Origin of the sequence: Bacillus cereus, from assembly GCF_002564555.1 — a bacterium.
GTDB lineage: Bacteria > Bacillota > Bacilli > Bacillales > Bacillaceae_G > Bacillus_A > Bacillus_A cereus_K.
Map to the genome: position 1 here is coordinate 57522 of NZ_NUVD01000024.1, position 115343 is coordinate 172864.

Genomic DNA, 115343 nt, shown 5'->3' on the forward strand with positions numbered 1-115343 from the left:
GCTAGCATTTTTAATTTTATACTCCACGAAAAACTGCGCGCCTTCTTTTAAATTTTCGGAAACGTTCATTAGCATTTCAGAAAATTTATCTTTTTTTGATTTAAAGACCATTATTAGTTACCCCCACAAAAGTAATATATGTAAAATATATTGGCTAGTCAATTCTAACAAAAAACTGTCGTATTTTAAAACATTTTATCGAAAAGTTTACAAAAACTTAACATAACTCGCGTTGTTCTATTAATAATATTAATACTCAATAATGAATATCTTACTTGTAGAATGTCCTTTTCTTGCAAAAAGTATGAATGTGAAAGAAAAGCTTTACACTATAGGAACGACTACGTTATTATAATAAATTTAAAAGGAGGTATATTCTTCCTTTTAAAAAGAAGGGTGTAAACAAACGAAGGAAGTGAACGAATGAAAGTGAAAAACACTCACTTAAAAAAAACGCTGGAGTGGTTTAATAAAAGGAATAAACTTCGAAATACATTAATTGTATTGGGAAGTTTATTCGTTACTCTATTTATTGCTGTAAATATAATAATTTCCATTCAAGACATATCTGCATTAAAACAAGCTGTTCCGCAACCGACTTTAATTTACGATGCCAATAATGAAGTCGCGACTAAATTAGCTTCTTCGAAAACAGAAGGTATTAAAAGGAAAGATATTCCAGATATTATGGTTCAGGCAATTGTTGCAGTAGAAGATAAGGAGTTTTTTAACCATCGCGGTATTGACTATAGTGGAATTATAAGTGCTGTTTTTAAAAATCTCACCGCAGGAGAAGTTGTAGCAGGGGGCAGTACCATTACACAACAACTTGCAAAAAATGTATTTTTGACACAAGATCGCACATACTCTCGGAAAATAAAGGAATATTTTCTAACCAAAAAAATAGAACGTACTTATACAAAAGATGAAATTATTGAAATGTATATGAATCAAATTTATTTTGGCGAAGGTGCTTGGGGGATAAAAAGAGCAGCTAAATCTTATTTTGATAAAGATGTAAAAGATTTAACAATTTCAGAAGCGGCAACGATTGCGGGCTTGATTAAAGCACCTTCTGCGTATTCGCCTTATAAAAACTTTAATAAATCAATTGAACGACGTAATGTCGTATTAAGTTTAATGAAAGAGCAAGGGTATATTTCTGAAGAACAGTATAATAAAGAAAAAGAGTCTGGTCTTGTATTAAAACGTGGTGTTGATGATAAATACAAAGGTAAATATTCTCAATATGTAGACTATATTGTTAGAGAAGCAATGGACAAGTACGAATTAACACAAAATGAAATTTTAGCAGGTGGTTATCGTATTTATACAGAGCTTGATCCGAAAAAACAACAGGCTGTAGAAGATGTTGTGAATAATGATAATTATTTTAAAGATAGTAGTTCAGATCAGCTCATGCAAACAGGAGTGGTCCTTATGAATCCAAAAACTGGCGGTGTTCCAGCTTTAGTTGGTGGGAGAGGACCATATCAGTTTTTACAATTTAACCATGCTACTCAATTAAAAAGACAACCAGGTTCAACGTTAAAGCCTCTTGCTGTATATGTACCAGCGTTAGAACAAGGGTATGAAGTATACGATATATTAAAAGATGAACCATTTAGTATTAAGGAATATGAACCACAAAATAGTGATCATACTTTTCATGGTGATGTGACAATGTATGAAGCGGTGGCAAAGTCGTATAATGTCTCAGCTGTTTGGCTGTTAGAACAAATAGGATTAGAGAAAGGATTGGATTCTTTAGAGCGATTTGGTATTCCATTAGTGCCGGAAGATCGCACGTATCCAATTGCTTTAGGTGGGATGCATGTAGGTACATCTCCATTTGTAATGGCCCAAGCATATAGTACATTGGCAAATGATGGTGTTCAAGTGGAGGCTCATGCAATTAGAGAAATTCAAAATGCTGAAGGAGAAACAATTGGAAAATGGTATAAGAAAGAGACACGTGTGACGAGTGAGAAAATTGCTCAGAAGATGACATATTTATTAAAAGGTGTTGTCGAAAAGGGAACGGGTGAAAAAGCGAAGGTTAATAATGTTGATACAGCAGGAAAGACAGGGACTACTCAACTTGTAAATGGCCCAAGCGCTGGTGCAAAGGATTCGTGGTTTGTTGGATACACACCAGATTTAGTAGGTGCGATTTGGGTAGGATATGATAAAACAGATAGCGAGCACTATGTCCCAGGGGGAAGTCAAATTACGACGACGATGTTCCGGGATATTATGAAAAAAGCAGATGCAAACCCTGCTCAAAAAGCATTTCAATTATCATTAATACCTGAGGCTGACTACAAAAAACAATTGAAAACAATTGAAGAAGAAAAACGAAGAAAAGAAGAAGAGAAGAGACGGAAAGAAGAAGAACAAAGAAAAAAAGAGCAGCAAGATTGGTTTGATAAAGTGAAAGAATTGATCCCATCATTTTGGTGAAAGAAAGAGGCGAATAACGAAATTCGCCTCTTTTTTCTGTGGGAAATAAAGTGAAACTTTAATCGGTGGGATTTTGTTCATCCCTACTGGTTATTAGACCACACCAATCAGGGGAAATGATATTACTCGTTAAGTGTAACATTGGTACTACCAAAATGTTGAGAATCGTATGTGACACTTATCTTTCCTTTACTAATAGGTTCATAAGGCAATTCTTCTTCGTAACTACCATTATTTTCATTATGGATAGAAAGCGTAATTTCATCGATTCCCTTATTTGTATACTGATCTTTAATCGCTTCAGCAATCTGAAGAAGAGTTTCGTAACTAGAAGCTTTCGTGATAAGCATCCCTTTTATTACTTTCTTTTCATTATTTGTGGAATAGGAATAAGGGATGTTGCTTTGTTTTGTATATAAAAGTTTGTATGGAACTGTGTTTCTTTCTGCTTTTGAAATAGTGGAATATTTTAGAGTTAAAAAAAATCCTACACATAAAATAATGCATACCATAAAAGCGATCCAAATGCGTATTAGTGACATAACTCTCATTTTCATCCCTCTTTCATATCTTTGACTTCACTATTTATCATACAAAATGAGAATTAAGATAGAGTAAATTTGAGGTAAAGAAACGTAAAGAAGGAGCACTTATCCTCCCAAATAAGTGCTCCGTTCTATTGAAAGAGAGATTTAATACACATTAAAACGATACATATTATTATAAATATGCTTATTTAGTGAAAATTAGTAAATTCGAAATACAGATAGTGTTGCTGTTGTGTCACCTGTGTTAGGAATGGAAATCGTATTTGCTGTAGGTTGTACAGAAATTGTAGTACCAGCTTGTAAAGTAACGATTGTAGAGAAAGAAACTGCACTACCGATAACGTTAGTTGAAAAGTTGCGAGTAGGTGGTTGGCCATTAAAGGAAATACCGAATCCAAACGGTGAAGAGCCTGGGAAAGTTGTAGACGCTGAGAAGCTAATATCATATACTCCTGTTTCTAAAATTGTTAGCGTATCTGCAGTGTCATTAAAATTCATATTATTTAATTCAAAAACTTGGTTGAATTGGACGTTTGATCCGGGGGATATAGTTTGTGGATTGGAGTTTCCTATTGCTGCTATAGTTACAGGAAGTGGATTGGCAGCTGGTCCTTGAGGCCCCTGAGGAGCCCCCTGAGTTCCTTGAGCGCCTTGAGGTCCAGTAGCTCCCGTAGCACCAGTAGCTCCTCCACCTAGGCAATCAGATCCATATTAAACTAAGATAGTTTGAAGTTATGTAATAAGCTTAACAAGTTTATCAATAGTACAGCAATCGATTTTGAATAACTTAGCGATAATAGAGCACCCAATTTTTTCTTGTGCGGTTGATAAATCTAAGCAATTGAGGGATTTTTGTAGATTATTTAGAATATCGATATTACCTTGAGAAGGGTTTTGAAATACAGCTTGAATATTTTGACCAAAAACTTGAAGAAGTCTAACGAATTCTTTAAGTTCGGACTTAGATATGTTGATATAACTGCAGGCTCTTACTTCGCAACAATCATTACCATAGAATACTTTTCCTTTATTCTTGTTGTTCATCTTTTCATTCCTTTCTTTTATAGAATAAATAGTCGTTACTATATATTAAAATGAAAATTAGACTAGATTCGTAATGGACAAACTTATCATTTCTAAAAAATAAGAAGTTTACCTACCAGGCAAGAACAATTAAATAGAGAGAAATTTATATAACTTAGCATAAAAACGCCCATCAATTGTTAGAATGTGTCTAACAATTGATGAACGTTCATAGAGCAGTCCTACTATTTTATTAGTTAATTATTTCATGTTTTGTTTTGGGTAAAATTGGAATAGAAATAGTGAAAGTTGTACCGTCTTGATTACTAGTCATTTTTAATGTACCGTTATGATTTTGAATGATTTTTTTCGTTACTGACAAGCCCAGCCCTGTTCCTGAATCTTTTGTTGAGAAGAACGGATCAAAGATATATTCTTGAATAGCTGGAGGAATACCAGTTCCATTATCTGTGAAAGTAATCCGAACAAAGTTATCTAGACTATAACTAGTGATTTGAATAGAAAGAGGTTTTTCGCCTTGAGCATCGACAGCGTTTTGAAATAGGTTTAAAAACACTTGAACAAGTTCATGGCGATCAATATGGACTAAAATATTATCTAACTCATTAGAAAAATTGTATTCAATTGAAATGTTATGCAAGAAGACTTCACTTGCTAGTAACTGTTGAATATATTCACGTAAAAATGTATTGATAGGAAACGGTTCTCTTGTAAATTCACGTGTTTTTGAAATAGCTAAAAATTTTGTAATAATACTATTTGCACGATCTAATTCAGGAATCAGTAAGTTTTTAAATAATTCTTTATTTGATGGAGAAACACTCTCTTGTAAAAATTGTAAGTATCCTCGTACTGTTGTAAGAGGGTTGCGTACCTCATGTGCAATCCCGGCGGCGATTCGTCCTGCTAATGAAAATTTCTCTGCATCACGTTCTGTGTTTAAATAATGAAAAACGCTAATAACTCTAAAAATCTCTCCATTATAATCGCGAATAATTCGGTTATTTATAATACCATAGTTTTTGTCTAAAACCTCTTCATTATATATTTCGGTTCCTGTTTTTAAGGTTTCAATAGCTTTAATTTTTTCTTCTGGCAAGTTTAATAATTGCTGAATTGGCTTGCCGATTATTTCATTTCGTATTACACCAAAATCGTCTGCAGCAGCTTGATTACACAAAGTAATATTCCCTTTACTATCTACAAAGGTTACATGATGTGAAAAAGCATCAAAAATATGAATAAAGTGTTTTTCGAGTTGCTCAAATAAAAATAATGAATCGCAAGTAAGTTGAAAATCAGCATCTTTATTCTCTTTTCGTATGCTTTGAATGGAATGGGTTGTTCTTGTTTTCTTTATTTGCAAACCAATATATGGATTTTTATATGTGAAATGATGTGGAAATTGATTCACAAGTTCTTCATAAAAACGTACTTTGTTTTCAAGTTCTTCTATTCGTTTTTCATGAGATACAATAGCATCGTTTGGAAGCATAAATAAATAACCCCTCAATTTAAAAATTCTTCCATATAGTATATCATATTTTTATACAGATAAACTTAATGAAATTGATTAGCCAAGATAATTGGGAAGTCAGTAGAATGAATGTTGAAAGGGAGGAATATGTTTGTTGTTCATTGGAGTGACAGGTTGGGGAGATCATGATTCTTTATATATAGATCCCTATGAAAATAAAAATAAATTACGAACATATAGTGGACATTTCCCTATTGTCGAAGTGGATAGTTCATTTTATGCGATGCAACCAGCTCGGAATTATACAAAATGGGCGATGGAAACACCGAAAGATTTTTCTTTTATCGTAAAAGCGTATCAAGGAATGACAGGGCACATGAAAGGAGAAACTCCTTTTTCTACGTTTGATGAGATGCTTGATGTGTATAAACAATCAATTCTTCCTTTAATAGAAGCAAATAAATTAAAAATGATTTTATTCCAATACCCACCATGGTTTGATTGTAAAAAGAAAAATGTAGATTTCCTTCGATATACGAAAGAGAAAATGGAAGGTTTACCGTGTGCCATAGAGTTTCGAAATCAAACATGGTTTTATCCAGGAATGAGAGATAAGACGCTACAATTTTTAGAGAAGGAAAAATGGATTCATACAATTTGTGATGAACCGCAAGCGGGAATTGGTTCGGTTCCACTCGTATTAGAGGCGACGAATTCAGATATAACGTTAATTCGTTTTCATGGTCGGAATGTTCATGGTTGGCTGGATAAAGGGGAAAATTGGAGGGCGGTACGCTGTTTATATCGCTATAACAATAAAGAATTGGAAGAATGGGTAGAAAGACTCGAGCAATTAAAAAAGAAAACAAAGGAAGTATACGTACTATTTAATAATAATTCGGGCGGGGATGCAGCGGATAATGCGAAACAGCTTATGAAAATGATGAACATTACATATGGGGAGCCGAAGCCCGAGCAATTAAATTTATTTGAATGATAAACAAGAAAGGCACTGTACAAACAGGGGGAATGTACAGTGCCTTTCTATATGAAAAAGAGGGGTAACAATGTTACTGAGCGTTTGGTTGATTCATCAATTGTTGGCTTCGTAATAAATGATAATGGTTATCATTATCATTGTCAATAGTTTTTCGAAAAATAAGTAAAATTTTTTTGTGTTTTGAATAGCAATAAAAAAAGAACAGCGATTAATGCTGTTCTTTTTCGTTAATGAATTGTTGTAAATCAAAAGGAGTTATCGCTTGGATAAATTCTTTTGAGATAAGTGTTTGAACAAGAGTGCTCTCAGAAATGCTGGCACCTGTTTTCTTTTCGTAAGCTTGTTTTAATAAATCGAGTTTTTCAGCCGTTTCTTGTGGTAATTCAATAGTAAGTGTGTTCATAATTTCTCCCCCTTACTATTAGAGTACCACTACAATATAAGAGAGACAAGAAAAGAGAATATAAAAAAGGTTACCCAATTTTTAAATGGTAACCTTTTTTATGTATAAGAGGTATTAAGCGATACCGATATACTTTAAAGTTTTTGATGGAGTACTATGATCAAAGAAGTGTTGTAAAAATGCAATGTCAACACCTGATTTGTATGCACAATAGCCCCAAGTTTTTCGAAGTGTATGTGAGCTAATCCCTTCTAATCCAACTTCTTTTGCAGCTTTGTTTAAAATGTACCATGCATGTTGTCTCGTAATAGATTTTGTGCCTTTTTGAGACTTTAATAATGGCTCATTACGTTTCCAAGTTTTACGTTCTTTCATGTAGTCTTCGATTGCGTGCTGTAAGTCTTCATTTACAGCAAACCATTTATGTTTCTTTACTTTTTCATTGTAAAATAAAATGGAATGGCGAACATTTTCATTTTCATCGATTACATCACTAACTTTTAATTGTAAGATTTCACTTACTTTTAAGCCAGAATTTACAGCTAATACGAATAATAAGCCATCACGTTTCGAAGATTGTAAAAGTATATTTTTGATAGTTTCTAATTGTTTTTCATTTTGAATAGGTTGTCCTGCTTGTTTCATTTCACGCACTCTCCTCTTTTATATGTGTAAAGGAAAGGATTAACTTGTTTCTTACTATAAAGGGAGAGTGTGAATTTCATGTGAACTCCTAGTGAAATTAAGACAAATTATTTGACTTCTTTTACTTTTTGTAAATTAAAATAGAACACAACGCTATTCGTCGTATTATATACACCATACTCAGCATGATGGAGATCTAAAATGTTTTTTACAATAGATAATCCGAGACCGGTACCTCCAGTATGACGACTACGTGATGCATCTAAACGATAGAAGCGATCCCAAATTTTTTCAAGACTTTCTTCTGGGATAGGATTTCCTGTATTCTCAATTTCGATTTTCACTGCATCTTCCATTTCTACAACAGAGACTTGTATTTTTTCTCCATCTGGCGTATAGCGAATGGCATTGCTCAGTAAGTTCACAACTACCTGCTCAATGCGACTACGATTCGCTGTAACAAATATAGAAGAGTCTGCATCAACAGCCACTTGTAAATGCTTTTCCTCCATGCTAAATAATAACTTTGTATAGACTTGTTGAATTAATTCACCGATTGAGAATGTTGTCATTTCTAGTTTGTACGTACCAGATTCTAGTTTTGCTAATTCTAACATTTCAACAATAAGCCTATTCATATTTTCTGTTTCTTCTAAAATAACATCTGTGTAATATGTTGTATCTTTACTAACACCATCTTGAATCCCTTCTGCGAAACTTCTAATCACACTAAGAGGTGTTTTTAATTCATGGGATACACCAGAAATGAATTCTTTTCTCGTTTTTTCCAATTGACGTTCACGTTCAATATCTTGTTGTAATTTTGTATTGGCGACATTTAATCGATCGATTCGGTCTTTTAAGTTTACTGATAATGTATTAATACTACCGGAAAGCCCGCCAATTTCATCGTCTGCTGTAACAGGTAATTTCTCGCTAAAATCAAAATTAGCCATTTTTTTTGTAACGCGATTAATCTTAATTAATGGCTTCACAATGATTTTGGAGTAGTAGAAGGATAACAAAATAATTACGAGAAACACGATGATTAAGGCATAGACATAATAGTCTTTTAAAACGAGCATAGCTTCATTAACAGGTTGCAAAGATGCTATCGCAAAAGCGTATTCTGTAATTTTTCCGTTTTCCATAATAGGTTTTACAAAGATACTATTTTTTATATTCTCCCCACCATCTAATATATAAGTGTTTAATTGCTGTGAGTTAGAAGTGCCTTCTCTAATAGTACCTGCAAAATATTGAACGGCTTGTAATGTTTCAAAATCATTTGCAAGGCGAACTTCAGCTTTAGATGGGAGCTGTAACTTAGATATAACGCCAGTAAACCCGATTTGAGTTGTAGTTTTGTATCGATTTGTAAGTTTATTTTTAGAAGGGTTACCATTAATTGATTGGAAATCCGAATTGACATGTTCGTTTCGCCATCGATTATAATTAGTCGTCAATTCTAGCGGTGTTATTATATTCCCTTGTACAAATCCATCGACGTATATCATTCCATCTTTTTTTAAACCTAAATTTTCGAATTTATTATATTCTTCGGGCGTTAAAAGATTATTGAGTGGAATGGAATACGTTTTATTATTGTTAGGGTTAATTACATCAATGTAGAAATTATTTTCACTTTTAATAATACCGTTAGAATCTAAAAATTGCATGTCAGCATTTGTTTTATCATGAAATTCTTGTTTTAGTTTTCTAATTTCCTCATAACTTTTATCACTTTTTTCGTAATTATCTACGAATTTTTCAAAGGCAGTTTCAACGGTTTTTACTTTTTTATTAATATAAAATTTCTCTAAAAATAGAGATTGTCCTAGGAAAAAGAGGAGGAATATGATTGTAAATAATGTTGATGTTAATAAAAATAGTTTAAAGACTATACTTCTGTTTTTCACTGCGTCACCTCTTATGAGAAATACTCTAAATGATTTCTTTATTATAACAAACGTGACAAGAAAGTAGAGGGGGAAATCTGTCTCTTTCTAAAGTAGTTTTTTATAAAAAGTCACATAAAAAGAACTCGACAGACGTATGACGAGTTCTTAATGTGTTATTGCTGAATTGCTGCATCTAAAGCGATTTCAATCATTTCGTTAAATGTAGTTTGACGCTCTTCAGATGTTGTTTCTTCGCCAGTGAAGATGTGATCGCTTACTGTTAATACAGATAAGGCATTTACACCATATTTCGCTGCTAATGTGTAAAGAGCAGTTGTTTCCATCTCTACTGCTAATACACCGTACTCTCCAAGTTTTTTAACCATGTCCATGCTTTCGCGGTAAAATACATCTGCTGTTAACACGTTACCAACACGAACGTGTAATCCTTTTTCAGTTCCTGCATCGTAAGCTTTCTTTAAAAGGTCAAAGTTTGCAGCTGGTGCAAAATCAAAACCTGGGAATGTTAAACGGTTCATATTAGAATCGGTACAAGCTGTCATTGCAATAATAACGTCACGTACTTTTACGTCTTTTTGAATTGCACCGCAAGTTCCAACGCGAATTAAATTTTTAACTCCGTAGCTTTGGATTAATTCGTTTACATAAATAGAAATAGAAGGAACGCCCATACCTGTACCTTGAACAGATACACGTTTTCCTTTATAAGTTCCAGTGAACCCTAACATACCACGTACGTTATTATAGCAAGTAACGTCCTCTAGAAATGTTTCAGCGATATATTTTGCACGTAATGGATCACCAGGTAATAGAATAGATTCAGCAATTTCGCCTTGTTTTGCTTCAATATGTACACTCATGAAAAGTCCTCCTTATAATGTATTGATAGAAATCAATATCATTTGCATTATACACTACGAATCCGTTCAATTAAAATCTTTTTAATTATTTGTAATATGTGCAAAAGAGGAGGATTTCATAAATCATAATCTAGAATATATATGTTAAGAAGTTTTGTATGGATAGAGACAATAAAAATGGTAGGTGATGTTTTGAAGAACCTTGTCATTGGACTTGTTGCTTTGCTATTTATTGTAGCAGGAGGATTTTACATAAAAAAATATCAAGAAACCGTAGAGACAGTAGGTGATGTTCAGGAAGTAAAATGGGATGTGTCTAATGGAGAGGGAAATGAGAAAGTTGATATTTTGTTTCAATTACTAAATAAAAATAATAATGAAGTTCGTGGTGTGAATGATCAAATTCGGGCAGTTATTGTAGACGGACAATTAAAGCATGTACAACAAATGAAACCCACATTTGCAGGAAATGGATCATATAAGCTATCTTCCAAAATAGCAAAAGATGAAGGATATACAATATTTTTATATGAAGACAAAAACAAGTCTGTGGAATCATTTGCGAAGAAAGATTTTGGGAGAGAAAAAGAGGAGAAAAATAAGAAAAAAGTAAAATTTCCAATCGATAGTGTACTTACAAAAAAAATAGGGGAGTATGAAGTTTCTCTTTTATTTGGTGCATTGCATCCGAATGAACCGGCGACGTTAACATTTCAATTCCAAGCAAAAAAGGGTGAAAAATTGAAATTACATTCAGAGAGAGGAGAAGTGGAGGCGCTCTATATCGTGGACGAAACGAGAGAAAACTTTTTATACGCAATACCAGTTGATACAGATGAGCAATTACAATATCGTATTACATTTCCTGTAGAAGGAACATATAAAATATGGGGAGATTTCTATATAAATGGTAAGAAATATGAAAAGGAATTTATTCTACAAGTGCAAAAGAAAAAAAACAGCTAATTGTTTAGCTGTTTTTTCTTTTTCCTATTAATTTTGTTACAGAGAGCATCGTAAGTGGTAAAGAATGATTTTTCCTAAATGCTAAATATTTACCGCTCCATGCTGGTTTATATTTTTCTTTAAAATGCCGTAATCCGCTGAAGCTGTACGTATAACGAACGTTATTAAAGATTGCAGCAGCAACTCGCTCAGACCAGAAAGATTGTGTCGATAAACCTACATTTGAAAGTGGCGCCATACCAATATTAAAGGAGTGGTATTCATTTTCTTTTGCCCACTGGAATAAGTGGATGAAGATTGCGTCCATAATTCCGCTAGGCGCGTCTGGGTAATAGCGCATTAAATCAACAGACAATGATCCGTTTTGATACACGGGCATAAAGGTTGTGAATGCGATAATTTTCCCTTCTGCATCAGATAATGTAGCGATAGGAGCACGGCTAATATATTCACGATCGAAGTATCCGAGTGAAAAGCCCTTCTCTTTTTTTCCACCGAGCCACGCATATGAAACTTTTCTTAACTCCTCATATAATTCGTCTGAGAACGGCGGCTCATGAATAGAGAATGTATAGCCTTCTCTTTCAAAGCGGTTGAAAGTCGCTCGCATACCAGCGCGTTTCTTTCCTGTGATTGTAAATGTATTTAAATCAACGACAGCTTCTTCACCAAGCTTAAAGAAGTTATAACCAAAATCATGATATAAACTCATCCATTTACTTTCGATTTGGTAGAATACACAAATGTACCCAAATCGATCAGCTTCAGCTAAAAACTCTTGCAAAACAGTACGGTAGGAGGAAGGATCACCAATTGGATCACCTAGTACAACAAGACGTTTTCCAGTTATGGAGAAGAGAAGGAGCGCTTTCCCATCACTACTGAAGAAGAATTGTTTATCACCTAAAAATCCTAAATGACTAAGTACATTTCCACCATGTTCATCTAAAAAGTTTTGCAATCTTTTATCGTTAGCTGGTTGCCCGGGAAATTCATTTCGATAACGAGTGGCAATGAGTGAGCCAATCAGTAAAAAAGTAGGAACGAAAAAGGCAGCGGCTAATGCACTTCGTTTCACTTGTGTAATATTACGAACGACAAAATCAGGTTTAAAAGCTTCTTTTGCACCTGCAAATAAAATACCTAAGTTTTTATATAAATATAACGTTACAAGTAAGAATATAAAAACTTTTACGATATCAGAAAGGGAGACTTCCATTTTCTCGCGTACAAACCTTTTTCGAAGCATATATAATACAGCCAGTACGATTAATAAAATAAATGTTTCTTCAATATCAATTCCTTTTAGCGTATTAAAGATAGCCGCTCCAATTAAAGAAACAATCGTCATATAATAAGAACGTTTTGTTCCGTAATATATCCCCCGTGAAAGGATTAGTAGGAGAATACCAAATGTTAGCGATAAGCTAAAAGAAAATTGAATAAGATGTTTTGGAGCTAGAATATGTAAGGCGTGTGCCCGGTTTACACTTGTTGGTAGAATGGTCGATAAAATAACCATTAAGCCAGCAAATACTGTTAAAGCAGCAGATGCCCATGAACCTAGTTTTCCTAAAAAGTCACGCTGTAAAGTCCATATAACACCAGTTGTTTCTAGTGCCGGCGCAATAAAAGGTTTATCTTCAAACTTTTTAATGGCCGCTCCTGTCATTTCAAAAGCTGCAAAAATGAGACCAAGGCAGAACGGTAAGATGTAATAGACAAGGCGATATAATAACATAGCGGGCAGTAATACACCTGTATCGATGCCATATTGTCCTAGTCCAGTTAAGAAGACAAGGTCGAATGAGCCAAGTCCACCAGGTACAAGACTAACGACGCCAGCTAAAGCAGCAATTACATACACACCTAAAAACTTTTGAAAGTCAATTTCAATTCCAAATAATATTAAAATGACGTACATAACGATACCAGCAGATACCCACTCTACTAATGAAACTAATGAGTATAAAACAGTTGGGTTTTTCTCTTGTTCTTGTACTTCAAGTCCTTCTGTTTGCTTGGTTTTTCTATTTTTAAGTTTAGAAAAGCCAATGTAAATAGGGACGAAAAGAGCAAAAAAGATAAGAACAGGCCATAGCCACGGCTTTTCATGCAAAATAAATCTTGTGTCTAATATTCCAATAAGACCAAGGAATGAAAGAATAGCTAATCCGTTAATAAAGGCAGTTGTCATCCAGGCGATACTTTTAATAAGTTTACCATTTTCGTTTATGTATGGACGATAAAGCATTGTGCGTACACCAGCTCCAACGAGACCACCAAATCCGATGAATCCATTTAAAGTATTAGCAATCCATGAGATACGGAAAATCTTTTGGACAGGTATATCAGCTTTTAAGTAACGAAGCATAACATAGTCATAAAAGAACATTGTTGATACAGCAAATGCACCAAGTGTAATTGCTAAAAAGACTCCTCCAGTTGGAATATTTTTAATTGAATCAATCGCTTCTAAAAAAGAAATGCCTGCTAATTCTTTTTTTGCTTGAAAGAATACAATTGTTAATACAACAAATGGGAAGATAATTTTCCCGATTTGTAAGAAACGTTTCCATGAAAACGACATAAATACAACTCTCCTTGTATAAGAAAACTGAGACAATAATATTATTATGACAAAGTTCAAGAAAAATAAAAAGGTAAATTCCTGTATAGGGGAGCTATTTTTTATATATGGTATATATAAAAGAATATTTCGTTTACCAGAAAATTAAGTTAAAATGAAAGAAGGAAGAGAGGGGAAGCAGATGATTATAATAGGTTATGCAGGGTATGAGTTAGAGAAAGCAAAACCTAATACATCAGAAGATTTTTTTAATAGATCTGAAGTGACATATATATTAAATGATAAAGAGAAAACTTTTTCGGTTTTATACGTTCGATATTTTGAAGAAGTTTTACAAGAAATTACTCCTTTTGAAGGAAATCCAGTATGTAAAGTAGAAGAACAAGACATATATTTGCGGGATATTGTAGCGATATCTTGTTTGGTGAAAGATAAGGGGCTTCGTGCGCAAAAACGTTTGTATCTCAATAATATAAAAGAATTCCAACAATATTTTGATGACGGAACAGTGGCGAAAGTACAAGAAATATTGGCTGAATTACATAAAAATAAAAGAGTAGAAATAGCGTGAGATGGCAAAGGAGAGAGAAGAAATGTCGAATTTGATGGTTGAAAATCAAACAGAACAAGTTTCTATGTTTTTAGAAGATGTTATTACTTTGATAACCAATTATGTAAATTATCATACGTTGCCTTCTTTATTAGAAGAGACACCAGCAGGGAACGAACAATATTATAAAGGGTTATTAGCATCAATAAGACGTCTTCTTGTGTTTTGTGAAGAAGGACATGATGCGTGTTTTGTTTTGTTGAATAGCCAGCCATTTCGAAAAACAGCAGCTGAAAAAATTTTGTATAAGATTTATCATCAAGTAATTGCAGAGTTTTTCTCACCAAAAAGTGATCATTGGTATGAAAATAGTCGTTCTGCATATACTGGGAAAAATTCTATTTTTTTTCAACAAACGCCGCCTGCCTCGATAGAGCAAGTGATGAAGAATTTAGAAGGTAAATTTCAATTGATGCGTGAAGAACTAGAATATTATGAGACGGATTACCAAACGAAGATGTTACACAAATACTAATTGAGGAAAAGAAGCTAAGGAGGACTTAGCTTCTTTTCCTTTTGTACAGTTATATAAGGGATTTTCATTGAATATAGTTAAGGGAATAGCATTAAGGAGGTGTAACATGAATCAGCAAGGTGTATTTACAGATTACTTTCATGAAGTTGAAAATTGGTGTGAAAGTGTTCTTCACGTATTAGATAGCCGTGCAATGGAAGTGTATGATGTCCATATGCTTGCTTATAAAATTCAAACGTTATTAGAGCGTATGAAAGAGCATGAGTACGATACAGACGCGGAGTTTATGTATGAAATAAGTGATGATGTAGAACATATTCAGCATCACCTGCAGGAAGTATTTATGCAGGAAGAAGAGGAATATGAACTATATGAAAGAGGGGATAGTGAACGAGCTGTCCCAATTGGAGGGCATACACTCCCACCATTACCTTATCCATATAATGCGTTAGAACCGTATATTTCTAGAGAAATTATGATGTTACACCATGATAAACATCATCGTAGTTACGTGGAAGGGTTAAATAAAGCAGAGAAAATGATGGAAGAAGCGAGAAAAACAAATCAATTTGATTTAATTAAGCATTGGGAAAGAGAAGCGGCTTTTCATGGATCGGGTCATTACTTGCACACGATATTTTGGAATAACATGAAAAAAGATGGTGGTGGAAGTCCAAGAGGTGCTTTTTCACAACAAATTGAACAAGATTTTGGGAGCTTTTTACGTTTTCAAAAACATTTTACAGAAGCAGCTTCTAAAGTGGAAGGGTCAGGCTGGGCGATTCTCGTTTGGGTGCCCCGATCTGGAAGATTAGAAATTTTGCAAAGTACACTTCATCAATTATTTACCCAATGGGATACGATACCGCTCCTTGTACTAGATGTGTGGGAACATGCGTATTATTTACAATACCAAAATCGAAAAGATGAATATATTAAAAACTGGTGGAATGTTGTAAATTGGCCTGATGTAGAAAAAAGATTTGAAAGTGCGAAACAAATTGAATGGACACCGTATTAGACGCATATTTTATGCGTCTTTTTTATTAGAAGGAGACGGAGGTTTCGTTCATATTTTAAAAGGTCAAGCATACACTTGTACAAAAAGTGCCAAAAGGACGTGGGGGGAAATATGAGACGAATTTGTGTAATAATCACGCTTCTTATTATGTGTGCAAGCGTTATTCCGATTCCTACATATGCAAAGATGAACAGCAATGTCAGTGCTCGAAATGCTGTATTAATGGAGCAACATTCTGGTCGTGTATTATACGGAAAAGCAGAACATGAACCACAAAAAATTGCTAGTATAACAAAAATTATGACAGCCTTGTTAGCTGCTGAATCAGGGAAAATGAAAGAAATGGTATCGGTTAGTAATGAAGCGGTAAGAGTGGAAGGGTCGGCGATTTATTTAAAGCCGGGACAAAAAGTGAAGTTAGAAGATTTAGTATATGGACTTATGCTTCGGTCTGGTAATGACGCAGCACAAGTAATTGCTGAAAATGTAGGTGGGAGTATAGATGGGTTCGTATATTTAATGAATGAAAAAGCAAAAGAAATTGGAATGAAAGATACGCACTTTTCAAACCCTCATGGCTTGGATGGAGATGGATCGCATTATTCGTCGGCCTATGATATGGCACTTTTAACGAAATACGCAATGGGAAATGAGACTTTCAAGAAAATTTTTGGAACAAAAACGTATAAATCAGATTCTTGGGATTATCCATGGAAAAATAAACATAAGCTTGTGACGTCTTATTATGAATTTGCAACAGGTGGAAAAACAGGATTCACGAAGAAAGCAGGACGAACGCTTGTTACAACGGCTTCAAAAGATGGCTTGGATTTAATTGTCGTAACTTTGAGTGCCTCTAGTGATTGGGATGATCATATGAATTTGTTTGATAAAGGTTTTGAACGTTTCAAGCAAACAAAAGTTTTAGGACAAGGAGCACTCGCTGAAATAAATGAAAAGAAATATGCCAATCATGTTTATACGAAAAATAGTTTTTCGGTACCTTTAGCTGAAGAAGAAAGAAAGAACGTAGTACTAAAAGTTGAGCTTGATAAAAGTGCAAAGCTAACAGACGGAGTTAAAGTTGGGAAGACAGAAGTCTATGTTGGCAATGAGAAAGTTGGAGAACGCAATTTATTTTATAGCAAACGGAAGTTAGTAGCCACAACGGGAATGTACTGGAATAATGTGAAAGAAATTTTTTCTTATATGATAGGTGTTGGTACCGATGGTTAATCTCGTATGGGCAGCGATGGCGGTCATAGGGATTGTGTATGCCATGATAAACGGAACGATGGAAGAAGTAACTAAAGCTGTATTTGAAGGATCAAAAGATGCGGTAACGATTTGCATTGGACTTATTAGTGTTTTAGTATTTTGGCTTGGTTTAATGAAAATTGCAGAAGAAGCAGGATTGTTAAAAAAGTTAGTTACACTTTTCATGCCGATAGTAAAAAGATTGTTTCCAGAAATACCAAAGGATCACCCATCAATGGGATTTATTTTATCAAATATGATGGCGAACTTTTTTGGCTTAGGTAATGCGGCAACCCCTCTTGGTATTAAAGCGATGGAACAACTGAAAGAATTAAATGGTAGGAAGGATTCGGCAAGTCGTTCTATGGTGACGTTTCTAGCACTAAATACATCAGCCATTACATTAATTCCTACTACCGTCATTTCGATTCGAATGACGTATGAATCCGCGAATCCTACTGAAATTGTCGGGGTAACATTCATTGCACAAGTACTCTCTATGATTGGAGCAATTTGGATTGACCGCTATTTTTACCGAAGAAGGAGTAGAAAGGGGCGGAAAAAATGAGTATTGTAAATACGATTTCATTATGGGTAATTCCTTGTGTAATCGGTTTTATCCTTTTATATGGCACGATAAAAAAAGTTCCAACGTATGAATCGTTCGTTGAGGGAGGAAAGGAAGGGATTCAAATTGCAGTTTCCATTTTACCATTTATGGTTGGAATGCTTGTATCGATTTCGATTTTTCGAGCGTCTGGAGCGCTAGATGCGATGATATCAGTAATGAAGCCGATGTTAGACTTAATTCATGTCCCAGCAGAAATTGTTCCACTAGCACTTATACGTCCGATTTCGGGATCTGCTGGTTTAAGTATTACGACCGATTTAATTGCTACATATGGACCAGATTCGTTTATTGGGAGATTGGCTTCTACGATGCAAGGAAGCACAGATACGACTTTTTACATATTAACGGTATATTTTGGGGCCGTTGGTATTAGGAAAATGGGAGATGCATTAAAAGTTGGACTTTTTGCAGATTTAATCGGGATTATTTGCTCAATTGTGTTCGTTTCTTTATTGTTTCAGTAATGCTATTCATTTTTTACGCTATTTCGCTTATAATACGTATACGACCACTATTAAGGCGTAGCTTAATAGTGGTTTTTTTATGTGGTATTTTTGACAAAATGATGAACTTTTATTGTGAGAAATATGAAAAATATGGACAATAATAAAGGATAAAACATGATTTGACCTTTATATGTTTATTATCATCGCTATGTTATTTAAGTGAGATGAACCGAATAGCGGTAAAGCGTATGCGGTTGCCAAGTCTTTCTAATGTAAGGTAAGATAAATTCGAGGTGAAAAAAAGAAATGGAACGATTACAAAAAGTGATTGCGCAAGCAGGTATTGCATCAAGAAGAAAGGCTGAGGAATTAATTCAGCAAGGAAAAGTGAAAGTTAATGGAAAAATAGTGAAGGAGTTAGGAACAAAAGTAACTCCTCAAGATAAAGTAGAAGTAAATAACATCCCTCTTGAAAAAGAAGAACCTGTTTATTTTTTACTATATAAACCAACTGGTGTAATTTCAAGTGTATCAGATGATAAAGGAAGAAGTGTTGTAACAGACTTTTTCCCTGAAATCAGACAACGTTTATTCCCAATCGGACGTTTAGATTATGATACGTCTGGGGTATTATTGATGACAAACGATGGAGATTTCGCCAATGTATTAATGCACCCGAGATATAAAGTTGAAAAAACATATGTTGCGAAAATTAAAGGGCCATTAACAGGTGAGAAAATTCGCATGCTAGAACGCGGTGTTACATTAGAAGATGGAAAGACAGCACCAGCAAATGTGAAAATTATTTCTTGGGACAAGCGTAAAGAAATGGCGATTGTACAATTAACAATTCATGAAGGACGTAACCGTCAAGTACGTCGTATGTTTGAAGCGTTAGACTGTAAAGTAGTGAAATTAAAGCGTGAACGCTATGCCTTTTTAGAAGTGGGTAGCTTGCGACCTGGTGATGCAAGAGAATTGTCACCGCATGAAGTGAAGCAATTACGTGCATTGGCTTCTACAAAGCCACGATAAGCTATAGAGTGAAACTTTCACCAGTGGGATGCTCCGCTGGTGATTTATTCAATACAACATTTACAGATGAGAATACATACACTTATTGAGGAGAGGAGAGGCAATATGAAAAAAAATCGCTTATTATTTCGTGTTATCATTCTGCTCATTTTAAGCGGTGCTGTAGGATTTACACTCTATCAAGGATTTTTTGCTGATAAAGAGAAAATGCAAATTGGAAAAGAAGCACCTAACTTTATTGTGACGGATTTGGAAGGAAAGAAAATTGAACTAAAAGACTTAAAGGGAAAAGGTGTATTTTTAAACTTTTGGGGAACTTGGTGTAAACCTTGTGAAAAAGAAATGCCTTATATGAATGAGCTATATCCAAAGTATAAAGAAAAAGGCGTTGAAATTATTGCGTTAGATGCAGATGAAACGGATATCGCAGTAAAGAACTTTGTGAATCAATATGGTTTGAAATTCCCAGTTGCAATTGATAAAGGACAAAAGATTATAGGAACGTATGGAGTAGGACCATTACCGACAAGCTTTTTGATTGATAAAGAGGGAAAAGTAGTGGAGAAAATTATAGGTGAACAAACGAAAGAACAGTTAGAAGGATATTTAAAGAAAATTACTCCGTAATAAAGAAAGTCTTTACATACGAGGTACTAACGTATAGTGCCTTTGAATTAAAAATTCTGAGTATTGCGGTAACTCTAGGTTGGAAGATACAATAGTACATATAGTTACGGGGCGGTGAGAATGTTGAAAGAAATTAAGTGTGAATGTGGACATGTTAATCCGATAGGAACCATTTTTTGTGAAGCATGCGGGAAACCGTTTGAAAGCAATGAAAATGTGAAATTACTAGATATGAGATATGAGGGAAGTGCACGGAGATCCCTCACACATACAAAAACGATAGTAGATAAAATTTGGAGTTTCTTCTCTTCTGTAAAAGTAGGTGTATGGCTCATTGTAATTACTTTAGCTGCATCGGCGATTGGAACTATTTTTCCGCAGGAAATGTATATAACTCCAGGGATCGTACCAGCTGAATATTATAAGCAGGAGTACGGATTTTTAGGACAATTATATTATCAATTAGGATTTAATAATTTATACGGTTCATTGTGGTACATGATGTTAATTGCTTCTATAGGGATTTCACTAGTGATTTGTAGTTTGGACCGTGTCATTCCGCTTTATAAAGCTTTAAAAAAGCAAGGTGTGAAAAGACACCCTAGCTTTTTAAAGAGACAAAGGTTATACGGGACTGGTACACCACAAGATGGTGACTTGGAAAGAGTACAAATGAATTTAAAGAAAAGAAACTATAATGTGAAAGTGGAAGACGGAAATGTTTTAGCGGAAAAGGGACGTTTTTCACGCTGGGGTCCATATGTAAATCATATCGGTCTTATTATCTTTTTATTCGGTGCGATGCTTCGTTTTTTACCGAGTATGTATGTAGACGAAGCGCTTTGGTTACGTGATGGTGAAACGAAAGAAATACCAGGGACGGATGGACAGTACTATTTGAAAAATGAGAAGTTTATAAAGGAAGTTTATGATAAAAGTAAGGATAAGGAAGTTTATGATGAAGCAATTGACCGTGTAGGCGATAAAATGATTGCGAAAAACTTCCAAACGAATGCTGTATTATATAAAGCGGTGGGCGAAAATATAGCAGGACAAAAACCGAAATTGGAAAAAGTAAAAGAAGCGGAAATTCGTGTGAATGAACCACTGAAATTTGATCAATTTGCTGTTTATCAAGTGGATTATAAAGAAAGCGAATTTAAAAGCATGTCCTTTAACTTGCAAAACAAAGAAAATAATCAAAAGTGGGGTCCAATTAAAGTAGATTTAGCGAATCCAATAGAAAAATACGATTTAGGAAATGGTTATTCTCTAGAACTATTAAGTTATTTCCCAGATTTTTATTTTGATGAGAATGGAAAACCGAATACAAAAACGAAATTACCAAACAATCCTGCATTTGTATTTAAAATGTTTACGCCTGAGACGCCAGATGGTGAAGTGAGTTTTGTTGGTATTCAGCAAAATATAGAACCAGATGGAAATAACAAATATAAAATGTCATTCGCAGGTGTGGAAATGCAAAATGCAACAGCACTTACTGTAAGAAAAGACTTAACGCTTTGGATTCTCGGTATTGGAGGATTTATATTTATGGTTGGTGTGATTCAAGGTATGTATTGGAATCATCGACGTATTTGGATACAGCGTGTTAATGATGAATGGTGGATTGCAGGACATACGAATAAAAATTGGTTCGGTTTAAAAAAAGATATTGAAAGAGTACTAGAAGGTACAACAATTCCGCAACCAAATGATAAAGTGATTGATAAAAAAAATAGTTAAGGTGGGGAAACGATATGGTGCAAATAAGTAGTAACTTTCTCTTTACCGCATTTATTCTATATTTAATTGCAACCCTATTTTTTGGAGGTGCAATTAAGGAAAAGGGTCATAAATGGGCAAATGTAGGAATAACAATCACAATTTTAGGGTTTATTGCACAAATAATATATTTTATTACAAGATGGATTGCATCAGGTCATGCACCAGTTAGTAACTTTTTTGAATTTGGTACATTTTTCGGTATGATGCTTGTCGGAGCATTTATTGTGATGTATTTTATGTACCGCGTAAGTATAATTGGACTATTTGCGTTACCGGTTGCCTTGTTATTAATTGCCTACGCAAGTATGTTTCCAAGGGAAATCTCCCCGCTTATACCATCTTTAAAAAGTAACTGGTTACATATTCATGTGACGACTGCAGCAGCAGGACAAGCGATTTTAGCAATTAGTTTTATTACAGGCGTCATGTATTTATTGAAAAATGTAGATCAATCAACGAGAAGTAAACGTACATTTTGGTTAGAAACGGTAGTGTTCACACTTGTTTGTACAGTTGGATTTATTGCGGTAACAACGGTATTTTCTAGTATGAAATATGAAGCGAAGTTTCAATGGATTGATAAAAATGAACAACAAGTTGAGATGAAGTATAACCTTCCTGCTTTAGTTGGACCGCATGAAGGGAAGTTATTGACAGAAAATAAATTAGAACCGGCGGTGGAAGTTCCGGCGATTGTAAATGCAAAAAAATTAAATACTGTTATTTGGTCAGTGATAGTTGGAACACTACTTTATATTGTATTAAGACTTGTTTTACGCAAACGAGTATCAGCGGCACTTCAGCCGTTAGTAAAAAATACGAATAGTGATTTATTAGATGAAATCGGATATCGTTCTATAGCAATTGGATTCCCGATATTTACATTAGGAGCGTTAATCTTTGCGATGATCTGGGCTCAAATCGCTTGGACACGCTTTTGGGGTTGGGATCCAAAAGAGGTTTGGGCACTTATAACATGGCTCTTTTATGCCGCGGTATTACATTTGCGCTTATCTAAAGGGTGGCATGGAGAAAAATCAGCTTGGCTTGCAGTAATTGGTTTTGCAATCATTATGTTTAACTTTATTGTAGTAAACTTAATTATTGCGGGTTTACATTCATATGCATAGAGAAATAAAATAGGAGAGTGTATGTCACTTTCCTATTTTATTTTTGTCAACTTTTCTTCTTTTTTGAGAAAAACATGACAAAGTAGCGGTTGATTTTGTAAAATGATGTCGAGGACATAATACACTGTTCAAAAAAAATACATAGTTTTGGAAAAAAATTGAACAAACTTTATTATTCTTGTGAAGCATAATATGGAAAGTGAAACATTTAGAGGATTGCTTAAATAAACGAGAATAGCGCAACATAATAGTGTAGAAGGGTAGGTGTGAACCGCTGGGGTGAAAGTGCGCAGCGGGTAGAAATGGAAAATGAATCAAGAATTTTAATTGTAGACGATGAGGATCGCATTCGTCGTTTATTGAAAATGTACTTAGAAAGAGAACAATATACTATTGAAGAAGCAGATAATGGTGATACTGCTTTAGAAATGGCGTTACAAAATGATTATGATTTAATCTTATTGGATATTATGATGCCTGGTAAAGATGGGATCGAAGTGTGTAAAGGAATTCGTGAGAAGAAAGCTACACCAATTATTATGCTGACAGCAAAGGGTGAAGAAGTAAATAGGGTACAGGGGTTTGAGGTAGGAACAGATGATTATATTGTAAAGCCATTTAGCCCACGTGAAGTAGTGCTGCGTGTGAAAGCGGTATTACGCCGTGCTGTACCAACAACATTCTTTACACAAGATACAACGACAAAAGATGTTACTGTATTCCCGCATTTAACAATTGATAACGATGCACACCGTGTTACTGCAGATGGAAATGAAGTGAACTTAACACCAAAAGAATATGAACTACTGTTATTCTTAGCGAAAGCTCCTGATAAAGTATTCGATCGTGAGCAATTGTTAAAAGAAGTATGGCAATATGAATTCTTTGGAGATTTACGTACAGTTGATACGCATGTAAAGCGTTTACGTGAGAAGTTAAGTAAAAAATCACCAGATGCTGCGAAGATGATTGTTACCGTTTGGGGCGTAGGTTACAAGTTTGAGGTTGTGAACGACTGATGCTTTGGAGAAGTGTAGTAGGGAAGTTATGGATGACCATATTACTTCTCGTTTCGTTTGTTCTTGGATTTGTTGCGATTTTACTTTCACAGTTTTTTAGAACGTATTATGTTGATATGAGTGAAGCTAGGCTTCAGAAAGTCGCAACAAGTGTTTCAGAGTTAATTGAAGAAGGTGCCGATGTAAAAACGATTGAGAATATCGCGTACAAATTCTCTGATCCACTTTCAAGGATTATTATTGTAGAAGATGGTAAGGAAATATCTTCTTCACCGAAACAAGAAGGGTTAGTCACCCTTACAATGGATGATTTGAAAGAAGATAAAGAATTAGCAGCTGTTTTTACAGATAAAAAAGAAATTAAAAATAACATTAGAAAAGCATCTAATAGTAGGAAGAATAAAAACACTGAAAATGATATTATGATTGTCGGAAAACCGGTGCAATCCAAAAATCAAAGTGCTGTGTTTGTATATGAATCTTTACAAGTTCCGATACAGGGTATGGAGAGAACGACTGATTTCATTTTCTTATCAGCAGGTATTGCGATTATTTTAACGACGTTCTTCGCATTCTTCTTATCTACTCGAATTACAGCACCGCTTCGTAAAATGCGTGAAGTTGCTTTTGAAGTGGCACGTGGGAAGTTTGATGCAAAGGCTCCTATGGTATCTCAGGACGAAATTGGTGAGCTTGCAACGGCCTTAAATCAAATGGGGAGACAGTTGAAGTTTAACATGAACGCTTTGCAGCAAGAAAAAGAGCAATTAGCTAGTATTTTGAGTAGTATGGCAGATGGGGTTATTACGTTAAATCAAGAAGGTGAAGTCGTTGTGATTAATCCACCGGCTGAACATTTCTTACAAGTTTGGCAAGAAGAAAAAGAAGTAGAGTTAAGTAAAAAACTCCCTTCTGAACTTGTTGAACTATTCCATCTTGTTGTAGAAAGCGAGCAACAACAAGTTGTTGAAATTAATTTGCAAAAAGGGAACTATGTAGTTCTTATGACGCCGCTTTACAATCAAACGAAAATTCGTGGGGCTGTAGCAGTTTTGCGTGATATGACGGAAGAACGTCGTCTTGAGAAGATGCGTCAAGACTTTATTGCGAATGTATCACATGAACTTCGTACACCGATGGTAATGCTTCAAGGGTATAGTGAAGCGATTTTAGATGATATTGTGCAAACGAAAGAAGAAATTAATGAATTTGTTCAAATCATTTATGATGAATCTGTTCGTTTGGGTAAACTTGTAAATGAGTTATTAGATTTAGCACGTATGGAAAGTGGTAATGTAGAGTTACATATAGGTGAAGTAGATATTCATCCATTTGTCGAAAAAATTGGTCGTAAATTCCAAGGGATTGCAAAGGATAAAGAAGTGGAACTAACAGTTGATTTCCAAAGTCCAATTGAACAATATCCGTTTGATGCAGACCGTATGGAACAAGTGTTGACGAATTTAATTGATAATGCAATCCGTCATACGAATGCAGGTGGGCATGTTACACTTGTAATTGATACGAAAAATAATGGCCTTACTTTCGAAGTGCAAGATTCAGGCGCAGGCATTCCAGAAGAAGATATTCCATTTTTATTTGATCGTTTCTACAAAGCTGATAAAGCAAGAACACGTGGAAAAAAAGGTGGAACTGGGCTCGGGCTTGCAATTGCTAAAAATATTGTTCAAGGCCACGATGGAAAGATTTCTGTTTCAAGTGTTGTTGGAGAAGGAACTATATTCTCTGTATATTTACCAAATCGTATAATTTAGATATGTGTTTTTTAAGTTGATAATGAATAAAGTTCTACTGTTTTTTATTTTTTTGTAAAATCAATTAAATAAATTATAGTAGAACTTTTTTCTATTTTAGTCTAATTTAGCATAACAAGAAAGGTGCCGTGAAGAGATGAAATTATACACAAAAACAGGAGATAAAGGAAAAACAAGTGTAATAGGTGGCAGGGTGGATAAAGATGATATTCGTGTAGAAGCGTATGGCACGATAGATGAAGCGAATTCTCATATTGGATATGCGATGACTAAGCTAGAAGGCGGGTCTTTTGGAGATATTTATAATGAACTTGAAAATATTCAACATGAATTATTTGATTGCGGAGGAGATTTGGCAATAGTAGAACAAAAAATTCCTTATAAATTAACAATCGAAATGGTTGAAAGCTTAGAAAGAAGAATTGATTCGTATACAGAAGAAGCACCGTCGTTAGAGCGCTTTATTTTACCAGGTGGTAGCGAGGCAGCAGCTGCAATTCATATTGCACGTACTGTTGTAAGAAGAGCAGAGCGCTCCATAGTATCATTGCAAAAAGAAGAAGAAATAAATGAAGTCGTCCTAAAGTATGTAAATAGATTATCTGATTATTTGTTTGCGGTAGCTAGAGTAATAAATGTTCGATTACAAGTAAAAGATGTGGAGTATAACCGCAGTGCATTAGTTTTTCGTGATAAAAAAGAGAAGGAAGTGGAGTGATTCACTTTCTTTTTTTGTATACTTTTTTCTGTAATATACCAAAATAGAGAAGGTATGGTGGTAATTAGAAAACGGAGGATGTATATGAAAGTGTTAAAATGTGGCGTCATGTTATTGTCTGTTCTGTTTTTATCTCAATTACATGTTTACGCAGAAGAAAATCGATGGACATGGCCTGTTGAAGGTCAGATAAGTGATTATTTTGGAACAAGGCATGGAAAACACTACGGTATTGATATAGCTGCACCGATCGGAGCACCTGTGGCAGCTATTCAAGATGGTAAGGTGACAAAGTCTTATTATTCAAGTAGTTATGGAAACGTTGTATTTATTAAACATGGAGAATATGAGGCTGTGTATGCACATTTAAATAAGAGATATGTAGTTCAAGGGGATTATATTTCAAAAGGAAAAATAATTGGAGAAGTAGGAAATACAGGAGAATCGCGAGGCGCGCATTTGCATTTAGAACTTCACCAAGGCAGATGGACGATGGCGAAAAAGAATGCGATGAATCCATTGCTTGTTTTAAATGAACAAAGAAACGAAGTTGTTTCTTCATCATTGTATATCGTGCAAAAAGGGGACACTTTAGTTAGTATTGCACGAAAATTTAGTATGACACTTAAGGAAATTAAAGAAAAAAATGGACTGCAGCAAGAGCGGATTTATCCAAATCAACAATTATACGTTAAGTAAGAGAACAGTTCCGAAAGTATAACTTCTGAATCGATTTATTTTTTGTTAAGATTACGATAATAAATGAAATTGTATCGACGCTTCGACAAAAAATGTTGATTTAACAACAAAATATAATTATAAGAGTAACCTATACCTAAAAGAAAACCGTCCCAAAAGATATTTTGGGACGGTTTCTTTTACCAAAAAATAAAGACACATATAAATCCAGAAATAGCTAAGTAGCTATATAAGTAAAAGACTTTTGTTCTTGTTTTCTCATTTGTCCGAAACAGTACAATAGTCGGTTCAATTAAACCGATTGTCAGACAGAGTAGACCAAGAAGCATACAACCAATTGAAATAGAATACAGGGCGATTTGTGGTGCTTGAAATGGAATCATCCATTTTAATAAAAATGCAATAAGTGCAGTGTAGCAAATGCTGCCGATGTATTTATTCAACGGTGTATTAGAACGAAAACCAGGGAGTTTTTTTACGAAAGAGCGGGAAACAACTTCTGTTTGTAAAGATGTATGCTCTTCGATAATTTTTTGAGCTTTTTTTCCTTTTTGAAAAAGGGATAATATCCAGTTACGCTCACCTTGAAAAATAAATTGAGAGGTTGTCAAATAGTGATCAACCTTCACTTTATTCCAACTCTTCCATGGATGTCGCTCGCACAATTTTAATTTACTTTCTGTTTTTTTATCATACTGATAAATACTGATGCCATCTTCATCGAAAGTAGCATAGTATGTCTCGCTTGAGAATGTGCCTAAATCAATTGGACAGTAGAAAAGTAATTCTTTTTTTAAGTAAAAGTATTCTTTTCTTAAGTTTTTTTTCATTGCTTCTTGAATAGAGTGTCTCTTTTCTTTTTTCATGACATTTCCTCCATAATTCAGAAAATGTTCTTATCTTAACAATTCAACATCTTATCACTTTTAATTATATATGACTAGGGGATTCATCAGGGAAATACCGAATAATAAAAAATATGGATTGTATTGTAAAATATTTTACGACTACTAACTGATTGTGAAAAAATAAATAACTAACTTTAAATAAGTTACAATTTTTTAGTTCACAATATTATTAGGTTGTTGTATAATGAAGGGGAAAATAGAATATCGGTCTATCTTCGGGGCAGGGTGAAAATCCCGACCGGCGGTGATGAACTATTTATGATTTCGTTCTAAGCCCGCGAGCCGTTAAGGCAGGATTTGGTGTGATTCCAAAGCCGACAGTATAGTCTGGATGGGAGAAGATGGAGGTTCAAGCGTTCAAAAAAGAAATGGATTTGAACGTCTGTTTGATGTGCCTTAAATTCTCCCTTTGTGTAAAACACAAAGGGTTTTTTCGTTCTATGAAAAAATAGGCATAGCAGAACCTTTCCACTTTCCATGAGACGATCGATGGAAAAGGAGAGAGAAAGATGAAACAAAAAAACAGTGTAGTGCAGATGGTGAGTGTAGCAATGCTAAGTAGTATTGCATATTTACTGATGATGTTGGATTTCCCGTTCCCAGGGCTTCCGCCATTTTTAAAAATTGATTTTAGTGATGTGCCAGCTCTAATTGCTGCAATTATTTTCGGACCAATTGCGGGGGTAATTGTAGAGGGGATAAAGAATATTCTACATTACGGGATTCAAGGAAGTTTAACAGGAGTACCAGTTGGAGAAATTGCAAACTTTATTGCGGGATGTTTATTTATTGGACCAGCAGCTTTCTTATTTAGAAAGTATCGTACTGTAAAAAGTTTAACGACAGGACTTGCACTAGGGACAATTACAATGGCACTAATTATGAGTGTATTAAATTACATCATCATATTCCCAGCTTACACTTGGTTTTTAAATGCACCTGCTATGTCTAGTGAAGCTATAAGAACGACTGTTGTAACAGCAATCTTACCGTTTAATTTGATTAAAGGAATTGTAGTAACAATTGTATTTGTAGCGTTGTTCTCACGCCTAAAAGTATGGGTTTTTGCAAAAATGAAAAATGCATAAAATATAAAGTGAAACTTTAATCAGTGGGGGTTTTGTTCATCCCCCACTGATTATTAGCCTTCACCAATCGGGCTTTTACGGGCAGCCCGACCCTCACCTAACTTCTTTGCTTTTGCTGAATGTTGAGGTGGGGGTCTTACTGCCCGGCAAATAGCGGGATAAAATAAAACCATTGGTAGTATGGAGCTACTAATGGTTTTTTATTAAGTAGAATGAAAATAGAAAACAAAAAATGTCCCTCATCAAGATGAGGGACATTTTTTGAAGTTAATAAAAAACTATTCGAATTTTAAAGCGTCGCCGTCAAATGATTCGTCAGCAACTTTAATTGAGTCAGTTGGACAACCTTCGAATGCATCCATCATATCTTCAATTAATACATCTGGAATTTCAACGATACCTTGGTTATCGTCTAATGTTACAAACGCAATACCTTCATCATCATAGTCATAAATGTCTGGTGCAGCAGCGCCACAAGCACCACATGCAATACAAGTATCTTTATCAACGATTGTATATTTTGCCATCTTTTTTCCCTCCTGATAATATGTATGTGAAAAGCTCGCCATAAAAATTATAACCTTATTGTAAAACGGTTTTTAAAACTTTTCAACATAAAATTATAATGATAATGCTTATCAATTAGGGTGTCAACTTATTTTTGAATTATGTCATAAGATTTTCAAAATACGTAAATGTTATTTCGTTTGGTACAATAGAATATATACAAGTAGCTAGTGGTAATATGATACCTTTAATGGGTACTACTGAATAAAGAATGAAGCTAGATTGAAAGGTGGGAGCGGTAATGCAAATACAATACACTTTATTGTATTGTTTAAAACAATTGAATGGTGAAAGGACCGTTTCCTCTATTTATTATTTATTAAAAGGAAAACGTTCTTCGCAAACATTACAAGATGGGAATATGTTTCAAATTTCTTTTTTGTTCGGAATATATAAATCGTTAAATAGAATGGACTATGATCGTGAAGTTGTAAAGTTGTTGCAAGCAGATTTTATTCAAGAAATACATGAAAATACATATGTGTTAACACATATAGGTAAAACGCAGTTACATAAATGGGAGCAAGTTTATGCTTTTCCAACTTATTTACACGGTTTGCACTATGGTGAATTAGGTGAAACATTTTGGAAAAGATTATCATTAATTATTCAAACTATATCGAATTTACAACAAAATAATACGAAATTTACCCCTATTCAACAAGATATAGAAATAATGGTGTGGGTGAAACGTTTTTTAACGGGAATACCATACAGGAGAAGTGAATTGGCTAATAGATTATGGAAAGAAATACAGCAACTTTTAGAAAGAAGTAATGTGGTAGAAGCGACGATTGTAACGTATCGATTTACAGGTTATGAACGTATCGGTTATACATTGCAACAATTAGCAGAAATTACGAAACAAGATATATTTAGGGTGTATTTTTTATTTTGGGGTACAATTCACTTCTTTATACAAGAAGTTCGTGAGAAAGAAAATGAATTTCCGCTATTAGCAGAAATTATATCTTATCCAAATGAGAGAGCTGAATTATTTAGTTTATCAACGAAAAAAACATATAATTTTTGGAGACAAGGACGTTCTTTAGAAGAGATCGCGACAATTAGAAATTTAAAGGTTGCAACGATAGAAGATCATTTTGTTGAAATTGCTTTGCGAGAAAAAGAATTTGCTATTGAAATGTTTATGGAAAAAGAAAAGGTAGACAAAGTAATAAAAGTAATTGAGGCATTGCGAACACGTAAGTTGCGTGTATTGAAACAAGCGGTTGGAGAAGATATCTCTTATTTTGAAGTCCGTCTTGTATTGGCACGGATGGAGGGTATAAATGAAACTTGAGGAATATTTATATAAGTGGTTTGGATATTCTGAATTTCGTCCAGGACAAAAAGACGTTATTACAGATTTATTAGAAGGAAAAGATGTTATAGCGATGCTTCCGACTGGGAGAGGGAAATCTTTGTGCTATCAACTTCCAGGGCTAATGCAAGAAGGAACAGTGCTTGTTGTATCACCATTACTATCTTTGATGGAAGATCAGGTTACACAATTAAAGTATGTTGTGAAAAATCGAGTGATTGCATTTAATAGTTTTCGGACATTAAGTGAAAAAAGAGAAGCGATGAAAAAATTAGCTTTTTATAAATTTATTTTTGTGTCTCCAGAAATGTTGCAATCGGAGTTATTAATAAGAGAATTGAAGAAAATTCATATTTCATTGTTTGTTGTTGATGAGGCCCATTGTATTTCACAATGGGGGTATGATTTTAGACCGGATTATAAGAAGCTCGATGTAGTAATAGAGAACATCGGATCTCCTACGGTACTAGCATTAACTGCCACAGCGACAAAAGATGTACTGAGAGATATAGCAGATAGTTTAAATTTAAAGAATGTCTCGCAGCATGTATACTCTATTGATCGCCCGAATATTGCAATGGAAGTGCAATTTGTAGAGACGATAGAAGAGAAGAAAGAAGCGCTTTTGGAACAGGTGATGTATTTACAAGGGCCAGGGATTGTATATTGCTCAAGTAGAGCATGGACAGAACGTTTAACGGAATATTTAAGGGGAAAAGGCGTTACTGGTGTAGCTTTTTATCATGGTGGTATGGAACATGAAGAGCGAATGTTAATTCAGCAGCAGTTTATGAATGATCAATTGCAACTTGTAATATGTACAAGCGCTTTTGGTATGGGAGTAAATAAGTCGAATACGAGATATATCATTCACTTCCATTATCCGACCAATATAGCTTCATACTTACAAGAAATTGGGAGGGCTGGAAGAGATGGTGAACCGAGTATAGCCTTTTTACTATGTAGTCCATTAGATCACGATTTGCCAATTTCAATAATTGAGGATGAGTTGCCAAGTAAGTCGCAAATACAATTTTTATTTTCTTTACTACAAGAAAGAATGTTTCAAACGAAGGAATTACCAATAGAAGATGTAGAAGAAATTTGTTACAATGCAGCAAGATTTAATGAACAATATTGGCGTTTCATCCGCTATCATCTCGAACAGCTTGGAATCATACAACGACGAAAACTAATATTAGAGAGCTTGTCAGATGAAATTATGAACAGATTAATAGCCGAAGTAGAAATAAGATTACGTAATAAATATAGTGAGCTAGAAAACATGAGGTCATGGATACAAGTTAAAGGATGTAGACGTGAATATGTACTTCAACAGTTTGGTTATAGAAAAGAGCAAGAGTTAAAAAATTGCTGTGATTATTGTGGTATTACAAAAACAGATTATAAAAAAAGACGAGCGCAACAATCCGATTTCGACTATAATTGGGAAACAGAGTTACAAAAGCTTTTCGGCCTAGAAAAGATGGAGGAATGATGAACATTCAAAGGCATAGTGTTGAAGATATGAGTCCGAAAGAAATAAGGCTGAATTTGTATATAACACAGCTAATTATTATTGGTATTGGTTGTTTACTAGCATATATATTATTTCGAGATACAAAAGAAGTTTTGAGTCTTTGGAAGTGGGACCCCGTACCAATACTTGTAGTAGGCAGTTTGTTGGCGATTGGTATTGTGTTATTAGATTATGTTGCAATGCGAGTGTTTCCAGAGTCTTGGTTTGATGATGGTGGTATTAACGATAAGATGTTTCAAGGAATGTCAGTTATGCATTTACTCGTTATTACGTTTGTTATCGGATTTGCCGAAGAATTTTTATTTAGAGGTGTAATGCAGACTCAGTTTGGAATTGTAATAGCAAGTTTAGTATTTGCAGTGTTACATATTCGCTATATAACAAAGCCATTTTTGTTTTGTTTCGTCTGCTTCATTAGTTTTGTCTTTGGTTATGTATTTGAATGGACAGGAAATTTGTTTATAACAATCTTTGCACACTTTCTTGTTGATTTTATAATGGGACTCCAATTAAGAAAATAAATGGAAGGTGGTGGTGAACAACATGAGGAAACGAATTCCTGACTTTGAAGAGGAATTAGAAGTTGAGCGAGTGGAAGAAGATGAAAGTTTACCGCCGCGTAGTGAAATTCATAGAAATAAAGAGAAAAAACAAAAGTTTAAAATGAATCACATCTTTGTCCGAGTATTAACATTTCTATTCATATTGCTCCCAATCAGCATATTATGGTATACCGATAAATATATCCAGGTGAAAAGTGATAGTAATAATGCTGGAAAAAGTGCATTTGAAGTAATTTTCTTTGATTCGGCTAAATCTGAAACGCAGAAACAATCTGAGAAGGTAGTAACGCATACTGTGAAAGAGGGAGAAACTTTAGAAAGTATAGCGAAGCAATATATTTCAGATGAAAATGGGATTGAAGTGATTAAAAAGTATAATAACTTACAAGAAGATGAAGTGAGTGCAGGTCAAGAATTAAAAATTCCGATAAAAGATAAGTCCGTAAAGCAAGAGAGTTAGTGAATTAAGCGATTCACAGCTTGTTATAAAAACTGTGGATTATCTTTATGAGGAGGGGAGTCAAAATATGATATGGATTATATTAATAAGTACTCTCATATGTATAGGTATTATATTTCTTCTTATAATGTATAAAGAAGCGATGCGTAATACGGTGTTGGAACATACTTTAGTATTTAAAGAATTTCCGAAAAGTTTTCAAAAAGTGAATGTGTTTTTTATTTCTGATATTCATAGAAGAGCCGTTCCAAGTTCGTTAATTGAGCAAGTAAAAGGAAAAGTAGATCTCGTAATTATTGGTGGCGATTTAGCGGAAAAAGGTGTCCCCTTATCGAAAATCTCTGCAAATATTCAAAAGTTAAAAGAGATAGCTCCTGTATATTTTGTATGGGGAAATAATGATTATGAGATTGAATACCATGAATTAGATGCTTTGTTATTAGAAAATAATGTGAAAGTTTTAGATAATACAAGAGTTGTATTTGAGTCTGAGTCAACTGAGAAAATTTGCTTACTCGGTATAGATGATGTTGGATTGAAACGTGATCGTTTAGATTTGGCATTGGCAGATTGTAAAGAAGAGGGTTTTCGTATTTTAATTAGTCACAATCCCGATATAATAAAAAAAATGTCTGGAAAAGAACAGATTTCACTTGTATTAAGTGGACATACGCATGGAGGACAAATTCGATTATTCCCATCAAAAAAATATTTAAAGGGTGGCGTATATAATCATTCAAATACAACTCTCTTTGTTAGTAATGGATATGGAACAACATTGCTCCCGCTTCGCTTCCGAGCGCCTGCTCAAACACATATTATTACATTGTGCGGAGGAAAATGATGCCAACTCTGGATGGGAAATATAATATAAAAGCTGTTTCGAATATAATTGGAGTTCAGCCGAGTACGCTTCGCGCATGGGAAAGGCGATACCAAATTATTGCCCCAAAACGGAATCAAGCTGGGCATCGTTTATATACAGAAGAACATATTCGAATTTTGAAATGGTTAATGCAAAAGGTTTCTTCTGGTATGATGATCGGCCAAGCAGTTCAGTTATTAGAAGGGAATCGTTTGCAGAGTGCTGTTCAAAAAGAAATATATTATGATAAAGAAGTTGTTTTAGTGGACGATTTACTACAAGCTTTGTTAGAATTTGATGAAATTACAACTTCTGCATTAATAAACGAGGTTTTTAGTATATATTCAACGGAAAAGGTTGTTGCAAGTATTGTTCTTCAAGTGACAAGCAAATTGTTAACGTTAAAAAATAAGAATGAGATTTCAATAGTGCAATTCCAATATGCACTATCATTTTTACAAACACGTCTAGGAATGGTGTATCATAATGCCTCAAAGTTTTCCTCCTTACACAAAGTTATTGTGTTAGAAAAGGATGCGTTGAAAGGATTTGTTTTCTCAACGTATTTACGCTTAAAAGGATATGAGGCGATATATATTAGGACAAGCTTAGAGGAAAATGGTATTTTGTTAGCTATTAAGCAAATACAGCCTAAATATGTATTTGTATCTTTTGATGACGGACCAGAATTTAAAAAGACAGTGAACGTTGTTAATTTGTTGCAAGAAAAAAATGAGAACCTTTTTGTTGGGCTTATAGGAAAAATAGACGCTCGAGATCAGTTGAACAGTCAAACGATCTTAATCGGTGATACGAAAGATGAATGGGATGAATGGTTAAAAGTGTCAGAATAGTTGTTCGAAAAGAACCATCTATTTTCTATTTCATATAATAAAAATTAGATTCATTGGTTACGTAGGGAGGGTATGAGATGAGGCTGGAACGATTAAATTATAATAAGATAAAAATTTTCCTAACATTCGATGATTTATCTGAACGAGGATTAACGAAAGAGGATTTATGGAGAAATGCACCGAAAGTACAGCAATTATTTCGTGATATGATGCAAGAAGCAAATAAAGAATTAGGATTTGAAGCAGATGGTCCGATTGCAGTTGAAGTATTTTCTCTACAAGCACAAGGAATGGTTGTAATTGTAACGAAAGAAAATCAAGAAATGGATACAGATGATGAGTTCCGTGACGAGTTTATTGAAATGCAAGTGACGCTAGATGAGAGCGAGCACATACTGTATGAGTTTGCTACACTAGATGACGTAATTAACCTGTCAAATCGCTTATATAACCTTGGTGTAACTGGCGGAAAGTTATATACGTGGGATGAGCGTTTCTATCTTTGGATGGAAGAAGAGGAGCAAGTTCAATTATTGAAAGAGGATTTTATAGCTATTTTAGCGGAATACGGTAATCCGTCTACAGCAACCATCTATCGCACTATGGAGTATGGAAAAGAATTAATGGCTTCTCAAGCAATTGAACAAGTATACAATTACTTTGTGAAAAAACAAAACCTCAGCTAATATAACATAGCTTGAGGTTTTGTTTTTTTATTTAGCTAAGGGCTAGAAAGTATTGGTCTGAAGTTTCGAAAAACTGGGAGAGGGTACAGCAATAAGAGTAAATACTTAGTTATTCTTTTTCTTAATTGAATATATCTGTTTCAGCGCTTTCTATGGGATGAAAATAAAAAAATTTAAATATTTAAGTATTTTACTTTTCTAAAAGTAATAAAAGGACTATAATAATAGTGAAAACGCTTGCAACAGAAAATAGTTTGTATATATTTGTTAGCGTTTTCTATTGCATTCCAAATTTAAGGGTGTATACTAGGCAATGAAGGTTTACTAAACAAGTGAAATTACAGGGGGTTTACTTACTATGGTAGCCGAAAAGGGAACTCAAACAAAAACACAACAACAAAGGGAACAACATTTTGAACTATTGAATTCGACACAAATTGTTATTAGTGAAGCATTAGAAAAATTGGGTTATCCAAACGAAGTGTATGAATTATTGAAAGAACCAATTCGTATGATGACAGTGAAAATACCAGTTCGTATGGATGACGGGACTGTTAAAATATTTACAGGATATCGTGCGCAACATAATGATGCTGTTGGTCCAACGAAAGGTGGAATTCGCTTCCATCCGAATGTAACAGAAAATGAAGTGAAAGCACTTTCTATCTGGATGAGTTTAAAATGTGGTATTGTTGATTTACCATATGGCGGAGGTAAAGGTGGAATTATCTGTGACCCACGTGAAATGTCATTCCGTGAGTTAGAAAGATTAAGCCGCGGTTATGTACGAGCTATTAGTCAAATCGTAGGTCCAACGAAAGATATTCCAGCTCCAGATGTATTCACAAACTCTCAAATTATGGCATGGATGATGGATGAGTATAGCCGTATCGATGAATTTAATTCACCAGGATTTATTACAGGTAAACCGCTTGTATTAGGTGGATCACATGGACGTGAAACAGCGACAGCGAAAGGTGTAACAATTTGTATTCGCGAAGCTGCAAAAAAACGTGACATTGATATTAAAGGTGCACGCGTTGTTGTTCAAGGATTCGGTAATGCCGGTAGCTTCTTAGCTAAATTTATGCATGATGCAGGTGCGAAAGTTATTGCGATTTCAGATGCTTATGGTGCATTGCATGATCCAAATGGATTAGATATTGACTATTTATTAGACCGTCGTGATAGCTTCGGTACTGTAACAAAACTATTTAATAATACAATTTCAAACAAAGAATTATTAGAACTTGATTGCGACATTTTAGTTCCAGCTGCAATTGAAAACCAAATTACAGAAGAAAATGCTGATAAGATTAAAGCGAAAATCGTTGTTGAAGCTGCCAATGGTCCAACTACATTAGAGGCAACAAAGATTTTAACAGATCGTGGTATTTTACTTGTTCCAGACGTATTAGCTAGTGCTGGTGGTGTAACAGTATCTTACTTTGAGTGGGTACAAAATAACCAAGGTTTCTACTGGAGTGAGGAAGAAATAGAACAACGTTTAGAAAAAGTAATGGTAAAATCGTTTGATTCCATTTATGAAACAGCACAAGTTCGTAAAGTAAACATGCGCTTAGCTGCGTATATGGTTGGTGTTCGTAAAATGGCTGAAGCTAGTCGCTTTAGAGGCTGGGTATAAGCATAAAGTTTTTAATGAAAACGTGATTCCTTTCGAGGGGATCACGTTTTTTTGTTGAAGTATTAGAGCGAGGTGTTGTATATGGAAAATGAAATGATGGAACGAGTAGAACAATTAGAAGAAAAAGTTAAGAGGTTAGAGGGAGAACTTGCAAGAACGATGAAAGCCCGAAAAACAAGTAGCGTTCGGGTGTTCGGAGAAGGGCTCTTGTTTTTAATATTTGGTACAGTCGTAGTAGGACCGATTATCGCCTTTGTAATTACAATTCTTACTTGGTTTGTTGAAAAATAAAATAAAAAAACAAAAAGAACGCTTGTTCTGTACGAACAAATGTGCTATACTTTCCTTAGATAAACAAAACGGAAATGATTTTAAGGAGAGATAAATGATGAAAATGACAGTAGACCAAAGATTTATGATGCCAGCAGATGTTGTAGAACGAGTGGAAGTATTACGAAACAAACAAAGTAAGCGTGGCACATTATTACAATCAGTAAATAAATTTTTCGGTTTAGATACGAAAGAAGATTGTGTTTGGTTTTACGGTTTTTATGGAGTTGCTGTAAGTATTTTATTATTTATGGTGTTCACATCAAATATTTTCGATTTTCTCTTCGCGTAAGAAATATGCTATAAGGACATTGCTACCGAATACATATATAAGGAAGTAAGGTAATCTTCTGAAGCGGGAGTTGGTAATAATGGCGATGTTTCCTATAGAGCGTAACTATATTGGATATGGAAGTTCACGACCGGGAATTCCTCTTTCTAAAGTAAGGTTTATTGTAAGTCATGATACGGGGAACCCTGGTAGCAATGCGATAGGGAATCGGGATTATTTTAATGAAATACAACCGAAAGCTTCGGCACATACATTTATAGATGATAAAACAATATTGGAAATCATCCCTATAAATGAAGTTGCATATCATGTTCGATATGGTGTGCCGACGGATAATGACTTATATGGTTATGATGCGAATAAGGCTGCCATTGGGGTGGAACTCTGTTATGGCGGTGATCTTAACTTTTGGGAAGCATATAATCGTTTTACGTGGTATCATGCGTATTTATGCCAAAACTTCGGCTTGAATCCGAAAAAAGATATCGTATCACATAAAACACTTGACCCAGCTAGAAAGATTGATCCTGAAAGTGTATTAGGGAAACAAGGTATTAAATTTCAGCAGTTTTTAGCAGATGTCTATCGGATGTACGTTTCGTTTAGATGACAAATATATGAAAAATGAATACAATAAAGATAGGTGCCTACTGCTGTAAGTAGGTTTTTTCTTGTTTTTATAAATAGTGTATTGGTAGAAGACTAGGAGTGAACCGAGTATGCAGAAAGAAACAGCTATCATAATTGGAGGCGGTCCGTGCGGATTAGCAGCGGCAATTTCGTTGCAAAAGGTAGGGATAAATCCGTTAGTAATTGAAAAAGGTAACATTGTAAATGCGATTTATAATTATCCAACTCATCAAACATTTTTCTCTTCTAGTGAAAAATTAGAAATTGGTGATGTAGCTTTTATTACAGAAAATCGTAAGCCTGTTCGAAATCAAGCGCTTGCGTATTATCGTGAAGTAGTAAAGCGTAAATCCGTACGTGTAAATGCTTTTGAACGAGTGGAGAAAGTTCAAAAAGATGGAGAAATATTTAAAGTTGAGACGACAAAACGTGACGGAAGTAAAGAAATATATATAGCGAAATACATTGTTGTAGCAACTGGATATTATGACAATCCGAATTATATGAATGTTCCAGGTGAGGAGCTGAAGAAAGTTGCTCACTATTTTAAAGAAGGACATCCTTATTTTGATCGAGATGTAGTAGTTATAGGTGGGAAAAATTCAAGTGTAGACGCTGCGTTGGAACTTGTTAAAGCAGGTGCGCGTGTAACGGTTTTATATCGCGGAAGTGAGTATTCACCAAGCATAAAGCCGTGGATTTTGCCGGAGTTTGAGGCATTAGTACGAAATGGTACAATTCAAATGCATTTCCAGGCTCATGTGAAAGAAATTACTGAACATACATTGACGTTTACAGTTGATGGCGAGGCAAATACAATCCAAAATGATTTTGTATTTGCGATGATTGGTTACCATCCTGATCATAGCTTCTTAACGAAGATGGGTGTTCGGATTGATGAAGAAACAGGACGTCCGATTTATAATGAGGACAGAATGGAAACGAATGCTGAAAATATTTTTATTGCGGGTGTAATTGCTGCTGGGAATAATGCAAATGAAATATTTATCGAAAATGGTAGATTTCATGGGGATGCAATTGCGCAAACCATTGCCTTAAGAGAAGAATAAAAAGAAGCTGTCGAAAAAATTTCGACAGCTTCTTTTTTAATCATGCATAAACATATTTTGGATCGTTTCATGAGAGTTTGTATTCTCTAATGCGACTAGCAATTTAATACGCGCCTTTTGAGCATTTAAACCGTATGTGAATACAATCCCCATATCTTTTAATTGTTTGCCGCCACCTTCATATGAATATACATCTTGAACGATGCCGTTGAAACAGCGAGAAACTAATACGACAGGAATTCCTTTGTTTATTAATCGTTCTAGACTAGGAAGTGTTCGTGGAGGTAAATTACCTTGTCCAAGTGCTTCAATAACAATTCCATCTACAGGAAGGTTTTCAATTGCTGCTAACAATGTATCATCCATGCCAGCATATGCTTTCAGCACAACTACATTTTTAGACACTTTGTTTACTGTATATGTTTCGTGATGTACTAAAGCGTGATGGAAGACAACGCCGCGTTTTGTTACCATTCCAATTGGTCCATATTGCGGGCTTTGGAATGTCGCGACATTACTCGTATGTGTTTTCGTTACATTTGTAGCACAGTGAATTTCGTCGTTTAATACGACTAGAACACCTTTTTCAGCAGCTTCATTGCAGCTAGCAACTTTTACAGCCGATAAGAAGTTATATAGGCCATCAGCACCTAATTCATTACTAGAACGCATTGCGCCTGTCACAACGATCGGAATAGTTGCTTGTACTGTTAAATCTAAGAAATAAGCTGTTTCTTCTAATGTATCCGTACCATGCGTAATGACTACGCCATGAATGTTGTCTTGTTTTACTCTTTCATCGATGATGACTTGTAATTGTAACATTTCGCTTGGTGTCATATGAGGAGATGGTAGATGGAACACATCTTCAACGATTAAATCAACATCGCCTTCTAAATCAGGAATGAATTTTAAAAGAGGATTTTTATCACCTGGTTGTACGACCCCAGTTTCTTTGTCTTCCTCCATTGCAATTGTTCCACCTGTGTGTAAAACTAGGATTCTTTTCAATGCTTATACCCCTTTCAAGTTGAAAAATACATTTAGAACATAACATGTTTTGAGTAAATTCGACAATGGAAATGTATAAAAGTATGCGTGGAAAATGACAATAAATTTAGTGGCTCTCTGTACGTTTTGTAAAATCAGGAATGAAATGTGTAAGTAGAGGGTGGAAAGGAGCTAATAGTTTGAAAAAGGTAGAGAAAATTTTTATTCGTATAGTAGTAATACAATTTATTTTTCTTTGTGTGGTGCAATTGTTATTTATACATAAGTCTTCAGTGAAATATTTATCTAAAATTGTTTATTATGAAGGTGTTGTCGCAGAAAATAAAGCAGAAATCTTACAGGTGAATAGGTAGTTTTCATTTTCTTCTAAGAAGGATTATGCTACAATAATTGAGGATTTAATGACGTGAAGCAAATGAGAAGAAGCAGGGATGAATACCTGCTTTTCGTTTTGTTTTATAAGTGAAAAAATGAGGTGTTACAATGGATAAACGAATTTCGATTGCTATAGATGGTCCAGCAGCTGCTGGGAAAAGTACAGTTGCAAAAGTTATTGCAAAGAAACTTTCTTACGTTTATATTGATACAGGCGCAATGTACCGTACTCTGACATATGCAGCCCTTGAACAAAAAGTGGACATTGAAAATGAAGAGAAATTAATGGAAGTTTTAAAGAATGTAAATATTGAATTTCAGCAAGGAGAAAATACACAACTTGTATTTTTAAATGGACAAGATGTTTCTGAAGTAATTCGCACACATGATGTGACGAATCGAGTATCTATTGTAGCAAAGCATCGTCTTGTTCGTGAAGAAATGGTACGTCGTCAACAAGAATTAGCGGAAAAAGGCGGCGTTGTAATGGATGGTCGTGATATCGGCACACATGTGTTACCGGATGCTGAAGTGAAAATCTTTATGCTTGCTTCTGTAGAAGAAAGAGCAGAAAGAAGACATTTAGAAAATATAAATAAAGGTTTCGATTCTAATTTAGAGCAGTTAAAAGAAGAAATTGCTCAGCGTGATAAATTAGATTCAGAACGCGAAGTTTCTCCTTTAAAAAAGGCTGATGATGCATTGGAATTAGATACAACTTCTCTATCAATTGAAGAAGTTGTCGGAAAAATAATGAGCATTGTTTCAGGAGTATTTGCGAAATAAAGAAAGAAAGGGGATAATCCTCTTTCTTTTTTTGTTTATCCCGCTATTTGCCGGGCAGCCCGATTGGTGCGGGCTGATAATCAGTGGGGATGAAGAAAACCCCCACTGGTTAAAGTTTCACTTTATATAGAAATGTAAAGGATATGTGAATTGTGAGTCTCTTCCCTTGACAAATGAGCCGATTTATAAGAAGTTAGGTAGAGAAGGACGGAACTGTCAGAATATATTCGCTATTATATTTCAAAACATACTTTCTTCGAGAAGAAATTGCTGTATACTATTTATATAGGTTTAATATATTTTCTTCTGAATGGTATTGAAAAAGAGTATGTGATGATAAATTCTTAAACATGCAAATGAAAACATTTGTTTTCATTTCGTATATACATAAAAATGCTTTGTCAATTCTGTAGGGAGGTATTTCCATGGTAGAGAAAATGAATGAAGAAGTTATGGATTCAAAAGAATTACAAGTTGGTGACGTTGTTACAGGTTCTGTAACGAAAGTTGAAGAGAAACAAGTTCTTGTAAATGTTGGATACAAAACAGATGGCGTAATTCCAATTAGTGAATTAGCTAACGTTCATATTGAAAAAGCAAGCGATGTTGTAGAATTAGATCAAACATTAGAATTAAAGGTTATTAAATTAGAAGAAAATGATCTTGTCTTATCAAAACGTGCTGTTGATGCAGAAAAAGCATGGGTAGCACTACAAGAGAAATTTACTTCTGGTCATGTATTTGATGTTACTGTAAAAGATATCGTGAATGGTGGATTAGTTGTGGACCTTGGCGTTCGTGGTTTTATCCCAGCTTCACTTGTAGAAGTACATTATGTAGAAGACTTTACTGACTATAAAGGAAAAACATTAGCTGTAAAAATTGTTGAACTAGACCGCGAAAAAAATCGTGTAATCCTTTCGCATAAAGCGGTAGTAGAACTAGAACTAGATTCTAAGAAAAAAGAAGCAATCTCTTCGTTAAAAGAAGGGGATGTTGTTGAAGGAACAGTACAACGATTAACGGATTTTGGTGCTTTCGTTAACGTTGGTGGTGTGGACGGTTTAGTTCACATTTCACAAATTTCACACGAACGTGTAGAGCAACCTTCTGAAGTGCTAGAGCAAGGTCAAAAGGTAAAGGTAAAGGTGCTATCTGTTGATGCTGATACACAACGTATTTCTTTATCAATTAAAGCAGCTCAGCCGGGACCTTGGGAAAATGTTGCTGGTGAAATAAAAGTTGGAGATATTCGTGAGGGAGTAGTGAAACGCCTTGCTACATTCGGCGCATTCGTTGAAATTTTACCTGGCGTTGAAGGACTTGTACACGTATCTCAAATTGCAAATCGTCACGTGAAAAATCCAAATGAAGTATTGGAAATGGGACAAGAAGTAAAAGTGAAAGTACTGGAAGTTCATGTAGCAGAGAAACGTATTTCTTTAAGTATAAAAGAAGCGCTTGAAGAAAATAATGTAACAGAAGATTATAGCCAATATGAGCCAAATGCTGATTCTGCTACTTTCCAATTAAGTGATATTATTGGTGAACAACTGAAAAAATTAAAGAAATAAAGAGGGGTACAAGTGGTAAGGGCAAAACGTAAATTAGATCATATTGAATACGCTCTTTCTACTGGTCAGTCTCGTACGCATGGCTTTCATGATATTGATTTTGTGCATCAAAGCTTGCCAAATTCAAGTTATGATACTGTAACATGTGAAACAAAAATCGGCGAACTTTCACTAAGTTCGCCGATTTTTATCAATGCGATGACTGGTGGTGGAGGAGAGCAAACGATTCATATTAATGAACAATTAGCATATGTAGCAAAACATCATAAACTTGCTATGGCTGTAGGTTCGCAAATGGCAGCGTTAAAGGATGAAAGTGAGGCGGCTTCTTATAAAGTCGTCAGAAAAGTAAATCCAAATGGTATTTTCTTTGCTAATTTGGGTAGTGAGGCAACTGCCGAACAGGCAGAGCGTGCCATTGATATGATTGAAGCGAATGCACTGCAAATTCATTTGAATGTTATACAAGAGTTAACGATGCCAGAAGGAGACCGTGATTTTACTGGTGTGCTTCAGCGAATTGAGAAAATTGTTTTAAATAGTAAAGTGCCTGTTATCGTAAAAGAAGTTGGATTTGGCATGAGTAAAGAAACAGTACGACAGTTAGCGAGTATAGGTGTAACAGCAATTGATATTGGTGGACAAGGTGGTACGAATTTTGCAGCTGTTGAAAATGAAAGAAGACAGCGTATGCTTTCTTATTTTAATAACTGGGGCATACAAACAGCTACCTCGATTATTGAAGCAACCTCTACAAATAATAACCTCTCTTTTATTGCATCTGGGGGCATACAAACAGCGCTTGATGTAGCGAAGGCGATCGCGTTAGGGGCGAATACAACTGCGTTTGCTGGATACTTTTTACGTATTTTAATGCAAGATGGCATCGAGAAGTTAGTGGATGAAATTGATCTTTTACATACAGATTTGAAATTTATTATGACAGCTCTTGGTGCGAAGACGATAGAAGAATTACAGTCTGTGCCTCTTGTTGTAAAAGGCGAAACGTATCATTGGTTAATGCAGCGTGGTATTGATACTTCGAGTTATAGTAGGAGATAAAAAATCAACCGATTGGTTGGTTTTTTTTGCGAGGAATTATTCTATATAATTCTATAAATGGAAAAAAGAGAGAAAATATATTATAATCAAAATATATGAATATTATTTATGGAAGTTGTAATTAAAAAGGGGTTATAAAAATGAAAAAGTGTAGAAAATGTATCTTCAAATAGTAAAAATACAATAGGACGTATTACGTATAATAGTGACGATGTTAATATCCATGCGCGGAATATAAGAGAAGATACAGCGATTTCTGGATATAATCAAAAAGTTGAAATTTCACTAACTTCAAATGTGAGAGAAGGGGGTTCTAGTTCAACAACAGCACAATCGACAATTAAAACGGAGAATATTGCAATCGCAGTCGGGAATAAATTGTATAGGAATCCAATGGTAAATGCAGGAGATGGAAGAGAAGTGTTAATATTGCCAAGGGAATTAGAAGAAGACAAAAATAATCCACCGGAAGATTCATATGCAAATTATTATTTCAATATACCAAATGAGGTGGATTTAAGTACAGCTGAAGTAGTATTACTCTCTGATCAAGGAAACATCATCGGAAGTAGAAAAGTTAAAGAGGAACGAGAAGATACTGCCGATGTGAAAAAAGAAGTTGAGCGAAAGTTACAAGAATTAGGGGAGACCAATTATGTACGTGTAGAAGTGAATAGTAAAGATCCTTCTCTTCATACGTATTATGTTGTTACATATCCAAAAAAACCAACAGGTGTTGTTACGATTGATGCCTCGTCAAGTGATCGAATTTATAATGCGAAAACAAAAGAATTATATTATGAGTAGAAATTATTAAAATAATTTATGTGAAAGACGGTTTCGTACAATATCGAAACCGTCTTTTTGTATTTTTAGTGTTGATTTTGCTTTCGAGCTTGCTCCGGTGTATCAAGACTAGTTGCACCAGGATATTGAAGTGATTGGTCGCGATCGGATTCAACGCGGCGTGATTCTCTTAGTTTTCGTTCTTGGCGATCTTTACCCATAATGAATAGCACCTCCTTATTAAAAGTGTTGCTGTTATAAGGAAAAACTATGCGTAAAGAAAGTGGATTAACTTTCATAAAAAGTTCCCATAATGGAAAACATAGGAGGTGAAATGATGGATGGGAGTATTTTTTATTTTGTAGCTTGGATAGGGTGGGTCATTGTAACTTTTTTTATGAAAAAGGACGCTATTCGATGGAAGTTAGGCGCTTGTATACTGATTTTTATAATTTGCTCTCCGTTACATGTGACGATTGCTTCATTCACAGTATCAGTAAATGCTCTTTTACTTTGTATTATTTCTTTTATCGGAATCACGCTATATTCTATTTGGAAAAAAATATATAGCTTACTTTCAGCACTTATTATTGCAATGTTATATACAAGTTTTCATCTGTTAGAAATATACGATCCAATTTGGATTGTGGTGGATAGGGTGTTTCTGTTAAGTAATGTTCTTGTGTATGCATCGGTGTTATTGCATGGGGACCGTATATTACGATTATGTTCCCTATATGTAGGAATGTTGCAAGGAGAGTTGTTAGTGACACTTATTTTTCGGAAATTACACTTTCCATATGATTACGGTAGTTTAGCATTTTTTGATATCATCGCCGTTTCTACATTATTTATGGCAGTATTGTTTTGGATTGCAAAAGCATCAGTATACATGGAACAGCTTAAGAGGAAAACACGTAAAAGAAAGGCGAGGGTAATACATGACTGAATATACACCAGCCATTTTATGCGGCGTAATAGCAGGAACAGTGACGAGATTGTTAATGCTTCGGACGGATACGCGGCAATATCCGACGAGGCTTCACGGGAAAATTATCCATGTTGCGATGGGGTTAATTGCAGCTGCTTTAGGAGCGATTGCTATCCCGTCTATTTTGAAAAAAGATTTTTCTGCAATTACATTTCTTACGTTAGCAGCGACGCAATTTCGTGATGTGCGTAATATGGAAAGAAATACACTTCAACAATTAGATGGATATGAGCTCGTGCCGCGTGGGAATACATACATTGAAGGGATTGCATTAGTTTTTGAAAGTCGCAATTATTTGGCGATGTTAACGTCGTTTGCAACGACGTTTGCGTATATAGGATTCCATTCATGGATTGCCGGGGTAATTACTGGTATGGTAAGTTTTTTCATTGCGAAAAAATTAATGTCAGGTAAAAGACTTCATGATCTTGTAGAAATTGAGCATGTTCCACTTCATTTTGAAGGAGCGGGACTTTATATTGATAATATTTACATTATGAATATTGGATTACCAGCAAGGCAAGAAGAAATTATGAAATATGGAATGGGTTTTATTTTAAAGCCGAAATCAATTGATGCGATGGTTACAATTGCAAACTTAGGACAAAGGCAAGCTATTTTGCACGATGTTTCTGTTGCTTTAGGGATATATAGAGATTCAGGTACACCAGCGCTTGTACCGTTAGCAAAGCGCGATTTAGAGGATGGCAGAGTTGGAATCTTTGTCTTGCCACAAGATCAAGATGCAGAGAAAGCGATAGGGGTAATAGGGAATGTGCCGACGTTAGAAAGCGCGGTTCATATGTCATCAGAGGCTCCGAAAGGAAGGGGAGATAAGAGATGATGTTAGAAAGTGTTATTCTTGCGGTTATTACAACAGTGCCAGAGAAGTTTGCAGGTGGTGCTCCTTTGTTTACTTGTGAGACGACAGAGGAACTAGAATTTGTTGCAAATAATTTAGAAGCCATTTTAGATGGTATTGCGCATCGCTTACAAGAGAATGTATATATTATTGTGAAACATTAGCAACGTGTGGTATAATATGAGGTGTTTTGATACGTTGAGAATTATTCTGGAATGCAAATCCCTTCTTGCACAAAGAAGGGTTTTTTACATAATAAACAGAAGCAAGTTGAAAGGATGAAAGTATATGCCGAAACCAGTAATAGCAATAGTAGGCCGCCCGAACGTAGGGAAATCTACTATTTTCAATAGAATTGTTGGAGAAAGAGTTTCAATTGTAGAAGATATACCAGGTATAACGAGAGACCGTATTTATAGTGCGGGAGAATGGTTAAATCATGAGTTTAACATTATTGATACAGGTGGAATTGATATTGGAGACGAGCCGTTCTTGACACAAATTCGTCAACAGGCGGAAGTAGCGATTGATGAAGCAGATGTTATCATTTTTATGACGAATGGTCGCGATGGTGTAACTGCAGCAGATGAAGAAGTTGCTAAAATTTTATACCGTTCTAAAAAACCAATTGTACTTGCGGTAAATAAGGTTGATAATCCAGAAATGCGTAGTGATATTTATGACTTTTATGCATTAGGATTTGGCGAGCCATTCCCGATTTCAGGAACACACGGTTTAGGACTTGGTGATTTGTTAGATGAAGCTGCAAAGCATTTTCCAAAGATTGAAGAAGAAGCGTATGACGATGAAACAATCCGTTTCTCTTTAATTGGACGTCCAAACGTAGGGAAATCATCACTTGTAAATGCACTTCTTGGTCAAGAGCGTGTAATTGTAAGTAATATAGCGGGAACGACACGTGATGCTGTTGATACACCATATAGCAAAGATGGTCAAGATTATGTAATCATCGATACAGCTGGTATGCGTAAAAAAGGGAAAGTATACGAAAGTACAGAAAAATATAGTGTACTTCGTGCACTTAGAGCGATTGAACGTTCTGACGTTGTTTTAGTCGTTTTAGACGGAGAAGAAGGAATTATTGAACAGGATAAAAAAATTGCTGGATATGCTCATGATTCAGGACGTGCTGTTATTATCGTCGTAAATAAATGGGATGCAGTGAAAAAAGATGAAAAAACGATGAAAGCATTTGAAGAAAACATTCGCGCTCATTTCCAATTTTTAGAGTATGCGCCGATTGTATTCTTATCTGCGAAAACGAAAAAACGTACACAAACATTATTACCAGTTATTAATGAAGTAAATGAAAGTCATAGCATCCGCGTACAAACGAACGTATTAAATGATGTAATTATGGATGCGGTAGCGATGAATCCAACGCCGACTCATAATGGTAGCCGTCTGAAAATCTTCTATGCGACACAGGTTGCGGTAAAACCACCAACATTTGTTGTGTTTGTAAACGATACAGAATTAATGCACTTCTCATATGAGCGCTTCTTAAAGAATCGCTTACGTGAAGCATTCGGCTTTGTTGGAACGCCGATTCACATTATCGCTAGAGCAAGAGACTAATGGAGAGGATGTGATTTTATGACAAAAATCACAGTAATAGGAGCAGGTAGCTGGGGAACAGCGTTAGCGATGGTATTAGCTGACAATGGACATGATGTACGCATTTGGGGAAACCGTCCTGAGCTCATGGATGAAATTAATACGAAGCATGAGAACAGTAAATATCTTCCGGGCATTACATTGCCAAGCACAATCGTAGCCTACTCTTCTTTAGAAGAAGCATTAGTAGATGTAAATACAGTACTGCTAGTAGTACCGACGAAAGCGTACCGAGATGTATTGCAAGAGATGAAAGAAATTGTTACAGAACCAGTTACTTGGATTCATGCAAGTAAAGGGATTGAACCTGGTACATCAAAACGTATTTCGGAAATGATTGAGGAAGAAATTCCAGAGAGCTTGATTAAAGATGTTGTTGTATTATCTGGGCCGAGTCATGCTGAAGAAGTTGGATTGCGTCAAGCAACAACGGTTACGTCTGCAGCGAAGCGTATGGAAGCGGCTGAAGGAGTACAAGATTTGTTTATGAATAGCTATTTCCGTGTATACACAAATCCAGATATCGTTGGAGTTGAGCTTGGTGGTGCGTTAAAAAATATTATCGCATTAGCTGCTGGAATAACTGATGGACTTGGATTAGGTGATAATGCAAAAGCAGCATTAATGACACGCGGTTTAACAGAAATCGCTCGCTTAGGAAGAAAGATGGGCGGTAATCCGTTAACATTTGCTGGTCTAACTGGTATGGGGGACTTAATTGTAACTTGTACAAGTGTGCATAGCCGAAATTGGCGTGCTGGAAATATGCTTGGAAAAGGGCACTCTTTAGAAGAAGTGTTAGAAAGCATGGGTATGGTTGTTGAAGGTGTAAGAACAACGAAAGCTGCTCATGAATTAGCAGAGAAGATGGAAGTTGAAATGCCGATTACGGCCGCTTTATATGACGTGTTATTCAATGAAAATAATGTGAAAGATGCAGTAGGTTCATTGATGGGGCGCGTGAAAAAACATGAAGTGGAAACTATACCTGATTTACTTTAAATAAAAGCGGCAGAAGTACAAAGTGTACTTCTGCCGCTTTTTATATTTTTCTTGGGTCTTTTCACCATTTTTTTATTTTTGCATAGGATGAAGAGTAACTTGAGGAGAGGGTGAAAAGAATGGATAATAACATTTTTAGTAACATTGAAAAAGAAGCGAAAGTGAATAAAGAAGATATATTTAAATTAGCATCGTCTGTACAAAATGCGAATTTGCGTGATGAACAAGTGCTTCGTCAATTGATTCATCAAGTTGCTCTTATGGCAGGACGTGAAGTGCCGAAAGAACAAGAGGATCAAATCGTAAAAGCAATTATTAACAATAATATGCCGGCGGATTTTGGCTCGTTAAGTAAAATGTTTAAAAAATAAAAATATGAGAAACAAAGAGTTTAAAGATTGCATATGATAGCCATGAAAGAATGGGAATAGAGCTGTTTTGGGCATATTTGGTCAACCGAAGCGAGAGGTGCAGTCGCTTCGGTTTTATTTTTGTACATAAATTTTGTTAATTTGCAGTAAAATGATGAATTGTATTTGTTTAAAGATTTTAATTTGTTAAAATAGTATAAAAATAGATTAATAATAAAGGGGTGTGTATATGTCAGAAGGGCTTATTAAAATGTGGTTTTCCTTAGGAGCAATGGGATTTATGTTTGTTGCAGTAGGTTTTATTTTATTAAGTAGACATAAAATAAAGAATAAATTTTTGAAAGGGATTACAGCGTTAGTAGCGTACACCCTTATGATAGTGTCAGGGATTGTTATTTTTCTTGTTGTATTTAGTGGACCTGTGGAGCAATAAAGGGAGTATAATTCGAAAATATTACATAAGTAGCAAGTTATATTAGTGTGAAAAGGTGATTGTTAGTGAAAAAAATCCATATTATTTTAATATTTTGTTGTATGAGCCTGTTAACAGGGTGTTTGTATCCGAAGGAAAATATGAAACAAAATGCTGTTCCTTATGAAGATCAATTGCAAGTTGTTCAAAAAGCAGTTATGACATTTAAGGAACAAAATGACGGGGTATTGCCAATTAAGACGCGTGATATGAGTACGCCTATTTATCAGAAGTATCCAATCGACTTTCAAAAGATTGCGCCGCGTTACATACAAGAAGCACCTGCTAATGCGTACGAAAGCGGCGGAGTATACCAGTATGTATTAATTGATGTTGAAACAAATCCGACAGTCAAGTTAATCGATGTTAGGATGGCTGAACAAATTCAGGAGTTATCATTAAAGCTAAGAATGTATCGCGATGAACATCAATATCCACCGTTTAAAAAAGTAATTGCAGATGGTGTATATGAATTGGATTTCAAAAAACTAGGATATAAAGATGTACCGCAAGCGACAAGTCCGTATTCTGGTAAAGGGCTTCCTTTTGTAATTAATGAAAAAGGAGAAATTTTTGTTGATTATAGAATTGACCTATATGAAGCTTTGAAAAAAAATGAAGGGCAATTTAAAGAGGGAGAAGATATAAGGAATATACTTTCGAAAGATTCCCCGTTTGTACCTGCCTATTCTTTACCGTATACGGTAAAGAACGGAGAACCAATTTTTTTTAAATCATAAGTCATGAACCTTTCTTTTAGCGAATAAGTTCTAGAAGAAAGGTTTTTTATGTTATACAACTTGTGATGCAAACAAAAGATATTTTTTAAATAGTCATATGAAATTGGACAAAATTATATGATATATTGTCCGAACTTCTAGAATACCATTATATTATATCAGATATTATAGGCAACGTTAGAGAAGGTATTAGTTGACTATAAACGCGGAATTATTCCCAAAAATTTTGAGGGAGGGAATCACTTGGAAAAGGTAGATATTTTTAAAGATATTGCGGAACGCACAGGCGGTGATATTTATTTTGGAGTTGTAGGAGCTGTTCGAACAGGGAAATCAACATTCATTAAAAAATTCATGGAACTTGTAGTTATTCCAAATATTGAGAATGAGTCTGACCGTCAAAGAGCGCAGGATGAACTGCCTCAAAGTGCTGCTGGTCGTACAATCATGACGACGGAACCGAAGTTTGTTCCAAACCAAGCGGTTTCTATTGAAGTAGATGAAGGACTTGAAGTAAATATTCGATTAGTAGATTGCGTTGGATATACGGTTCCAGGAGCGAAAGGCTATGAAGATGAGAATGGCCCACGTATGATTAATACTCCTTGGTATGAAGAGCCTATTCCATTCCATGAAGCTGCAGAAATCGGAACACGTAAAGTAATTCAAGAACATTCAACAATTGGTGTTGTAATTACAACAGATGGAACCATTGGTGAAATTCCAAGAAGAGATTATATAGAGGCAGAAGAACGCGTTGTAAATGAGTTGAAAGAAGTAGGAAAACCTTTCATTATGATTATTAATACGGTACAGCCGTATCATCCAGATACAGAGCAATTACGCCAAAGTTTATCTGAAGAATATGATATACCAGTAATTGCCATGAGTGTAGAGAGTTTAAGAGAAACAGATGTGTATAATGTACTTCGAGAAGCGTTATTTGAGTTCCCAGTTCTAGAAGTGAATGTGAACCTTCCGAGCTGGGTAATGGTGCTAAATGAAGGGCATTGGTTACGCAAAAGTTATCAGGAAGCAGTTCAAGAGACTGTGAAGGATATCAAGCGTCTTCGTGATGTGGACCGTGTCGTTTGGCAGTTTAGTCAATACGAATTTATTGATCGAGCGAGCCTAGCGGGCATTGATATGGGGCAAGGTGTGGCAGAGATTGATTTATATGCGCCAGATGAATTGTATGATCAAATTTTAAAAGAAGTAGTCGGAGTGGAGATTCGAGGGAAAGATCATTTATTGAAGCTTATGCTTGACTTATCTCATGCGAAAATAGAATATGATCAAGTGGCAGATGCCCTGCGTATGGTAAAGCAAACAGGATATGGTGTAGCAGCACCTGCATTAGCTGATATGAGTTTAGATGAGCCGGAAATTATTCGTCACGGTTCAAGGTTTGGTGTGAAATTAAAAGCTGTAGCTCCATCTATTCATATGATTAAAGTAGATGTGGAGTCAACGTTTGAGCCAATCATTGGTACTGAAAAGCAAAGTGAAGAATTAGTTCGGTATTTAATGCAAGATTTTGAAGATGACCCGTTGTCAATTTGGAATTCTGATATATTTGGACGTTCGCTTAGCTCGATTGTTCGAGAAGGAATTCAAGCGAAATTATCTTTAATGCCAGAAAATGCTAGATATAAATTGAAAGAAACATTAGAAAGAATTATTAATGAAGGATCTGGTGGATTAATTGCGATTATTTTATAAGAAAAAAATCCCTCTAGTTGTAGAGGGATTTTCTTCTTTTTACGTATGTAATAGGAAAATAAACAGTCATTATCTAATACTTTGTTGTAAATTGTCAAGTTTCATCAGATTTTCACATTTTAAGAGTAACAATTTCCTTAAAAATATTGAATTATAAAGGAGAATCGTATAATATAGGCGTTGATAATGATTTATCTACATCTTTGTAGTATAGAATTTGCAAAAATTGCCTACAAATGAAAGTAAGACTCATTTTATTATCATTATACAGTCTTATCTTTGGGAGGAGGTGAATGGCATGAACAAGACAGATTTAATCAATGCTGTTGCAGAAGCAAGTTCCCTTTCTAAAAAGGACGCAACAAAAGCAGTGGACGCTGTTTTTGATTCTATCTTAGAAGCTTTAAAACAAGGTGATAAAGTACAACTTATCGGATTCGGTAACTTCGAAGTTCGTGAGCGTGCGGCTCGTAAAGGTCGTAACCCACAAACAGGTGAGGAGATTGAAATCGCTGCAAGTAAAGTACCTGCATTCAAACCTGGTAAAGCGTTAAAAGATGCGGTTAAATAATCCTTACATATTAACAGGGAAGAAGAGTTTCCTTTTTGGAAACTCTTCTTTTTGCTTTTAAAAACATAAATATGCTAGAATGTGTTCGTATCACTTTTAGGTTTTTCGGGAGGGCTAGCGGATGGCAAAAGTTAATTTAGAACAAATTGAACACGCGGTACGTCTTATTTTAGAGGCAATCGGAGACGATCCAAATCGTGAGGGAGTACTTGATACTCCAAAGCGTGTTGCGAAAATGTACGCGGAAGTGTTCTCGGGTATGCATGAAGATCCGAAAGAGCACTTGCATAAAGTATTCGGAGAAGATCACGAAGAGCTTGTACTAGTAAAAGATATACCATTCTATTCGATGTGTGAGCATCATCTTGTTCCTTTTTATGGAGTTGCTCACGTTGCATATATTCCGCAAGGTGGAAAAGTAACGGGACTGAGTAAATTAGCTCGTACTGTAGACACAATCGCACGTCGTCCGCAACTACAAGAACGTATTACATCAACAGTAGCTAACTCTATTATGGAAGTACTAGAGCCACATGGTGTAATGGTAGTAGTAGAAGCAGAGCATATGTGCATGACGATGCGCGGTGTGAAAAAGCCAGGTGCGAAAACAGTAACGACAGCAGTACGCGGTGTGCTAGAAAATGATGCGGCGGCGCGTAGTGAAATTTTATCTTTTATTAAAACGAAGTAAAGAAAAGCGGGAAACTGCTTTTCTTTTTTTTTTTAGTAAATAAATGATATAGTGTTAGTTGGACAGAGTGAGAATAGAAAGATCGGTTAAATGAGTGGAAGATGTAGCCAAGTTTTGGTTATAGAAAATAGAATGTATGTGTTATAATAAGTTTTATGAATTAGAAAACAAGGGTGATTTTTTGTGTGTAACATCTACGGAGGGTATGCGGGTATAAAAGAGAAATTGATGGAGAAATTACGCCATCCTTATTTTATAAACTATATTGAAGAACCATTTATTGATGAAGAAAAAATAGCGTTGTTATATGGTGCTTTAAAAAGTGCAGACTTACATATAGAACAAATTGAGCATTATGTAGTAACAATTATGCTTGTGCAAATTGCGCTTGATACGCATGAAAGGGTATCAAATAAAGCTGGTGAAGAAGCGATTGAATCGCATAAACGTCGCCAATTAACAGTACTTGCAGGTGATTACTATAGTGGGCTATATTATTATTTATTGTCTATGAATCGTGATATTCTTTTAATTCGTGCGCTTGCTGAAGGAATCAAGGAGATTAATGAACATAAAATTATGTTATACCAAAAGGCGCATGAAACGATGGATGACATAATGAAAAGTGTAGTAACGATTGAGTCTGCGCTCCTGCAAAAAGCATGTGATCATTTTCATTTATTACACTGGAAGCCATTTATAACATATGTATTAGGCAAAAATCGTCTCCAAAAAGAAATGCAATTGCATGTTGATAAACTACATTCACCTGTTTATCAAGCGGTTCAAGGTCTTTCAGGGGATGAAGAAGGTGCAGAAACAGTTATGACTGACTGGATGATGGAATTGAGAAAGAAAGAAAAACAATTTTTAGAAAATCACACAGACATAAGTGAAATAAACTCTGTGTTAAGAGATAAATCGAAGACATAAGCAATTTTACATTGGAAGAAGGTACGAGCATGCAACAATCAAAAGAAGAAAGAGTACACGATGTATTTGAAAAAATCTCTGATAAATACGATGTGATGAATTCTGTAATCAGTTTTCAAAGACATAAGGCATGGCGTAAAGAGACGATGCGTATTATGGATGTACAACCGGGCAGTAAAGCGCTTGATGTATGCTGCGGGACAGCGGACTGGACAATTGCGTTAGCTGGAGCGGTAGGAGAGCAGGGGAAGGTTGTTGGCCTAGACTTCAGTGAAAATATGTTATCTGTCGGTAAGCAAAAGGTAGAGGCTTTACAATTAAAACAAGTAGAACTTCTACACGGGAATGCAATGGAACTTCCATTTGAAGATAATACATTTGATTACGTAACGATTGGATTTGGTTTACGTAATGTACCAGACTATATGCATGTATTAAAAGAAATGACGCGTGTAGTAAAGCCAGGTGGAAAAGTAATTTGTTTAGAAACATCACAGCCAACAATGATTGGTTTTCGACAAGGATATATTTTATACTTTAAATATGTCATGCCGTTATTTGGAAAGATGTTTGCGAAAAGTTATAAGGAATATTCATGGCTTCAGGAATCTGCTAGCACATTCCCAGGGATGAAAGAATTGGCTCATATGTTTGAGGAAGCTGGACTTGAACATGTACAAGTGAAGCCGTTTACTTTTGGGGTAGCAGCGATGCATTTAGGTATGAAACCAGAATCAAAATAGAAAAAAGACGTTTTAGGTTAAGGTGAACAATATGAAGTTACAACTTATGTACTCTTTTTTACGATCGGATATTAATGTGATAGAAAAAGAATTAAAAAAGACGGTTGCTTCTGAACAGCCATTAGTAGAAGAAGCGGCATTACAACTTATTGAAGCTGGTGGGAAGCGAATCCGGCCTGTATTTGTGTTGCTTGCAGGGAAATTTGGAGATTATAAGTTAGACGCAATTAAGCATGTCGCTGTTGCGTTAGAACTTATTCATATGGCTTCTCTTGTTCACGATGATGTTATTGATGCTGCATTTTTACGACGTGGTAGTGCGACTGTGAATGCGAAATGGGGAGATCGTATTGCAATGTATACAGGGGACTATCTGTTCGCAAAGTCTCTTGAATGTGTAACAAATATCGAAATTCCAGAAGCGCATCAGGCGCTATCGCATACCATTTTAGAAGTCTGTAAAGGTGAAATCGAACAAATTAAAGATAAATACAATTATGATCAAAATTTAAGAACGTATTTAAGAAGGATAAAGCGAAAAACAGCATTATTAATTGCTGCGAGTTGTCAGTTGGGAGCGATTGCTGCTGGTGCTAATCGTGATACGGTAAATCGCTTGTTTTGGTATGGATATTTTGTGGGGATGTCTTATCAAATTATTGATGACATTTTAGACTTCGTTTCAACGGAAGAGAAACTCGGAAAACCTGCTGGTGGTGATTTATTGCAAGGAAATATTACGCTTCCGGCTTTATATGCGATGGAAGATCCAGTACTTCGTCAGAAAATCACATCTGTAAATGAAAATACAACAGCGGGTGAAATGAAAGAAATTATCGATGCTGTGAAAAATAGTACAGCTATTGATGAAGCGTTTGCGTTTAGTGAACGTTATTTACATAAAGCATTGGAGATAATAAAACCACTCCCGCGCGGACAAGCAAAGTATGCATTACAAAATGTAGCAAAGTATATTGGAAAACGAAAATTTTAGTGTTTTTTCTAAAAAATAAAAAAATCTCTCCTTTTCAAAACTATTGCACAATTGTGATAAGGGTGTTAATATGTGTGTGGGGATATACAATTACATACATAATTCAGAAGTGGAGAGATTTTTTATGGAAAAAACATTTCTAATGGTAAAACCAGACGGTGTACAACGTGCATTCATTGGGGAAATTGTAGCTCGTTTTGAGAAAAAGGGCTTTCAATTAGTTGGTGCAAAATTAATGCAAGTCACTCCGGAAATTGCTGGAGAACACTACGGTGAGCATAAAGAGAGACCTTTCTTTGGTGAATTAGTAGACTTTATTACATCTGGACCTGTATTCGCAATGGTATGGCAAGGTGAAGGTGTAGTAGATACAGCACGCAATATGATGGGTAAAACACGTCCACATGAAGCTGCTCCTGGAACAATTCGTGGAGATTTCGGTGTAACTGTTGCGAAAAACATTATCCACGGTTCTGATTCCTTAGAAAGTGCAGAGCGCGAGATTGCTATTTTCTTTAAAGAAGAAGAATTAGTAGACTACTCAAAATTAATGAATCAATGGATTTACTAATTATTTTGAAATAATTTGTAAACGCTTTAATAAATGTGATAATAGTAAAAAGTGCAAGGAGAATAGGGGTATTCTTCTTGCACTTTTTTTTATTTCGGTCAGTTACGAAGTTAGGGTTGTTATGATATATTGGTATGTAAAGTAAAAGGTCTATCGGAAAGGATAGAGCGAGTAGTAGATTTACTAAATAACTGCTTTAATTTTTTGAATGATGATAAATAATATCGTTGCTTAATATAGTGAGATAAATACATATACGAAAAGAGGAATAACGTATGCGATATATTACAGCTGGTGAATCACATGGTCCACAACTTACAACGATTTTAGAAGGTGTTCCAGCAGGACTATCTTTAGTAGCGGATGATATAAATGAAGAGTTAGCTAGAAGGCAAAAGGGATATGGGCGTGGTAGACGCATGCAAATTGAAACAGATCAAGTGCAAATTGTAAGTGGTGTTAGACACGGAGAGACACTAGGATCTCCCATTGCACTCGTTGTTGAAAATCGTGATTTTGCACATTGGACAAAAATTATGGGTGCTGAGCCTTTAACTGAGCAAGAAGAAAAAGAAATGAAAAGGAAAGTGACAAAACCAAGGCCTGGACATGCTGATTTAAATGGTGCGATTAAATATGGTCATAGAGATATGAGAAATGTACTTGAACGTTCTTCAGCGCGTGAAACGACAGTTCGTGTTGCTGCTGGTGCGGTTGCTAAAAAAGTTTTAGCAGAACTTGGTATTAAAGTGGCAGGACATGTAATTGAGATTGGTGGCGTACAGGCTAAGGAGATTACTTATAGCTCAATTGAAGAATTAAAAAGTATAACAGAAGAATCACCTGTACGTTGTTTAGATGAAGAAGCTGGTAAACAAATGATGAAAGCAATTGATGATGCAAAAGCAAATGGTGATTCAATTGGCGGAATCGTTGAAGTAGTTGTAGAAGGAATGCCAATCGGAGTAGGTAGCTATGTACATTATGATCGAAAACTGGATGCAAAATTAGCAGCGGCAATTATGAGTATTAATGCCTTTAAAGGTGTGGAGATTGGAATTGGTTTTGAAGCAGCACATAGACCGGGAAGTGAAGTTCATGATGAAATTCTGTGGAATGAGGAACATGGTTATACAAGAAGAACGAACAATGCAGGTGGATTAGAAGGTGGCATGACGACTGGAATGCCAATTGTTGTGCGCGGTGTGATGAAACCGATACCTACATTATACAAACCGCTTCAAAGTGTGGATATTGATACGAAAGAAGTTTTTACAGCGAGTATTGAGCGTTCAGATAGTTGTGCAGTACCAGCAGCTAGCGTGGTGGCTGAAGCTGTGGTGGCTTGGGAGCTCGCGACAGCTTTAATTGAACAATTTGGATTAGATCGTATTGATCTTATACGTGAAAATATTGAGAAACATAATGAATATGCGAGGGGATTTTAATGGAAAACATACATATTCAAACGAAATCAAAAGAATATGATGTACATGTTGGGAAAGAGGCATTATCACATTTGACAACAATTGTTCAAAATATGCAGCCGGCTGTATCCAACGTAATGATTATTTCAGATGAAGCTGTTGCCGCTTTACATTTACAGACAGTTGTTAATGCATTACAAGTGGAACAAAAGGTATTTTCATTCGTTGTACCGAGTGGTGAAAAAGAGAAGTCTTTTGAAAATTTCTATGCAGCTCATACGTCGGCTCTTGAAAATAAATTAGATAGAAATTCTTTAATTATCGCACTTGGAGGCGGAATGATTGGGGACTTGGCTGGTTTTGTCGCTGCGTCGTTTATGCGTGGTATTCGCTTTGTTCAAGTTCCAACGACTTTATTAGCCCATGATAGTGCAGTAGGCGGGAAAGTAGCAATTAATCATCCATTAGGGAAAAATATGATTGGTGCATTCCATCAGCCAGAAGCGGTTGTATATCATACTCCATTTTTACATTCTCTTCCTGAGCAAGAGTGGCGCTCAGGTTTTGCAGAAGTAATTAAGCACGCTCTTATTGGTGATGTTAATCTATATCACTGGTTAAAAGAAGAAGTGCAAACATTAGCGGATCTTCGTGATGAGAAGTTAATTCATATATTAACGAAGGCGATTCCGGTAAAAGCAAATATTGTATCGCAAGATGAAACAGAAAAAGGTGTACGTGCCCACTTGAACTTTGGACATACGCTAGGACATGCTCTTGAAAAAGAGCTTGGCTATGGAAATATTACTCACGGTGACGGAGTAGCGGTTGGGATGTTATTCGCCTTATTTTTAAGTGAGCAAGTGTACAAGGTTGATCTTGCTTATGGAGAGATGAAGCAGTGGTTCTTGAAATACGGCTATCCAAAAATGCCAAGTGATTTGAATGTAGAGCGCCTTGTTTCATTGATGAAGCAAGATAAGAAAGCAAATGCAGGAACAATTCATATGGTGCTTATGCAGGAATATGGGGTAGTGAATGTCGTATCTATTTCAGATGAGACTGTTCATATTGCGTTAGAGGCATTTCAAAAGGATATGGTATAAAAGGAATATAGAAAAGGTATGGAATGCTTATTTAGAGGTATTCTCGTAATAATGACAGTTATGATACCAGATTGCAGTGAGGAACTATAAATATGCTGTAATCGAATGGAATAAAATGACTGGGGGAAGCGAAATGAAAGTGAAAGAGCAGTTGTTAACTTTGAGAGCATATGTACCTGGGAAAAATATTGAAGAAGTAAAAAGGGAATATGGATTATCAAAAATTGTGAAATTAGCATCGAACGAAAATCCATTCGGTTGCTCAGCGCGTGTGACAGAAGCGTTAACTTCGTTAGCGGGTCAGTATGCTCTTTATCCAGATGGATATGCCTTTGAACTTCGGACAAAAGTAGCAGAGCATTTAGGTGTGAAAGCGGAACAATTGTTATTTGGTAGCGGGTTAGATGAAGTCATTCAAATGATTAGCCGTGCATTACTACATGAAGGAACAAATGTTGTAATGGCGAATCCTACTTTCTCACAATACCATCATCATGCTGTTATTGAAGGAGCAGAAGTTCGTGAAGTACCACTTAAGGATGGCATTCACGATTTAGACGCAATGTTACAGCAAGTAGATGACAAAACGAAGATTGTATGGATTTGTAATCCGAATAACCCGACAGGTACATATGTAGAGAAACAAAAATTACTTTCATTTTTAGAATCAGTACCTAAGTCAGCGCTCGTTATCATAGACGAAGCATATTATGAATACATGGAAGTAAAAGACTATCCACAAACATTGCCACTTCTTGAAAAGTATGAAAACCTTATGGTATTACGAACATTTTCAAAAGCATATGGCTTAGCTGCTTTTCGCATCGGATACGCGGTTGGTAATACGAAGTTAATTGGGCAGCTAGAAGTAGCGAGGTTACCATTCAATACATCGACTGTAGCACAAGTTGTAGCAATAGCTGCATTAGAAGATCAAAGGTTTCTAGAAGAATGTGTGCAGAAGAATGCTGAAGGTTTAAATCAATACTATGCATTTTGTAAGGAATATAACGTATTCTATTATCCATCTCAAACAAATTTCATTTTCTTAAAACTTGGTATTCCTGGTAATGAAGCTTTCGAGCGATTAATGAAAAAGGGTTATATTGTTCGTTCTGGTGCTGCATTTGGCATACATGACGGTATTCGTATCACAGTCGGTTTAAAAGAAGAGAACGATGAAATTATAGAATTACTGAAAGAGCTTGTAAAAGAGCGAGTAAAGAAAGAAGAAACATATTCTTAAGAAATTGTGAAGGCTCCTATTATAGGAGTCTTTTTTATCCCGCATTAACTGCCCCTAAAAGTTCGATTTGTGTTGTTTAATAATGAATAAGAGAAGTTATTTGCACGGTTATGAAAGAAAACGGTACAATAGAAAGTAGTGAGGGATCGGTGTCATATCCGAACTTTTTGAGCAATTAGCTACGCTATAAGGAAAAGTACAAGAAGAAGCATACTTATTAGGTTGCGTTCTGATAGTAAGTTGCTTATGATAAATGAACAGAAGAGAATATTTTTTAGAATTAAAGGAGACGTTTATGCAAAAGTTTGAACAAGCTGTTTCATATATTGAAAATGGTGAAGCTGAAAAAGGATTACAGTTATTAAAAGAACAATTACAATTGGCGAATGATGAAGAGAAATATGATATCGCTCGCTACTATCATACACTTGGATTTATGGATGAGGCACTAGCAATTACTGAAGACTTACGCTTACTGTATCCAGAAGAAAGTGAATTTACGGTATTTTTAGCAGAATTATATATTGATCTAGACAAAGAGGATGAAGCGATTGAAGTGCTTCATGATATTCCAGAAAATGATGATTTATATGTTCAATCGTTATTACTTGTAGCGGATTTATTCCAAATGCAAGGCTTTGATGATGTAGCAGAACAAAAACTATTAAAGGCGAAAGAAATGATGCCTGACGAACCTGTTATTACGTTTGGATTAGCAGAATTATATAGTAGCAAAGGTGAAGAACAAAAGGCAATCACTTATTACGAGTCGCTATTAGCAGAGCATAAAGTAATGGGTGGTGTTGTCATTGCGCTTCGTCTCGGAGAAACGTTAAGTGCGATTGGAAATTGGGAAGAAGCAATTTCTTACTATGAAGCAGGCTTAGAGGAGCAAAAAGATATTCATTCGTTATTTGGTTATGCCTTCACATTATACCAAGGAGAAGAATATCAAAGAGCGATTGGTGCTTGGCAAGAACTAAAAGAATTAGACCCTGAGTATGCATCGTTGTACATGTATTTAGCGAAAAGCTATGAAAAAGAAGGAATGCTTCAAGAAAGCTATGAAACACTTCATGAAGGAATTAAAGTAGATGAGCTTTCCGTTCCATTTTATGTAGAATTAGCAAACATTGCAGCGAAATTAGGAAAAGTAGTGGAGGCAGAGGAAGTGCTTCAAAAAGCGCTTGAGTTAGATCCAGGACATTTAGGTGCAACATTGAAATATGCGTATATTTTAAAAGAACAAGAAAAGTATGAAGAGTTAATTGCAGTTGTAGAGCGTGCTATTGATAGCGGAGAGCCAGATACACAACTACTTTGGGATCTTGCGTTTGCAAAAAAACAATTAGAAATGTATTCGGATGCATTAAAACACTATGAAAGTGCATATACTTCTTTTAAGAATCATCCAGACTTCTTGGAAGAGTACGGTTATTTCTTATTGGAAGAAGGAATGCGAAAAGAGGCGAAAGAAGTATTTACCCAGTTAATACAACTAGACCCGACACAAATTCATATTGAAGAGTTGTTATATAATTTATAGGATTTTTCATAAGTTGGAAGGAAACTGAATGCCGCTTCTTGAATCTAAAAAGAAAAGAGAAAGACAGAGGAGGGACTTAATTGCTATGAATACCCCTGTTTCTGTAAACGAGAAGAAGGATTTTGTGAAATGGTTTTTGAATAATTACCAACTGAAACAGCGAGAATGTGTGTGGATTTTGAATTATTTAATGAGTCACGACCAATTAATGCATAAAGTCCACTTCGTAGAACATGCAAAGTATTGTCCGCGTGGCTTAGTGATGTCAGCAAATTGTGTGAAGGACACACCGTTTCACTTTTTTAAACAAAATGTTATGACAACAGATGCTGAAAAATCGTTTCATGATATTCGTTTAAATCGAGATGAGGATATTTATATTCAACTCAACTTTAAATCATCGTTTCAAAATGCAAATTATGTAGCTGTATTAGAAGACAATCCATATTTACCAAAGCATATTGAAGTAAATGAAAAAGATCGTTTACTTGCAGAGAGATTTTTAGAAGAAAGTGTATTTTCATTTAGAAGAGAACGTCTTTTGAAACAAATTGATGAAGCGTTGGATAAGCAAGATAAAGAAGCGTTTCATAGGTTAACGGCGGAATTGAAGACTTTATAGAAATCATTTGGATTATTGAATTTTTACAAATTTCGGACTTTTTTAAGAAAAACTACCCAAGATAGGTAGTTTTTCTTTTTTTACCCCTTTTAGTATGGTTTAATATATATAAAGTGAAAGTTCTGTCATTTTAATTGGAGGGAGGGAAGAAATGTGAAATGGATTGTAAAAGACGTGGAACAGTTTGAGCAAGCGAGGGAGTATGTAGATACAGGAGTCATACCTCTTTTATCAATTTCAGCAGCAAAAGAAATGAAAATGGTAGTAGAACAAGGTGAATTTATTGAATTGCTAAGTATGGAGTTGGAAAGAGAATATAAAGGAAGAGTGCTTTTACTACCTGCATTTACGTATTTAGTAGACAGTCAAAAGAAAGAAAAAGTTCGTTTGCAAGAATGGACAGATCATTTACAAAGCCAAGGTTTTAAGCATATTGCTTATGTTACAAGTGATTTTTCATGGAAAGAAGATATGCAAGAGTTACAAGGGGATTTATTTTGGTTTCCCTCATTAGCGCTAGAACAATTTAGTGATCAAGCGAAGAGAGAACTCATTCACGCTCATATAAAAAATATAATGGTAATGTTAGAAGAAAAATGGGAGAAATAATAATAAACAGAAAGTTCTTATTATTATGAGTAGTATGATATTGACCTGTGCATGAGGGTATTATATCATGATAGTGTCCTAGTTTTTATTTTTTATATTATTTTTCACGAGGGGACAATTTCTGATAGAGGGGGGAAATTTTCGTGAGCGAGAAAGAACATCGTGTGTCAAGAAGACAGTTTTTAAATTACACACTTACAGGGGTAGGAGGCTTTATGGCAGCGGGGATTTTAATGCCGATGACGCGATTTGCGCTTGATCCGGTGTTAAGAAAAGAAGCAGGAACGGATATGGTTGCTGTTGCGCAAGTGAAGGATATTACAACAGAGCCGAAGCGTTTCGACTTTAAGGTGAAGCAGGTTGATGGTTGGTACAAGTCCGATGAGCCAAAATCAGCTTGGGTTCATAAAGATGAAAGCGGAGACATTGTGGCGTTCTCTCCAGTATGTAAACATTTAGGATGTACAGTGAACTGGAATTCGGACAAGGCACATCCGAATCAATTCTTTTGCCCGTGTCACGGGGGACGTTACACAAAAGATGGGGTTAACATTAAAGGCACACCGCCCCTTGCTCCACTTGATGTGTACGAGTCTAAAGTGAAAGACGGAACATTGTATTTAGGAAAAGCGAAGCCAAGAGGGGGTGCAAAGTAGATGCTAAATAAAATTTATGATTGGGTAGATGAACGATTAGATATTACACCAATATGGCGCGATATCGCTGATCATGAAGTACCTGAACATGTAAACCCGGCACATCACTTTTCTGCATTCGTTTATTGCTTTGGAGGGCTTACCTTTTTCGTTACTGTAATTCAAATTTTGTCTGGAATGTTTTTGACAATGTATTATGTGCCAGATATTAAAAATGCTTGGGAATCGGTTTATTATTTACAAAATGAAGTTGCATACGGACAAATTGTTCGTGGTATGCACCACTGGGGTGCTAGTCTTGTAATTGTAATGATGTTTTTACATACACTCAGAGTTTTCTTCCAAGGTGCATATAAAAAGCCTCGTGAGCTAAACTGGATTGTTGGTGTTCTTATTTTCTTTGTTATGTTAGGTCTTGGTTTTACCGGATATTTATTACCGTGGGATATGAAAGCGTTATTTGCTACGAAAGTAGGGATTCAAATCGCAGAGCAAACGCCGCTCATTGGTCCTTATATAAAAACATTACTCGCTGGTCATTCCGAAATTGTTGGCGCTCAAACATTAACTCGCTTCTTTGCTATTCATGTCTTCTTCTTACCAGCAGCACTTCTAGGTTTAATGGCCTTCCACTTCATCATGATTCGCAAACAAGGTATTTCCGGTCCGCTATAAGAGATTGCTAAATTAAAGGGGAAAGAACTAAAGGAGGGAGATTATGCACCGCGGCAAAGGGATGAAGTTTGTAGGAGATTCTCGGGTACCAGTAGCTCGGAAACCAAATATTCCAAAAGACTATTCTGAATACCCAGGAAAAACAGAAGCATTTTGGCCGAACTTCTTGTTAAAAGAATGGATGGTTGGTGCAGTTTTTTTAATCGGTTATTTATGTTTAACAGTGGCGCATCCGTCACCGCTTGAGAGAATGGCGGATCCTACAGATGCAGGATATATACCACTTCCAGATTGGTATTTCTTATTCTTGTATCAGTTATTAAAGTATTCTTATGCTTCCGGCTCATTTACTGTAATTGGAGCATTTATTATGCCAGGGATTGCGTTTGGCGCATTACTGTTAGCTCCATTTCTTGATCGAGGCCCAGAAAGACGCCCGTTGAAACGTCCTGTAGCAACTGGATTTATGCTTTTAGCAATTGCATCGATTATCTTTTTAACTTGGGAATCTGTAGCACACCACGATTGGGAAGCTGCAAAAAAACAAGGAGCAATTGTAAAAACAGTACCAGTTGATAAAAATGATGACGGTTATAAATTAATGCAAAAAAATACTTGTTTAACATGTCATGGTGACAACCTACAGGGCGGGGCAGCAGCACCGGCTTTGCAAAACTTAACTTTAAAACCAGAAGAAATTGCTAAAATTGCGAAAGAGGGAAAAGGCGCAATGCCTAAAGGTGTATTTAAGGGAACGGATGAAGAAGTGAAAAAACTTTCGGAATTTATTGCAAAGTATAATAAAAAGTAAGAGAGAGCTGACTACAAAATTTGTAGTCAGCTTTTTATTTTGATGATAGAAAGTTTACTATATAATAGAGTAGAGTTCGATGAAAGAATGACTTTGTTTGAAAGGTGTTGGACATACAGATTGGTTTACGTGTATGCAATGTTAAGACAGCGCTCGGTATTATTATTTTTATTGGTTGTTAACATATTAGGTACAATTTACGGGTTTATATGGTATGGAAATCAATTAAAAGAAACGTCACCTATATTTTGGCCCTTTGTACCAGATAGCCCTATGGCGAGTCTCTTTTTTGTCTTTGTTTTAATTGCTTTCTTGTTAAAGAGAAACTGGGGATTAATAGAGGCGCTAGCGATTGTTACTCTAATAAAATATGGTATATGGGCTGTTGTTGTAAATGGGGTTTTGATTTATGTAAAAGGTCCTATTGGCCCTATGGGGTATATGTTAATGCTATCGCATTTTGCAATGGCTGTGCAGGGAGTGTTATATGCTCCGTTTTACCGCATAAAAAAATGGCATTTTGTAGTAGCAGGTATATGGGCATTACATAATGATGCGATTGATTATTTATTTTGGCAAATGCCGAGATATGGAATTATGCATTTGTTTGCAGAGCAAATTGGTTATTTTACGTTTTGGTTAAGTATTGCTGTACTGTGTATTACATATTATTATTGCTTACGTGAGAACCGAAAACAGTTTTCTTTATGATGGTGTGAACATTTAGGGGGAGAAAATGAAGAAAAATAAGAGTGGCACAAAAATATTGGATCGATTAATCACTTTAGTTGTTTCATATAGCATAGCATTTTCTATTTTTGCACTCGCAACAGTGGCAATTGTATACGGAAAATGGCTATATTATTTTGAAATTGATTTTTTAAACATTCCAGATTTAGCAGATATGACGAAGGATGAAATTAAGAGAAATTATGATGTGCTGATTACATATTTATCTCCGTTTTATGACGGAGCATTACAGTTTCCTACATTAGATATGTCTACAAATGGTCGTATTCATTTTGTAGATGTTAAAAATATTTTAGTGAAGATTCAATATGTGATGTATGCGACAATTACGATTGCAGTAATAGGCGGCGTGTATTTATTAAAAAGAAAAAATGAAAAGTTTTTACTGCACGGATCGATTTTAACAATCATATTTCCGATAGCACTGATGTTACCAATTGCTATTAATTTTGAAAAGAGTTTTGTATTATTCCATAAGCTTTTATTTAGTAATGATTATTGGATGTTTGATATTGAAACGGATCCGATTATATTAATGTTACCAGAAGAATTCTTTATGCATGCTGCGTGTGCTATTTTATTATTCATTTTAAGTGGTAGTATACTTTGTTACAGCTTGTATAGATATTTCGTAAAAAAGAAAAGGGTTTCAAAGAAAAAATTCTCTGCTTAAAGAGAATTTTTTTGTTTATAAAACGATAATATATTTTTCAGCCGAGTTATGTTCTATTCTTGTCCAATTTAACATATTTTGTACTAGTAGTTATAGGGGGGACCGGGATGAAGAGAACATTAATTGGATTGATAGCATTTCTAATTATAATGTTTCCGTTACGTATATATGCTGAAGAGTGGAGTGAACTAACAGGGTTATTAGACGACTCGTTACAGTTAGTGAAGCGTAATGAAGATAAAAAAGCAGTGCAAGTATTACAGTATTTCTCGGAGCAGTTTCTAGTAAAGGAAAATGAAAAGAAGCAAGAAGTAACACCAAATCAAGTTAGAGTCATTTCTTTAGCTTATGACAAGGCGAAAAAATCTCTCTCGGAAGCAGATTTAGGTAAGCAAGTTAAAATTGATAATGTGTTGGCACTGCAACTTGCTGTTGATGCGCAAGTATCGAAATATCAACCGCTTTGGATGGAAAGAGAAGGGAACGTAATGGATGCCTTTTCTCAAGTGGAAAAAGCGGTGGAAAAAGAAGATGATGGAGAGTTTCAACAAACGTTAAATACATTTTTAAATGAATTTAATATTATTTACCCGAGCTTAATGATTGCCTTGCCAGAAAATGAAGTGCAACGTGTAAATGCACATTTATCTTATTTGGATGAATTTCGTAACGTTATGTTAAAAACGAAAGGCGGCCAAATGCAATTAGGAATCATTAAAGGAGATTTGCAAAAGATATTCCATACAGTAAAAAAGGATGAAATTGCCCCCTCTCTTATTTGGTTTATGACAATTACTGGAGGACTTATTTTATTCACATTAACTTATGTTGGATGGAGAAAGTATAAAGGGGAGCGAGAGAAAAGAAAAAGTAATATGCATTCTAAAAATAGATAATGCGGATAAATAAAGATACGGATTGTAAGGTTTATTCATTGACAATGATGGCGGAAGAAAATAGAATGAGAAGTACTATAATTAAAACTTCAATGGAGGTTCATGATGTTTTATTTAATTTACTTCGCGATCATAATGATCATACCGTTGTATGCACAGTCAAAAGTACGTAGTGCCTATAGCAAGTATTCACAAGTTTATTCAACATCAGGTATGACAGGAGCGGAAGTGGCTCGAAAAATTTTAGATGAAAATGGATTGTACAATGTAGCTGTAGAAGAAACGCCAGGTCATTTATCGGACCATTACGATCCAACTGCTAAGACAGTTCGATTATCAACAGATAATTATTACGGCCATTCAGTTGCTGGAACAGCAGTAGCGGCACATGAAGTAGGACACGCAATTCAAGATGCAAAAGATTATAACTTTATGCGTATTCGCCATTCATTAGTCCCAGTTGCAAACTTTGGTTCGAATATTTCTTGGATCTTTATTATGATTGGTGCCTTTGCATCGATGGCTAACTTGTTATTATTAGGTATCATTTTAATGGCAGCAGGTGTTGTGTTCCAACTGGTTACATTACCAGTTGAGTTTGATGCATCAAAGCGTGCAATGCAACAAATTGAAGCGTTAGGTATCGTATCAACAGATGAATATGGCCAAGCTCGTAAAGTATTAAATGCGGCAGCATTAACATATGTAGCAGCTGCAGCTGTAGCAGTATTTGAATTATTACGTCTCGTATTAATCTATACTGGTATGCAGCGTAGAGACGACTGAAGACTATCAATTTTGATAGTCTTTTTTTGTTTAGAGGACTGAATTATATAATATATTGCAAAGAGAAATAATAGAAGTAATGAGGAAGGGTGGTGGGGAATATTAAATATCCAAGCCATATAGTAAAACAAGTGAAAGAGCGTAGTGCTTCTTATCAGTTAGAAGGCTTTTTAAGTGGACAAGGTCCTGAAAACCCCAAATTTATGCTCGTTGGAGAAGCGCCTGGTGAAACAGAAATTCATAATGGGATTCCGTTTAGCGGGAGAGCGGGAAAACATTTAATGGAGTTTTTAGAACGTATTCACGTTAAAAGGGAAGAAGTATATATTACGAGTGCAGTCCGGAGCAGGCCTTATAAGTGGAGAGAGAAAAGAGAACGAAGTGGCGAAATCATACAAAAAAAGTATAATAGAACGCCAAATCAAGGAGAAATACTTGCTCATGCACCTTTGTTAGATTATGAGTTGGAACATATGGATCCTAATCTTATTGTCACGCTTGGAAATATCGGACTCCGACGTTTAACTGGAAAAAATAAAAAGATTACAGATGTGCACGGACAATTATTAAAACAGCCTATTCAAAAATTAAAGGATATGCACAGTACAGAGTTTATATGGACGGAAAAAGAATATTATATTTTTCCGACTTTTCATCCTGCTTCAATTTTTTATAACCGTGGTTTGTTGGAATTAATTCATGAGGATTTTGCAAAATTGGAGCAAATTTTAAATGAATAGGGACCGTCTTAAAATTATTTTGGACGGCCTATTCTCATTAATAAGGTACTGCTACTTGCCGTGTTTTGTTGTTAAATCGATATTTTTTGCCGAAACGCGGATATATTTCAATTTGCGTTGATAAATGTAGAGTTATGTTCAGTATAATTTCATTTACCAATTCTTTTAATTATGTAACGGATTCTTATTTTCATCTAGTGTAAATCCTTCACCAACAACATCATGTACGTCACTTACGGCAACGAAGGCGTGTGGATCAACTGAAATAATGATATTTTTTAATTTCACGATTTCATTTTTAGCAACAACGCAATACAGTACGTTACGTTCCACTTTTGTATAGGATCCAATGGCTTTTAAGAAAGTTGCTCCGCGCTCCATGTCGGATAAAATTTTGGCAGCAATTTCATCGTTTTTATCCGAAATAATAGTTGCTCCTTTTGCTGCATAAGCTCCTTCTTGCATAAAATCAATAACTTTCGCACCGATAAAAACAGCAACTAACGTATACATACCTTCACGATATGATAAATAGGTAAGAATAGAGACGACAATAACGACGGCATCAAACATAAACATCGTTTTTCCCATACTCCAGCCAACATATTTGTGAGCTAGCCTTGCGATAATATCAACACCGCCAGTAGTACCGCCGTATTTAAATATAATTCCAAGTCCGATACCGATAAATGCTCCAGCAAATAAAGCTGCGAGCGTCATATCGTTTTGTAAATTTATATGTAAATTGAATGCGTCATAGCGCTGAAACACCCATAAAAATAAAGAGACACTAAATGTACCGATTAATGTATATAAAAATGTCGTTCTTCCGAGTAGTTTCCAACCAATGAAAAATATAGGGATATTTAAAATTAAATTCGTGTAGGAAGGGTCAAGAGAAAATAGGAAATATAATAATAGCGTAATACCAGTAAATCCACCCTCTGCAAGGTGGTTTTCAATATTGATATTCACAATACCGAAAGAGAAAATAGCGGAACCGATTAAAATGAAAATGATATTTCGAATTTTCAAGTTTGCTTTCATATAGAAATCCCCCTAATTATGTAGATTGTATTGCTCCGCTGAAACGGTAAAACATAATGGTAAGTAATTTCTGGTTGCTAGTGAAAAAGGTGAAATATGTAAAACTCTGATTGGTTCGGGCTAATCTTTTGCGAAAAAGCACGCAAAAGAAGTTTCACTTTATTATAGTCTATCCGAAAAAGGTTGCAAATAGGTGATTGGCGGGGAATAATATTTGTCAAATCGCGATGAATTGGCTAACATGAAAGAGGAAGGATTAGAGGTGAATTGTATGGAAGCAAAAACGATGAAAGATATGCAGAAAGAAGTAGATGCATATATTGGTCAGTTTAAAGAAGGTTATTTCAGTCCGCTTGCAATGATGGCTCGTTTGACGGAAGAGATGGGAGAGCTTGCAAGAGAGGTAAATCATTATTATGGTGAGAAACCGAAGAAAACAACTGAAAAAGAACGAAGTATTGAAGAAGAGCTTGGAGATGTATTATTTGTTATGATTTGTATGGCAAATAGTTTAAATATTGATTTAGAAACAGCACATAACATTGTAATGAATAAATTTAATACACGTGATAAAGATCGTTGGACACGTATCGATGAGGGAGAGAAATAATAATGAAAGAAATTAAAGTAATTATTGCTGGACCAAGAGGACGTATGGGACATGAAGCAGTCCTTCTTATGGAAAGAACAGAACATTTTAATTTAGTAGCAGCAGTGGATTATAAGCATGGCGGAGAGAAGATTTCTGATTTACCTGGCATGCCAGCGTTACATGCACCGATTTACGCTGATTTACATACTTGTTTAGATGAAGTAGAAGCAGATGTGTTGTTAGATTTAACAACGCCAGAAGTTGGGAAACAACACGTTACACTAGCGGTTGAGCGTGGACTTCGATCTGTTATTGGTACAACTGGATTTACAGAAGAAGAATTGAAACGTTTAACAGAGACTGCAAAAGAAAAAGCAGTAGGAACAATTATCGCTCCAAACTTTGCAATTGGTGCAGTTCTTATGATGAAATTCTCACAAATGGCAGCGAAGTACTTCCAAGATGTTGAAGTAATTGAATTGCATCATGATCAAAAATTAGATGCACCATCTGGTACAGCTGTAAAAACAGTCGAATTAATTCGTCAAAATCGTGAATCAAAGCAGCAAGGCCATCCAAATGAAGTAGAGCAACTAGAAGGCGCTCGTGGTGCAAATGTAGATGGCATTCACATTCATAGTGTGCGTTTACCAGGACTTATTGCACACCAAGAAGTAATGTTCGGCGGGGATGGACAAATGTTAACAGTTCGTCATGATTCATTCAATCGTGCATCCTTTATGTCAGGTGTAAAACTATCAATTGATACAGTAATGAACCTTGATCATCTTGTGTACGGATTAGAAAATATTATCGACTAAAGGGGAGACAACGGATGAAAATTGCCTTAATTGCACATGACAAGAAGAAAAATGATATGGTTTCGTTTGCGTATGCATATAAACCAATATTTGAACAACATGAACTATTTGCAACAGGAACGACAGGACTTCGTATTATGGAAGCGACTGGTCTAGTTGTAACAAGATATCAATCAGGTCCTCTTGGAGGCGATCAAGAAATTGGTGCAATGATTGCAAAAAATGATATGGATATGGTGATTTTCTTCCGTGATCCACTAACAGCACAGCCGCATGAACCAGATGTAAATGCGTTACTTCGTTTATGTGATGTATATGCGATTCCACTTGCAACGAACATGGCAAGTGCTGAAATGTTAATGCACGCATTAGAGCGAGGAGATTTAGATTACCGCAAGTTAAGAAAATGAGGGGAACAATTATGAGTGGATTACATATATTAGCGTTTGGTGCTCATGCCGATGATGTTGAAATCGGCATGGCTGGTACCATCGCTAAATATACGAAGCAAGGGTATGAAGTAGGTATTTGTGATTTAACAGAAGCGGATCTTTCTTCTAATGGAACGATAGAGTTGAGAAAAGAAGAAGCAAAGGCCGCGGCTCGTATAATGGGAGTAAAAACGAGACTGAATTTAGCGATGCCAGACCGTGGTTTGTATATGAAAGAAGAGTATATACGTGAAATTGTAAAGGTGATCCGTACATATAAGCCAAAACTAGTTTTTGCGCCGTATTATGAAGATCGTCATCCAGATCATGCAAATTGTGCAAGACTTGTGGAAGAAGCTATTTTCTCAGCAGGTATCCGTAAATATATGCCAGAGCTTTCACCACATCGTGTGGAGTCTTTTTATAATTATATGATTAATGGTTTTCATAAACCGAATTTTTGTATAGATATTAGTGAGTACCTTTCTAAAAAAGTCGAAGCGTTAGAAGCGTATGAAAGTCAGTTTTCAACAGGGAGTGATGGTGTTAAGACTCCGTTAACAGAAGGTTATGTTGAAACTGTGGTCGCTCGTGAAAAGATGTTTGGGAAAGAAGTTGGAGTAATGTATGCCGAAGGATTTATGAGCAAGAAACCGGTCTTATTACATGCTGATTTAATAGGGGGATGTAAATGAAATTGAAAATAGGTATTACATGTTATCCTTCTGTAGGTGGTTCTGGAGTTGTTGGAACAGAATTAGGTAAGCAATTGGCGGAGCGCGGGCATGAAATTCACTTTATTACATCGGGTTTACCATTTCGGTTAAATAAAGTGTATCCAAACATTTATTTTCATGAAGTGACGGTAAATCAATACTCTGTATTTCAATATCCACCATACGATTTAGCGTTAGCGAGTAAAATGGCAGAGGTTGCACAAAGAGAAAATCTTGATATTTTACATGTTCATTACGCAATACCACATGCAATTTGTGCTTATTTAGCAAAACAAATGATTGGGGAGCGTATTAAAATTGTTACAACCTTGCATGGAACAGATATTACTGTGCTAGGTTCCGACCCTTCGTTAAATAATTTAATTCGCTTTGGTATTGAGCAGTCTGATGTTGTTACGGCTGTCTCGCATTCATTAATTAACGAAACGCATGAGCTTGTAAAACCAAATAAAGAAATTCAAACGGTATATAACTTTATAGACGAACGTGTATATTTCAAGCGTGATATGTCTCAATTAAAGAAAGAATACGGTATAAGTGAGAGTGAAAAGATACTGATTCATATTTCAAATTTCCGTAAAGTGAAACGTGTACAGGATGTTGTTCAGGCATTTGCTAAAGTTGCTCAAGAAATAGATGCGAAGTTGCTTCTTGTTGGGGATGGACCAGAATTTTGTACGATTTTACAGTTAGTGAAGAATTTACATATTGAAGATCGTGTCTTATTCCTAGGGAAGCAAGATAATGTTGCTGAACTACTTGCGATGAGCGATTTAATGTTGCTTCTATCAGAGAAGGAAAGTTTTGGTCTTGTTTTATTAGAAGCGATGGCGTGTGGTGTACCTTGTATCGGAACAAGGGTTGGAGGTATTCCAGAGGTCATTCAACATGGTGAAACAGGCTATTTATGTGAAGTTGGCGATACAACAGGAGTGGCAAATCAAGCCATTCAGCTATTAAAGGATGAGGACCTTCACCGTAATATGGGGGAGCGAGCAAGAGAAAGTGTTTACGAGCAGTTCCGCTCAGAAAAAATCGTCTCACAATATGAAACGATTTACTATGACGTACTAAGGGATGACAAAAATGGAAAGATTTAAAAAAGCTAGTTCTATTATTGAGACATTAAAACAACAAGGACATGAGGCTTACTTTGTTGGTGGGAGCGTGCGAGATCTTATAATCGATAGGCCGATTGGAGATATTGATATTGCAACAGCAGCCTTACCTGAGGAGGTAATGGCTATATTCCCAAGACATGTCCCGGTTGGTCTTGAACATGGAACAGTAATTGTTGTAGAAGATGGTGAGCCTTATGAGGTAACCACTTTTCGAACAGAGAGCGAATATGAAGATTTTCGCAGACCTAGTAGCGTTCAATTTGTCCGTTCGTTAGAAGAGGATTTACAAAGACGTGATTTTACAATGAATGCAATTGCTATGACAGAAGACGGCAATCTGATTGATTTATTCGCTGGACAGGAAGCAATTCGTAAGAGAGAAATTGCGACAGTAGGAAATGCAGCGGATCGTTTTCAAGAAGATGCCTTACGAATGATGCGTGGTATTCGATTCGTAAGTACGTTAGGATTTTCTTTAGAAACAAAAACGAAGCAGGCGATTGAAACATATGGACATTTGCTGGAACATATAGCAATTGAGCGCATTACAGTGGAGTTTGAGAAACTGTTAACTGGTACATATTGTGTGAAGGGCCTCAAAGAGTTAGTAGAGACGAAGCTATTTTCTCATTTGCCATATTTACAAATGTCAGAAGAGAGGCTGTTAAAAGCTACGCAGTATAAATGGGATTCTTTTGAAACAGATATAGAGGCATGGGCATTTTTCTTATATTGTATCGGAGAAGAACATCCATCTGTCTTTTTACGTCAATGGAAGTTTTCGAATAAAAAAATAAAAGATATTGTCGCAGTTTTGTTAACAATCCGTACGAGAAAGGAGAAGGATTGGGATCCAGTCCTTCTTTATAAAACGGGAATTCATATCGCTGAAATGGCAGAGAGAGTATATGAAGCGATGATTGAAAGTTATGATCGTACAGCTGTTAAACGAGTACAAACGTTGTTTCAAGCATTGCCAATAAAGAGCCGTCAAGAAATGAATGTGACAGGAAATGAACTGTTAAAATGGGTAAATAAAAAGCCTGGTCCGTGGGTTGCTGAAATGCTTCAAAAAATTGAAGAAGCAATCGTACAAGGAAATGTAGTTAATGAGAAAGAGAGTATAAGGGAGTGGCTGCAAGGATGCAATCTACTATAAGAAAACAGTTATTGCAAGTTTTTTCTGAAGCGGATGGAGAATTTGTATCTGGCCAAACGATTAGTGATAAGCTTGGCTGTTCAAGAACGGCAGTATGGAAACATATGGAGGGTCTTCGAAGTGAAGGCTACGAACTTGAAGCTGTGCGTCGATTGGGATATCGAATTGCGAGTAAACCTGATAAAGTGACAGCGAATGAAATTCAGTTAGGGCTACAAACTAATCGTATTGGCAGAACTGTATATTTTGAGGACTCTGTTGAATCTACGCAACATATTGCGGCAAAACTTGCTTATGAAGGTGCAGAAGAAGGAACAATTGTTGTGGCAGAAGAACAAACAGCGGGGAGAGGTCGTTTAAGTAGAAAATGGCATTCACCAAAAGGAACAGGAATTTGGATGAGTATTATTTTACGTCCATCGATCCCGGTTCATCATGCACCACAGCTTACTTTATTAGCAGCTGTTAGCGTTGCGCAAGCAATTGAAAAATGTACGGGTGTAAACGTAGGAATTAAATGGCCAAATGATATTTTAATTCAGGGTAAAAAGGCTGTAGGCATATTAACAGAAATGCAAGCTGATCCTGATAAAATTAATGCTGTCATTATGGGCATTGGTATTAATGCGAATCAAAAGCAAGAACATTTTGATGAGGAAATTCAGCATATTGCTACTTCTTTAGCGATTGAAGCAGGCAAGCCACTTGTTCGTGCGGAACTGATGCAACAAATCTTTTTACAACTAGAAAAACTATACGAAGAATATTTGAAAAATGGTTTCTCTGTAATTAAAATTCTTTGGGAGAGTTATGCTGTGAGCATCGGGAAAGAAATTACAGCTCGAACGATGAGGCAGACGATTACGGGGCTAGCAAAAGGGATTACAGAGGATGGTGTATTGCTTCTTGAAGATCATGAGGGGAAAGTACATCACATTCATTCTGCAGATATCGAAATTAAGTAAAAGAAGTTCCTCTTTTGGAACTTCTTTTTTATTTTAATATTTTTGAGTAGGTGTTATAAAATTCCAATAATGTGTTTTACAACATAAGTTATATTTAAAGGTAACGCTCGATTGGCCCCGCTTATTATTTGACTATTACTTTTCCCTCCATGCCTTTAAGGAGATGGTATCGACATATTAATTCATATGTACCGGTATTTTTTGGTTTTACGGTAATGCTTTTCTCTTTTCCTGACTCAACTACGACATCAAGTCCGAGCTTCTTTACTGTAAAGGTATGTTCGTTCTTACCTTTATTTTTCAATAGCAATGTTGTTGTTTCTTCTATCGGAATCGTGATGACATTCGGATTAAAGTAATCATCGTTCAGTTCGACCTCAATAGGTTGTGTTACGACGTTAGCTGAGGCAAATACATTGAAGGAGCCTAAAGTTATCATACCTGCGATTATCGCAAGCGAACCGATTAGCTGAAATAACCATTTGTTCATCGACATTTGCAATTCTCCTTTCCTAAGTACTTTTCTTCCATTAACCTGCATCATTCGTTTAATGGTTATACTTACATTCAAACAAAATATCATTATCTTTAAATCGATTTTTCGCATTTAAACTGATTGCAGAAGAAAGTAACGTAGATTTCTAAAAAAGCGTGCATTGAAAACAACATCATTTCTCTTTTCGTGATTGAGTTATCTATAAAACCTTTATAGCATATACAATTTTTAATGAAATTTCACATACCGTAATGGGATTGAAAATTATTTTTTCAAAAAAATGTAGTAATTTCTTTTTGTAGTTTGCTATAATTAGTTCGAATGTAGGCAGTATCAGAGCGAACTGCACTATGATTCGAAGTAACACGAAAAATAATAACTTGGATTCTGCCTTGATCCAATAACGGACTGGGACAGAGGGATGAATAATGCCGACGAACACACAACCCTTCTGCCCTTTTATGGCCAGAGGGGTTTTTTATATAATTGCGGCCATCTCCTCTCTCCTATATAAAGGAGGAGTAGTTTTTGAAAACAAAAACAGATTTTTTGAAGATGAAAGAGCAAGGTGAGCCGATTACGATGCTAACGGCGTATGATTATCCTTCTGCTAAATTAGCAGAAGAAGCTGAAGTCGATATGATTTTAGTTGGAGATTCTCTTGGGATGGTTGTACTCGGATATGATTCAACAGTACCTGTAACAGTAGAGGATATGATTCATCATACGAAAGCTGTACGCCGCGGAGCGAAAGAGACGTTTATTGTAACTGATATGCCATTTATGTCTTATCACGTTTCATTGCAAGATACAATGGTTAATGCACGTCGTATTGTTCAAGAGAGTGGGGCACATGCATTAAAGGTAGAAGGTGCAGGAGAAGTGATATCAACGATTCACTACTTAACGAATGCGGGAATTCCTGTCGTGGCGCACTTAGGTTTAACTCCTCAATCTGTAGGAGTATTAGGTGGGTATAAAGTACAAGGAAAAGATGCTGAAAGTGCAAAAAAATTAATAGAAGATGCGAAGAGATGTGAGGAAGCTGGTGCGATAGCGCTTGTGTTAGAATGTGTGCCAATGCAGTTAGCAGAACTTATTTCAGAGCAACTAACAATTCCTACAATCGGCATTGGGGCAGGACAAAAAGTAGATGGGCAAGTTCTTGTATACCATGATCTTATCTCGTACGGCGTAAATCGTGTTCCGAAATTTGTGAAGCAATATACGTCTGTTCAAGAAGAGATTGTACGAGGGATTTCACAATACGTTACGGAAGTAAAGACAGGGAAATTTCCTGAAGAAAAACATTCGTTCACAATGAAAGAGGAAGAATGCTTAGCGTTATACGGGGGAAAACAGTAATGAAAATCATAACTACAGTGCAAGAGATGCAGCAAATTACAAACGAACTTCGTACAAAGGGAAAAAGTATCGGTTTTGTTCCAACGATGGGTTATTTACATGAAGGGCATGCTACATTACTGCGTAAGGCAAGAGTAGAAAATGAAATTGTAGTATTAAGTGTGTTTGTAAACCCACTACAGTTTGGACCTAATGAAGATTTAGATCGATACCCACGTGATATTGATAGAGATGAAAGTGTAGCAAAAGAAAACGGTGTGGATTATTTATTTTATCCGAGTGTAGAAGAGATGTATCCGGCTGAACAAACGACAACAGTAGAAGTTGTGAAGCGTACTGACGTATTATGTGGCAAACAAAGACCAGGTCACTTTGCTGGTGTTGCGATAGTTCTGATGAAACTATTTAATATTGTAATGCCAAACGGTGCTTATTTCGGTATGAAAGATGCACAGCAAGTCGCTGTAATTGAAGGATTTGTAACTGATTTTAATATTCCAGTTACAATCGTGCCAGTTGATATTGTAAGAGAAGAAGACGGATTAGCAAAAAGTTCCCGTAATGTGTATTTATCACAAGAAGAACGTGAAGAGGCTCCTCATTTATACCGCAGTCTGTGTATAGCGAGAGACCGAATCGAGGCAGGCGAATGCAATCCAGAAAGCATTACAAATCTTGTGAAAGAGCATATCAAGACGTATACGAAAGGCACTGTAGATTATGCAGATTTATACGCATATCCGTCATTGACAGTAATAGATAAAATTGAAGGACGAATCATTTTAGCAATTGCAGTTAAGTTTGAAAATGTAAGATTAATTGACAATATAACATTAACGGTTAAATAAGGGGGAGCATCTATGTTTCGCACAATGATGAGAGCAAAGTTACATCGCGCAACTGTAACGGAGGCAAATTTAAATTATGTAGGTAGTATTACAATTGATGAAGATTTAATGGATGCAGTAAATATTGTAGAGAACGAAAAAGTTCAAATTGTAAATAACAACAATGGTGCTCGCTTAGAGACGTATGTTATTAAAGGAGAACGTGGTAGCGGTGTTGTTTGTTTAAACGGTGCTGCGGCAAGGCTTGTACAACCGGGAGATAAAGTGATTATTATTTGTTACGGCCTAGTTACGGAAGAAGAGGTTCGTACACAAGAGCCAAAAATTGCGGTGTTAGACGATCAAAATCAAATTATTGAAATGTTAGGTGCTGAAAAGGCCGGTACAATTTTATAAAATAGGAAAGCTATCTCTATGGCAGGAGATAGCTTTTTTGTGCATCTTTTCATTAAGATGAGATAAAACGTGGTATAGTAACATTATATGAATTTTTGCTGTTTGAAAGGTAAGAAATTGAGGTGTTACATATATGAGTAAGCGTTATGTCGTTGTTGATTTAGAGACGACAGGGAACTCCTGGAAAGATGGGAAAGATAAAATCACCCAAATTGCAGCTGTTGTAGTAGAAGATGGAGAAATATTGGAGATTTTTTCATCTTTTGTTAACCCAAAGAGAGAGATTCCCGTATTTATTACAGAATTAACAGGGATTGATGAAAGTCTTGTAAAACAAGCCCCGTTATTTCAAGATGTAGCCCCGATGATTGTTGAGCTATTACAAGGTGCGGCTTTCGTTGCACATAATGTTCACTTTGATTGGAATTTTTTAAATGAAGAATTAAGGCAAGCGGGATATACAGAAATACATTGCCCTAAAATCGATACAGTTGAATTGGCGCAAATTCTTTTGCCAACAGCTGATAGTTATAAATTGCGTGATTTAGCTAAAAAGCATGAATTAGAACACGATCAACCACATCGTGCGGATAGCGATGCCCTTGCAACAGCAGAGTTGTTTTTACAATTTTTAAATGAAATTGAAAAATTACCACTTGTAACATTGCAATCGCTTTATGAATTAAGCGATGTGTTCCAAAGTGATATAGCTGATGTACTTTCTGAAAATATATTAAAGAAAGTAATGCATGGTAAAGAGGTAAAAGCGGGGTATGAAGTGCATCGAAATATTGCACTGAGAAAGCGCAACTATTCTTTAAGCATTGGAGAAACATGTTCATTAAAATTCGATGCTTTCTTGAATAAAACGATGGATAAACTTGAATTAAATATGCCCAGGTTTGAAAGAAGAGACAGTCAACAAATGATGATGAAAGAGATATATACGGCGTTAAGAGATTCTCGTTTTTCCCTTATTGAAGCAGGTACAGGGACGGGGAAGACTCTTGCTTATTTACTTCCTAGTCTGTATTTCGCAAAGAAAAAAGAAGAACCTGTCGTTATCAGTACACAAACGGTACAATTGCAACAACAAATACTGGAAAAAGAAATTCCGTTAATGCAAAAAATAATGCCATTTTCATTTGAGGTAGCTCTTCTAAAAGGGAGAAAGCATTATCTTTGTTTACATAAATTTGAATATGCTTTGCAAGAGGAAGAGAAAAATTATGATATGGCACTTACGAAGGCGAAAATTTTAGTTTGGTTATTACAAACTGAAACAGGTGATCGCGATGAGTTAAATATTCCAGAAGGCGGAAAATTACTTTGGAATCGTATTTGTAGTGATGCGTATAGTCCAGGCGGTATGCAAAGTAATTGGTTTAGTCGCTGCTTTTATCAGCGAGCGAAAAATAAAGCATTATTTGCCGATATCGTTATTACAAATCATGCGTTATTATTCCAAGATTTTTCAAGTGAAGAGCCATTGTTTGCTTCATGCGAACATATTATTTTCGATGAAGCCCATCATATTGAAGAAGCTGCGAGTAGAACATTAGGTGAACAGTTCTCCTGTATGTATTTTCAATTGATTTTATCTCGCCTTGGTACACTAGAAACAGATGATGTGCTGTCCAAAGTATATAAAATGATGAAAAAATCAGAGCAAGCCTCTCGTTCGACTTTCCGTATGATAAGCCATGGTTTGAAGGAACTTAAATTTGACGCGGACGAACTATTCCAAATGTTACGTACTTTTATATTTAAACAAACAAATCAAGAACAGGGAACGAACAATATGCCGCTCATTTATCGATATAATACGGAAGTAGAGAAAGGTAAGTTGTGGGATAGTATTGTTGAGTTAACAAATCGTTTTGTATATGAATTACGAAGACTAGTGACGATGCTTGAAAAGCAAGGAGAGATATTACAAAGTAAATTAGAGTGGGAGATGCATGTTGTTACAGGTGAATTTATGCATTTAATTGAGTTGCTGAGAAAGATGGCAGAATCATTACAGTTGCTCATATTAGAAAAAAATTCATATGTAACGTGGATGGAAACGGAAACGAAAGGAACGATTCATTCAACAATTTTGTATGCGCAGCCGGTTCATATTGGTGAAAGGTTTGCTGATGAATTTTTGACAGAAAAAAAGAGTGTTATCTTTACATCTGCAACATTAACAGTTAACGATACATTTGACTATATAAAAGAGGAGCTTGGCTTACATGATTTTGCTCCCAATACTTTAAAGGTTCCATCGCCATTTCATTATGATAAACAAATGAAATTAATGGTTTCAACGGATGTACCTTTTATTAAGCAAGTAAGTAATGAGGAATATATTGAATCTGTATCGGAACATATTGCCAAGATTGCGAAGGTTACAAAGGGGAGAATGCTCGTTTTATTCACTTCGTATGAAATGTTGAAAGAAGCGTATGCGAATTTGAAAAGTGATGATGAATTAGAAGGCTATGTATTATTAACCCAAAGTGTGAACAATAAAAGTCGAAGCCGCTTAATTCGAAAGTTTCAAGAGTTCGACAAATCAATTTTGTTAGGAACAAGCAGTTTTTGGGAAGGGATCGATATTCCAGGAGATGCCTTAAGTTGTCTTGTCATTGTCCGTCTGCCATTTACACCTCCTCATCAGCCAATAATGGAAGCGAAAGGTGAATGGTTAAAAAATCAAGGTGAGGACGTATTCAATAAATTAGCGCTCCCACAAGCAATATTACGTTTCAAACAAGGATTCGGTCGTTTAATTCGAACGAATACAGATACGGGGACGGTAGTAGTGTTAGACCGTCGATTAACGAGTTCTTCCTATGGAAAACGATTTTTACAATCCATTCCGAATGTACCTCTTTATGAAGGACCGTTAGAAGAGTTGCTAGTGCAATTAGAAGAACCGTCAAATAAATAAAAATTGGAAGAAAAATACGCCTGAAGTATCTGTACACTTCAGGCGTAAAAAATGTGGGTAGGAGGAATTTTATTTTTCTTACTTCTTGTATACAAAATGTATTGGTTTTCGACTTGAAACCTTTTTTTGCAGTACATGTCCTGCTATAATAGATGGGTGATGAAGCAGGGGTTGTAAAGAATGTACTCTTATTGTAACCGCATTGCGTTCTTCTATAATTAGAAATTTTTGTGTAACGGAGGAGTTTTTTCATGGAGAAGAAAATCGAAGTACTATCAACGACGCGTATGAAATATACGTCTGATTTGTATAAAATTGTTGATAGTTTGAATCGTACGTTAAAAGAGCAGGACCTCATGTTCGGATTAGCATTAGACGAAAAAGACAAAGAAACAGCTGTATTTACGATTTACAGAACGTAGTGATACAATGAAAAAGTGGATCTTTGCAATCATTATCGTTATCGTTGCTAGCGGAATATATGGGGCGTATGTTTATAATAAAGCGATGGACAAGAAAATTCCAAAAGAATCAAAATCTGTAGAAATTGCTAAAGAAAAAGCAAAGCTTACAAAGGTAAAATCGGTTGATTATTATAACGGAAAATCTTCATATACAGTCGTACAAGGTACAGATGAAAAAGGAGAACAAATTATTGTTTGGGTACCTGATAAAAAAGGAAATGTTCTAGTGAAGAAAAAGAGTGAAGGCATTTCTGAAAAAGAAGCTTTACAAAAATTGGCGGATCAAGCAACTGGAAAAGGCGATGAGCCGAAGCCAAAGCCAAAACAAATTGTAAAAGTAAAATTAGGTGCTGAAAACGATATTCCGTTGTGGGAAATTACATATATTGATCAGGAAGATCGTTATACGTATTATTATCTAGAATTTCAAAATGGGGAATATGCTGCACATTACAGCATTGAAAAATAGATGTAGGGGGAACCACAAATGAAATTAGCAAAGCGAGTAGCTGCTTTAACACCGTCTTCAACTTTAGAAATTACAGCAAAGGCACAAGCATTAAAGGCAGAAGGTCATGATGTAATTGCATTAGGGGCAGGAGAACCTGACTTTAATACACCAGAGCATATTATGGAAGCTGCACATAAAGCGATGTTAGAAGGACATACGAAATATACACCAACAGGTGGCTTGCAAGCGTTAAAGCAAGAAATTGTGAAGAAATTTACTCACGATCAAGGCATTAAGTATGATCCATCTGAAATTATTGTATGTAATGGTGCAAAACATGCATTATATACTTTATTCCAAGTATTACTTGATGAAGGAGATGAAGTTATCATCCCAACTCCTTACTGGGTAAGCTATCCTGAACAAGTAAAACTTGCTGGCGGTAAGCCGGTTTATGTAGAAGGTTTAGAAGGCAATGAGTACAAAATTACAGCTGAGCAGCTACGTGAGGCAATTACAGAGAAGACGAGAGCAGTTATTATTAATTCACCGAGCAATCCAACAGGGATGATTTACAGCAAAGAAGAATTACAACAGCTTGGAGAAGTATGCTTAGAACACGATATTTTAATCGTTTCAGATGAAATTTATGAGAAGTTAATTTATGGTGATGCAGAATATACTTCAATTGCCCAGCTTTCTAATGCATTAAAAGAACAAACCCTAATTATTAATGGTGTATCTAAATCTCATTCTATGACAGGATGGCGTATTGGATATGCAGCAGGAAATAAGCAGCTTATTAAAGCGATGACGAACTTAGCAAGTCATAGTACATCAAACCCTACTTCAATCGCTCAATACGGCGCAATTGCAGCATATGCGGGCTCACAGAAACCTGTAGAAACAATGCGTCAAGCATTTGAAGAGAGATTAAACATTATTTATGATAAATTAATTCAAATCCCTGGTTTTACTTGTATTAAACCACAAGGTGCATTTTACTTATTCCCTAATGTGAAAGAAGCTGTAGCTTTATCAGGATATGACACAGTTGATGAGTGGGCAAAGGCTTTATTAGAAGAGGAAAAAGTAGCTCTTGTACCGGGTACAGGATTTGGGGCTCCAAATAACGTTCGTTTATCATATGCAACATCTCTTGAACAAGTAGAGAAAGCATTAGAACGCATTTATACGTTTATGAAAAGTAAAGTGCAAGCTTAATTGTATATTTTATTCATGTAATACAAAAAACCTCCCTACATAATAGGGAGGTTTTTTTGACGAATTGTGGCAAAAAGAAATAGCGAAAGGTGTGTTATACTAGAGAGCGAGGTGTTTGGTGATGAAAAAGAAAATGATGTTACAGTGGTTTGAGCAGGGAAGTATTGCAATTCCAAAATTGCTTATGATGCATTATAAAAAATTAGGGTTAAATGAAACGGAATTTATGGTTGTACTTCATGTGCATACATTTTTAGAATCGGGAAATTCGTTTCCGACTCCTTCAGAGATTTCAGAACGGATGACGATAACGGAAATGAAATGTATGGAAGTAATTCAGGCATTGATTCAAAAAGGTTTTTTATCACTAGAAGGTGGACAAAGATCAGAAGCGATGATGTGCGAGAGTTATTCTTTACAACCGTTATGGGAAAAAATATTGCATTTCTTAATGGATGAATCAATAGAGGAAGAACAAAAAGAAAAAAAACAGCTGCAAGTAAATTTATATACAGTATTTGAAAAAGAATTCGGAAGACCACTTTCGCCATTTGAATGTGAAACGTTAGGGATGTGGGAGGATCAAGATCAACATCATCCGAATTTAATTCAAGCGGCCCTCAGGGAAGCAGTGATGAGTGGTAAGTTGAACTTCCGATATATTGATCGTATTTTATTTGAGTGGAAAAAGAATGGCATTAAAACAGTAGATCAAGCTCAAAATCAAGGACGGAAATTTAGAGCAAACCAGCAACGGGTGCAACAAACAACCACACAAGAGACGAAGTTTACTGGGAAAGTGCCTTTTTATAATTGGTTGGAGCAGTAATGTAGGAGGAAGTATATGTTAAATAAAACGCAAATTCGTTATTGTTTAGACACAATGGCGGATATGTATCCAGAAGCACATTGTGAATTAATTCATGATAATCCGTTTGAACTTGTAATAGCGGTGGCATTATCTGCACAATGTACAGATGTACTTGTAAATAAAGTGACGAAAAATTTATTTCAAAAGTATAAAACACCAGAAGATTATTTAAGTGTTTCTCTAGAAGAATTACAACAAGATATACGCTCTATTGGGTTGTATAGAAATAAAGCGAAAAATATTCAAAAGTTATGCCGAATGTTATTAGATGATTATAATGGGGAAGTACCAAGAGATCGAGATGAGCTTACAAAATTGCCAGGTGTCGGAAGGAAGACGGCGAATGTTGTAGTATCGGTAGCATTTGGAATTCCAGCAATTGCTGTTGATACACATGTGGAGCGAGTGAGTAAACGATTGGCGATTTGTAGATGGAAAGATTCTGTGTTAGAAGTGGAGAAAACGTTAATGAAGAAAGTTCCGATGGATGAATGGGGCGTTACACATCACCGTATGATTTTCTTTGGACGTTATCACTGTAAAGCACAGCGACCACAATGTGAAGATTGCCGATTGTTAGAAGTATGTCGTGAAGGAAAGAAGCGAATGAAGGAGAAATAAAGGATGGAGCGAGTTATAGAAATACCGAGAAAATTTCGGTGTTTACCATTTTTTAAAGAAAGCATAAATTCAATTGTGTATCATACAGACCAGCCTTTTGAAGAAATAATACAAAAGACTTACTTTCTATTTGATATAGAAAGACAATTTGAGCCGTGGAATGACATTGAAAAGAGTATTCCAGCAATGTTGAATGTATGGAAAAGCAAACATGAAGAAATTGCTACACTATTTCGAAACAGAAAAAAACAAGAAGCTGAGGATCCAATGATTTTTTTTGCAGCTCACTTGTTATCGGTTATATATTGGCTAAATGAGCAACCTGTTCATAGTTTGAATGAACTGCAAGTAAATACGGATAAATTGGAAGTACAACCTGTTAATTTTATGGAGCGATACTCATTTATTATAAAGAAGCCGAATAATTATCATTCTTATATTCAATTAGCACAGTTGTATATCGAAATAGAAAAGCTATATGTAAAGAAAATAGTAACAAAAAAGAAGTCCGTTTCTCGTTAAGAGAAAGGACTTCTTTTTGTTGATTAAGATTCTGTTGTAATAACATTTCCGTCTGCGTGAGGTGTATCTTCCCCGTTGTTTTGTTGCTGCTTATTTTCTTCTTCAGCTTTTTTCTTAGCCTCTTCTTCGGCTTTTTTCTTAGCTTCTTCTTCAGCTTTTTTCTTAGCTTCTTCTTCAGCTTTCTTTCTAGCTTCTTCTTCAGCTTTCTTTTGAACCTCTTCTTGCTGTTTGCGTTGTTGTTCTTGTTGCTGCTCTTGCTGTTTACGTTGTTGTTCTTGTTGTTTACGCTGATCTTCTTCAGCTTTTTTCTTAGCTTCATCTTGTTTTAGTTTATCTTCATTGGTCTTTTTCTGGGCTTCTTCTTCAGCTTTCTTCTTAGCTTCCTCTTCGGCCTTCTTCTTAGCCTCTTCTTCAGCTTTTTTCGTGTCTGGAGTTCCTCCAGGAGCAGTGAAGGATGCACCAACGGCAGGGCTTGTTCCAGTACCTTTTTTCGCTACTACAGAGAAGCTGTAAGTAACACCTGGCTTAACACCACTAAGAGTAGCTGTTGTACCGTTAACTGATAAGCTACCGCTAGAGCCGTCTGTAGCGGTATAAGTTGCTGCATAAGCATCAACTTCTGTTGGTCCAGACCAGTTTAGTGTAACTGTACTAGCGCCATCGAAAGTGACATTAAGGCCGCTAGGTGAATCTACTTTAATTTCTTTAATTGCATCTTTTTTCGCGCCTTTTACGTATAACTCGCCGTTTATTTCTTGTACGGAAGAAGGACGCTCGAAACGAGATGTATCTGTAGCGAATTTGCTCATCATTACTTGGAACATTTGTTGTGCAATTCTAGTAGAGCGATCACCAATGTAATTTTCTGGACCATCTTTTTCGTAACCAGTCCACACAGCCATCGTATATTGAGGTGAATAGCCAGCGAACCAGCTATCTCTGTTTGCGTCAGCTGGAATACCATATTTTTTTATAACTGACTCATCAAAGTTTTGTGTTCCTGTTTTACCTGCTACATCTATTCCTGAAACATATGCTGTTGGACCTGTACCACCAGAACCAGGTTTTACTACGTCACGAAGAACGTCAGTAACCATGTAAGCTGTATAGTCGTGCATGGCACGTTTCTCTTTCGGCTTAAAGTTTTTCTTTGTCCCATCTGGGAAGGTTACTTCTTTTACGAAGTGAGGCTTGTTATACACACCGTCATTACCAAATGCGGCATACGCCCCTGCTAATTCTAATGGAGAACTATCGTTACTACCAATTGCTGTTGATTCATATGCTTTTCCGTCTTTAAATGTCATACCTAAGCCTTCAGCGAACGCTTGTGAATTAGGAATACCAACCGCTTGGGCTGTTTTTAAAGCAGGGATGTTTAATGATTTTTTCAAAGCTTCACGTAGTGAAACGTCACCTTTGTAGCTGTTTGTTGCATTTCGTATTTTTTTACCATTGGAATACGTATACTCTGAGTCATTTAATTGATGGTACGTAGACCATTGTAAATTCTCAATTGCAGGACCGTAGTCGAAAATTGGTTTCATTGTTGAACCAACTTGGCGTTTTAAATCAATTGCCATATTATGACCTTTGAAAGTAGACTTACTTTCTTTACGTCCAGCACCAATTGCTCGAACTTCGCCTGACTTTGTATCCATAAATACGAATGAACCTTGGAATTGATCGTTTGGATAATTAATAAGATTACCATCCATAATTTTGTCTGCGTAATCCTGAGCATCTTGATCAAGTGTCGTCTGGATCGTTAAACCATCTGAACCGATATTTACATCAGGATATTCTTTTTCAACTTCCTTTACAACAGCATCTAAAAATGCTTGATACTTCATTTCAGTAATGTCTGAAGACGGAAGCAGACCCTCAGTTACAGGGATTTTCATTGCGTTATTCATTTCTTCTTTTGTTATATAACCATGTCGATTCATTAATGATAATACGACGTTACGACGATTTGTTGCTCGTTCAACATTTTCTGGTTTTGTTGGATCATATATGTTAGGACCTTGGGGTAAACCAGCAAGCATTGCAGCTTCGTGTAATTGTAGGTCTTTTAAATCTTTGCCATAATAATTTTTGGCTGCTGTTGCAATACCGTAAGAGCGATTCCCTAGATTAATCTTATTTAAGTACATTTCCAAAATCTCATGTTTAGAGTATTGTTGCTCTAATTTATAAGATAAGTACCATTCCTGCACTTTTCGTTTTGCGGTTTTGTCCATCGTTAGAAAATAGTTTTTAACTACTTGTTGTGTAATCGTACTACCACCTTGGGAACCGAAACCACCAGTGATATTTTCCATAACCGCTTTTGTAGTTCGTTTAAAATCAATTCCACTATGCTCATAGAAGCGTGAATCCTCAGTTGCAAGGAATGCATTTTCAACTACTTTTGGAATTTGATCGTAAGTAACATGGGTTCGTTTTTCCGCACCGTATTCATAGAAGAAATTTCCGTTCTTATCAAGAAACTTTGTTGACAAGGGATTGACAAGTTTTGATTTGTCTAATTTAGGAGCGTCCTTTATCATTACAAAGAAAGCGGAAACGCCAGCTACGAGACCGACGATCCCGAGAAGTAGACAACCTATAAGGAACTTCTTGAAAAAGGAGCCTTTTTTCTTTGGTTTTTTTTCTGTATTTGTTTCTTCCGTTTGATTTTTCGCATGATTTCGTTCTGTACGAGAACGATAATTATCTGACATTATACTTTCTCCTACCTTTCATTCTCTCCCTCAAAAGTCGAAAAAAGAGCCTTAGTGATGACTCTATCACGAAAAATAAACCGTGTCTAGTACACGGATATAATCAATCCGAGGGTGATAACCGCATGATAATAAAGATCCATGCGCTTCTATTTCTTGTTTTGTAATCGATTTACGACCACCAGTATTTTGACGATTCCAAAACGCAATAATATGTTTCGCATCGAGTAAATAAAGTTCATCAAAAAATGTAAATTTAATAATAACAAATGCAATTCCATTATGAGCAATCACTTGCTTCATATGTTCAATTTGATGAAGGTGGAAGTTTTGAAGCGGAAAACTAGTTTTGTTTTTTGTTTCTTTCGCTTCAAAATCGATGTATTTACCTTTGTATACACCGTTGTAATCTGTTGTAGATGGTTGTTTAAAATATGCTTCTTTTACCACTGCAGCACTTCGAGCGGGGTAATCTACTTTTACAATTTGAAGAGGAGTAGGTTTTTTATGTACACATGCAATATTATGGGTTAAGTAATATTGATTTGTTTCATTTAATTCCTCTTCTAGTGACATACCTCTATTACTATAAGTATGTTTTTTAATTGGTGTTTTAGGAGGTTGTGAAGCTTGAGTATACCTTTTTCCGTTTGGATAACGAATGGTCATTGTATCCACTCCTAATTTGCTAAGAATTACTTACAAAGGTGATTATATCAAAAAATGAAAAAAGATGTGACCTTTTTCAAGAAAGGTATGCTGACTTATTCATGTTTACACGGAAAATTTATGAAGAAATTAAACAATATTGTAAAAAAATAGATTGTATAGAAGGAAAATGTATAGTTCATCATATTTAAGAAGGGGATATGTATGTTTTTAGTGTATCCATTTGAAACTAGCATGCTTACTGTTTCGTAGAAAGTAAAAGTCATTGTTTCAGGATCAAGAAGTATTAAAAATATTATGTAAGGCAGAAATAAATAGAAGCAAATGGTATAGGAGAAAGAAGGCTGATACGTATTCTTTCTATAATAAATCGTTTTGTTAAAAGAATAGAAGGGTTCATGATATAATAAAAAGAAGTCCCGCCTTCATATAGGAAGGCGGGACTTCTTAATGTAAAGTAATTTATTCTACAAAAAATAGCTTTTTAATTCCGCGATGTACGGTCAAGACTTTAAACTTTCACTTTATGTAGCAGGGAAGTTCGGTCCATCTAGCTTTGGATTGCCAGTCTCGGATTTATTTTGTTGTTTGTTTTGTTTTTTCTTTTTTTCATTTTTGTTCTTTGCCATCTTAATACACCTCCTTTTTGTATTGTTACCATTTCTATAAATGACATTCAAAATGATTTCTTTGACGAATAACAACTAGTTTTGTCATGTGGGCAGGAGTGAGGAATCATTCGGCGAAATTACATGACAAAGCAAAAGCAAAGAAGGGGGCGTTTTGTATATGGCGATGGTTCAGAAGGAAGATGTAATAAAAAAAATGGATCAAATGTTAAGTTCTCTCGATTTGCTGGAAATGAATATAGGAATTAGAATGAATCATGCATTGAAGGACAAGGGTGAAAATATATGCAATAAGATAGAAATAACAGAAATGCATATTGAGCATATGGAAAATAAATTAGTGCATCACGAAGAAAAAGGGAATTGGATAAAGACATTTCAAAATATTGTAGTGAGTGCATAATAGGGTGGGAATGAAATGAAGTATGGAGCATTAATGCAGTCTTCGGAAAAACTTATGCAGTATAATAATGAAGCGAATGTGAAAAAAAGAGAAGTGGCTGAATATGATTTTTATAAGGATATGAAGCCATTTGTAGATATGGTAGATGAGGAATTAACGGTGTGGAAAGAATTAGCTTATAGATGGATTAAAGAAGAAAAACCGAAGTATATACATGTACAGCAAATTGATCAAGTGTACGATAATTTACAAACAAATGTGTTGCAATGTTTTGTAAATAAAGGGAAAGGTAAACGATTCTATGAAACACATCAAGCCATTTCGTATACTTTACAAAACATAGTTGAGCAATGTAAGTAACAAGAGGGGAAACCCTCTTGTTTTTTAATCCCGCTATTTGCGGGATGTAAAACTCCGACCTCAAAACTTGGCTGAAACAAAGAAATTAGGTAAAAGCATGATTGGTGAAGGCTAATAATCAGTGGGGATTAACAAAACCTCCACTGATTAAAGTTTCATGTTATGCTTCTGTCATTGTTGTAGGTTTTGTTGCGCCGTTTATTTCTAATTCACGTGTTAATGTTCGGTAATCGGATATACATATTTTCCCTTCGAGATAACAATGCCTCGCAAAGTCTAATAGTTCATTCGAATTTTCTGTATAATACCCCTTTTTTTGAGAAAACGCTTGTTTTAAATCCCCTAATACCATGTTGATTCCTCCCCGTGAGAATCTTCTTCTTAACTATCATAGCATGGAAGGGTTTTCTTTCTTAATTTTTTAAAAATTTAAACTTCCGACAAAAATAGACAGATACTCCGTCACACATATTATTTTACAGGTACATATTATATATGTAGAAACTTATGTGAAGGAGGAGAGAATGCATGTTTCAACAACCTAACGTATATCAGCAAGGTAATCCATATGCACAGCAAAATATGTACCAATATAATACGGATACATATTTACGATATAATATGTATCCTTTCGAGCCTCATTATGGAAATCAAAATTATTACCAGCCATTTGAAGTGTCGTTTATGAATCAACAGCAACAACAACAACCCTACATGAACCAATCACAACAGCAGCAACCCTATATGAATCAACAGCAGGAACCTTATATGAATTCACAATATTATATGCCACCACCATCTCCCTATGGAAATCAACAAGCGATGTTTTATCCACCAAAACAACCGTATCCAACTATGAATAAACAAAAGCAACAACAGCAACCAAGTCAGTTTTCTAGCTTTGTTTCCCAATTTAAAACATCAGATGGTAACTACGATGTAAATAAAATGATGAATACAGCTGGACAAATGATGAATGCGATGAATCAAGTGACAGGGATTGTTAAGCAGGTTGGAGGTTTCTTTGGTAAGTAATTTTGGAGGAGTAGTCTATAAAATGTATTATAGATGAAATAGGGGACTAGACAAATTTCCTTGGAATAAATGGGTATATATAACAAGCGGCGTAACCTCTTTTCTCATACTGTAAAGTGTAATCAGATTTTTTTTATGAGAGAGGAGAGAAAAAACTATGCATCATTGTCATCCTTGCTTTGGAGGGCATAAGCCTGTAGGACCTATTTGTACGACTGCTCCTGTCATTCACCCGGCAAAACAGTGTGTAACACATTCTTTTTCAACAACGGTGGTGCCACACATTTTCCCAACACATACAACACATGTACACCATCAACAAATTAAAAATCAAAACTTCTTCCCGCAAACAAACTCAAATGTAAATGTTGTAGACCCAATCGATCCAGGATTTGGTGGCGGATTTGGCGGCGGGTGTGGACCATGTGGTCACCATCACCATCACCATGGACATCAAATATCTCCATTTGGTCCAGGACCAAATGTGTCACCATTTGGACCAGGACCGAACGTGTCACCATTCGGACCTAATGTAGGACCAAACGTTGGTGGAATGTTTAAAAAGTAAATGATATGTTAGAACTAGCGAAATGCTAGTTCTTTTTTTGTAATTGAGGTGTGGATATGAAAGTTGTTGCTGTAACAGGATATAAGCCATTTGAACTTGGCATATTTAAAAATGATCATCCAGGGGTAGAATGCATAAAAAAGGCGCTACGTCGTAAATTAACTGCTTTTGTAGAAGATGGTTTGGAGTGGGTGATTATAAGCGGCCAGTTAGGTGTAGAATTATGGGCTGCTGAAGTTGTTTTTGAAATTCAAGTAGAATATCCAGATTTAAAATTAGCGGTATTTACTCCGTTTTTAGAACAAGAAGAAAATTGGAAAGAAGATAGTCGTGAATATTACGAATTTATTCTTTCGCAAGCAGATCACATTGATAGTATTACGAAACGGAAGTACGAAAGCCCAGAGCAATTTAAATTAAAGAATCAATTTTTTATTGAAAAAAGTGATGCTCTTTTAGCTGTGTATGATGAAGAAAAGCCTGGGAGTCCTAAATATATTGTGGAAGTAGCTAAGAAAAAAGGAGAAATAGAAAATTATCACAGTTATTTCATTCTTTTTTCTGATTTACAAGATATAATAGAAGAGGAACAGTGGAATAATGCAGATTAATATGTCATATAGTGCTCGTATATTTGATTGACAAAAGGCATTGTTTCTGAAAAAATTTAGTTAATGAAAGTTTTGGCAAAAATTTGAGGTGAAGAAAATGATTTCGGATAAAATTAAATTAACGGCGAAAGATATTTTAGAAAAAGAATTTAAAACAGGTATGAGAGGTTATCAACAAGAAGAAGTAGACAAGTTTCTTGATATGATCATTAAAGACTATGAAGCTTTCCACAAGGAGTTTGAGCAATTAAAGCAACAAAATGCTCGTTTAAAGCGTGAACTAGAGGAACAAAAACTAGTAGCAACACAAGTTCCGCAACAACCTGTACAAACACCGGTTGCACAACCAGTATATAACAACACGAATACGGATATTTTAAAACGTTTATCTAACTTAGAAAAAGCTGTATTTGGAAGTAAGTTATACGAATAATGTAAGGTGGTAAAAAGGTTAAAGCATTTTACATAGAAAAAAACATTGCAAAATCTTTTTGTTTCCACTATACTAATGGATGTCATAACGTTTGGGTAATCGCTGCAACGCCAACGTTGTAGAGGAAAGTCCATGCTCGCACGGCCTGAGATGGCTGTAGTGTTCGTGCCTAGCCAATTCATAAGCTAGGGTATTCTGGCTGTAAGGCTGGTTTAACGGCAGGGAAAAAACCTAAGTCCTTTCGGATATGGTTTGACTACCTTTAAAGTGCCACAGTGACGAAGTCCTTGAAGAAATGATAGGAGTGGAACGAGGTAAACCCCACGAGCGAGAAACCCAAATAATGGTAGGGGAATCTTTTCCAAGGAAATGAACGATGGGAAAGGACAGGTTGTATAACCTGTAGATAGATGATTGCCACCGGAGTACGAGGCGTGGGCCGTTTGCAGTACAAAGGAACAGAACATGGCTTACAGAACGTTATGAACCAACTATGAAATAACTCAGCTCTCCTTTGTTAGAGGAGGGCTTTTTATTTGTATGAAGTTATAAATTATGAGTTAAAATGGTTAATGAGAAAATTCTTCGTAAAATGTAATGATTAATAGGACAAATTGCTATTAATTATTGTTTGACTATACATAAGAGGTGAATGCAAATGGGAAAAGTTACTTTAATCGCAACAGCGGCAATGGGTATTGAAGCACTAGTTGCCCGAGAAGTTCGTGATCTTGGTTATGAATGCCAAGTGGAAAACAGCAAAGTAACATTTGAAGCAGATGAAAAGGCGATTTGTCGCACGAACTTATGGTTACGTACTGCGGATCGTGTGAAAATTAAAGTTGGCGAATTCAAAGCAACAACATTTGATGAGTTATTTGAAAAAACGAAAGCATTAAACTGGGGAGATTATATTCCAGAGAATGGGGAGTTCCCGGTTATTGGTAAATCTCTGAAATCTGAGTTATTCAGTGTGTCGGATTGCCAACGTATCGTTAAAAAAGCTGTCGTTGAAAAATTAAAAACAACATATAAACGTACAACTTGGTTTGAAGAAGATGGTCCGTTATTCCGTATTGAAATTGCAATGCTCAAAGATATTGCAACATTAACAATTGATGCAAGTGGTGTTGGACTTCATAAACGTGGATACCGTATGGATCAAGGGGAAGCTCCTTTAAAAGAAACATTAGCTGCGTCTTTAATTAAATTAACAAACTGGAAGCCAGATCAGCCATTTGTCGATCCATTCTGTGGATCAGGTACAATTCCGATTGAAGCAGCATTAATTGGACAAAACATTGCACCAGGGTTTAACCGTGGCTTCGCATCAGATGAGTGGGGCTGGGTAGGTAAACAAAACTGGCGTGAAGCTCGTCAAGAAGCTGAAGATTTAGCGAATTATGATCAACGACTGCAAATCATTGGATCAGATATCGATCATCGTATGATCCGAGTTGCTCAAGATAACGCAGAAGAAGTAGGTTTAAGTGATTTAATCACATTTAAACAAATGCAAGTAAAAGATTTCACGACAAAAGAGGATTATGGCTACGTTGTAACGAATCCTCCATACGGAGAACGTTTAAGTGAAAAAGCACTTGTTGAGCAATTGTATAAAGAAATGGGACAAGTATTCCGTCCGTTAGATACATGGTCAGCATATGTATTAACAAGTTACGAAGCGTTTGAAAAGTGTTACGGAAAAGATGCGTCGAAAAAGCGTAAGTTGTTTAACGGCTTTATCCGTACAGATTATTACCAATACTTCGGAAAACGTCCACCGCGTAATTCATAGTATAAAACTCCTCCAGCGCGCATATACTGGCTATTATGTAATGCGTAAAGGAGGAAGTGATATGGATAGTTTTCAATTATCAATGATTCAAAAAGCTATTCACCGTACGTATGATGAGCTCGGAAAAGAAGTGGATAGTCAAGGCACGATTGTTGATGAAATAGAAAGAGCGCAGGAAGAGTATTTGTCCGCACTTTCACATGAAACAGCAATAGATAAACGTTATTTAAAGTCATTAATATAGAAAAAAATTTTCCTTTTGCGAAAGGGAAATTTTTTTTCGCATATTTCTATGTATTGCAACAGGGGAAAGTAACTGCATGCATATGAGTAGCAGTTACTATATCTTTTTATAGAAAAACTTTTTGGTTGGAGGCTAAGGATGTTTACTGAGAAGAGATTACCATTTGAAGTAGGGAAACAAGATAATTTTTATGATAAGTTGAATGAGTGGATTGGAGATGTGTTTTACGACATCCTTCCGGAAAAAGGCTTTGAAGAGCGTGATGAACAAATTTTTATGGCGTTTCAATTAGAGCGCGCTTTCCAAGAGAAGAAAGTAATGTTCGCAGAGGCAGGCGTAGGAACAGGGAAAACAATCGTATATCTTCTATATGCAATTTGTTACGCACGTTATACAGGAAAACCAGCTATTATCGCTTGTGCAGACGAAACGTTAATTGAGCAGCTTGTGAAAGAAGAAGGGGACATTGCTAAATTATCTGAAGCGTTAGGACTATCTGTTGATGTTAGACTTGCGAAATCAATGGATAATTATTTATGTTTACGTAAACTAGAAGATGTTATGAGTGGACGAGCTCCAGAAGTAATTGAAGATGTATATTATGAATTACCACAGTTCGTATTTGATCATGGTACGATGCAAAACTTTACTCACTATGGTGACAGAAAAGAATTTCCACTTTTAAATGACGAGGAATGGTCAAAAGTAAACTGGGATTACTTCCAAGATTGCTTCACTTGTGATTCACGTCATCGTTGTGGACAAACTCTTTCTCGTGAACATTATCGTAAAGCAGCAGATTTAATTATTTGTTCTCAAGACTTCTATATGGATCATATTTGGACGTACGATGCTCGTAAGCGTGAAGGGCAAATTCCATTATTGCCAGAAAGTAGCTGTGTTGTATTCGATGAAGGACATCTTGTAGAGTATGCAGCTCAAAAAGCTTTAACGTACCGTTTAAAGCAAACGATGATGGAGCAGCTTTTAACGAGATTGTTACAAAACGATATTCGTGAAGAGTTTGCACATTTAGTAGAGGAAACAATTTGGCAAACTGAACGATTCTTTGATGTATTACAAGAGAATAAAAAGGAAATTGCCGGTTCTGATCGTTTAGAAATTATTGTGACAGAAAAAGTAACAGCTGAAGCGAAGCAACTTTATGCAAAAATTGGTGAAGTTGGTGACGCGTTAGTATTTGAAAGTGAAATGCATACAGTAAACACATATGATTTAAATATCGTTGATGAGCATTTAGATGTGTTAGAACATTCACTTCGTCTTTTCATGCATGAGAAAAATGTAATTACATGGGGTGAAGAGGGTGATGGTGCCTTCACGTTAGTGATTATGCCGCGTGCAGTTGAAGAAGTGTTACAAGAAAAAGTATTCTCGAAGAAGATTCCGTATATTTTCTCTTCTGCTACATTATCTAACAACGATTCATTCGCATTTACAGCAAATAGTCTAGGGGTAAAAGATTATTTATCATTCTCAGTTGCCTCGCCATTTGATTACGAAGAGCAAATGGCAGTAAACTTACTGTCGCATACGAAAGAAAATGAATGGGAAAGAAAGTGCCAATATACACTTGAAAATATACAGAAAACAAATGGACGTACACTTGTATTATTCCGTACAACGCAAGAACTTGCAGCGTTCAAAGAATATGTAAGTAAAGAGCAAATGTCAGTTCCATTCCTATATGAAGGGGATCAAGAAATTAGTCAGCTCGTTTCTCGCTTCCAAAATGAAGAAGAGACTGTACTTTGTGCCGTTCATTTATGGGAAGGTTTAGATATTCCTGGTTCATCATTATCACATGTTATTATTTGGTCACTACCATTCCCTCCAAACGATCCTGTGTTTGAAGCGAAGCGCAAGCACGTAAACGATCCATTCTGGGATGTAGATGTACCATATATGATTTTGCGTCTTCGTCAAGGAATTGGACGTTTAATTCGTACAAGTGACGATAAAGGTTCTATATCAATCTTCTTATCTGATACAGAAGATGAGAAAGTGATTGCTGCAGTGAAAAATGTACTGCCAGTAGCAGGTAAAGAATTATAAGGAGGAAGCTTGGCACTTGCCAAGCTTTTTTTCTATTATAAAAGGAATTTACGTCTCCATGTCGAATTAAGTTTGAGGTAGAAAAGGGAGGTTTTTATACGATGACTGTTGCTACATATGAAGTAGAAAAAAATTTTTTAACATATGTGAAGAAGATAGAGAATTACGGAGAAGCATTAAGCTTAATGTTTTGGGACTTAAGAACAGGTGCGCCTAAAAAAGGTGTGGACCAGCGTTCAGAAGTAATCGGCATGCTTTCATCAGAAGTGTTTGTAATGTCGACTTCAGATGAGATGGGAAACTATTTAACAGAGCTTGAAGCTTTAATACGTGAAGATAAACTTTCTGAAACGACGAAGAAAATGGTTGAAGAATGTCGTAAAGAATATGATAGAAATAAGAAAATTCCACAAGCGGAATATGAAGCGTATGTGAAACTAGAAGCGAAAGCGGAGAGTGTGTGGGAAGAAGCTCGTGAAAAATCTGATTTCGAAATGTTCCGTCCGTATTTAGAACAAATAGTTGAATTTAAAAAGAAATTTATTACATATTGGGGTTACGAAACGTATAAATACAATACATTATTAGATATGTATGAGCCGGGTATTACAGTAGAAGTGTTAGATCACGTATTTGGTCAACTTCGTGAACGTATCGTTCCGCTTGTAAAAGAAATCTCTGAGTCTAAAAAAGGGTTAAAAACAAGTGCCTTATCAGAACATTTTTCAAAAGAAAAACAAAAGAACTTTACATTAGAGCTATTAAAGCAATTGAATTATGACTTTGAAGCGGGGCGTCTTGATGAAACAGTCCATCCTTTCGAAATTACATTAAATAGAGGGGATGTGCGTATTACGACACGCTATGATGAAAAAGATTTTCGTATGGCTGTTTTTGGAACAATTCATGAGTGTGGTCATGCTGTATATGAACAAAATATTGCAGAGAAATTTGAAGGTACACCGCTATGTAGTGGCACATCTATGGGTATTCACGAATCACAATCATTATTCTTTGAGAACTTTATTGGCCGTAATAAATCATTCTGGAAGAAAAATTATGATTTATTAAAAGAGTATAGCGCTGGTCAATTTGACGATATATCAGTCGATGAGTTTTACGATGCAATTAACGAATCGAAACCATCATTCATTCGTATCGAAGCAGATGAGCTTACATACCCGCTTCATGTTATGGTTCGTTATGAACTTGAGAAAGAATTATTTGATGGCACATTGCAAGTGAAGGATTTACCAGCGGCTTGGAATGATAAGATGGAAGCATATTTAGGAATTCGTCCGGAAAATGATGCACAAGGTGTATTGCAAGATGTGCACTGGGCTGGCGGTTCATTTGGATATTTCCCATCTTATGCGCTTGGTTATATGTATGCAGCGCAATTTAAGCAACGAATGTTAAAAGACATTCCGAACTTTGATGCATTATTAGAAGAAGGAAACGTAACGCCAATTCGTGAATGGTTAACGGAAAATATTCACCAATACGGTAAAACGAAAAAGCCACTTGAAATTTTAGAAGATGTAACAGGTGAAGGGCTAAATGCAAACTACCTAGCAGACTATTTAGAAGCGAAGTATAAAGAAATTTATGAGTTATAAAAAAGAGCTGCTTAATTGCAGCTCTTTTTGTTAAAGGAGATAGGAGAATGAATTATACATATACAGTAATGACGCAAGAAGAAGCGGAGGAAATTGCATACAACTGGCATTATGAAGGGGAATATTCTTTTTATGATATGGAGGCAGATCAAGAAGACTTAGCTGAGTTTTTACATGATGAGAGTAGGGGAGCTGATACATTTGCTGTGAAGGAAAATGGTACTCTCATTGGGTTCTTTAGTTTTTGTAAAATAAATAATCGAACGGTTGATATAGGGCTTGGAATGAGACCTAATATAACAGGTAATGGATTAGGTTTACAGTTCGTAAAAGCTGGATTAGATTTTAGTAAAGAAAACTATAACTGTGACTATATAACATTATCAGTAGCAGCATTTAATAAAAGGGCAATCAAAGTATATAAAAAAGTAGGATTCGAACCAGTTGGAACGTTTATACAGAAAACAAACGGTAGTTGTTTTGAGTTTTTGAAAATGAATTATATATGTAAAAATGATTAAAAAACAGAGGGCTCTTCTGTTTTTTTATTTTGATGTAGAAATATATGAGACCTGTTTTTGTACTTGTTGTAATTTTGAGCTTTGAAATTTTGATAGAGGATGTGTATGATTGAACTTTAGTGGCAAATAGCAAGTTTAGCAAGGAGAGGTAGTATGATTACAATCAAAACGAAAAATGAAATAGATTTGATGCATGAATCTGGGAAATTACTTGCTTCATGTCATAGAGAAATTGCGAAAATGATAAAACCAGGAATAACGACACAAGAAATTAATATGTTTGTTGAAGCGTATTTAGAAAAGCATGGTGCAACGTCCGAGCAGAAAGGTTACAACGGATATCCATACGCAGTATGTGCATCTGTAAACGACGAAATGTGTCATGGTTTTCCTAGTGATGTACCTTTGCAAGCTGGGGATATCGTGACAATTGATATGGTAGTAAACTTAAATGGTGGTCTCTCAGATTCTGCATGGACTTATATAGTAGGAACTATTTCTAATGAGGCAGAGAAACTATTAGTAGTAGCTGAGAGTGCTTTATATAAGGGGATTGATCAGGCGGTAATCGGTAATTATGTAGGAGATATTGGTTATGCAATTGAAAGTTATGTAGCTTCTGAAGGTTTTTCTGTGGCAAGAGATTTTACGGGACATGGAATTGGTAAAGAGATTCATGAAGAACCAGCAATTTTTCATTTTGGAAAGCCAGGACAAGGGCCTAAGCTGCAAGAAGGAATGGTAATTACAATTGAACCAATTGTAAATGTAGGAATGCGATATTCTAAAGTTGATTTAAATGGATGGACTGCAAGAACAATGGATGGGAAATTATCAGCTCAATATGAGCATACAATTGCGATTACAAAAGATGGACCAATCATGTTAACGACGCTTTGAGATGAAATGTAAGAGTTTGCAAAACTCGAACGAAAATGGTGTTTTTATAAAATTTGTACGTGTTTTATTAATAAATACTTTTCAAAGTACAAAAAGTGCGTTATAATCCTTCTATAAAATAAATAGTTAGCTACACTCATATAATCGCGGGGATATGGCCTGCAAGTTTCTACCGAAGTACCGTAAATACTTTGACTATGAGTGAGGACGAATATATTTGCTTGTTTAGCATTCTTTTATTGCGAAACTCCAAAAGCGCGTCTCTCACTTGTAACGAGTGGTGGCGGCTTTTGGAGTTTTTTTATTGCATAAGAGGAGGAACAAACATGAAAGTATTACAAGAAAAGATTTTGAACGAAGGAAAGGTTTTATCTGGTGACGTATTAAAGGTAGATGCGTTTTTAAATCACCAAATTGATCCAGTACTTATGCAAGAGATTGGAAAAGAATTTGCTAAACGTTTTAAAGAAGATAACATTACAAAAATCGTGACGATTGAATCTTCAGGCATTGCACCAGCGGTTATGGCTGCATTAGAGCTTGGTGTAAAAGTAATCTTTGCAAGGAAACGTAAATCGTTAACGTTACAAGATAATATGTATGTTGCAAACGTATATTCATTTACAAAACAAGAAACGAATGAAATTTCGTTATCTCGAAATCATATCGATGAAAATGATCGCGTGTTAATTATCGATGACTTTTTAGCAAACGGTCAAGCTGCTTTAGGTTTAATGAGTTTAGTAGAGCAAGCTGGAGCAAGTATTGCAGGTATTGGAATTGTTATCGAAAAAGCATTTCAAGATGGAGGAAAGAAGCTTCGTGAACAAGGTGTTCGAGTTGAGTCACTAGCAGAAATTGCATCACTTGATAACGGCACAGTTACATTTGTACAGCAAGAAACTGCGGAGGTGAAATAAACGATGAAGCAGCACCCATTTAAAATCGCATCGCTTGGTATACAGCATATGCTTGCAATGTATGCTGGCGCAATTATCGTTCCGCTTATTGTCGGCGGCGGGCTTGGTTTGAATCAAAAAGAGTTAACATATTTAGTCTCAATTGATTTATTAATGTGCGGCGTTGCGACAATTTTACAAGCATTATCAAATCGCTTTTTCGGTATTGGACTTCCCGTTGTACTAGGTTGTACATTTACAGCGGTTGGACCGATGATTGCAATCGGCAAACAATACGGCGTGTCTTCTATTTATGGAGCGATTATTGCTGCTGGATTATTCGTTGTTATTTTCGCTAAATTATTTGGGAAGCTTGTAAAATTGTTTCCTCCTGTTGTAACAGGGTCTGTTGTTACAGTAATTGGAGTTACACTTGTTCCAGCAGCTATTAATGATATGGCTGGCGGAGTAGGAAGCAAAGATTTCGGAAGTCTTGAAAACTTAGCGTTAGCATTTGGAGTATTATTATTTATTATCATTATGTATCGTTTCTTTGACGGATTTATCCGTTCAATCTCTATTTTACTAGGTCTTTTGTTCGGTACAATCGTTGCAGCTTTCATGGGGAAAGTAAGTTTGCAAGCGGTTGGAGAAGCAGATTGGTTCCATGGTATTCAGCCGTTTTACTTCGGTACACCGACATTCGAATTAACGCCAATTATTACGATGATTCTCGTTGCTTGCGTAGGGATTGTAGAAGCGACAGGTGTATACTTTGCTTTATCTGATATTTGCAATAAAAAGATCGGTGAAAAAGAATTAACAAAAGGTTATCGTGCAGAAGGATTAGCCATGGTGTTAGGTGGTATTTTTAACGCATTTCCATATACAACGTATTCTCAAAACGTAGGGCTTGTTCAATTAACTGGAGTAAGAAATCGCGTTATTATTTATACTTGTGGTGGTATGTTAATTGTTCTTGGATTCATTCCTAAAATCGCAGCTATTACAACAATTATTCCGAAATCAGTACTTGGCGGTGCTATGCTCGCAATGTTTGGTATGGTTATGGCGTATGGTATTAAAATGTTAAGTAGCGTTGATTTTGGAAGGCAAGAAAACTTATTAATTGTTGCATGTTCTGTCGGAATCGGACTTGGCGTTACAGTCGTTCCAACATTATTCTCACAACTTCCTGAAAACATTCGTATTTTAACTGATAACGGAATTGTACTTGGAAGTGCGTCAGCAGTATTGTTAAATATAGTATTTAATATGGTGCCACAGCGAAAAGTGAAGATAAAAGAAGAACCAGTTCCGATGCAAAGTGCAGTAAGAGAAGCATAAAAAGCAAGGTCTCATCAGGAGACCTTGCTTTTCTTTTTAAGTGGCATCATTTTTCCATATGTACCAAGTCGCCATATATATTCAAGTGGCCCATATTGATAACGTGACAGCCACCAGCGGCTAATAAAGATTTGCAACGTGTAGAAACCGATGCAAAATAGTGGTCCTACCCATAATGGAGCAAGATAATCATTTTTGAACAATAGTCCGAATACAAGTAATGTAACAATTGTATGTGAAATGTAATTCGTTAACGCCATTCGTCCAACGTATTGGAATGGACGTAATAAATTTTGCCATTTTTCTTTTTGTAATAAACGCATGAGCGTGACAATGTAGAAGATGAATAATGTTTTTCCACTTATCATCGTAATACCCATAAGTGATAGTGGCATGTACGGTTGATTATTCATAAAGAAGTAAAACATAATAAACCACAGCGGTAATGTTAGAATGAACATAATAATTTGCAACTTTTTGAGCTTTGGATCTAATTCTTTTGCACGGCGGAAAATGTCTTTTTTTCCGGCATATAATCCGAGTAAAAACAATCCTAGTGTTTCAGGAAGCATAATAAGACTGTTACTTATTGCTTCAGAATAGAAAGAATGGAATCTGTCTGTGATTTGTAAGCCCCAGTTTTCTAACGGCATAATTGCTGTAGAAAGACCTAGTTCATCTATCGGCACTAATAACATGGCAAGAGAACCTAATAATGAGAACAGTTGCATGAAACTTAATAGTACAATTGACCATATTAAAATAGTTCGTGGTTCTCTCTTATAAAATAAAAATAAGAAAAATCCAGTAATAGCATACGTATGTAAAATGTCTCCGTCCCATAAAAGAACGTAATGCAAGAAACCAAATAATAATAAAATAAGCAAACGACGAACAAATAAAGTTTTGGGACGATCTGTTTTCGCCTCAGCACGAGTCATAAAAATGTAAAAGCCTAGGCCGAATAAAAACGAAAAGATAGTGTAAAACTTTGTTTGAATAAACATATCGTAAAATAGGCGAATGTAGCTGTCTATCCCTTCATAAATTCCTGTAATATCACGTGAGTCAACCCCGGCAATAACAGGCCAGTTAACAAGAAAAATACCTAGTACAGCTATTCCTCTAATAATATCGATGGAGTGTATCCTCTCGCCTTGTGTGAGATTTTGTGTCATTATTTTCCTCCTTGTTAAGTAATTCCCTTTTATCCCGCATTAACGAGCAGTAAGACTCCCACCTTAAGATTCAGTGAATACGAGGAAGTTAGATGGGAGTCGGGCTGCTCGTAAAAGCCCGATTGGTTCAACTAGTAATCAGTGGGGGATGGAAAAAACCCCCACTGATTAAAGTTTCACTTTATTATACAAAATGTAAGATAGAGGGGATAGGGTGTATTTCCATTTTTTTTAACTGTTAAGATAGGCATTATGAGATATAATAAGAGTGCACAGCAAGTTTTACCCTTCTTCAAAACAGGCAGTAAAGCTCCTTCTCGTAAGGAGCTTTCTTTATGAAAGTTGTTGATAATGATTCTCTTTAATGATAAAATATATTCAAAAGTGATAATCATTATCAAAAAAGGTTGGTGCGTGAGTATGGTATATGCATTAGTAGCAGGTACGGTCGCTGTATATGCAGTTATTGCGAAGTATGTTTTAAATGGAGTAGGAACAGCAAAATGAATGATATGACGTAAAATCCCTTTCATTTGTAAAAAGAATGAAAGGGATTTTTTATTTTTAATGAGAATATGCTGAAAATTTAGTATGATAGTAAAGTGAAACTGTAATCAGAAGGGAAGTTCATCTCTTACTGATTATTAGTTTGCAATTAGCGGGATAAAGTATATATACATCTTGGATAAAGGGGAACAAGGGGATGACAAACATAGTACAGACAAACGGTATGAAAAAACTTGTTTGTTTTTATGAAGAGTGGCAAAAACACGGCGATGCAGAGAATAGCTTAAAGTTATTTGAAGTAATTCAAAAATATAAACAAGAGCAGCTTATGATAGCGTTCTGCGGTCACTTCTCTGCAGGAAAATCAACGATGATGAATCATCTATATAAAGCGCAGCTGTTACCAACAAGTCCAATTCCGACAAGCGCTAACGTCGTTAAAATCGAAAAGGGGTTTGATCGTGTTGTCGTAACGGTTAAATCAGGAGAACAGTACGAATATGACGGTGCATATTCAGCGGAAGAATTAAAACAAATTTGTAAAGATGGTGATGAGGTAATTGGTGTTCATATTTATCGAAATGATGCGCCAATTCCTGAGGGGGTTATGTTAGTTGATACACCAGGGATTGATTCAACAGATGATGCCCATCAATTAGCGACGGAATCGACACTGCATCTAGCAGATGTAATTTTTTATATGATGGATTATAATCACGTCCAATCGGAAGTAAACTTACAATTTGTTAAAGAATTGAAACAGCGTAATAAAACGGTTTATCTCGTTGTAAACCAAATAGATAAACATAAAGAAAATGAATTATCATTTGAGAATTATAAAGATAGTGTAAAACAATCGTTCTCTAACTGGGATATTGAGGTGGATGGTGTTTATTATACGTCATTGCGAATGATGAACCATCCCCATAATGAAATTGGAAATTTAGAAGTACTAATTTCTTCTATCATGGAAGAAAAAGGGCAGTATGTAAGGAATGGGATGGAGCGAGAAACAGAATATTTATTGGGGGAACATTTCTCGTATATTCTTTCTGAAAATGAAAAGTATCTTATGAAATATGAAGAAGAGCTAGCATCCCCACTTTCCATTTCAGAGATAGTTGAAAAGAAAGAAGAGCTAACTGGAAATAAAAATCTTACAGCTAGTAAAGAATCTGATGTAAGAAATGAGTTTATAAAAGGTTTACAAGCTATATTAGATAACGCGTATTTAATGCCATTTGAAATGAGAGAATTGGCGAATGCGTATTTAGAAACGAAATTAACGAAATTTAAAGTTGGTTTGTTATTTGCGAAGGGAAAGACGGAACAAGAAAAGCAAAGACGTGTAGATGCTTTTTATTCTGCTTTGCAAAAGACTGTTGAAACGCAACTTGATTTTCATGTGAAAGAATTTATCGTAGCATTCTTAAAAGAAGAAGGATTGTTCACAGAGGAAATTGGGAAAGACATATATGCTTTAGAGATTGCTTTCGGGCCGGAATTATTGGCTGAAGTAATTAAACAAGGTGCGGGTTTCACAGGAGATTACTTACTTCTTTATACAGCGGATGTAGCGAATGAACTGAAGAAACGTTATTTTATAAAATCGCAGCAAATTTTCGATAAGAGTGCAGTTGTTTTAAAGCAAAAGGTGAAGGAAGCAGTTGCTCGTATTGAAGAAGAAATTGAAACATACACGATGTTGCAAACGGCAAAAGAAACGCAACTACAATACAGTAACAAATTTGAGGAATATGAGGGTTATTTACAAAATATTTGGCACGACCACGTTGCGACACCAGAAGGATTGCAAATAGATGAGGTATTGCAAAGTAAAAAACAAATTGTTAGTGAGAAATTCACACTACAAGAACAAGAAAGCGTAACTCATAACGTAATAGCTCGTGAGGAAGAGATGAAAGGAACGGCGGTATTGAATATTCAGCGTATACTAGAAAAAGTAAAAAAAGCTGAAACGATATTAGAGCCATTACCTGCACTGAAACATGTACAGCAAGAGGTAATAGAAAAAAGACGACGTGTGGAAACGAAACAATTTACAGTAGCGTTATTCGGGGCATTTAGTGCTGGGAAATCATCATTTGCCAATGCATTGCTTGGGGATAAGGTACTTCCTGTATCACCAAATCCGACGACGGCAACGATTAATCAAATTTTGCCGGTTACAGAGGAAAAACCACACGGAACAGTAATTGTTCAGTTTAAATCAAAGCAGGCGCTATTAGAAGACATGAAAGCTGTTTATAAGCTGTTCCATTATGAGATTACTACGTTAGACGAAGCGTTATCGCAAATTGACAAAGTTATGAAATATCCTTCACCAAGTGGGAAGCAAAAAACAACATTTAGCTTTTTACGAGCGGTACAAAAAGGATATGATGCAGTTTCTGCTCATATAGGGGAACAAGTAGAAGTTACATTAGAAGAATTCTCTGATTATGTAGCGAATGAAGAAAAATCATGTTTTGTTGAGTACATGGAACTGTATTATGATTGTGCTTTAACAAGACAAGGAGTAGCGCTTGTAGACACACCAGGAGCGGATTCTATTAACGCTCGCCATACAGATGTTGCCTTCCAGTATATTAAAAACGCAGATGCTATTTTATTTGTAACATATTATAACCATGTGTTCTCTCGAGCTGACCGTGAATTCTTAATTCAGCTCGGTCGTGTAAAGGATACTTTTGCTCTTGATAAAATGTTCTTCCTAATAAATGCAGCTGATTTAGCAGAGTCTGAAGAAGAACTTGAAATGGTAAAAGGTTATATTGCAGATCAGCTACTGCAATATGGTATTAGAAATCCGCGTTTATTTGCAATTTCAAGTTTATGTGCGCTTGAAGAGAAACAAGGAAAGAATATAGAAAAAGAGAAGTACGGTATATTACAGAACTCTGGGATTGCTAAGTTTGAAGAATCATTTACGTCCTTTATGATGAGAGATTTAATGCTTGTATCTGTACATGCTTTATATGGCGCATTGCAAGGAGCGGATCAGCTTTTAGTAAACATGATAAGCGGTGCAAAACAGGGGAATGAAGAAAAAGAGAAGCAAACAAAAAAATATGAAGCAGAGCGTGATCAACTACTTCATATTATTTCATCATATAGTGTGCTTGCTGAGGAGCAAGCGATGCAAAATGAAGTGAAAGAATTGCTGTATTATGTACAACAGCGTTTATTCCTGCGCTATAACGATGTGTTTACTGAATTTATTAATCCAGCGTCACTTCGAACGGACGGAAATGTAAAAACGCAGTTGCAACAGTGCGTTATGGAATTAGTAGCATTTATTCAACATGATTTATTACAAGAAATGCGCGCGACATCATTACGTCTTGAAAAATGGATAGATGAAGCGATGAAGCGTGCAAAGAATGAAATTGTAGTGAACTGTAAAGTAGAAAATGAATCAATTTCTATGAATGGAACAGTGGAGTATGATTATAAAAATATTACACATAAAGAACCGTTCCCTTCAGTTGAAATAAAAGATTTCAAAAAAGCACTGGCACATTTTAAAAACGAGAAAAGCTTTTTTGAAAAAAATGATAAAGCTCTCATGCAAGAGGACGCAAAATTTGTATTAGAACCGTTCGTATCAAACTATGTAGCTGATGAAGAAGATTTATTTGTTCATCATTATAAGCAAGAGTGGGATGTAAAATGGAACTTATTCCAAACAGTGATGCAGCAAGATGTAATGAATTATTATGAAAGTATATTATTTGCATTGGCTGAAACGATTGATGTATCACTATATGAACAAAGTAAAGAGCAATTGCAAAAGCAGTTAGTAGAGATTGAAAGAGAAATTTATGCGATATAGTCGTTATGAAAAAAAGATTCGTTCAACTTTCTTTTGTAGCACAGTATCTAAAGATTTTACAAACCCTGCGAATTCATCAGTAGAAATCATATGAGTAAGAACGAGTCGTCTGCCGTCTGGTGTTTCACCGCATAAGACGAATGAAGAAAATTCATATGTTTTGTTTTCTACTACTAATTTTGGATAGGAATACGTACCGCTTTTTTTCTTTCCATCAATAGAGATGATGTTGCATTTTTTCTCATTGTTGTCCATGGTGAATCCCTCCTTTCTATTACTTATGGTAGACAAGGAGGGTTTAGAACAATAGAGAAGGGGGAATTTTTATGTCTGTTGTAATAGAATGTGTTTCGAAAGAAGCTATGCCGAAATCGTTATTGCTACTTGCCGATCCGAGCGAACGGCAAATTGATACATATGTAGAAAGAGGTTTAACATATGTAGCTATGCAAGAGGATAAAGTTATAGGTGTATATGTTCTTTTGGAAACGAGGCCGAAGACGATGGAAATCATGAATCTTGCGGTTGTAGAGCATATGCAAGGAAAAGGGATTGGAAAGAAGCTATTGAAGCATGCGATAGAAACTGCTAAAGGATATGGTATATTCAAACTTGAAATTGGTACAGGTAACTCCAGTGTTTCTCAGCTTGCGTTATATCAAAAATGTGGATTTCGTATTTTTTCTATTGATTTTGATTACTTTTCGAAGCATTATGAAGAAGAGATTGTTGAAAATGAAATTGTATGCCGTGATATGATTCGGCTTGCAATGGAATTAAATTAGAAAGTATAACTTATCTGGGGGGAAGAGAAGATGGAAGTACATAAAGCAATTACAGCACATTCTCGTAAACAAAATGGAATTGTAAAAACATTTTTGCAATTAGATGCGCAGCGTGAAGCAGCTATTGAAGCAGCGATATCACTTGCATCGAATGGGAAAGAATTTTCAGTAGATGTTATTAATTTGGTAACAAACCAAATTAATGATCTTGCGAAACAAGGGGTTGCACCGCAACGTAAACTAGTTACAGAAGATATGGTAATGGAATATGTAAGTCGCGTGCACGAGAAAGAAGGTCGTTAAAGATGATTGTTACAGTCGAGTGGTTACGTGAGCATATAGAAGATGAGAATGTCCGTATAATCGATTGTCGTTTTGATTTAGCGAATCCTAATTGGGGTAGAGATAAGTATGAGGAAGAACATATTCCTCATGCATTATATTTTGATTTGAATTTAGATTTATCAAGTCCTGTAAAAGAACATGGTGGCCGCCATCCATTACCACATATTGAAGAGTTTGCAGACAAGCTGTCGCAAGCTGGTATTGATGAACATACGACAGTAGTTGCGTATGATAGTCAAGCTGGTGCAAATGCTTCTCGTTTGTGGTGGTTATTAAACTATGTAGGACATGAGAAAGTGTATATATTAGATGGCGGATTTCCGGCTTGGAAAGAGAATGGATTACATACAACAATGGAAATTCCTGTTGCTATACGAAAAACATTCAAAGCAAATATACAAGATCATATGCTTATAACGATGGAAACGGTCAGAGATAATATTTATACAGGTGCAGATGTTACGCTAATCGATTCTAGAGAACCAAAACGTTATGCTGGTGTAGAGGAACTTGTTGACCCACAGGCAGGACATATTCCGACAGCAGTAAACTATTTTTGGAAGGATGGAATTCTACAATCAGGACAATTTAAAAATGAAGTTCAGCAACAAGAACGATTCCGAAATCTTTCAAAAGATAAGGAAACAATTGTATATTGTGGTTCTGGTGTTACAGCGTGTCCAAATATCATTGCATTAAAATTAGCTGGATTCCAAAACGTTAAATTGTATGCAGGTAGCTGGAGTGATTGGATTTCTTATCCAGAAAATCAAATTGCAAAAGAAGAAGATTAATCACTTGCATGCAAAAAAAATTTGTATTAAAATAAGGTCACAAGCAAGAGATTGCTCGAAAAAAATTGTATTTTACACATTGGAAACAATGTGATAATATAACGACAAGTAAATAATACATCCTGCGGTGTACGTAACTTATTTATGTCTAAAACCGATGTTAGTTATACGGAAGCTCAATATTTAGCGACCATCATCATGCCTTCCTTGTGGAGGAAGATGTACGGTAACTGTGAGGGCATCCACCTGCGAGTAGCGGGTTTTTGGACATTTACGAGGAGCGGCACGTGCGGGGGTCTTATTTCAACTAAACTTATATAAATTTCCTACGGTGTACGTAGCTTATGCATGTCTTAAACCAATAAGTATAATACGGAAGTTCAATATTTAAATGTAGCTAACAGGCCATCTTTTTAAGAGGGAAGTTACAAACATTTGTGAGAACATCCACCTGTGAGAGCAGGTTTATGGACATCTAGAGAGAACGGCATATGTGGGGCTAAATAAAAACCTTACGTTTTATACGTAAGGTTTTTTTGTTATATATACTTATCTTGATTCACCTGTAAAGTTTCCATAATAAACATAGCACTTTCTGTCTTCATCAATCTCTCTTGAATCTAAGGTGAACTCCCAATGCATGCCGTCTCGCTGAATATATATAATATCTGAATGAAGAGATGGTAAAAGTTCTTCATAGTTCCATACATCTTTACTATCAACTATGCTTGAATTCGTTTCTCTTAGTTCTCTCATTTCAAAACCTATATGGGAGTATGTAGGATCTGAAGGGTCATTTGCAAAAACTTCTTTTTGGATATATATAACTGCTGTTCCGTCTGGATCTATCGACGTTGCAGTAACAACATATGTATTTTTCTCTTTAATAAAATATTCACAAGTCATACGTGCGACGATTTCAGAGTTAGAAATATTTGTGTAATTCCATAACGCAGGATACCCTTTTGTTTCATCGTTGAGCCGATATTCTAAGCGCATTTTATCCCTCTTCTTCCTTTTTCTTCTACTTTATCATGGCTTTTTATATAATAGAAATATAATTTAAAAAGGGGAGTGCGAAGGTGACAAAAACGAAATGGCTAGTAGGCGGTGTGTTAACATCTTTAATGACTGGCACCTTATTTGGCTGCACACAAGATATTCCCCCAGAACCGAATGATAATAGTTGTTCTGATTGGGATTGGGATGATGAACTTGGAGTATGGCAGTGTGATGATAGTAGTTCAGGTTATCGTGGGCATTACTTCTATGGTGGGAGATACTATCAAAATAAATCCACTTTTAAGAATTCATCGGAGTTTAAATCGTATCAATCGTCTGCAGAATTTAAAGGGGGAATTGGAAGCGGTTCAAAGGGAGGATTTGGAGGCTAAAATATGTCGCAATACATAAGAAAACGAAAAGAGTTTTATTTGAAGTATCCGAATTTTTGGTCGGATTTATATGAATGTGAGTATAGTTTGTTTCATGTTTTTTCAATAACAGAACAAATGATGAAACAACTACAAGTAGCGACTGAACGAATGGGAAAAATATTTTTTAAGACTGCTAGGCTTCTGCGCAATTTATGTGACGAACAACTTCTTGAACTTGGATTTCCACCTGCAACCTTACCCTTTATTAGAATGAAAGATTTGTATCCTGAATCTGTTGTTTCAAGATTTGATTTTGTATTAACAGATGATAACAAAATTAAAATGTTGGAGTTTAATAGTGATACCCCAACTTTTATTGTAGAATGCTTTCAAATGAATGGAAAAGTTTGTGAGGAATTAGGGTACGATAATCCAAATATAAATCAGGAGCGCTTACTGTCGTCTGGTATTACAAAAGCTGTAATGGAGGCTGTAAAAGGAATAGAAAATCCAAATGTCGTTTTTACAGCACATCATGAACATATAGAGGATTGGAATACGACTATATATTTGAGTCAGCTATGTCATGTTGAAAATAAAGTGATGCCAATGTCAGCACTTAGAATTACAAAGGATGCTTTAGTAGACAATGATGGTGTGAAAATTGATGTGTTGTACCGTCAAACGTATCCGATAGAAGATTTAATTGAGGATCAAGACCCTGAAACGGGAGATTTGGTAGGTGTCGAACTTCTACAACTTGTAAAAGACGGGGAATTATTCATTATAAATCCTTTGTCTGCCTTTTTACTTCAGCCAAAATCAATTCAGTGTCTTATTTGGGGATTAGCAGAAGAAGGGGCCCTTTATACAAATGAGGAACAACAGTGGATTAAAGAATATATGTTACCCACATATTTAGAACCAGATTTATTTCTAGGAAAAGGTTCTTTCGTTCAAAAACCTTCGTTTGGTAGGGAAGGTGACACAATTACAATTCGTGATAAAGACACGAACATTATGATTCGAAATGCACATGAAACATATAAAACGTCATTGCCGATATTTCAAAAGTACACAGAGCTTCCAGTCGTGTGTTTGGAAACTGAAAAAGGAATGGAGAAACTATCGTATGTGTTTGGGGCGTTTTTAATCGCTGGAAAAGCGAGCAGTATTGGTATACGTGCTGGGGAAAAGATTACAGGCAATGAATCTTATTATTTACCAGTAGGTATTAAGAGGGGGGAAATAAATGATTAATTTTTTACTATACTTAGCAGTATCACTTGCACTTTTATGTATCGGTTTGTTTCTTATGGAAGTGACAACGAAAGTAAAAGAATTTAAGTTAATGGCTCAGGGAAACAAGGCGGTAAGTTATGTACTTGGAGGAAGGGTACTCGGGCTAGCTATCGTTTTATATTCAACGGCCGCTAATTCCATTTCACTTTTGGATATGGTTTCGTGGGGAGCTGTTGGTATTTTGGCCCAAATTATTGTCTATTATTTAGCTGAGTGGCTTACACCGCGTTTTAATATAAATAAAAGCCTTGAAGAAGATAATCAAGCAGTCGGCCTATTTCTTATGTTTTTATCACTTTCAATCGGTGTTGTAATCGCTGGTTGTGTAACTTACTAAAAACTTACGTTTTACACGTAAGTTTTTTTCGTTCGTTAACTTGTACTATATATGAGAAAATAGGCTAACAAAAGAGATGGCTCTGCTGTAATAAGGAAAAGTTTCCATACAAAGTGTTGACATCTATTTTAAATAAGAGTAACATTTTCTATGTAATGAAATAAGTCTCTGTTAGGTGAGGCTCCTGTATAGAGAAATGCTACTGCCCAAAAATGTCGAGAGACGCCAATGGGTCAACAGGAATGATCGAATTAAGGTTTTTCTTAACGTAGCTGGTAATGAACCTATGCTATACAGTGCTAAAACTCGACGAGGGAGAGGTCCGTAGATTTCTAATTATATTAGGAATCGCTTATTTGTGTATGCAAAGACCTTTGCTCTCTTATGAGTAAGGGTCTTTTTTGTTACAAATCTATGAGTAATTTCATAGTATAGATTATAACTATAAAATAAACAAGGAGGTGAGGAACATGTCAAATTCTGACTCGGTTCCGTTACCCATATACTTCAAATCAAAATTATATGATGTAGGCAGGAAACGACTTGT

The 115343-nt window shown here is 35.7% G+C and carries 122 protein-coding genes, 3 other RNA genes, 2 pseudogenes and 3 riboswitches (1 of these 130 only partly in view); of the genes and pseudogenes, 106 read left to right on the plus strand and 21 right to left on the minus strand.

All coding sequences use genetic code 11. The features are described from left to right. Positions 1 to 111, minus strand: the 5' portion of a protein-coding gene (locus COI75_RS14810; protein WP_000231450.1) for a DUF47 domain-containing protein. The gene continues 510 nt to the left of window position 1, outside the view; the window shows 111 of its 621 coding nt (coding positions 1-111); its start codon is at positions 109 to 111; the stop codon falls past the left edge of the window. Positions 112 to 423: 312 nt separating this feature from the next. Between COI75_RS14810 and COI75_RS14815 the strand changes: the two genes are divergently transcribed. After that, the gene (locus tag COI75_RS14815; RefSeq protein WP_098448450.1) at positions 424 to 2463 is read left to right on the plus strand and encodes a transglycosylase domain-containing protein; all 2040 of its coding nucleotides are present in this window, start codon (positions 424 to 426) and stop codon (positions 2461 to 2463) included. Between the two features lie 122 nt (positions 2464 to 2585). Here the strand turns inward: COI75_RS14815 and COI75_RS14820 are convergent, their stop codons facing one another. The 3 genes and pseudogenes from COI75_RS14820 to COI75_RS14835 form a co-directional block, all read right to left on the minus strand. Beyond that, positions 2586 to 3014 (minus strand): hypothetical protein, encoded by a 429-nt coding sequence (locus tag COI75_RS14820; RefSeq protein ID WP_001265575.1) that lies wholly within the window; start codon positions 3012 to 3014, stop codon positions 2586 to 2588. 195 nt (positions 3015 to 3209) lie between these two features. After that, a pseudogene (locus COI75_RS27565) lies at positions 3210 to 4055 on the minus strand (Gly-Xaa-Xaa repeat protein). A 232-nt stretch (positions 4056 to 4287) separates the two neighbouring features. Beyond that, positions 4288 to 5550 (minus strand): ATP-binding protein, encoded by a 1263-nt coding sequence (locus COI75_RS14835; protein ID WP_000937228.1) that lies wholly within the window; start codon positions 5548 to 5550, stop codon positions 4288 to 4290. Between the two features lie 133 nt (positions 5551 to 5683). Between COI75_RS14835 and COI75_RS14840 the strand changes: the two genes are divergently transcribed. Further along, positions 5684 to 6529, plus strand: coding sequence for a DUF72 domain-containing protein (locus COI75_RS14840; RefSeq protein ID WP_000897334.1), 846 nt, complete (start codon positions 5684 to 5686; stop codon positions 6527 to 6529). Positions 6530 to 6740: 211 nt separating this feature from the next. On the opposite strand, the gene COI75_RS14845 is transcribed toward COI75_RS14840, so the two are convergent. The 4 genes from COI75_RS14845 to deoD all read right to left on the minus strand — a co-directional run bounded on the left by COI75_RS14845 (position 6741) and on the right by deoD (position 10362). After that, positions 6741 to 6935, minus strand: coding sequence for a DUF3924 family protein (locus COI75_RS14845; RefSeq protein ID WP_001094862.1), 195 nt, complete (start codon positions 6933 to 6935; stop codon positions 6741 to 6743). Between the two features lie 114 nt (positions 6936 to 7049). Then, positions 7050 to 7580, minus strand: coding sequence for a tyrosine-type recombinase/integrase (locus COI75_RS14850; protein ID WP_000806236.1), 531 nt, complete (start codon positions 7578 to 7580; stop codon positions 7050 to 7052). Positions 7581 to 7687: 107 nt separating this feature from the next. Further along, positions 7688 to 9499: a sensor histidine kinase gene (locus COI75_RS14855; protein ID WP_000797490.1), complete on the minus strand. Its 1812-nt coding sequence runs from the start codon at positions 9497 to 9499 to the stop codon at positions 7688 to 7690. A 155-nt stretch (positions 9500 to 9654) separates the two neighbouring features. Further along, positions 9655 to 10362 carry a purine-nucleoside phosphorylase gene (deoD, locus tag COI75_RS14860; protein WP_000110708.1) on the minus strand — a complete coding sequence of 236 codons (708 nt, stop codon included), beginning with the start codon at positions 10360 to 10362 and terminating at the stop codon, positions 9655 to 9657. 177 nt (positions 10363 to 10539) lie between these two features. Between deoD and COI75_RS14865 the strand changes: the two genes are divergently transcribed. Next, positions 10540 to 11328: a hypothetical protein gene (locus COI75_RS14865; protein ID WP_002095813.1), complete on the plus strand. Its 789-nt coding sequence runs from the start codon at positions 10540 to 10542 to the stop codon at positions 11326 to 11328. A gap of 4 nt (positions 11329 to 11332) precedes the next feature. Here COI75_RS14865 and mprF read toward each other — a convergent pair whose 3' ends face one another. Then, positions 11333 to 13918 carry a bifunctional lysylphosphatidylglycerol flippase/synthetase MprF gene (mprF, locus tag COI75_RS14870; RefSeq protein ID WP_000010838.1) on the minus strand — a complete coding sequence of 862 codons (2586 nt, stop codon included), beginning with the start codon at positions 13916 to 13918 and terminating at the stop codon, positions 11333 to 11335. A 181-nt stretch (positions 13919 to 14099) separates the two neighbouring features. Here mprF and COI75_RS14875 point away from each other — a divergent pair, with 181 nt between their 5' ends. From COI75_RS14875 to COI75_RS14940, 14 genes are all read left to right on the plus strand, one after another. Next, positions 14100 to 14489 carry a hypothetical protein gene (locus tag COI75_RS14875; RefSeq protein ID WP_000583783.1) on the plus strand — a complete coding sequence of 130 codons (390 nt, stop codon included), beginning with the start codon at positions 14100 to 14102 and terminating at the stop codon, positions 14487 to 14489. 22 nt (positions 14490 to 14511) lie between these two features. Further along, a complete protein-coding gene (locus COI75_RS14880) occupies positions 14512 to 15003 on the plus strand; it encodes a YpuI family protein (RefSeq protein ID WP_098448452.1) in 492 nt (163 codons plus the stop codon). 106 nt (positions 15004 to 15109) lie between these two features. Then, complete coding sequence (locus COI75_RS14885; RefSeq protein ID WP_001075737.1) at positions 15110 to 16024, plus strand: superoxide dismutase; 915 nt, start codon at positions 15110 to 15112, stop codon at positions 16022 to 16024. Between the two features lie 111 nt (positions 16025 to 16135). Continuing rightward, entirely contained in the window at positions 16136 to 17260 is a 1125-nt protein-coding gene (gene dacB, locus COI75_RS14890) for a D-alanyl-D-alanine carboxypeptidase DacB (protein WP_001252618.1), read from the plus strand. Then, the gene (gene spmA / locus COI75_RS14895) at positions 17253 to 17849 is read left to right on the plus strand and encodes a spore maturation protein SpmA (protein WP_000247804.1); all 597 of its coding nucleotides are present in this window, start codon (positions 17253 to 17255) and stop codon (positions 17847 to 17849) included. Before dacB ends, spmA begins: the two co-directional genes overlap by 8 nt. After that, a complete protein-coding gene (spmB, locus tag COI75_RS14900; RefSeq protein WP_000029515.1) occupies positions 17846 to 18376 on the plus strand; it encodes a spore maturation protein SpmB in 531 nt (176 codons plus the stop codon). Before spmA ends, spmB begins: the two co-directional genes overlap by 4 nt. Before the next feature lie 288 nt (positions 18377 to 18664). Beyond that, positions 18665 to 19393 carry a 23S rRNA pseudouridine(2605) synthase RluB gene (rluB, locus tag COI75_RS14905; protein ID WP_000440551.1) on the plus strand — a complete coding sequence of 243 codons (729 nt, stop codon included), beginning with the start codon at positions 18665 to 18667 and terminating at the stop codon, positions 19391 to 19393. 105 nt (positions 19394 to 19498) lie between these two features. Then, a complete protein-coding gene (gene resA, locus COI75_RS14910; RefSeq protein WP_000742202.1) occupies positions 19499 to 20020 on the plus strand; it encodes a thiol-disulfide oxidoreductase ResA in 522 nt (173 codons plus the stop codon). A gap of 120 nt (positions 20021 to 20140) precedes the next feature. Further along, positions 20141 to 21766 carry a cytochrome c biogenesis protein ResB gene (gene resB, locus COI75_RS14915; RefSeq protein WP_000910511.1) on the plus strand — a complete coding sequence of 542 codons (1626 nt, stop codon included), beginning with the start codon at positions 20141 to 20143 and terminating at the stop codon, positions 21764 to 21766. 14 nt (positions 21767 to 21780) lie between these two features. Then, the gene (gene resC, locus COI75_RS14920) at positions 21781 to 22938 is read left to right on the plus strand and encodes a cytochrome c biogenesis protein ResC (RefSeq protein WP_000250074.1); all 1158 of its coding nucleotides are present in this window, start codon (positions 21781 to 21783) and stop codon (positions 22936 to 22938) included. Between the two features lie 302 nt (positions 22939 to 23240). Then, entirely contained in the window at positions 23241 to 23957 is a 717-nt protein-coding gene (gene resD / locus COI75_RS14925) for a DNA-binding response regulator ResD (RefSeq protein WP_002171123.1), read from the plus strand. Continuing rightward, complete coding sequence (gene resE / locus COI75_RS14930) at positions 23957 to 25732, plus strand: sensor histidine kinase ResE (RefSeq protein WP_000964672.1); 1776 nt, start codon at positions 23957 to 23959, stop codon at positions 25730 to 25732. Before resD ends, resE begins: the two co-directional genes overlap by 1 nt. Positions 25733 to 25868: 136 nt before the next feature. Further along, the gene (locus COI75_RS14935) at positions 25869 to 26450 is read left to right on the plus strand and encodes a cob(I)yrinic acid a,c-diamide adenosyltransferase (protein WP_000781254.1); all 582 of its coding nucleotides are present in this window, start codon (positions 25869 to 25871) and stop codon (positions 26448 to 26450) included. An 84-nt stretch (positions 26451 to 26534) separates the two neighbouring features. Continuing rightward, positions 26535 to 27149 (plus strand): peptidoglycan DD-metalloendopeptidase family protein, encoded by a 615-nt coding sequence (locus COI75_RS14940; RefSeq protein WP_000866126.1) that lies wholly within the window; start codon positions 26535 to 26537, stop codon positions 27147 to 27149. 179 nt (positions 27150 to 27328) lie between these two features. On the opposite strand, the gene COI75_RS14945 is transcribed toward COI75_RS14940, so the two are convergent. Beyond that, complete coding sequence (locus COI75_RS14945; RefSeq protein WP_000711794.1) at positions 27329 to 28015, minus strand: hypothetical protein; 687 nt, start codon at positions 28013 to 28015, stop codon at positions 27329 to 27331. A 249-nt stretch (positions 28016 to 28264) separates the two neighbouring features. Next, a riboswitch (FMN riboswitch) is annotated at positions 28265 to 28404 on the plus strand. Positions 28405 to 28566: 162 nt separating this feature from the next. Between COI75_RS14945 and COI75_RS14950 the strand changes: the two genes are divergently transcribed. Beyond that, on the plus strand, positions 28567 to 29145 hold the full coding sequence (locus COI75_RS14950; protein WP_000810849.1) for an ECF transporter S component: 579 nt from the start codon (positions 28567 to 28569) through the stop codon (positions 29143 to 29145). Between the two features lie 278 nt (positions 29146 to 29423). On the opposite strand, the gene COI75_RS14955 is transcribed toward COI75_RS14950, so the two are convergent. Next, positions 29424 to 29672 carry a ferredoxin gene (locus tag COI75_RS14955; protein WP_001151993.1) on the minus strand — a complete coding sequence of 83 codons (249 nt, stop codon included), beginning with the start codon at positions 29670 to 29672 and terminating at the stop codon, positions 29424 to 29426. A 281-nt stretch (positions 29673 to 29953) separates the two neighbouring features. Here COI75_RS14955 and COI75_RS14960 point away from each other — a divergent pair, with 281 nt between their 5' ends. From COI75_RS14960 to COI75_RS15015, 12 genes are all read left to right on the plus strand, one after another. After that, positions 29954 to 31015 carry a helix-turn-helix domain-containing protein gene (locus COI75_RS14960; RefSeq protein WP_001167020.1) on the plus strand — a complete coding sequence of 354 codons (1062 nt, stop codon included), beginning with the start codon at positions 29954 to 29956 and terminating at the stop codon, positions 31013 to 31015. Next, positions 31005 to 32534, plus strand: a complete 1530-nt coding sequence (recQ, locus tag COI75_RS14965) for an ATP-dependent DNA helicase RecQ (RefSeq protein WP_000762956.1) — start codon at positions 31005 to 31007, stop codon at positions 32532 to 32534. Before COI75_RS14960 ends, recQ begins: the two co-directional genes overlap by 11 nt. Then, complete coding sequence (locus tag COI75_RS14970; protein ID WP_001025784.1) at positions 32534 to 33097, plus strand: CPBP family intramembrane glutamic endopeptidase; 564 nt, start codon at positions 32534 to 32536, stop codon at positions 33095 to 33097. Before recQ ends, COI75_RS14970 begins: the two co-directional genes overlap by 1 nt. Before the next feature lie 22 nt (positions 33098 to 33119). Continuing rightward, positions 33120 to 33599, plus strand: coding sequence for a LysM peptidoglycan-binding domain-containing protein (locus tag COI75_RS14975; RefSeq protein ID WP_001231540.1), 480 nt, complete (start codon positions 33120 to 33122; stop codon positions 33597 to 33599). 67 nt (positions 33600 to 33666) lie between these two features. Beyond that, positions 33667 to 34443: a metallophosphoesterase gene (locus tag COI75_RS14980; protein ID WP_000637805.1), complete on the plus strand. Its 777-nt coding sequence runs from the start codon at positions 33667 to 33669 to the stop codon at positions 34441 to 34443. Continuing rightward, on the plus strand, positions 34443 to 35318 hold the full coding sequence (locus COI75_RS14985) for a MerR family transcriptional regulator (RefSeq protein WP_001142473.1): 876 nt from the start codon (positions 34443 to 34445) through the stop codon (positions 35316 to 35318). Before COI75_RS14980 ends, COI75_RS14985 begins: the two co-directional genes overlap by 1 nt. Positions 35319 to 35395: 77 nt before the next feature. Continuing rightward, positions 35396 to 36004 carry a genetic competence negative regulator gene (locus tag COI75_RS14990; RefSeq protein WP_001235401.1) on the plus strand — a complete coding sequence of 203 codons (609 nt, stop codon included), beginning with the start codon at positions 35396 to 35398 and terminating at the stop codon, positions 36002 to 36004. Between the two features lie 358 nt (positions 36005 to 36362). Continuing rightward, the gene (gudB, locus tag COI75_RS14995) at positions 36363 to 37649 is read left to right on the plus strand and encodes an NAD-specific glutamate dehydrogenase (protein WP_000225169.1); all 1287 of its coding nucleotides are present in this window, start codon (positions 36363 to 36365) and stop codon (positions 37647 to 37649) included. Positions 37650 to 37730: 81 nt separating this feature from the next. After that, positions 37731 to 37940 carry a hypothetical protein gene (locus COI75_RS15000; protein WP_000426771.1) on the plus strand — a complete coding sequence of 70 codons (210 nt, stop codon included), beginning with the start codon at positions 37731 to 37733 and terminating at the stop codon, positions 37938 to 37940. A gap of 94 nt (positions 37941 to 38034) precedes the next feature. After that, positions 38035 to 38271, plus strand: a complete 237-nt coding sequence (locus COI75_RS15005) for a DUF3961 domain-containing protein (protein WP_001983018.1) — start codon at positions 38035 to 38037, stop codon at positions 38269 to 38271. Between the two features lie 79 nt (positions 38272 to 38350). After that, on the plus strand, positions 38351 to 38881 hold the full coding sequence (locus COI75_RS15010; protein WP_001240642.1) for a peptidoglycan recognition protein family protein: 531 nt from the start codon (positions 38351 to 38353) through the stop codon (positions 38879 to 38881). Between the two features lie 109 nt (positions 38882 to 38990). Beyond that, entirely contained in the window at positions 38991 to 39971 is a 981-nt protein-coding gene (locus COI75_RS15015; protein WP_001168480.1) for a YpdA family putative bacillithiol disulfide reductase, read from the plus strand. A gap of 36 nt (positions 39972 to 40007) precedes the next feature. Here COI75_RS15015 and ansA read toward each other — a convergent pair whose 3' ends face one another. After that, complete coding sequence (ansA, locus tag COI75_RS15020) at positions 40008 to 40982, minus strand: asparaginase (RefSeq protein ID WP_000821998.1); 975 nt, start codon at positions 40980 to 40982, stop codon at positions 40008 to 40010. A 179-nt stretch (positions 40983 to 41161) separates the two neighbouring features. Here ansA and COI75_RS26955 point away from each other — a divergent pair, with 179 nt between their 5' ends. The 5 genes from COI75_RS26955 to COI75_RS15045 all read left to right on the plus strand — a co-directional run bounded on the left by COI75_RS26955 (position 41162) and on the right by COI75_RS15045 (position 45586). Further along, positions 41162 to 41335 carry a YpfB family protein gene (locus tag COI75_RS26955; RefSeq protein WP_000754948.1) on the plus strand — a complete coding sequence of 58 codons (174 nt, stop codon included), beginning with the start codon at positions 41162 to 41164 and terminating at the stop codon, positions 41333 to 41335. A 130-nt stretch (positions 41336 to 41465) separates the two neighbouring features. Continuing rightward, positions 41466 to 42143 (plus strand): (d)CMP kinase, encoded by a 678-nt coding sequence (gene cmk / locus COI75_RS15030; protein ID WP_000361249.1) that lies wholly within the window; start codon positions 41466 to 41468, stop codon positions 42141 to 42143. 425 nt (positions 42144 to 42568) lie between these two features. Continuing rightward, on the plus strand, positions 42569 to 43717 hold the full coding sequence (gene rpsA, locus COI75_RS15035; protein WP_000229570.1) for a 30S ribosomal protein S1: 1149 nt from the start codon (positions 42569 to 42571) through the stop codon (positions 43715 to 43717). 12 nt (positions 43718 to 43729) lie between these two features. Continuing rightward, a complete protein-coding gene (gene fni / locus COI75_RS15040) occupies positions 43730 to 44779 on the plus strand; it encodes a type 2 isopentenyl-diphosphate Delta-isomerase (RefSeq protein WP_000251053.1) in 1050 nt (349 codons plus the stop codon). A 393-nt stretch (positions 44780 to 45172) separates the two neighbouring features. Further along, positions 45173 to 45586, plus strand: coding sequence for a hypothetical protein (locus tag COI75_RS15045; RefSeq protein WP_033657182.1), 414 nt, complete (start codon positions 45173 to 45175; stop codon positions 45584 to 45586). Positions 45587 to 45651: 65 nt separating this feature from the next. On the opposite strand, the gene COI75_RS26575 is transcribed toward COI75_RS15045, so the two are convergent. After that, positions 45652 to 45786, minus strand: a complete 135-nt coding sequence (locus tag COI75_RS26575; RefSeq protein ID WP_000513901.1) for a YpzI family protein — start codon at positions 45784 to 45786, stop codon at positions 45652 to 45654. 116 nt (positions 45787 to 45902) lie between these two features. On the opposite strand from COI75_RS26575, the gene COI75_RS15055 reads away from it, so the two are divergent. The 29 genes from COI75_RS15055 to COI75_RS15200 all read left to right on the plus strand — a co-directional run bounded on the left by COI75_RS15055 (position 45903) and on the right by COI75_RS15200 (position 70409). Next, positions 45903 to 46514, plus strand: a complete 612-nt coding sequence (locus tag COI75_RS15055) for a YphA family membrane protein (protein ID WP_000349081.1) — start codon at positions 45903 to 45905, stop codon at positions 46512 to 46514. Then, positions 46507 to 47400 carry a YIEGIA family protein gene (locus COI75_RS15060; RefSeq protein ID WP_000141590.1) on the plus strand — a complete coding sequence of 298 codons (894 nt, stop codon included), beginning with the start codon at positions 46507 to 46509 and terminating at the stop codon, positions 47398 to 47400. Before COI75_RS15055 ends, COI75_RS15060 begins: the two co-directional genes overlap by 8 nt. Next, positions 47397 to 47582 (plus strand): capping complex subunit for YIEGIA, encoded by a 186-nt coding sequence (locus tag COI75_RS15065; RefSeq protein WP_000979060.1) that lies wholly within the window; start codon positions 47397 to 47399, stop codon positions 47580 to 47582. Before COI75_RS15060 ends, COI75_RS15065 begins: the two co-directional genes overlap by 4 nt. A gap of 124 nt (positions 47583 to 47706) precedes the next feature. Beyond that, entirely contained in the window at positions 47707 to 49017 is a 1311-nt protein-coding gene (gene der, locus COI75_RS15070) for a ribosome biogenesis GTPase Der (protein ID WP_001125885.1), read from the plus strand. A gap of 18 nt (positions 49018 to 49035) precedes the next feature. Then, complete coding sequence (locus tag COI75_RS15075; RefSeq protein WP_000161757.1) at positions 49036 to 50058, plus strand: NAD(P)H-dependent glycerol-3-phosphate dehydrogenase; 1023 nt, start codon at positions 49036 to 49038, stop codon at positions 50056 to 50058. A 119-nt stretch (positions 50059 to 50177) separates the two neighbouring features. After that, on the plus strand, positions 50178 to 50429 hold the full coding sequence (locus COI75_RS15080) for a stage VI sporulation protein F (protein WP_000369757.1): 252 nt from the start codon (positions 50178 to 50180) through the stop codon (positions 50427 to 50429). A gap of 229 nt (positions 50430 to 50658) precedes the next feature. Continuing rightward, on the plus strand, positions 50659 to 50862 hold the full coding sequence (locus COI75_RS15085) for a DUF2768 domain-containing protein (RefSeq protein ID WP_001289000.1): 204 nt from the start codon (positions 50659 to 50661) through the stop codon (positions 50860 to 50862). 65 nt (positions 50863 to 50927) lie between these two features. Beyond that, on the plus strand, positions 50928 to 51641 hold the full coding sequence (locus tag COI75_RS15090) for a hypothetical protein (RefSeq protein WP_000719830.1): 714 nt from the start codon (positions 50928 to 50930) through the stop codon (positions 51639 to 51641). 243 nt (positions 51642 to 51884) lie between these two features. Next, positions 51885 to 53363, plus strand: a complete 1479-nt coding sequence (spoIVA, locus tag COI75_RS15095) for a stage IV sporulation protein A (protein ID WP_000416518.1) — start codon at positions 51885 to 51887, stop codon at positions 53361 to 53363. A gap of 298 nt (positions 53364 to 53661) precedes the next feature. Then, a complete protein-coding gene (locus tag COI75_RS15100) occupies positions 53662 to 53934 on the plus strand; it encodes an HU family DNA-binding protein (protein ID WP_001043860.1) in 273 nt (90 codons plus the stop codon). A gap of 121 nt (positions 53935 to 54055) precedes the next feature. Next, positions 54056 to 54625 (plus strand): GTP cyclohydrolase I FolE, encoded by a 570-nt coding sequence (folE, locus tag COI75_RS15105; protein ID WP_001151482.1) that lies wholly within the window; start codon positions 54056 to 54058, stop codon positions 54623 to 54625. 183 nt (positions 54626 to 54808) lie between these two features. Beyond that, positions 54809 to 55558: a heptaprenyl diphosphate synthase component 1 gene (locus tag COI75_RS15110; RefSeq protein ID WP_000336123.1), complete on the plus strand. Its 750-nt coding sequence runs from the start codon at positions 54809 to 54811 to the stop codon at positions 55556 to 55558. Between the two features lie 29 nt (positions 55559 to 55587). After that, complete coding sequence (gene menG / locus COI75_RS15115) at positions 55588 to 56301, plus strand: 2-heptaprenyl-1,4-naphthoquinone methyltransferase (RefSeq protein ID WP_001187670.1); 714 nt, start codon at positions 55588 to 55590, stop codon at positions 56299 to 56301. A 31-nt stretch (positions 56302 to 56332) separates the two neighbouring features. Beyond that, complete coding sequence (gene hepT / locus COI75_RS15120) at positions 56333 to 57295, plus strand: heptaprenyl diphosphate synthase component II (protein WP_000776091.1); 963 nt, start codon at positions 56333 to 56335, stop codon at positions 57293 to 57295. Positions 57296 to 57419: 124 nt separating this feature from the next. Further along, positions 57420 to 57866, plus strand: a complete 447-nt coding sequence (gene ndk / locus COI75_RS15125; RefSeq protein WP_000415882.1) for a nucleoside-diphosphate kinase — start codon at positions 57420 to 57422, stop codon at positions 57864 to 57866. Between the two features lie 275 nt (positions 57867 to 58141). Continuing rightward, positions 58142 to 59314, plus strand: a complete 1173-nt coding sequence (gene aroC / locus COI75_RS15130) for a chorismate synthase (RefSeq protein ID WP_001269393.1) — start codon at positions 58142 to 58144, stop codon at positions 59312 to 59314. Next, on the plus strand, positions 59314 to 60399 hold the full coding sequence (aroB, locus tag COI75_RS15135; protein WP_000427690.1) for a 3-dehydroquinate synthase: 1086 nt from the start codon (positions 59314 to 59316) through the stop codon (positions 60397 to 60399). The genes aroC and aroB overlap by 1 nt, the downstream gene beginning before the upstream one ends. Positions 60400 to 60532: 133 nt before the next feature. After that, complete coding sequence (hisC, locus tag COI75_RS15140; protein WP_000864989.1) at positions 60533 to 61645, plus strand: histidinol-phosphate transaminase; 1113 nt, start codon at positions 60533 to 60535, stop codon at positions 61643 to 61645. A 295-nt stretch (positions 61646 to 61940) separates the two neighbouring features. Continuing rightward, the gene (locus COI75_RS15145) at positions 61941 to 63191 is read left to right on the plus strand and encodes a tetratricopeptide repeat protein (RefSeq protein WP_001168688.1); all 1251 of its coding nucleotides are present in this window, start codon (positions 61941 to 61943) and stop codon (positions 63189 to 63191) included. A gap of 85 nt (positions 63192 to 63276) precedes the next feature. Then, positions 63277 to 63813, plus strand: coding sequence for a ReoY family proteolytic degradation factor (locus COI75_RS15150; protein ID WP_001095919.1), 537 nt, complete (start codon positions 63277 to 63279; stop codon positions 63811 to 63813). Between the two features lie 153 nt (positions 63814 to 63966). Continuing rightward, entirely contained in the window at positions 63967 to 64422 is a 456-nt protein-coding gene (locus COI75_RS15155; RefSeq protein WP_000871306.1) for a YpiF family protein, read from the plus strand. Positions 64423 to 64565: 143 nt separating this feature from the next. Beyond that, positions 64566 to 65078, plus strand: coding sequence for a menaquinol-cytochrome c reductase iron-sulfur subunit (gene qcrA, locus COI75_RS15160; protein WP_001290417.1), 513 nt, complete (start codon positions 64566 to 64568; stop codon positions 65076 to 65078). Then, on the plus strand, positions 65079 to 65753 hold the full coding sequence (gene qcrB, locus COI75_RS15165; protein WP_000932700.1) for a menaquinol-cytochrome c reductase cytochrome b subunit: 675 nt from the start codon (positions 65079 to 65081) through the stop codon (positions 65751 to 65753). Between the two features lie 43 nt (positions 65754 to 65796). Continuing rightward, positions 65797 to 66564, plus strand: coding sequence for a menaquinol-cytochrome c reductase cytochrome b/c subunit (gene qcrC, locus COI75_RS15170; protein WP_000554605.1), 768 nt, complete (start codon positions 65797 to 65799; stop codon positions 66562 to 66564). Between the two features lie 87 nt (positions 66565 to 66651). Further along, positions 66652 to 67275 (plus strand): DUF1405 domain-containing protein, encoded by a 624-nt coding sequence (locus COI75_RS15180; RefSeq protein WP_002095807.1) that lies wholly within the window; start codon positions 66652 to 66654, stop codon positions 67273 to 67275. A 25-nt stretch (positions 67276 to 67300) separates the two neighbouring features. Continuing rightward, complete coding sequence (gene lit / locus COI75_RS15185; RefSeq protein WP_000739743.1) at positions 67301 to 67987, plus strand: lipoprotein intramolecular transacylase Lit; 687 nt, start codon at positions 67301 to 67303, stop codon at positions 67985 to 67987. Between the two features lie 107 nt (positions 67988 to 68094). After that, positions 68095 to 68883 carry a sporulation protein YpjB gene (gene ypjB / locus COI75_RS15190; protein WP_000831605.1) on the plus strand — a complete coding sequence of 263 codons (789 nt, stop codon included), beginning with the start codon at positions 68095 to 68097 and terminating at the stop codon, positions 68881 to 68883. Between the two features lie 105 nt (positions 68884 to 68988). Continuing rightward, a complete protein-coding gene (locus COI75_RS15195) occupies positions 68989 to 69669 on the plus strand; it encodes a zinc metallopeptidase (protein WP_000499541.1) in 681 nt (226 codons plus the stop codon). A gap of 101 nt (positions 69670 to 69770) precedes the next feature. Continuing rightward, the gene (locus COI75_RS15200) at positions 69771 to 70409 is read left to right on the plus strand and encodes a uracil-DNA glycosylase (RefSeq protein WP_098380439.1); all 639 of its coding nucleotides are present in this window, start codon (positions 69771 to 69773) and stop codon (positions 70407 to 70409) included. Between the two features lie 165 nt (positions 70410 to 70574). Here COI75_RS15200 and COI75_RS15205 read toward each other — a convergent pair whose 3' ends face one another. After that, on the minus strand, positions 70575 to 71456 hold the full coding sequence (locus COI75_RS15205) for a YitT family protein (RefSeq protein ID WP_000646623.1): 882 nt from the start codon (positions 71454 to 71456) through the stop codon (positions 70575 to 70577). Between the two features lie 271 nt (positions 71457 to 71727). Between COI75_RS15205 and COI75_RS15210 the strand changes: the two genes are divergently transcribed. From COI75_RS15210 to COI75_RS15240, 7 genes are read left to right on the plus strand one after another with little or no spacing between them, the layout of a single operon-like run. Further along, the gene (locus COI75_RS15210; RefSeq protein WP_033657179.1) at positions 71728 to 72066 is read left to right on the plus strand and encodes a nucleotide pyrophosphohydrolase; all 339 of its coding nucleotides are present in this window, start codon (positions 71728 to 71730) and stop codon (positions 72064 to 72066) included. 2 nt (positions 72067 to 72068) lie between these two features. Beyond that, positions 72069 to 72869 carry a dihydrodipicolinate reductase gene (dapB, locus tag COI75_RS15215; protein ID WP_000658812.1) on the plus strand — a complete coding sequence of 267 codons (801 nt, stop codon included), beginning with the start codon at positions 72069 to 72071 and terminating at the stop codon, positions 72867 to 72869. Positions 72870 to 72883: 14 nt separating this feature from the next. Next, the gene (gene mgsA / locus COI75_RS15220) at positions 72884 to 73279 is read left to right on the plus strand and encodes a methylglyoxal synthase (RefSeq protein WP_000684767.1); all 396 of its coding nucleotides are present in this window, start codon (positions 72884 to 72886) and stop codon (positions 73277 to 73279) included. A gap of 11 nt (positions 73280 to 73290) precedes the next feature. Further along, entirely contained in the window at positions 73291 to 73995 is a 705-nt protein-coding gene (gene bshB1, locus COI75_RS15225) for a bacillithiol biosynthesis deacetylase BshB1 (protein ID WP_000015670.1), read from the plus strand. Next, complete coding sequence (gene bshA / locus COI75_RS15230) at positions 73992 to 75137, plus strand: N-acetyl-alpha-D-glucosaminyl L-malate synthase BshA (RefSeq protein WP_000768301.1); 1146 nt, start codon at positions 73992 to 73994, stop codon at positions 75135 to 75137. The genes bshB1 and bshA overlap by 4 nt, the downstream gene beginning before the upstream one ends. Further along, entirely contained in the window at positions 75124 to 76317 is a 1194-nt protein-coding gene (locus tag COI75_RS15235; protein WP_000439300.1) for a CCA tRNA nucleotidyltransferase, read from the plus strand. The genes bshA and COI75_RS15235 overlap by 14 nt, the downstream gene beginning before the upstream one ends. Further along, positions 76302 to 77282: a biotin--[acetyl-CoA-carboxylase] ligase gene (locus COI75_RS15240; protein ID WP_001192069.1), complete on the plus strand. Its 981-nt coding sequence runs from the start codon at positions 76302 to 76304 to the stop codon at positions 77280 to 77282. Before COI75_RS15235 ends, COI75_RS15240 begins: the two co-directional genes overlap by 16 nt. 124 nt (positions 77283 to 77406) lie before the next feature. Here the strand turns inward: COI75_RS15240 and COI75_RS15245 are convergent, their stop codons facing one another. Further along, positions 77407 to 77778 (minus strand): cupredoxin domain-containing protein, encoded by a 372-nt coding sequence (locus COI75_RS15245; protein WP_000062352.1) that lies wholly within the window; start codon positions 77776 to 77778, stop codon positions 77407 to 77409. Positions 77779 to 78306: 528 nt separating this feature from the next. On the opposite strand from COI75_RS15245, the gene panB reads away from it, so the two are divergent. From panB to COI75_RS15300, 10 genes are all read left to right on the plus strand, one after another. Continuing rightward, a complete protein-coding gene (panB, locus tag COI75_RS15255; protein ID WP_000851104.1) occupies positions 78307 to 79143 on the plus strand; it encodes a 3-methyl-2-oxobutanoate hydroxymethyltransferase in 837 nt (278 codons plus the stop codon). Continuing rightward, positions 79143 to 79991 (plus strand): pantoate--beta-alanine ligase, encoded by an 849-nt coding sequence (gene panC, locus COI75_RS15260; protein ID WP_098448453.1) that lies wholly within the window; start codon positions 79143 to 79145, stop codon positions 79989 to 79991. The genes panB and panC overlap by 1 nt, the downstream gene beginning before the upstream one ends. Before the next feature lie 12 nt (positions 79992 to 80003). Beyond that, the gene (gene panD, locus COI75_RS15265) at positions 80004 to 80387 is read left to right on the plus strand and encodes an aspartate 1-decarboxylase (RefSeq protein WP_000490188.1); all 384 of its coding nucleotides are present in this window, start codon (positions 80004 to 80006) and stop codon (positions 80385 to 80387) included. 133 nt (positions 80388 to 80520) lie between these two features. Continuing rightward, the gene (gene dinG / locus COI75_RS15270; protein ID WP_000044976.1) at positions 80521 to 83325 is read left to right on the plus strand and encodes an ATP-dependent DNA helicase DinG; all 2805 of its coding nucleotides are present in this window, start codon (positions 80521 to 80523) and stop codon (positions 83323 to 83325) included. A gap of 251 nt (positions 83326 to 83576) precedes the next feature. Further along, on the plus strand, positions 83577 to 83747 hold the full coding sequence (locus tag COI75_RS15275) for a YpmA family protein (protein ID WP_000412181.1): 171 nt from the start codon (positions 83577 to 83579) through the stop codon (positions 83745 to 83747). Positions 83748 to 83754: 7 nt separating this feature from the next. After that, on the plus strand, positions 83755 to 84258 hold the full coding sequence (locus COI75_RS15280; protein ID WP_098448454.1) for a cell wall elongation regulator TseB-like domain-containing protein: 504 nt from the start codon (positions 83755 to 83757) through the stop codon (positions 84256 to 84258). An 18-nt stretch (positions 84259 to 84276) separates the two neighbouring features. Next, positions 84277 to 85464: an aspartate transaminase AspB gene (gene aspB, locus COI75_RS15285; protein ID WP_098448455.1), complete on the plus strand. Its 1188-nt coding sequence runs from the start codon at positions 84277 to 84279 to the stop codon at positions 85462 to 85464. Positions 85465 to 85585: 121 nt separating this feature from the next. Continuing rightward, complete coding sequence (gene dnaD / locus COI75_RS15290) at positions 85586 to 86293, plus strand: DNA replication protein DnaD (RefSeq protein ID WP_000728543.1); 708 nt, start codon at positions 85586 to 85588, stop codon at positions 86291 to 86293. A 15-nt stretch (positions 86294 to 86308) separates the two neighbouring features. Next, positions 86309 to 86956 carry an endonuclease III gene (nth, locus tag COI75_RS15295; RefSeq protein WP_098385240.1) on the plus strand — a complete coding sequence of 216 codons (648 nt, stop codon included), beginning with the start codon at positions 86309 to 86311 and terminating at the stop codon, positions 86954 to 86956. A gap of 3 nt (positions 86957 to 86959) precedes the next feature. Then, positions 86960 to 87478 (plus strand): YpoC family protein, encoded by a 519-nt coding sequence (locus COI75_RS15300; RefSeq protein WP_098448456.1) that lies wholly within the window; start codon positions 86960 to 86962, stop codon positions 87476 to 87478. A gap of 23 nt (positions 87479 to 87501) precedes the next feature. On the opposite strand, the gene COI75_RS15305 is transcribed toward COI75_RS15300, so the two are convergent. Next, a complete protein-coding gene (locus COI75_RS15305; RefSeq protein ID WP_098448457.1) occupies positions 87502 to 90204 on the minus strand; it encodes a PBP1A family penicillin-binding protein in 2703 nt (900 codons plus the stop codon). A gap of 66 nt (positions 90205 to 90270) precedes the next feature. Beyond that, complete coding sequence (recU, locus tag COI75_RS15310; RefSeq protein WP_000155601.1) at positions 90271 to 90873, minus strand: Holliday junction resolvase RecU; 603 nt, start codon at positions 90871 to 90873, stop codon at positions 90271 to 90273. A 38-nt stretch (positions 90874 to 90911) separates the two neighbouring features. Here recU and COI75_RS27670 point away from each other — a divergent pair. The 3 genes and pseudogenes from COI75_RS27670 to COI75_RS15330 all read left to right on the plus strand — a co-directional run. Further along, positions 90912 to 91037 (plus strand): annotated as a pseudogene (locus tag COI75_RS27670) (DUF2515 domain-containing protein); the annotation flags it as partial. 625 nt (positions 91038 to 91662) lie between these two features. Further along, on the plus strand, positions 91663 to 91905 hold the full coding sequence (locus COI75_RS15325; RefSeq protein WP_001252033.1) for a hypothetical protein: 243 nt from the start codon (positions 91663 to 91665) through the stop codon (positions 91903 to 91905). Positions 91906 to 91920: 15 nt separating this feature from the next. After that, positions 91921 to 92265, plus strand: a complete 345-nt coding sequence (locus COI75_RS15330; protein ID WP_098380373.1) for a YppE family protein — start codon at positions 91921 to 91923, stop codon at positions 92263 to 92265. Positions 92266 to 92425: 160 nt separating this feature from the next. Here COI75_RS15330 and COI75_RS15335 read toward each other — a convergent pair whose 3' ends face one another. Then, positions 92426 to 92617 carry a YppF family protein gene (locus tag COI75_RS15335; RefSeq protein ID WP_000242657.1) on the minus strand — a complete coding sequence of 64 codons (192 nt, stop codon included), beginning with the start codon at positions 92615 to 92617 and terminating at the stop codon, positions 92426 to 92428. A 176-nt stretch (positions 92618 to 92793) separates the two neighbouring features. Between COI75_RS15335 and COI75_RS15340 the strand changes: the two genes are divergently transcribed. The 13 genes from COI75_RS15340 to pbuX all read left to right on the plus strand — a co-directional run bounded on the left by COI75_RS15340 (position 92794) and on the right by pbuX (position 104316). Further along, complete coding sequence (locus tag COI75_RS15340) at positions 92794 to 93300, plus strand: YppG family protein (protein ID WP_098380374.1); 507 nt, start codon at positions 92794 to 92796, stop codon at positions 93298 to 93300. A gap of 157 nt (positions 93301 to 93457) precedes the next feature. After that, positions 93458 to 93868 (plus strand): CotD family spore coat protein, encoded by a 411-nt coding sequence (locus tag COI75_RS15345; RefSeq protein WP_098380375.1) that lies wholly within the window; start codon positions 93458 to 93460, stop codon positions 93866 to 93868. Positions 93869 to 93924: 56 nt separating this feature from the next. Next, positions 93925 to 94479, plus strand: coding sequence for a DUF1273 domain-containing protein (locus COI75_RS15350; protein ID WP_098380376.1), 555 nt, complete (start codon positions 93925 to 93927; stop codon positions 94477 to 94479). A 97-nt stretch (positions 94480 to 94576) separates the two neighbouring features. After that, positions 94577 to 94912 carry a cell division regulator GpsB gene (gene gpsB, locus COI75_RS15355; RefSeq protein ID WP_000622432.1) on the plus strand — a complete coding sequence of 112 codons (336 nt, stop codon included), beginning with the start codon at positions 94577 to 94579 and terminating at the stop codon, positions 94910 to 94912. Between the two features lie 87 nt (positions 94913 to 94999). Further along, positions 95000 to 95390, plus strand: an RNA gene (gene rnpB / locus COI75_RS15360) — RNase P RNA component class B. A gap of 180 nt (positions 95391 to 95570) precedes the next feature. After that, positions 95571 to 96710, plus strand: coding sequence for a THUMP domain-containing class I SAM-dependent RNA methyltransferase (locus COI75_RS15365; protein WP_000521221.1), 1140 nt, complete (start codon positions 95571 to 95573; stop codon positions 96708 to 96710). 61 nt (positions 96711 to 96771) lie between these two features. Then, positions 96772 to 96954, plus strand: coding sequence for a DUF3921 family protein (locus COI75_RS15370; RefSeq protein ID WP_000376897.1), 183 nt, complete (start codon positions 96772 to 96774; stop codon positions 96952 to 96954). A gap of 138 nt (positions 96955 to 97092) precedes the next feature. After that, positions 97093 to 99030 (plus strand): ATP-dependent DNA helicase, encoded by a 1938-nt coding sequence (locus COI75_RS15375; RefSeq protein ID WP_000493689.1) that lies wholly within the window; start codon positions 97093 to 97095, stop codon positions 99028 to 99030. Between the two features lie 101 nt (positions 99031 to 99131). After that, positions 99132 to 100649 carry a carboxypeptidase gene (gene ypwA / locus COI75_RS15380; RefSeq protein ID WP_000215058.1) on the plus strand — a complete coding sequence of 506 codons (1518 nt, stop codon included), beginning with the start codon at positions 99132 to 99134 and terminating at the stop codon, positions 100647 to 100649. Positions 100650 to 100696: 47 nt separating this feature from the next. After that, on the plus strand, positions 100697 to 101170 hold the full coding sequence (locus COI75_RS15385) for a GNAT family N-acetyltransferase (protein WP_001110165.1): 474 nt from the start codon (positions 100697 to 100699) through the stop codon (positions 101168 to 101170). 153 nt (positions 101171 to 101323) lie between these two features. Next, the gene (locus tag COI75_RS15390; protein ID WP_000628432.1) at positions 101324 to 102070 is read left to right on the plus strand and encodes a type I methionyl aminopeptidase; all 747 of its coding nucleotides are present in this window, start codon (positions 101324 to 101326) and stop codon (positions 102068 to 102070) included. A gap of 116 nt (positions 102071 to 102186) precedes the next feature. Then, positions 102187 to 102288: riboswitch (purine riboswitch) on the plus strand. Between the two features lie 108 nt (positions 102289 to 102396). After that, a complete protein-coding gene (locus tag COI75_RS15395) occupies positions 102397 to 102990 on the plus strand; it encodes a xanthine phosphoribosyltransferase (protein ID WP_000866478.1) in 594 nt (197 codons plus the stop codon). A 3-nt stretch (positions 102991 to 102993) separates the two neighbouring features. Continuing rightward, positions 102994 to 104316, plus strand: coding sequence for a xanthine permease PbuX (gene pbuX / locus COI75_RS15400; protein WP_000809206.1), 1323 nt, complete (start codon positions 102994 to 102996; stop codon positions 104314 to 104316). A 14-nt stretch (positions 104317 to 104330) separates the two neighbouring features. Here the strand turns inward: pbuX and COI75_RS15405 are convergent, their stop codons facing one another. Next, positions 104331 to 105494, minus strand: coding sequence for a DUF418 domain-containing protein (locus COI75_RS15405; RefSeq protein WP_000193184.1), 1164 nt, complete (start codon positions 105492 to 105494; stop codon positions 104331 to 104333). Positions 105495 to 106197: 703 nt separating this feature from the next. Between COI75_RS15405 and COI75_RS15415 the strand changes: the two genes are divergently transcribed. Next, a complete protein-coding gene (locus tag COI75_RS15415; RefSeq protein WP_000182112.1) occupies positions 106198 to 109857 on the plus strand; it encodes a dynamin family protein in 3660 nt (1219 codons plus the stop codon). 3 nt (positions 109858 to 109860) lie between these two features. On the opposite strand, the gene COI75_RS15420 is transcribed toward COI75_RS15415, so the two are convergent. Beyond that, entirely contained in the window at positions 109861 to 110112 is a 252-nt protein-coding gene (locus COI75_RS15420; RefSeq protein WP_000369733.1) for a DUF3931 domain-containing protein, read from the minus strand. A 71-nt stretch (positions 110113 to 110183) separates the two neighbouring features. Between COI75_RS15420 and COI75_RS15425 the strand changes: the two genes are divergently transcribed. The 5 genes from COI75_RS15425 (at position 110184) to ssrS (COI75_RS15445) (ending at position 112285) form a co-directional block, all read left to right on the plus strand. Then, positions 110184 to 110642, plus strand: a complete 459-nt coding sequence (locus tag COI75_RS15425) for a GNAT family N-acetyltransferase (protein ID WP_000117679.1) — start codon at positions 110184 to 110186, stop codon at positions 110640 to 110642. A gap of 30 nt (positions 110643 to 110672) precedes the next feature. Next, a complete protein-coding gene (locus COI75_RS15430; protein WP_000451822.1) occupies positions 110673 to 110945 on the plus strand; it encodes a YpbS family protein in 273 nt (90 codons plus the stop codon). 2 nt (positions 110946 to 110947) lie between these two features. Continuing rightward, entirely contained in the window at positions 110948 to 111781 is an 834-nt protein-coding gene (locus tag COI75_RS15435) for a sulfurtransferase (protein ID WP_000637535.1), read from the plus strand. Between the two features lie 116 nt (positions 111782 to 111897). Further along, a non-coding RNA gene (gene ssrS / locus COI75_RS15440) (6S RNA) lies at positions 111898 to 112080 on the plus strand. Positions 112081 to 112101: 21 nt separating this feature from the next. Further along, positions 112102 to 112285: non-coding RNA, 6S RNA (gene ssrS / locus COI75_RS15445), on the plus strand. Between the two features lie 45 nt (positions 112286 to 112330). Here the strand turns inward: ssrS (COI75_RS15445) and COI75_RS15450 are convergent. Next, positions 112331 to 112780: a hypothetical protein gene (locus tag COI75_RS15450; RefSeq protein ID WP_001235532.1), complete on the minus strand. Its 450-nt coding sequence runs from the start codon at positions 112778 to 112780 to the stop codon at positions 112331 to 112333. Between the two features lie 83 nt (positions 112781 to 112863). On the opposite strand from COI75_RS15450, the gene COI75_RS15455 reads away from it, so the two are divergent. Genes COI75_RS15455 through COI75_RS15465 form a run of 3 tightly spaced genes read left to right on the plus strand, consistent with a single transcriptional unit; the run spans position 112864 to position 114796 of the window. Further along, on the plus strand, positions 112864 to 113175 hold the full coding sequence (locus COI75_RS15455) for a hypothetical protein (protein WP_000169017.1): 312 nt from the start codon (positions 112864 to 112866) through the stop codon (positions 113173 to 113175). Between the two features lie 3 nt (positions 113176 to 113178). Further along, the gene (locus COI75_RS15460; RefSeq protein ID WP_000084970.1) at positions 113179 to 114417 is read left to right on the plus strand and encodes a glutathionylspermidine synthase family protein; all 1239 of its coding nucleotides are present in this window, start codon (positions 113179 to 113181) and stop codon (positions 114415 to 114417) included. Then, a complete protein-coding gene (locus COI75_RS15465; protein ID WP_000606850.1) occupies positions 114410 to 114796 on the plus strand; it encodes a DUF350 domain-containing protein in 387 nt (128 codons plus the stop codon). Before COI75_RS15460 ends, COI75_RS15465 begins: the two co-directional genes overlap by 8 nt. Before the next feature lie 160 nt (positions 114797 to 114956). Continuing rightward, positions 114957 to 115122, plus strand: a riboswitch (M-box (ykoK) riboswitch). Positions 115123 to 115343: the final 221 nt, after the last annotated feature.

Excerpts from the sequence above, each read along its gene's own strand:
- COI75_RS14815 (WP_098448450.1), top strand. The coding sequence starts at position 424 with ATGAAAGTGAAAAACACTCACTTAAAAAAAACGCTGGAGTGGTTTAAT.
- COI75_RS14820 (WP_001265575.1), bottom strand. The coding sequence starts at position 3,014 with ATGAGAGTTATGTCACTAATACGCATTTGGATCGCTTTTATGGTATGC.
- COI75_RS14835 (WP_000937228.1), bottom strand. The coding sequence starts at position 5,550 with ATGCTTCCAAACGATGCTATTGTATCTCATGAAAAACGAATAGAAGAA.
- COI75_RS14845 (WP_001094862.1), bottom strand. The coding sequence starts at position 6,935 with ATGAACACACTTACTATTGAATTACCACAAGAAACGGCTGAAAAACTC.
- COI75_RS14850 (WP_000806236.1), bottom strand. The coding sequence starts at position 7,580 with ATGAAACAAGCAGGACAACCTATTCAAAATGAAAAACAATTAGAAACT.
- deoD (WP_000110708.1), bottom strand. The coding sequence starts at position 10,362 with ATGAGTGTACATATTGAAGCAAAACAAGGCGAAATTGCTGAATCTATT.
- COI75_RS14865 (WP_002095813.1), top strand. The coding sequence starts at position 10,540 with ATGGTAGGTGATGTTTTGAAGAACCTTGTCATTGGACTTGTTGCTTTG.
- mprF (WP_000010838.1), bottom strand. The coding sequence starts at position 13,918 with ATGTCGTTTTCATGGAAACGTTTCTTACAAATCGGGAAAATTATCTTC.
- COI75_RS14875 (WP_000583783.1), top strand. The coding sequence starts at position 14,100 with ATGATTATAATAGGTTATGCAGGGTATGAGTTAGAGAAAGCAAAACCT.
- COI75_RS14880 (WP_098448452.1), top strand. The coding sequence starts at position 14,512 with ATGTCGAATTTGATGGTTGAAAATCAAACAGAACAAGTTTCTATGTTT.
- COI75_RS14885 (WP_001075737.1), top strand. The coding sequence starts at position 15,110 with ATGAATCAGCAAGGTGTATTTACAGATTACTTTCATGAAGTTGAAAAT.
- dacB (WP_001252618.1), top strand. The coding sequence starts at position 16,136 with ATGAGACGAATTTGTGTAATAATCACGCTTCTTATTATGTGTGCAAGC.
- spmA (WP_000247804.1), top strand. The coding sequence starts at position 17,253 with ATGGTTAATCTCGTATGGGCAGCGATGGCGGTCATAGGGATTGTGTAT.
- spmB (WP_000029515.1), top strand. The coding sequence starts at position 17,846 with ATGAGTATTGTAAATACGATTTCATTATGGGTAATTCCTTGTGTAATC.
- rluB (WP_000440551.1), top strand. The coding sequence starts at position 18,665 with ATGGAACGATTACAAAAAGTGATTGCGCAAGCAGGTATTGCATCAAGA.
- resA (WP_000742202.1), top strand. The coding sequence starts at position 19,499 with ATGAAAAAAAATCGCTTATTATTTCGTGTTATCATTCTGCTCATTTTA.
- resB (WP_000910511.1), top strand. The coding sequence starts at position 20,141 with ATGTTGAAAGAAATTAAGTGTGAATGTGGACATGTTAATCCGATAGGA.
- resC (WP_000250074.1), top strand. The coding sequence starts at position 21,781 with ATGGTGCAAATAAGTAGTAACTTTCTCTTTACCGCATTTATTCTATAT.
- resD (WP_002171123.1), top strand. The coding sequence starts at position 23,241 with ATGGAAAATGAATCAAGAATTTTAATTGTAGACGATGAGGATCGCATT.
- resE (WP_000964672.1), top strand. The coding sequence starts at position 23,957 with ATGCTTTGGAGAAGTGTAGTAGGGAAGTTATGGATGACCATATTACTT.
- COI75_RS14935 (WP_000781254.1), top strand. The coding sequence starts at position 25,869 with ATGAAATTATACACAAAAACAGGAGATAAAGGAAAAACAAGTGTAATA.
- COI75_RS14940 (WP_000866126.1), top strand. The coding sequence starts at position 26,535 with ATGAAAGTGTTAAAATGTGGCGTCATGTTATTGTCTGTTCTGTTTTTA.
- COI75_RS14945 (WP_000711794.1), bottom strand. The coding sequence starts at position 28,015 with ATGAAAAAAGAAAAGAGACACTCTATTCAAGAAGCAATGAAAAAAAAC.
- COI75_RS14950 (WP_000810849.1), top strand. The coding sequence starts at position 28,567 with ATGAAACAAAAAAACAGTGTAGTGCAGATGGTGAGTGTAGCAATGCTA.
- COI75_RS14955 (WP_001151993.1), bottom strand. The coding sequence starts at position 29,672 with ATGGCAAAATATACAATCGTTGATAAAGATACTTGTATTGCATGTGGT.
- COI75_RS14960 (WP_001167020.1), top strand. The coding sequence starts at position 29,954 with ATGCAAATACAATACACTTTATTGTATTGTTTAAAACAATTGAATGGT.
- recQ (WP_000762956.1), top strand. The coding sequence starts at position 31,005 with ATGAAACTTGAGGAATATTTATATAAGTGGTTTGGATATTCTGAATTT.
- COI75_RS14970 (WP_001025784.1), top strand. The coding sequence starts at position 32,534 with ATGAACATTCAAAGGCATAGTGTTGAAGATATGAGTCCGAAAGAAATA.
- COI75_RS14975 (WP_001231540.1), top strand. The coding sequence starts at position 33,120 with ATGAGGAAACGAATTCCTGACTTTGAAGAGGAATTAGAAGTTGAGCGA.
- COI75_RS14980 (WP_000637805.1), top strand. The coding sequence starts at position 33,667 with ATGATATGGATTATATTAATAAGTACTCTCATATGTATAGGTATTATA.
- COI75_RS14985 (WP_001142473.1), top strand. The coding sequence starts at position 34,443 with ATGCCAACTCTGGATGGGAAATATAATATAAAAGCTGTTTCGAATATA.
- COI75_RS14990 (WP_001235401.1), top strand. The coding sequence starts at position 35,396 with ATGAGGCTGGAACGATTAAATTATAATAAGATAAAAATTTTCCTAACA.
- gudB (WP_000225169.1), top strand. The coding sequence starts at position 36,363 with ATGGTAGCCGAAAAGGGAACTCAAACAAAAACACAACAACAAAGGGAA.
- COI75_RS15000 (WP_000426771.1), top strand. The coding sequence starts at position 37,731 with ATGGAAAATGAAATGATGGAACGAGTAGAACAATTAGAAGAAAAAGTT.
- COI75_RS15005 (WP_001983018.1), top strand. The coding sequence starts at position 38,035 with ATGATGAAAATGACAGTAGACCAAAGATTTATGATGCCAGCAGATGTT.
- COI75_RS15010 (WP_001240642.1), top strand. The coding sequence starts at position 38,351 with ATGGCGATGTTTCCTATAGAGCGTAACTATATTGGATATGGAAGTTCA.
- COI75_RS15015 (WP_001168480.1), top strand. The coding sequence starts at position 38,991 with ATGCAGAAAGAAACAGCTATCATAATTGGAGGCGGTCCGTGCGGATTA.
- cmk (WP_000361249.1), top strand. The coding sequence starts at position 41,466 with ATGGATAAACGAATTTCGATTGCTATAGATGGTCCAGCAGCTGCTGGG.
- rpsA (WP_000229570.1), top strand. The coding sequence starts at position 42,569 with ATGGTAGAGAAAATGAATGAAGAAGTTATGGATTCAAAAGAATTACAA.
- COI75_RS15045 (WP_033657182.1), top strand. The coding sequence starts at position 45,173 with ATGGTAAATGCAGGAGATGGAAGAGAAGTGTTAATATTGCCAAGGGAA.
- COI75_RS26575 (WP_000513901.1), bottom strand. The coding sequence starts at position 45,786 with ATGGGTAAAGATCGCCAAGAACGAAAACTAAGAGAATCACGCCGCGTT.
- COI75_RS15055 (WP_000349081.1), top strand. The coding sequence starts at position 45,903 with ATGGATGGGAGTATTTTTTATTTTGTAGCTTGGATAGGGTGGGTCATT.
- COI75_RS15060 (WP_000141590.1), top strand. The coding sequence starts at position 46,507 with ATGACTGAATATACACCAGCCATTTTATGCGGCGTAATAGCAGGAACA.
- COI75_RS15065 (WP_000979060.1), top strand. The coding sequence starts at position 47,397 with ATGATGTTAGAAAGTGTTATTCTTGCGGTTATTACAACAGTGCCAGAG.
- der (WP_001125885.1), top strand. The coding sequence starts at position 47,707 with ATGCCGAAACCAGTAATAGCAATAGTAGGCCGCCCGAACGTAGGGAAA.
- COI75_RS15075 (WP_000161757.1), top strand. The coding sequence starts at position 49,036 with ATGACAAAAATCACAGTAATAGGAGCAGGTAGCTGGGGAACAGCGTTA.
- COI75_RS15080 (WP_000369757.1), top strand. The coding sequence starts at position 50,178 with ATGGATAATAACATTTTTAGTAACATTGAAAAAGAAGCGAAAGTGAAT.
- COI75_RS15085 (WP_001289000.1), top strand. The coding sequence starts at position 50,659 with ATGTCAGAAGGGCTTATTAAAATGTGGTTTTCCTTAGGAGCAATGGGA.
- COI75_RS15100 (WP_001043860.1), top strand. The coding sequence starts at position 53,662 with ATGAACAAGACAGATTTAATCAATGCTGTTGCAGAAGCAAGTTCCCTT.
- folE (WP_001151482.1), top strand. The coding sequence starts at position 54,056 with ATGGCAAAAGTTAATTTAGAACAAATTGAACACGCGGTACGTCTTATT.
- menG (WP_001187670.1), top strand. The coding sequence starts at position 55,588 with ATGCAACAATCAAAAGAAGAAAGAGTACACGATGTATTTGAAAAAATC.
- hepT (WP_000776091.1), top strand. The coding sequence starts at position 56,333 with ATGAAGTTACAACTTATGTACTCTTTTTTACGATCGGATATTAATGTG.
- ndk (WP_000415882.1), top strand. The coding sequence starts at position 57,420 with ATGGAAAAAACATTTCTAATGGTAAAACCAGACGGTGTACAACGTGCA.
- aroC (WP_001269393.1), top strand. The coding sequence starts at position 58,142 with ATGCGATATATTACAGCTGGTGAATCACATGGTCCACAACTTACAACG.
- aroB (WP_000427690.1), top strand. The coding sequence starts at position 59,314 with ATGGAAAACATACATATTCAAACGAAATCAAAAGAATATGATGTACAT.
- hisC (WP_000864989.1), top strand. The coding sequence starts at position 60,533 with ATGAAAGTGAAAGAGCAGTTGTTAACTTTGAGAGCATATGTACCTGGG.
- COI75_RS15145 (WP_001168688.1), top strand. The coding sequence starts at position 61,941 with ATGCAAAAGTTTGAACAAGCTGTTTCATATATTGAAAATGGTGAAGCT.
- COI75_RS15150 (WP_001095919.1), top strand. The coding sequence starts at position 63,277 with ATGAATACCCCTGTTTCTGTAAACGAGAAGAAGGATTTTGTGAAATGG.
- qcrB (WP_000932700.1), top strand. The coding sequence starts at position 65,079 with ATGCTAAATAAAATTTATGATTGGGTAGATGAACGATTAGATATTACA.
- qcrC (WP_000554605.1), top strand. The coding sequence starts at position 65,797 with ATGCACCGCGGCAAAGGGATGAAGTTTGTAGGAGATTCTCGGGTACCA.
- COI75_RS15180 (WP_002095807.1), top strand. The coding sequence starts at position 66,652 with ATGACTTTGTTTGAAAGGTGTTGGACATACAGATTGGTTTACGTGTAT.
- lit (WP_000739743.1), top strand. The coding sequence starts at position 67,301 with ATGAAGAAAAATAAGAGTGGCACAAAAATATTGGATCGATTAATCACT.
- ypjB (WP_000831605.1), top strand. The coding sequence starts at position 68,095 with ATGAAGAGAACATTAATTGGATTGATAGCATTTCTAATTATAATGTTT.
- COI75_RS15195 (WP_000499541.1), top strand. The coding sequence starts at position 68,989 with ATGTTTTATTTAATTTACTTCGCGATCATAATGATCATACCGTTGTAT.
- COI75_RS15205 (WP_000646623.1), bottom strand. The coding sequence starts at position 71,456 with ATGAAAGCAAACTTGAAAATTCGAAATATCATTTTCATTTTAATCGGT.
- COI75_RS15210 (WP_033657179.1), top strand. The coding sequence starts at position 71,728 with ATGGAAGCAAAAACGATGAAAGATATGCAGAAAGAAGTAGATGCATAT.
- dapB (WP_000658812.1), top strand. The coding sequence starts at position 72,069 with ATGAAAGAAATTAAAGTAATTATTGCTGGACCAAGAGGACGTATGGGA.
- mgsA (WP_000684767.1), top strand. The coding sequence starts at position 72,884 with ATGAAAATTGCCTTAATTGCACATGACAAGAAGAAAAATGATATGGTT.
- bshB1 (WP_000015670.1), top strand. The coding sequence starts at position 73,291 with ATGAGTGGATTACATATATTAGCGTTTGGTGCTCATGCCGATGATGTT.
- bshA (WP_000768301.1), top strand. The coding sequence starts at position 73,992 with ATGAAATTGAAAATAGGTATTACATGTTATCCTTCTGTAGGTGGTTCT.
- COI75_RS15235 (WP_000439300.1), top strand. The coding sequence starts at position 75,124 with ATGGAAAGATTTAAAAAAGCTAGTTCTATTATTGAGACATTAAAACAA.
- COI75_RS15240 (WP_001192069.1), top strand. The coding sequence starts at position 76,302 with ATGCAATCTACTATAAGAAAACAGTTATTGCAAGTTTTTTCTGAAGCG.
- COI75_RS15245 (WP_000062352.1), bottom strand. The coding sequence starts at position 77,778 with ATGTCGATGAACAAATGGTTATTTCAGCTAATCGGTTCGCTTGCGATA.
- panC (WP_098448453.1), top strand. The coding sequence starts at position 79,143 with ATGAAAATCATAACTACAGTGCAAGAGATGCAGCAAATTACAAACGAA.
- panD (WP_000490188.1), top strand. The coding sequence starts at position 80,004 with ATGTTTCGCACAATGATGAGAGCAAAGTTACATCGCGCAACTGTAACG.
- dinG (WP_000044976.1), top strand. The coding sequence starts at position 80,521 with ATGAGTAAGCGTTATGTCGTTGTTGATTTAGAGACGACAGGGAACTCC.
- COI75_RS15275 (WP_000412181.1), top strand. The coding sequence starts at position 83,577 with ATGGAGAAGAAAATCGAAGTACTATCAACGACGCGTATGAAATATACG.
- COI75_RS15280 (WP_098448454.1), top strand. The coding sequence starts at position 83,755 with ATGAAAAAGTGGATCTTTGCAATCATTATCGTTATCGTTGCTAGCGGA.
- aspB (WP_098448455.1), top strand. The coding sequence starts at position 84,277 with ATGAAATTAGCAAAGCGAGTAGCTGCTTTAACACCGTCTTCAACTTTA.
- dnaD (WP_000728543.1), top strand. The coding sequence starts at position 85,586 with ATGAAAAAGAAAATGATGTTACAGTGGTTTGAGCAGGGAAGTATTGCA.
- nth (WP_098385240.1), top strand. The coding sequence starts at position 86,309 with ATGTTAAATAAAACGCAAATTCGTTATTGTTTAGACACAATGGCGGAT.
- COI75_RS15300 (WP_098448456.1), top strand. The coding sequence starts at position 86,960 with ATGGAGCGAGTTATAGAAATACCGAGAAAATTTCGGTGTTTACCATTT.
- COI75_RS15305 (WP_098448457.1), bottom strand. The coding sequence starts at position 90,204 with ATGTCAGATAATTATCGTTCTCGTACAGAACGAAATCATGCGAAAAAT.
- recU (WP_000155601.1), bottom strand. The coding sequence starts at position 90,873 with ATGACCATTCGTTATCCAAACGGAAAAAGGTATACTCAAGCTTCACAA.
- COI75_RS15325 (WP_001252033.1), top strand. The coding sequence starts at position 91,663 with ATGGCGATGGTTCAGAAGGAAGATGTAATAAAAAAAATGGATCAAATG.
- COI75_RS15330 (WP_098380373.1), top strand. The coding sequence starts at position 91,921 with ATGAAGTATGGAGCATTAATGCAGTCTTCGGAAAAACTTATGCAGTAT.
- COI75_RS15335 (WP_000242657.1), bottom strand. The coding sequence starts at position 92,617 with ATGGTATTAGGGGATTTAAAACAAGCGTTTTCTCAAAAAAAGGGGTAT.
- COI75_RS15340 (WP_098380374.1), top strand. The coding sequence starts at position 92,794 with ATGTTTCAACAACCTAACGTATATCAGCAAGGTAATCCATATGCACAG.
- COI75_RS15345 (WP_098380375.1), top strand. The coding sequence starts at position 93,458 with ATGCATCATTGTCATCCTTGCTTTGGAGGGCATAAGCCTGTAGGACCT.
- COI75_RS15350 (WP_098380376.1), top strand. The coding sequence starts at position 93,925 with ATGAAAGTTGTTGCTGTAACAGGATATAAGCCATTTGAACTTGGCATA.
- gpsB (WP_000622432.1), top strand. The coding sequence starts at position 94,577 with ATGATTTCGGATAAAATTAAATTAACGGCGAAAGATATTTTAGAAAAA.
- COI75_RS15365 (WP_000521221.1), top strand. The coding sequence starts at position 95,571 with ATGGGAAAAGTTACTTTAATCGCAACAGCGGCAATGGGTATTGAAGCA.
- COI75_RS15370 (WP_000376897.1), top strand. The coding sequence starts at position 96,772 with ATGGATAGTTTTCAATTATCAATGATTCAAAAAGCTATTCACCGTACG.
- COI75_RS15375 (WP_000493689.1), top strand. The coding sequence starts at position 97,093 with ATGTTTACTGAGAAGAGATTACCATTTGAAGTAGGGAAACAAGATAAT.
- ypwA (WP_000215058.1), top strand. The coding sequence starts at position 99,132 with ATGACTGTTGCTACATATGAAGTAGAAAAAAATTTTTTAACATATGTG.
- COI75_RS15385 (WP_001110165.1), top strand. The coding sequence starts at position 100,697 with ATGAATTATACATATACAGTAATGACGCAAGAAGAAGCGGAGGAAATT.
- COI75_RS15390 (WP_000628432.1), top strand. The coding sequence starts at position 101,324 with ATGATTACAATCAAAACGAAAAATGAAATAGATTTGATGCATGAATCT.
- COI75_RS15395 (WP_000866478.1), top strand. The coding sequence starts at position 102,397 with ATGAAAGTATTACAAGAAAAGATTTTGAACGAAGGAAAGGTTTTATCT.
- pbuX (WP_000809206.1), top strand. The coding sequence starts at position 102,994 with ATGAAGCAGCACCCATTTAAAATCGCATCGCTTGGTATACAGCATATG.
- COI75_RS15405 (WP_000193184.1), bottom strand. The coding sequence starts at position 105,494 with ATGACACAAAATCTCACACAAGGCGAGAGGATACACTCCATCGATATT.
- COI75_RS15415 (WP_000182112.1), top strand. The coding sequence starts at position 106,198 with ATGACAAACATAGTACAGACAAACGGTATGAAAAAACTTGTTTGTTTT.
- COI75_RS15420 (WP_000369733.1), bottom strand. The coding sequence starts at position 110,112 with ATGGACAACAATGAGAAAAAATGCAACATCATCTCTATTGATGGAAAG.
- COI75_RS15425 (WP_000117679.1), top strand. The coding sequence starts at position 110,184 with ATGTCTGTTGTAATAGAATGTGTTTCGAAAGAAGCTATGCCGAAATCG.
- COI75_RS15430 (WP_000451822.1), top strand. The coding sequence starts at position 110,673 with ATGGAAGTACATAAAGCAATTACAGCACATTCTCGTAAACAAAATGGA.
- COI75_RS15435 (WP_000637535.1), top strand. The coding sequence starts at position 110,948 with ATGATTGTTACAGTCGAGTGGTTACGTGAGCATATAGAAGATGAGAAT.
- COI75_RS15450 (WP_001235532.1), bottom strand. The coding sequence starts at position 112,780 with ATGCGCTTAGAATATCGGCTCAACGATGAAACAAAAGGGTATCCTGCG.
- COI75_RS15460 (WP_000084970.1), top strand. The coding sequence starts at position 113,179 with ATGTCGCAATACATAAGAAAACGAAAAGAGTTTTATTTGAAGTATCCG.
- COI75_RS15465 (WP_000606850.1), top strand. The coding sequence starts at position 114,410 with ATGATTAATTTTTTACTATACTTAGCAGTATCACTTGCACTTTTATGT.